This window comes from Paenochrobactrum glaciei (assembly GCF_039522165.1).
Taxonomy (GTDB): Bacteria; Pseudomonadota; Alphaproteobacteria; order Rhizobiales; family Rhizobiaceae; genus Paenochrobactrum; species Paenochrobactrum glaciei.
On record NZ_BAAADE010000005.1, the window covers coordinates 55,566 to 167,759 of the forward strand.

A 112,194-nucleotide genomic window follows, 5' to 3' on the forward strand; every position below is an offset into this window, starting at 1 on the left:
CCTGATGGCAAAGCTGATTCATATGTTGTTTATGGTGGTTTTGCTGATATTTCGCCAAATGGCTGTTCTATCTTGGCAGAATCTGCAACGCATATTGACGAATTGGATCGTTCCGATTTGCAGCGTCGCATTGATGAAGCGCGTCATTCCTTTGACAACAGTGACAATCATGAACACCGTACCAAGCTGGAAGCCTTCTTGCACCAGCTGATGACTTTGCAGGGCGCAATTCTGCCAGCATAAGTTCGGTTTCTTGATCTGAAGAGTTTTAAAACGGGCGCAAGCCCGTTTTTTTATTGTCTGAATTGGGAGGAAAGGCGAAAGGGGGAGCGGCGCTCTTTAACAGTTAGTTTTGTTCAACAGAAACACCGTTTTCGTTGATTTTAAGTTCAACGCCGGATGGCTTGGTTTCTTGTTGGTAGGTGTAAATACTGAAGCCGATAATAATGACGATGAGGGCGCCAAGCAGAAGATAAAGCGTGTTGCGGTTCATGTTTTTCTCTCGTGTGAATGGGGGCAAGCAGGTGAAAGATATTTTCAACGTTAGAGAATTTGACTGATCAAAACACGATCAGTCAGTTGGTATTAACGACCGGCAAGCTCAATCTTTGTGCTTTAAAAATTATAGAGAGGGTGAGTTATCTGGGGGCAAGGGACAGCTCACCCTCTCTTGCAACCGGTGATCACTCATTCAGCGCTCACCGGCAAATTTAAACGGTACATTTAAAAGGCTTGCTTTATTTGCGAGCAATCAAACCGACCAGCAGACTGATACCGGCAACAACAGCAAGGGTTGCAATCGGATTTTCCCGTGCAGTTTCTTTGACGATGCGGGCTTGCTGCGAAACTTTATCTGCTGCCTGTGCGCCACGCTCACGCACAACATCATAAAATTCTGATGCTGTATCTTCAGCTGTAGCGGCAAGGTTTGAGCCCTTCTTTGAAAGTGATTTAGTCAAAGAAGCGATTTCTTTGCGCATTTCTGTGATCTGCGCTTCTAATGCATCGCGTACTTCTACTGCGGTTTTATCCGTTGATGATGCCATGTCTAACTCCTTAAAACCTAAATTTACGCATCGCATTAAATCTTCAAAATTCTTTAATGCTGTGAAATGGAAACGTGTCAGCTCAGGAATAGTTCCAAGCAGGTGTAGAAAATTTTTCTAAAATGAATTTTCAGCGACTCAATTGTTTAAATTTTTTAAAAACCGGCTCTTTTTGAAAAGGTGAAATGAAAGTGGAAGTACAATTATTGCGGGTATTAAAAGCAGGAAAACAGCCTTTAGTATCAATTATCTAACCAGATTCGTGGGGAAGTGAGCAATTCTATTAGCCGAATGTCTGATATGAAAACCGCTTGCATTCCGTAATACAGCGTTTAGTTTTGGTTTTTAGGGATAACAACCAAGCCGTTCAGGGCATAATTATAACGTCCCGCATAAAATAATGGGTGGCTCTTCGATGGAATATTTCCTTCAGCAAGTGATCAATGGGCTTGCGCTCGGTTCGATCTACGGTCTGATCGCCATCGGCTATACGATGGTTTATGGCATCATCGGCATGATCAACTTTGCTCATGGTGATGTCTTCATGCTTGGCGCATTTATGGCGCTGATTGTTTTTTTGATTATCACGACATTTATCGGTGCTTTGCCTGTCGCATTGGCGCTATTGATCATGATGATTGTAGCAATGTTGCTGACTGGTCTTTGGAGCTGGGCAATTGAGCGGGTAGCATACCGTCCTTTGCGTGGTTCGTTCCGCTTGGCACCGTTGATTACAGCCATTGGTATGTCGATTGCTTTGTCAAACTTTGTGCAGGTTACGCAAGGCCCGCGCAATAAAGCGATCCCAAACCTGATTAATGGCTCTTATTCACTCTTTGGCACTGGCGTAACGATCTCTTTAAAGCAGATCGTGGTGGTTGTGGTGACAGCAGTTCTGCTGACGGCTTTCTGGTATGTGGTTAACCGCACATCGCTTGGCCGCGCACAACGTGCTTGTGAACAAGATCGCAAAATGGCGGCACTGCTCGGCATTAATGTGGATCGTGTTATTTCGCTAACATTCGTCATGGGTGCGATGCTCGCCGCGGTTGCCGGTACGCTTTATCTGTCATTCTACGGCGTTATTTCTTTCGCAGACGGCTTTACCCCTGGCGTAAAGGCATTCACCGCAGCGGTTCTTGGCGGTATCGGTTCGCTCCCTGGTGCTGTGGTTGGTGGCTTGCTCATCGGCCTTATTGAAGCGCTATGGTCGGCATATTTCTCGATCGATTATAAAGATGTCGCGGCATTCTCTATTCTTGCGATCGTGCTGATCTTTATGCCGTCGGGTATTCTTGGCCGTCCTGAAGTCGAAAAGGTGTAATCATGGCGCTACAATCGTCTTCACGTTCGGATTCCGTGTTTGGTAAAGCAATTCGCGAAGGCATCATGGCTGGTCTTCTGGCTCTGGGGCTCTTTGTTCTCATCGTCGGCTTTAAAACCGATCAGAATATTAATAACCAACTTATCATCAGCACACGCTGGCCACAGCTTTTCACAATTGTCGCTATTGCAGCAGTGGGTCGCTTTTTATTCAAGGCTTTTCTGGAGCCTTGGCTTGATAAGCGCAAAATGGCAAAAGCGGCTCAGCCTGTAAAAGCGGAAAGCCAGTCTTTTATCCGTAAACACATTGCGCAGATCGGCATTGCAATTCTGCTGATCTATCCTGTGTTCATCGTCAATGTCTTTGGCATGCAGGGATCACTGAAATGGATCGACAATTTTGGCGTGCAGATCCTGATTTATGTGATGCTGGCTTGGGGGCTGAACATTGTTGTCGGGCTCGCAGGTCTGCTTGATCTCGGCTATGTCGCTTTCTATGCGGTTGGTGCTTATTCTTATGCATTGATCTCCAGCTATTGGGGCTTGTCCTTCTGGATTTTGCTGCCGATGGCCGGTATTTTTGCAGCCCTTTGGGGCGTTATTTTAGGCTTTCCGGTTTTGCGTTTGCGCGGTGACTATCTGGCTATCGTGACACTGGCATTTGGTGAGATTATCCGTCTTGTTTTGATTAACTGGACGGATGTGACCAAAGGTACATTTGGTGTGTCAGGCATTGCCAAAGCAACCTTCTTCGGCATTCCGTTTAATGCAACACCTAATGGTTTTGCGGCAACCTTCGGCATGTCCTTCTCGGCAGCGCATTACAAAATCTTCCTCTATTATGTCATCCTGTTCTTGGCACTGCTGACAGCATGGGTGACGATCAGAATGCGTCGCATGCCGGTTGGCCGTGCATGGGAAGCATTGCGTGAAGATGAAATTGCTTGCCGCTCACTGGGTATCAATACAACCACAACCAAGCTCACTGCTTTTGCAACCGGTGCGATGTTTGGTGGTTTTGCAGGCTCCTTCTTTGCTGCACGTCAGGGCTTTGTCAGTCCGGAATCGTTTGTCTTCTTGGAATCGGCCGTCATTCTGGCAATTGTGGTTCTGGGTGGTATGGGCTCGCTCATGGGCATTGCGGTGGCTGCCATTGTGATGATTGGCGGCACGGAAATCTTGCGTGATATGACCTTCCTGAAAGCCATTTTCGGACCCGATTTCACACCGGAACTTTATCGTATGCTGATCTTCGGTCTGGCGATGGTTGTGATGATGGTTTGGAAACCGCGCGGCTTTGTCGGCAAACGAGAACCAAGCGCATTTCTGCACGGTAAAAAAATGGTGTCAGGTGCCTTTACTAAGGAAGGGCATGGCTAATGGCGGAAGCAAATATGATGTCTACCAACAAAACCGGAGATGATATTCTCAAGGTAGAACATTTATCCATGCGTTTTGGCGGGCTGGTTGCAATCAATGACCTGTCTTTTAATGTAAAGCGTGGTGAAATTACTGCGATTATCGGCCCGAACGGGGCCGGTAAAACCACCGTGTTCAACTGCATTACCGGTTTTTACAAACCAACCGGTGGCATGTTGACCATGACGCGCAAATCCGGTGAGCAGTTTTTACTGGAACGTCTGCCTGATTTTAAAATCACGCAGAAAGCGCATGTGGCGCGAACCTTCCAGAATATTCGTTTGTTTACCGGACTGACCGTTTTGGAAAACTTGCTGGTTGCACAGCATAACAAGCTGATGCGCTCGTCAGGTTACACAATCCTCGGTCTTTTGGGGCTGCCTGCATATAAACATGCGGCCAAGGAAGCGATTGTGAAAGCCACCCGCTGGCTTGAGAAAATCGATCTGATTGATCGTGCGGATGATCCGGCCGGTGATCTGCCCTATGGTGATCAGCGTCGCTTGGAAATTGCCCGTGCCATGTGCACAGAGCCGGAAATGCTCTGTCTCGATGAGCCGGCAGCAGGTCTGAACCCGCGTGAATCGGCAGAACTCAACAAGCTGTTGCTGGATATTAAAAACGAAACCGGCACCTCTATCCTGCTCATTGAGCATGATATGTCGGTGGTGATGGAAATATCCGACCACGTTATCGTGCTTGAATACGGCACCAAGATTTCTGATGGCTCACCGGAATTTGTCCGTGATGATCCAAAGGTGATTGCGGCCTATCTGGGTGTTGATGATGATGAAGTTGCAGAGCTGATTGAAGACGCCCCGGCAAGCAGCGATGCGGCGGATTTTGTCACAGTTGCTTTGGCCAAGGAAGCTTTGGCTGAGCAAGGTGATGAGGCTGCCAAAGAGCAAATCGCGGCAAGCTTTATGCCTAAAGGCGCTTTGCAGGCACCGCGTGGCGACGCACCGGATAATCTGACCCTGATCAAAGGGGTTGGTGCCGTCAATGAAGAGAAACTTCATAAACACGGTATTTTCCACTTCGACCAGATCGCGGCATGGACGCAAGCAGACATTGCTGAGTTCGATGAATTCCTCGCCTTCGGTGGCCGGATTGAGCGTGAAGATTGGGTGGGGCAGGCAAAATTACTGGCTGCCGGACAGGGTACGGAGTTTTCAAAGCGGGTTGAAGCAGGAGATGTTCCGACCAGCCATCAAACCTCGGCCAGTCATAAAAATCCGGCTGAAGGGGATCAATAATGCAGGATAAAAATCCGCTTCTGGTAATTGATAAGGTTGAAACTTATTACGGCAATATTTGTGCCCTCAAAGGCATTGATATGGTGGTGAATGAGGGGGAAATTGTTACCCTTATTGGTGCTAACGGTGCTGGTAAATCAACTTTGATGATGACGATTTTCGGTATGCCGCGTGCGCGTACCGGACGCGTTATTTTTGATGGGCAGGATATAACCAATATGCCGCCGCATCTGATTGCGCATCTTCGTATTGCGCAATCACCTGAGGGACGCCGTATTTTCCCGCGTATGACGGTTTATGAAAATCTGCAAATGGGGGCGAGCCTCGATAATCAGCAATTCTTCGAAGAAGATGTTGCTTTGATGTTTGAGCTCTTCCCGCGTTTGAAAGAACGTATGCATCAGCGTGGTGGTACACTATCAGGTGGTGAGCAGCAAATGCTGGCCATTGCCCGTGCTTTGATGGCACGTCCGCGTTTGTTATTGCTTGATGAGCCATCACTCGGCTTGGCACCTTTGATCGTAAAACAGATTTTTGAAGCGATTAAAGAGCTTAACCGTACGCGCGGCCTGACCGTATTTCTGGTTGAGCAAAACGCGTTTGGCGCATTGAAACTGGCGGATCGCGGCTATGTGATGGTCAATGGTTCCATCACGATGAGCGGTTCAGGCACAGATCTACTGGCAAATCCGGAAGTGCGGGCTGCCTATCTCGAAGGCGGAAGGCATTAAGGGGCAAATCATGCAGGGAATTCTCTACGAAGAATCATCTATCTGGTTGTTTATCCTGATCACCTGTCTGCTTGGCGGGTGGGCTGCATGGATGACGGGGCGTGCCTGTGCACAAACATGGCGCCCTTACGCAATTTTGCTGTGCTACCTGATCCCGCTTGGTGTGGCAGTGCGCTTTATCCATCACGCCTTATTCGAAGGTACTATGCTTTCGTTGCATTATTATCTGGTAGATACGATTGTATTGATCATAATCGGATCCATAGGCTTCAGATATACAAGAGCCAAACAAATGGTTAGCCAATATAGTTGGCTCTATGAAAAGGCATCATTTTTGACGTGGAGGGCTAAGTAGTCAGAAATCCAGTTAAACCGGCCGTTTAATATAAGCATAATTCAAATAGCATTATACGGAAGTGGCGGGCTCTGCCCGTCGGGGAATTGAAGATAAAGGGAGTGAGAAATTGAAAAAATCATTATTTACTGGTGTTGCTCTGTCTGCATTGCTGGCTATGAGCGGCGGTGCATGGGCTGATGTTTTGTTCGGTATCGGCGCACCAATGACCGGCCCGAATGCAACCTATGGCGCGCAAATTTTGAAGGGCGCTGAAGCTGCTATTGCTGAAATCAACGCCAAAGGCGGCATGAACGGCGAACAGATCAAAATCGTTGTCGGCGATGATGTTTCTGACCCTAAACAGGGCATTTCGGTCGCCAATAAATTTGCCGGTGACGGCGTTCAGTTCATGATCGGGCCTTATAACTCTGGCGTCGCTATTCCGGCTGCTGATGTTTATGCCGAAAACGGCATTCTGATGATGAGCCCTGGTGCAACCAATCCAGGTTATACTGAAAAAGGCTTGTGGAACGTGTTTCGTACCTGTGGCCGTGATGACCAGCAGGGTATCGTTGCCGGTGAATATATTGCGAAATATTTCAAAGATAAGAAAATCGCAGTTGTTCACGATAAAACCCCTTATGGTCAGGGTTTGGCAGATGCCACCAAGAAGAAGTTCAACGAACTTGGTGTCAAAGAAGTTCTTTATGAAGGCGTCAATGTTGGCGAAAAAGACTTCTCTGCTCTGATTACCAAAGCAAAAGCTGCTGGTATTGAAGCCATCTATTGGGGTGGTGTGCATACTGAAGGTGGTCTGATTATTCGTCAGCTGGCTGAGAATAATTTGAAGGTTCCTGTCATTTCCGGTGATGCGATCGTGAATAACGAATTGGCATCGATTGCCGGTGATGCAGTGATTGGTACACTCAACACCTTTGGTCCGGATCCACGTGTGGATCCAGCCAATAAGGAACTGGTTGAGAAGTTCCGTGCAGCAGGTTTCGAACCTGAAGCCTACACCATCTACTCCTATGCAGCTGCACAGGCAATCGCAGCCGCAGCCGCAGCCGCTGGTAGCAATGATCCGCAGCAGGTCGCCGCAGCACTGAAAGAAAAGGGACCGTTCCAGACCGCTCTGGGCGCACTTTCCTTTGATGCTAAAGGTGACGCGGAACTGCCGGGTTACGTCATGTATGAGTGGAAGAAAAATGCTGATGGCAACTATGTCTATGAACAGCAGGTTCTTGCCAATTAATATATGACACGAACTGAAATCAAATATCCCCGCCGTTTGAACGCAAGCGGCGGGGATATTTTTTTAAGTAAGCTTTCTGAAAACGGGGGGGGAGCCGTCACTATTTGAATTTTGTCATGCGCTATTGTTTTGACATATCTGCGTGGTTTTGAAAGAAGCACGGTGACGTTCTTTTTATTTCAAAATCAATAGTGGCGCACTCCTTTTGACCTCTGCATCCATCACTCCATCGCTTTTCCAGCGTTTAAAAACGGCTTTCCCGCCATCACGTTTGGCTGTGGCACTGTTGTTTTTAATGAACGGCTATATCTTCGGTAGCTGGGCACCACGTATTCCTGAATTTGCAGCACGTATGGGATTTGATACGGCGCAAATGGGGATGATGATCCTGATCTTCGGGATTGGCTCAGTATTGTTCATGCCGCTTTCCGGCGCTTTATGTGCGCGTTTCGGATCTGCGATTATTGTTAAAATATCAGCCCTTGCCGTGGTGCCGGTGTTGCTTTTAATCAGTCTTGTTTCGCATGGGACGATTGCAATTCTGGTGCTTTTTTATTTTGGCGGCTTTATTGCGGCGATGGATGTGGCGATGAATGCCAATGCGGTGGCAATGGAAAAATCGCTCCGCCGTGCGGTGATGTCTTCATGCCATGCTTTTTGGAGCCTTGGCGGATTGCTGGGGGCGGGCAGTGCCGGTTATCTTTTGATCCATCTTGGCTCACTAGCACATGGGGTGATCGTATCAGTTGTGGCCGGATTGCTGCTGAGTTTTGCCTGGGGGCGGATTTTGGAAGACAAAATCACTGAAGCCAGCGAGCGCCCGAAACTCAGCCTGCCGCGGCAACCACTGCCATGGCTTATTGGCATCTTGGCTTTATTTTCCATGATACCGGAAGGGGCAATCATGGATTGGGGCAGTTATTATCTGCGACAGGATTATGGCGCATCGGTTGAAACCGCCAGTTTTGCTTTTGCCGCTTTTTCTCTCACAATGGCGATGATGCGTTTTGCCGGTGACAGCGTGCGTGATCGCTTTGGCGCAGTCAGCACATTGCGGGTCTGCACGGTGGTGGCCATCACCGGCTTGCTGATGGCAGCTTTTGCCCCGACACCCTGGCTGGCTATTGCCGGTTTTGCTGTATGCGGCATCGGTATTTCCAATATGGCACCAATCATCTTTTCGATGGCCGGTAATGTGCCGGGCGTTGTGCCAAGTGTCAGCCTGTCGATCACCACCAGTCTTGGCTATTCCGGCACGCTGGTGGCACCCTCACTGATTGGCTGGATTGCTAAGTTTCATGGCTTCGCATTGGTCTTTGCTTGTCTGCCGCTTTTATTACTTGTGGTGCTGGTCTTTTCAAAGCTTGCACGCTTTGCCGACCATAATCATGGCGGACATTAAGCAAAGCCAATAAAATTCTGCATGATTGCCCCGACAAGGGGCGACATGCGACTTGTAAGGGACTATATAAAGCCATAAATTTATGGCACTTGATATTTGTGATCATAATGCGCAGCCATCGAGCAGTTTAAAAAATCCTGGATGAATTGAATAAAATGGCCTCCGAACAAATCAGCTATTTTTCGCACCCTTTTGCCCGCCGCACTTCTGTTGGCGTGGATGTTGGCGGTGTGATAGTGGGCGGCGGCGCGCCTGTTGTGGTGCAGTCGATGACCAATACGGACACGGCTGATATCGATGGCACTGTGGCGCAGGTTGCAGCCCTTCACCATGCAGGTTCTGAACTGGTGCGCATTACCGTTGACCGTGATGAGTCGGCTGCGGCTGTGCCGAAAATCCGCGAACGTCTGGAGCGCTTGGGGCTCGACGTGCCGCTGGTGGGAGATTTCCATTATATCGGCCATAAATTGCTGGCTGATCATCCCGCTTGTGCCGAAGCTTTGGCGAAATATCGCATCAATCCGGGCAATGTCGGTTTCAAGGATAAAAAAGACAAGCAGTTTGCCGATATTGTCGAAATGGCAATTCGCTATAATAAGCCGGTGCGCATTGGCGTGAACTGGGGTTCACTTGATCAGGAATTGCTCACCACTTTGATGGATCGCAATCAGGCGGAAGGTGCACCTTTGACCGCGCAGCAAGTGATGCGGGAAGCAATTGTGCAGTCTGCGTTGATTTCCGCTGATCTGGCGGAGGAAATTGGTCTGCCGCGCGACAAAATCATTCTGTCTGCCAAAGTCAGTCAGGTGCAGGATTTGATCGCGGTCTATACCGAGCTGGCGCAGCGCTCCAACCATGCATTGCATCTGGGGCTGACTGAAGCAGGGATGGGCACCAAAGGCGTGGTGGCATCGTCAGCTTCAATGGGTATTTTGTTGCAGCAGGGTATCGGCGACACAATCCGCATTTCGCTGACACCGGAACCAGGTGGCGACCGCACCCGTGAGGTGCAGGTCTCGCAGGAATTGTTGCAGACCATGGGCTTCCGTCAGTTTATTCCGATTGTGGCGGCGTGCCCTGGTTGCGGACGCACCACTTCGACGGTGTTTCAGGAACTGGCGCAGACCATTCAGGATGATATCCGCAAGAATATGCCGGTCTGGCGTGAGAAATATCCAGGTGTCGAAGCGCTTTCTGTTGCGGTGATGGGTTGCATCGTTAATGGGCCGGGCGAATCGAAACATGCTGATATTGGCATTTCATTGCCGGGCACAGGTGAAACGCCGTCAGCACCGGTTTTTGTCGATGGTAAAAAAGTAACCACATTGCGTGGACCGGCAATTGCCGAAGATTTCCAGAAAATGGTTGCCGACTATATCGAAAACCGTTTTGGCCTTGGCGCTAAAGAACAGGTGAAGGCGCAAGCCTGAGACTGGTAATTGCATTATAAAAAAAGGCCGGTGTCTGATCATCAGACACCGGCCTTTTTATTGGGTTGAAATGATTTCAGCTCTCGCGATTGGCGATGAAATGCGCGGCTTGTTTCAAAATCTCGGCCTTGTCACCAAATGGGGACAGCAATTCTTCAGCTTGCGCTACCAAGCCAGCCAACTGGTTGCGTGTCCAGTCAATGCCATGAAGCGCCACTAATGTGGCTTTTCCGGCGGCCGCATCTTTGCCAGCGGCTTTACCAAGATGCGCTGCATCCGAGGTTACATCCAGAAGATCATCAGCCAGCTGGAAAGCAAGGCCAATTGCTGAGCCAAACTCTGCCAGACGCTCACGTTCTTGGCGCGTTGCACCGCCAATAATGGCTCCGCTTTCGCAGGCAAAACGAATGAGCGCGCCGGTTTTCATCGCTTGCAAAGTGATGATGCCAGCTTCATCCGGATTTTGTTCTTCTGCCATGAGATCAAGGGCTTGGCCGCCTGCCATGCCACCAGGGCCCGCTGCACGGGCAAGGCTTAACACCAGTTCCAGTCTGGTTGCGGCGTCAAGTTCGGTTTCTTCGCTGGCGATAATGTCAAAAGCATAAGTCAGCAGGCTGTCACCGGCCAGAATGGCGGCGGCTTCATCAAAGGCTTTATGCAGTGTTGGTTGGCCGCGGCGCAGATCATCATCATCCATGGCTGGCAGGTCATCATGCACAAGTGAATAGCAATGGATGCTTTCAAGTGCTGCCGCAACGCGCAGTGCGGCTTCTTCATTCGCACCAAAAAGGGCGGCGGTTTCCATCACTAAAAACGGGCGCAGGCGTTTGCCGCCATTTAAAACGCCATAGCGCATGGCTGCCATCAGCCGTTCCGGACGGGCAATTTCGCCCGCTCTTAACCGCTCATCCAGCAATTTTTGCAGGATGGTTTCAACCTGCATAGCACGGGTTGCAAGCGCGGTGGTGAAATGAGGTGCAAGACTGTTCTTATCCATGACGGAAGCGTTTACCAGACTATAGGAGGGGGTCAACTATCGGAGCTTGAAGATTGTATGAAACCAGCATCATAAATTTGCCATGATAAACCTTGTTTAACATTTGTTAACTTTCCGGCAAACGGGTTCATTCTGCTAATTAAATAGTCTATGGCTTATCGAACAAGAAGAACAGGCTGAGTTTAGTGGAAAAAGACTTTAATCAAAACAAGGATGACGGTGATGACACCGCTAAGTCTGCCGGCAAAGGTTGCTTGCGTCTTGTTTTCAAGATTGGTCTGTTTTTACTGATATTACCGATTCTGTTGCTGGGCATTTATAAAGTGCCGTTTGTGCATCCGGTTTCCACATTAATGCTCAAAGATCAGTTGCTGTTACAGACAATGGAGCGGCAATGGATCGATATTGATGATATTTCGCCTCATTTGGTCAATGCTGTGATGATGTCGGAAGATGGCCAGTTTTGCAGCCATAGCGGCGTGGACTGGCATCAGATGTCGCTGGTGGTGAAAGATGCAGTGAATGGCGAACCGGCGCGTGGCGCCTCTACCATCACCATGCAGACGGCAAAGAATCTCTTTCTGTGGAATGGCCGCTCTTATTTCAGAAAAGCACTGGAGCTGCCGTTGTCGATGGCAACGGATATGGTGCTTTCTAAAAAGCGTGTGATGGAAATTTATTTGAATATTGCTGAATGGGGGCCGGGAATTTACGGTGTGGAGGCCGCTTCACAGTATTATTTTAAGCGCTCAGCATCAAAACTGACCTTGCAACAAGCTTCCCTTCTGGCTGTCACTTTGCCAAATCCTGCGGTGCGCAATCCAACCAAGCCCAGCCGTGGTATGGTAAGAACCGCCAATATTATACAGAATCGGGCAAAAAAAGCAGGGCCTTATGTTGCCTGTGTGCGCTGAGGCTGACGCAGCTTAGTTTGTGCTGACTGCGCTGATAAGTTTAATTGACCTTTCAGAAATGCTGTGTAGAAGCACTTATAAGCAATAGTTAGAACAGTGATGATGCAAAAAAATGCGAATTTGACTGGTCAAACGCTGCCAGAACGTGTATAGGCTCGTCACTTTCCGGAATCTTGTCCGATGTGACAGGCTCCATTGGAGCCGGGCCGGACTATTATTGACCGATCATTGGAGCAGAATCCATGGCTGTACCTAAACGAAAAACTTCCCCGTCGAAGCGCGGTATGCGTCGTTCGGCTGATGCCCTGAAGGCGCCTACCTATGTTGAAGACAAAAACTCAGGTGAACTGCGCCGTCCGCATCATATCGATCTGAAGAGCGGTATGTATCGTGGCCGTCAGGTTATCACACCGAAGGAAGCTTAAGCTTCTTCAATAGTCTGCGCTTTACGCTCAGAATATTGTTTGTGAATTAAAAACGCCGTGCGAATTTCGCGCGGTGTTTTTATTTGTTTTTAAGTTTGCTTATTAACAGACACATAAAAAGCCTCCGTGTGGTTTCCCGCACGGAGGCTTTTTTGTTGTCAGTGATGCTGATTAGAGCGCCGTGTGCCAGACTTGGCACACAAAGGTCGCTCTAACACTTTAAAATTAGAGCATAATTTTACCTTAAACTGATCCAAGTTTAAGGAATTATGCTCTAGTTCGCAACAGCGGTGAAGCCTGCGGCTTCAATACCGGCAATTGCTGCCAGCTCGTCATTGTCTGATGTGTCACCGGTGATGCCGACAGCGCCGAGAATTTCGTTCTCTGCATTTTTGATCAGCACGCCACCTGGAACAGCAACGATTTTGCCGCCGGAAACATTCGAAAGACCTTCGAGGAAATGCGGGCGGTCTTTAGCCTGATCGTTCAGCCAGCGTGAGCCTTTGCCCACAGCCAATGCGCCGTAAGCTTTGCCGGAAGCAATGGCGAAGCGTAAGTTTGATGAACCGTCCTGACGCTGAAACGCGGTCACATAGCCGCCTGCATCCAGTACAACAACTGAAAGCGGCTGCATGCCAGCTTCTTTAGCGCGTTCCAGTGCACCGTTGATCATCTGGTTGGCTTTGGCGAGGGTAAGTTTCGACATGAAAAACTCCTGTGATTTTCTGTCATCAATCTAGCGGCCTTGGCGGGACATTGCACGAGATAAGCTTCAATGTGTGGGAAAAACACTTAATCTACAGCGTGAAGGATCAGCGTGCACACAAGGCTTAGCCGTTTGATGGAGAGGTGGCTGCGTCTGTTTTGTTGTTTATCGGCTCTTTTGTGATTACTGTATGGTCAAGAATATAAATTGCGGCGCCAAAAGCCAGCAAACCGGGAGCTTGAGATCTGATGTCAGCCATGAATGATGTGATTGTGATTGCCAGTGCGGCTCGCACGCCTGTGGGTAGTTTCAATGGTGCCTTTGCCAATGTACCGGCACATGAACTGGGAGCGACTGCGATTGCCGCAGCTTTGCAGCGTGCAGGTGTTGCGCCTGAAGATGTTGATGAAGTGGTGTTTGGTCAGGTTTTAACCGCTGGTGAGGGACAAAATCCGGCGCGCCAAGCCGCTAAACTTGCAGGTTGTCCGAATGAAACTACCGCTTTCAGCCTCAATCAGCTTTGTGGTTCGGGTCTTCGTGCCGTTGCGGTTGGTATGCAGCAGATTTTAACGGGTGATGCTGATATTGTAGTGGCTGGTGGTCAGGAATCCATGTCGATGGCTCCGCATTGCGCGCATTTGCGCAGCGGTGTGAAGATGGGCGATTTCAAAATGGTCGATACCATGATGAAGGATGGTCTGACTGATGCTTTCTTTGGCTATCCGATGGGCATCACGGCTGAAAATATTGCCACCCAATGGCAGTTGAGCCGTGAGACGCAGGATCAGTTTGCGGTTGATTCTCAAAATAAAGCTGAGGACGCACAAAAATCCGGTCGCTTTAAAGACGAGATCGTGCCGGTGGTGGTGAAAAGCCGCAAAGGCGACATCACCGTCAGCGAAGATGAATATATACGCCACGGCGCCACACTGGAAACAATGGCCAAGCTGCGTCCTGCTTTTGACAAGGCTGGCACGGTCACGGCAGGCAATGCGTCGGGCATCAATGATGGTGCGGCGGCTGTCGTGCTGATGAGTGCTGCTGAGGCTGAAAAGCGTCAGGTGAAGCCATTGGCGCGAATCGTTTCTTGGGCAACGGCTGGTGTTGACCCATCAATTATGGGCACAGGGCCTATCCCGGCCTCGCAGAAAGCCTTGCAAAAGGCTGGCTGGACAGTGGATGATCTTGATCTGGTGGAGGCGAATGAAGCTTTTGCCGCTCAATCCTGCGCCGTGGTGCGCGATTTGAAACTTGATCCGGCTATTGTGAATGTTAACGGCGGGGCGATTGCTATCGGTCATCCGATTGGCGCTTCAGGCGCAAGGGTGCTGACAACTTTGCTCTATGCCATGCAGCAACGCGATTTAAAGCGCGGCCTTGCCACTTTATGCATCGGCGGCGGTATGGGCGTTGCACTTTGCGTTGAACGCGACTGAGTGTTTAAACGAGTAAAAGCGCTCAAAGGTTAACAAAAAGCGGCTAAACTGCTCATTATGACGGAGTTTATTGCAGCCCTGTCATTTTATTTAGTGCCTCTTTGCATGAGCGATCACCAGATAGAGTGTGAACAAAGAGCGAACAGTGATTCAGTGTCGATTCGTCGCCGATTCGTTCCGCCTTTGAGCCAAACCTTAACAAAAGCCCGAAAAATCAATGCTTTTGCTATGATCGGCTGCCTTTAAGCGGTAGGTTTATTCAGCGGCTATTCGTCAGGAGTAGTATTCCTGCTTTTCTTGTTTCAAAAGTTAACGGGACAGCGTGTTTACGGCTTGCCTTTTGCGTGTCGGATTGAAGTCCTTTCACGCTATAGTAGTGGTTAGGTTGTGCCTCGCTATATGTAGCCGTGAACAAAAAGAGAAAGGCTGCGGGTCAACGATTCGTCGCCGATTCGTTCGAGAGTCGTTCCATTCGTTAAAATTGCCATTGTAATCAGCAAAACGCACGCTATTGTGCGGTGGTCATTTATTCATAGCGGTATTCCAGTGACGGGGAATCAGTGCTATCGCTGACATCCAAATTTAAGTCGATATGCTGAGGCCTTAACCGCTAACCTTATGAACCATCAACCAACTCAAGATATGCCTTTAGTGCTGAGCGGCCGCAATGTGACGGCTGTGCTGGGGCCAACGAATACCGGTAAAACGCATTTGGCGATTGAACGTATGTTGGCGCATAGCAGCGGTATGATTGGTTTGCCGCTGCGTTTGCTGGCGCGTGAGGTTTATACACGGGTGGTTGAGCGGGTAGGGGTGGCTAATGTTTCGCTGGTTACCGGCGAAGAAAAAATCATTCCGCCCGGTGCCCGTTATTCCGTTTGTACAGTTGAGGCTTTGCCACGTCACACCAATGTCGCCTTTGTGGCCATTGATGAAGTGCAGCTGGCAGGGGACCTGACCCGCGGCCATATTTTCACAGACCGTATTTTGCACTTACGCGGCCGTGATGAAACATTGCTGCTGGGTGCTGCTAGTATGCGCACCATTTTGGAAAAGATGCTGCGCGGCATTAATGTCATCACCCGTCCGCGCTTGTCGCATCTGGCTTATGCCGGTTCTAAAAAAATCACCCGTTTGCCACGTCGCTCGGCGATTGTCGCTTTTGCAGCTGACGAGGTCTATGCGATTGCCGAATTAATCCGCCGTCAGCGCGGTGGGGCTGCGGTGGTGATGGGGGCTTTGAGCCCGCGTACCCGCAATGCCCAGGTTGAGCTTTATCAGTCGGGCGATGTCGATTTTCTGGTGGCGACCGATGCAATCGGCATGGGGCTTAATCTCGATGTCGATCATGTGGCATTTGCACAGAACAAGAAATTTGACGGTTATCAGTTCCGTGATTTGACCCCGGGGGAAATCGGGCAGATTGCCGGTCGCGCCGGTCGTCATTTGCGTGACGGTACATTTGGCGTGACGGGGCAGGTTGATCCGTTCGACAATGAAATGGTGGAGCGGATCGAATCACATAATTTCGATCCCGTGAAACTGATGCAATGGCGCACAGCCAAGTTCGATTTTTCGTCGATCAACGCTTTGCGCAATTCTTTGGACAAACCTGCACCAATTGAAGGACTTGTCCGTGCATTACCGGCAGTGGATGCGCAAGCATTGGACCATCTGTCGCGTGATGAAGAAATTAGCCGGTTGGCAACGACACCAAAACGTATAGAAATGTTATGGGATTGTTGTGCTTTGCCGGATTACCGCAAGATCGCGCCGGCACAGCATGCTGAAATTATTGCGTCGATCTATCAGGATCTCGTACGCCGGGGGAGCGTCGATGAAGATTATATGAGCGAACAATTGCGCCGTGCGGATAATGTTGATGGTGAAATCGACACTATTTCGCATAGAGTGGCGCAGATAAGAACCTGGACTTTTGTGTCGCATCGGCCGGGATGGCTGGCAGATCCGACACACTGGCAGGAAAAGACGCGCGAAATTGAGGACAGATTGTCCGACGCGCTCCATGAGAGGTTGACGAAACGCTTTGTAGACCGCAGGACAAGCGTGCTTATGAGGCGCCTGAGAGAGAATGCCATGCTTGAAGCTGAAATCAGCCCGTCCGGCGATGTGATTGTTGAAGGTCATAACGTCGGGCATTTGGAAGGATTCCGTTTCACTGCCGATACGCAAGCCGAAGGTTCGGATGCGAAGGCAGTGAGAGCGGCTGCACAAAAGGCGCTTGCCGCCGAGTTTGAAAAGCGCAGCGAGCGATTTGCCGCCGCGCCGAACGGTGATTTTGCACTGGGATCAGACGGTGTGCTGCGTTATGTCGGTGCGGCTATTGCCACACTGGTAGCCGGTGAAGATGTGATGAAACCTCGTGCAGTCCTGTTGGCTGACGAGCAGCTGACCGGTCCGGCACGCGATAAGGTCGCAGCCCGTATCGATCGTTTCGTTGCCCATCATATTGAAACCGTGCTGAAGCCATTGACCGATCTGGCAAGCGCAGATGCGCTGACCGGGATGACCCGTGGTCTTGCTTTCCAGCTCGTTGAAAATTTGGGTATTTTGCAACGTCGCGATGTGATCGAGGAAGTGCGTGGTCTGGATCAGGATTCACGTGCGGCTCTGCGTCGTCTTGGCGTGCGCTTTGGTGCCTATCACGTCTTTATGCCAGCTTTGCTGAAACCGGCACCGGCAGGTCTTATCACCTTGCTGTGGAGCTTGCAAAATGACGGTCGCGAGAAAAACGGTTATGGCGAAGTCGTCAATGTGATGGCCGCTGGTCGTACATCGGCTGTCGTTGATGCTGAATTTGATCCGGTTTTCTACCGTCTGGCCGGTTACCGCGTCCTTGGCCGCCGTGCCGTACGTATCGACATTCTTGAGCGTTTGGCGGATCTGATCCGTCCGGCTTTGGCATGGCGTCCGGGTATTGGCGAGCGCCCTGAGGGTGCTTATGACGGCAGCAAGTTCTTGGTCACAGCGGCCATGATGTCCATTTTGGGTGCAACTGCTGATGATATGGAAGAAATTCTGAAAAGCCTTGGCTACCGCCATGAAGCGTCCACCGATGTGGATGTTGCAGCTAAATTTGCGGAACTCGACGCATTTGCAGCTAAAGCGGCTGAAAGCGCTAAGCCACAGGTGCCTGATGCAGAGCCGGTTCCAGCACCAGTGGTGCTTGAAGCTTCAGCAGTAGCTGCTGCTGAAACACCAGAAACATCAACTGAAGCTGTAGCGGAAGAGGCTAAGCCTGTTCTTTTGTGGCGTCAGGGTCGTTTTGAAAACCGCAACCGTACTGATAACCGCGGTAATCAGCGTGGTGGTGCCCGTCAGAACAATCAGCGCGCTGGTGCTGAAGGTGGTGAGGGCGAAAAAGGCGAACGTCGCAATTTCCGCGGCAACAAGCGCAAGCCTTCAGGCGATAATGCAGCCCAGAATCATGCTGGTGAAGGTGAAAACCGCAAACATCACCGTGATGATCAGCGCAAATCCGGCGCGCCTCATAAGGGTGGCCCGAAACGCGGTGGTCAGAACAACAAGCATGAAGGCAATCAGCGTTTTGAACGTCAGGAACGTGTTGTGAAGCTTGATCCTGATTCGCCATTTGCCAAATTGGCGGCGCTGAAGGAACAGCTGAAGAAGTAATCATGAGCGTAGCAGCAGAAAAGCAGCGGATCGACAAATGGCTGTTTTTCGCGCGCGTGGTGAAATCAAGATCGCTGGCGGCAAAGCTTGCCGCCGGTGGTCATGTCAGGGTCAACGGACAAAAGATTGACCAGGCCTCTTATGGCGTAAAGCTTGGTGATGATCTGACCATCACATTAGAGCGTAAAATTCTGGTCTATAAAGTTTTATTGTTGGGTGAGAGGCGAGGGCCCGCACCGGAAGCACAATTGCTTTATCAGGATAACTCCCCCGCAATGCCTGCCAAAGATGATTTGACCAATGTCACAACCGGTTTGAGAGATGCCGGATCTGGTCGCCCGACCAAGCGCGAGCGCCGATTGACGGATAAATTGCGTCAGGTTTATCCTGATTGATAATCAGGCGGGGCTAATTAATAAATTTATGGTTTTTTGAGTGTAATTAGATTTTTGTAGTTCTCATCACTTTTAGTTGAAAATTCTAAGAGTGCAGTAAAAACTGCAAACTGTGTGCCATTTCACTTCTGCCCTGCGGTGAACCGTCACTGTTGCGTGTTTCTAGGCTTGTCATACGGCTTTAAAATCGTTACCTGACTGCTCAACGAATGCCTTTTCTGACTGGAGTTTGACTATGACCTACGTTGTCACTGACAATTGTATCCGTTGTAAGTACACGGATTGTGTAGAGGTCTGTCCTGTAGATTGCTTTTATGAAGGTGAAAATATGCTCGTCATTAATCCTGACGAGTGTATCGACTGTGGCGTTTGCGAGCCTGAATGTCCGGCCGAGGCGATCAGCCCCGACACTGAACCGGGTTTGGATAAATGGCTGGAGCTCAATACGGAGTATTCTGCCAAATGGCCGAATATTACGGTGAAGAAAGATGAGCTTCCTGAAGCCAAAGAGATGGACGGCGTGGCTAATAAGCTGGAACAGTACTTCTCCGCTGAACCAGGTTCGGGCGACTAAGCGATAAATTGATTATTACAAAACTGACTGGCTGAAGGAAACTTGCTTCGGCCAGCACGATTTTGTCAAATTCTTGCTTCTGTATGTATTTTGTGGTAGAGTGCCGCCAAAATGTCGGTCTCTGGACGTTAAGTCGCTACGTTTATGCGCTAATCTTTGATAGGATAAATACATTTACCGGATAAAATGACCCGGAGCGGTTAATCATGCTGATTGCAAACTGCTCATCATTAAGCCGGTCGATGAATTATGCTTAGCAGTGATTTTCAGAAAGTAAACTGACAATTTTATGCCTGCAAGTGCTTTTTTGAAAGCACGGGCTAAAAAGAATATCGCGTGTTAACCGGCGGAAGCGCCGGGCACAACAGGGAGTATGGAAGCGTATGTCATCCCAGCAGAAGAAGTCCCCAGCTCGTCAGGGTTTCAAGACCGGTGAATCGATTGTTTATCCCTCTCATGGTGTCGGCCAGATCGTAGCCATTGAAGAACAAGAAGTTGCCGGCCACAAGTTAGAACTTTTTGTGATCGATTTCGAAAAAGATAAAATGCGCCTTAAGGTTCCTGTAGCCAAGGCTCTGACTATCGGTATGCGCAAGCTTTCGGAAACTGATTATGTCGAACGTGCCTTGAAAGTTGTTCAGGGTCGTGCGCGTATCAAACGCACTATGTGGTCACGTCGTGCGCAGGAATATGATGCAAAGATCAATTCCGGCGATCTGATTTTCATCTCGGAAGTTGTTCGTGATCTTTTCCGCGCCGATAACCAGCCGGAACAGTCTTATTCAGAGCGTCAGCTTTATGAAGCAGCGCTTGACCGTATGGCTCGCGAAATCGCAGCCGTGAATAAAATGTCGGAAACGGAAGCAGTTCGTCTGATTGAAGTTAATCTGGCGAAAGGTCCTAAGCGCGGCGCCAAAGGCGAAGCTGAAGACGAAGAAGTTGAAGCAGCATAATTTTAATGCCTGTTTATTTAAAAAAGCCCGGTTTTCACCGGGCTTTTTTGTATTCAGATTAAGCTTTTTGAATTTGCCTCTTACTCGGAAATGAGTTTGACGCGGTCACCGGCTGAAAGCGTTGCCCCCATCGGCAGCGCATTGATCAGGCGGAAAAGCTCAAGCTTTCTGTCGGTGCCATACATGCGCTCGGCTAAGCTTGCGATGGTTTCGCCAGCCTTGACGGTCACAACGCGGATGCGCAGTGGCTTGATCGCGTCCTTCTGGGCTGGTGTCAGCATTTTGAAGGACTGGGTGATGCTTTGCGAGGCAGGCAATAAAGCATTGCTGCCGCGTGGCGCTGCGGTCAGGAAGCGGTAAACCTTATCGCCGGCTCCGATCACCACAATATCAAACTGCCAACGGTCGGCACTGGCGCGCGCGGTCGCTGCCGGTAGTCCATTGATGGTAATTGGGCGGATAGAGCTCTCATCAAGCCCTGTGACCCAGCCGGAAGAGATATAATCGGTAAGCTTCATACCGGATGGCAGTGTGGCACCGTCAAAACGGATGGCCACTTCACCCGGCCCGCTCGCCATAACGGCAGTGGCGGAATTATCAAGGCTGAAACCGGCAGGCGCGGTAAAGGTCAGGCCGAGTTTCGGATGAAGGAAGACCCGCTCGCGTACAAAGCCTTCATTTGGCGTGTCGCCGTAAAGCAGGCCATCAATACCGTTAAGGAAAGAATCGCGGTCAGTTGTGCCGACACCGGGTGCACCAATGCGGCGCGCATGTCCCATTGCCAGTTCAATACGCTGCGGCGTGGCCGGATGGCTTGCCAGAAAGTCGAGGCTGGCATCTGTCGCACCCGAGATCGAGCGGAAGCTTGAATAGGCCTCCATTGATTGCAGGAAGCGCGGCGAGGCAAACGGATCATAGCCAGCTTCACCGATCATGCGGATGCCGATTGAGTCAGCCTGTAGCTCTTGATTGCGTGAGAACTGTGCAAGTTTCAGCTTGCCGCGAATGAGAGCTTCACGTCCGGCCGCTTCATTATGTAAAATCTCAGAAGCAACACGGCTGGCAATAGCTGTCTCAGCTTCTTTTTCCTGACGCAGGATGCCGTGATTGGCGGTGACATGGCCCATTTCATGCGCAATCACTGCCGCGACTTCGGAAGAGTCATTGGCAAGCGCGAGCAGGCCGCGTGTCACATATAAAAAGCCGCCGGGTAATGCGAAAGCATTGATGTTGGGGCTATCAAGAATAGTGATGCGGTATGTCTGATCCGGCTTGTCCGAAACCGTTGTCAGTTTCCCGACAATTTTGGCAACCATGCGCTCAAGCTTGGCATCTTTATATTCACCGCCATAGGTGGCCAGAATACGCGGATGCTGCTGTGCGCCAAGCTGTGCCAGGCGGTCATTGCGGCTGACATTGGCAACGGTTACCGGATTATCGGACGGGCGCAAGCTGTCCGGATCACTGAAATCCATCGTCTGGCAGGCACTGAGGAAAGACAGACCTGCCAACCCTAAAATAGTCAAAGCTTTGCGCATACCGCGGTTGCTTACCGAAGTGCTGACAAGACCATTTTTTGAGAGGCTCAATGTTGCATCATCGGATGATTTTGAGCGGAGAGGGCGGAGAGGTTTTATTGTATTCCTCGCTTTGATAACGGATCTGTTTTTATTATCTTGAGCCCAAAAAAACGATCTGTCTTTTTTGCTTCTTGTGAGCTCGTGACGAAAACGCTTCTGACTGAGTTAAGTTGCATGAATATTGTTTTTTTAATGTCAGCTTCATGCAAGTAGGCAGCTTTGACGCGAATAATCTGCTGCCAATTTAATTATTTAACGGCCAAGTGTCCAGTGTGTCACAGGTAACCATGACATTAATATTTCGTTGTATGAGAGAAGGATAAGCCTTGACCGGCTCAAGGCTTATCTCTGGTTGCCCATATAATGCTGCAAGGCTTGCGGCCCGGAAGGCGAGAGCAGTTCGGCTGCTTCTCCGGTTGCACTGATGTGGCCATTTTCAATAAAAATCAGCCATGTTTTCAGGCGCAGGGCATCTTCCGGCGTGTGCGTTACCATCAAAACGCTCATGGCATTTTCTTGTTGCAGCGCATCAATCAGATCAAGCATTTGGTGGCGAAGAGCAGGCCCCAATGAGGCAAAGGCTTCATCCAGCAATAAAACCGGCTTTTGACGCACAAGTGCACGCGCTATGGCGACACGCTGGCGCTCACCGCCCGACAGAGCTTCAGGCTTGCGATGTTCTTTGCCATTTAAACCGACGCGCTCAATGGCTTTTGAAACAGCGATATGGTCGGATGGTGTTAATTTCAAACGGCTGGAACGGCCAAGCCCGACATTTTGTGCCACATCCAGATGGGCAAACAGATTATTATCCTGAAACACCATCGAGACGGGGCGCTCAGATGGTGCAAGATTGCTCATATCCTCACCATCAATCATCACCTTGCCGCTTAGCGGTTTTTCAAAACCGGCAATGATGTTGAGCAGGGTTGATTTACCCGAACCGCTGGGGCCGATAATGGATGTGATACGGTTTGCAGGCAGCTTTGTGTCAAAGTGCATCTGCATTTCACCATAGTTAAACAGCACATCATCAATGATAATCGGCATTAATCAGCTTTCTTATTAAGATTGGCCTTGGCCGTGCGATCGGCAATCATCATCAGGAAAAGGCAGAGTACACTTAAGATAAGCGCAAGCCCCGCAGCATCAAGAGTGCGATAACTGCCCATGCGTTGCAGTAACAAATAGGGCAGTGTCGTGAGCGCATCACTGCCAAAAAGCGCAATGGTGCCAAGATCGCCCAAAGAGAGTGCAAAGGCAAAAGCAAAGGCGATAATGGCTGGTTGACGCATTACCGGCCAGTCGATCAGGCGTAAACGGCTGATGCCTGAAATTCCTAGTTGCGCGCATAATTGATTGTGATTAGCGGCGGCATTGTCCCATGCAGGGCGGATGAGACGCACGGCAAAAGGCATCGCCATTGCTGCATTGACGGTAATGACCATTGCTGCTGCAAAAGAAAACGGGTTACCGAAATTGCGCAACAGAATGAACCAGCCTGCGCCTAAGATAATCGGCGGTACAACCAGTATCAGGCTGGAGCCGGTTTCAAGCGCATTTTGATAGAAGCGCGTTAAGGAGCGTGGTTTGATGTTCAGTGTTTGGCTTGCGCTATATTCACGCGCAATGACCAGCGCGAAGGAAAGCAGCACTGATAAACATGCCGATGAAGCGCCAAGCCAGAGACTGGTGAAAATCGCATTCCACACAGCCGCTTCACTGAGCAGTCGTGAAAAATCGGCCATGAAAGAAGAAGCCACAATGCCAACCACCGGACTGGCAATAAAAACAAAGCCAATCAGAATGATGGCGTAATTACAAAGACGTGTTTGTATTTTGACATTGTCATAGCGCTTGGCTGTTATTTGCAGTGAAAATCCCTCTTCGCTCGGGCGTCCGAAAAAACGTAACAGTGCCAGAACCGAAAGTGTCAAAATAAGCTGCATCAGTGTGAGGGCTACAGCGCGGGTCAGATCAAAATCAAAATGCAGTGCTTGATAAATCGCAACTTCCAGTGTGGTGGCACGCGGGCCGCCGCCAAGGGTTAAAACGGTAGTGAAGGAAGTGATGCAGAGCATGAAAATCAAACCGGTAATACCGGAAAGATTGCGCCGGATGACAGGCCATTCAATCAGCCGGAAACGCGCAAAATTGCTCATGCCCAATTGTGCGGATAGTTTCCAGTAATCCGCTGGGATGGTTTCCAGATTGGCTAAAATCAGCCTTACTGCCAGCGGCATATTGAAAAATACATGTGCCAGCAAAATACCGGTAAGGCCGTATATATTGGGCACAAAGGAACTGCCGCTCAAATCAAAAAGATAAGCGATCAGGCCGTTGCGGCCATAAATGGCGGTGATACCTAAAATAGCTACCAGCGAAGGCAGCACCAAAGGCAGGGTAAAGAGCCGCAAAATAAGGGCGCGGCCATAAAAGTCATGCGATGCATGTAAAGCACGTGCCAGCGGAATTGCGACAGCGACAGACAGCAGGCTGGAAAGCAATGCCTGTAAAAGCGTGAAACGTGTGATGCGCCAGACATAGGCATCAAAATTGGCAAAGACCGAGCCTTCGCCAACGGCTAACCATGCAAGTGATAAAAGTGCGCCGCCTGCCAATAGCCCCAAAAAGGCGAGAGCAAAGCTCCCGCTGAGAGGTTTTATGATGGAAGATTTATATCGGCGCACTTGCATTTATCCGCTTTTATTTACTTGAGGCGTTCAGCCATTCGTCGATCCAGTCTTTACGATTGGCGGCGACATCTTCGGATGAGATTTGCAAGGTTTTTGCAGGTTTTACCAGCGCATCAAAGGCCGGATCAAGCGGCTTGGATGTTTTGGCTACAGGGAACATCCAGTTGGTTTCCGGGATGGCATCCTGAAAACCGGGTTCAAGCATGAAAGCCAAAAACTGTTTGGCGAGCGGGTTTTTCTCACCCGTTTTGGTCATGCCAGCCACTTCCACCTGCAAATAATGCCCTTCTTCGAAAGCCAATGCCTGATAGCGGTTGGTCTTGTCAGCGATCACATGATAGGCGGGTGAGGTGGTGTAAGAAAGCACCATCGGCGCTTCGCCTTTGGTGAACAGGCCATAAGCTTCAGACCAGCCCGGTGTGACGGTGAGGATGCGCTTTTGCAATTGCTCCCATTTATCAGCGGCTTCATCACCGTAAACTGCCTTCATCCAGAGCAGCATGCCAAGACCGGGGGTCGAGGTACGGGGATCTTGCAGTACGATTTTTTGAGACGCATCGCCCTCAACCAGTTCTTTCAGGCTTTTAGGCGGATTTTGCATTTTCTCGCTGTCATAGACAACAGCGAAATAGCTGTAATCATAGGGTACGAAAACATCATCCTGAAAATCACCAGGCACATTGATTTGGGCCAGATCAATGCCACTTGGAGCAAAAAGGCCTGATTTATGGGCATCCGCAATCAGGTTATTGTCGAGGCCAAGCACGATGTCGGCTTCGGTTTTGGCGCCTTCCAGTTTCAACCGGTTAAGCAGTGCCACACCATCAGCTGCTGCTACGAATTTAACTTCGCAATCGCAGACCGCTTCAAAATTTTCTTTTACAACAGGTCCGGGCCCCCATTTGGAGGTAAAACTATCATAGGTGTAAACGGTGAGGGTATCTTTTGCCTGTGCTACATGAGCCATGCTCAGCATGATGGCCGCGGACGAGGCGAGTAAAGACAACAGCCGCATAATGCGTCTCCTTGAGTTATCAGGTTCAAAAGGATCATGCGTCGGAAGTTGACAGCATCTAATCCCTCCGCCGGTACAAACCGGATCAGGTTCAGCGGGTTAGCCGGATATAGCGGCCTCTCAGCCTGATGTGAAAACAGCAGGCACCCCGTTAGAGCAGCTTTATATTAAGCATTTCCAAGGCTTATCGCAAGTCATGCGTAAAGGAGCTTTTCGGGGCGGGATGTGCATGTTATGAGCAATTTCATGAGCACATTTGTCATTCTTCTCGGCGGCGATATGGCCGTCACGGATCGCTTGCGCGCCCAGATTAAGGGCGCACGCTTTTTAGCTGCTGATGGCGGTATGCGCCATGCGCTGAGTTTAGGTGTGGTGCCGGAATTATGGCTGGGTGATTTTGATTCCACCGCTGCTGATCTGCTGGAAAAATTCAAAGACGTGCCACGCCAGACTTTTCCGGTTGCAAAGGATATGACTGATGGCGAATTGGCGCTCAACGAGGCCTATCGTTTAGGTGCAACCCGTGTGATTCTGTGCGGTGCTTTTGGTGGCGAGCGCACTGACCACACACTTTTGCATCTGACAATGGCCACAAGACACGCCATTGAGGGGCGTCAGATTTTGCTATCCAGTGGTTTTGAAGAAGCCATGCCGCTGGTGCCGGGCAATTATCAATACGATCTGCCGGATGGTTCGGTTTTCAGTATTTTGAGCTTTTCAGAGCTTGAAGGCCTGACAATTGAGCAAGCAGAATGGCCTTTAGACAAAATTACGCTGCCTTTAGGCTCGTCTTTAACAGTTTCTAATGTTGTGCGTGGAACTCTTTGTGTTTCTTTGCGTTTAGGTCACGCAATACTTATTGCAAAACTGTCATGAAAAGACTTGACGAACAACAGCTAATATAATGTAAGCTAGTTGTAGCAGGACTACCTGCAAGCGCCGAATTGGGGACGCAAGGTCGGTGGTTTTCAACGTATAAAGGGAGATTTCTTCCATGAAATCACGTCTTACTATGATTGCAGTCGCAGGATTGCTCGCATTCTCAACCGCTGCTTGCACAACCAATGAGCAGCGCACAGCTGGTTATGGTGTTGGCGGTGCAGCACTTGGTGCATTGGCTGGTGGTGCAATTGGCGGCAATGGCCGTGGCGCGCTGACCGGTGCAGCTATTGGTGCGGTTGCCGGTACATTGCTGGGTGCATCCACAACCCGCAATGGCGTGCAATATTGCAAATACCGCGACCCATATGGCCGCGTCTATGAAGCTCCTTGCCAATAATAGCACCTTAACCGGTCATTTATTTGCAAGCCTGGCTTGAAATTATTAGAAACAGGTCGGATTTTCCGGCCTGTTTTTTTGTGCGCGAAAGTCAGTTTTTTGGTAAGTGCCGGTTAGTTTTTGCTTAAGGGAATGAGACGTTATTTGACAGAAGGCTTTTTCTCGACGACAAGCAGTGCAGTTGACCTTTGCTTTTGTAAAAAGCACCTGAAAAGAAGTAATCATTATCCATGGCACCACCACCACTTTTACGTCTTGACCAGATTAAACTGACATTTGGCGGCACACCGCTGCTTGAGGATGCTGGCTTGTCGGTCAGTGAAGGTGAGCGCATTGCGCTGGTCGGACGTAATGGTTCTGGTAAATCCACACTTTTGAAAATTGCAGCCAGCATGGTTGAACCAACCAGTGGCGAAGTTTTTAAACATCCGGGCGCAACCATCCGTTATCTGGCGCAGTCTCCTGATATGGATGGCTTTGCCAATGTGCGCGCTTATGTGGAGGCAGGCTTGGGGCCGACGGATGATCCGCATCGCGTTACCTATTTGCTGGAGCATCTGGGGCTGACGGGTGAAGAAACACCGCAGCAATTATCTGGTGGTGAAGCGCGGCGTGCGGCATTGGCGCGGGTGATTGCCCCGCAGCCTGATGTTTTGCTTCTGGACGAACCAACCAACCATCTTGACCTTAATACGATTGAATGGCTGGAAGATGAGCTGCGTCAGATACGCTCGGCGATTGTGCTGATTTCCCATGATCGTCGTTTTTTGGAAAATGTCAGCCGCTCCACCATTTGGCTGGATCGTGGCGTGACACGCCGCATTGAACAGGGCTTTGCGCATTTTGAAGAATGGCGCGACAAAATACTGGAAGAAGAAGAACGCGATCTGCACAAACTTGGCCGTCAGATTGTGCGTGAAGAACATTGGCTGCGCTATGGTGTGACCGCACGTCGTAAGCGCAATATGCGCCGTCTTGGCGAATTGCATTCGATGCGAGCTGAGTTTCGCAATCATCGCAAAGCGCAAGGCACGGCCGTGCTGGCTGCAAGCGACAGTAAAGAATCCGGCAAACTGGTGATTGAAGCCAAAGGTTTGAACAAAGCCTATGGCGAACGTGTGCTGGTAAAAGATTTTTCCATCCGCGTGCAGCGCGGTGATCGTATAGGTCTGGTCGGGCCAAACGGTGCCGGTAAAACGACATTGCTTTCGATGCTGACCGGACAATTAGCGCCTGATTCAGGCACATTGCGTCTGGGCGTTAATCTGGAAATGGCGGAGCTTGATCAGAAGCGTGAAAGCCTTAATCTGGATGATACGCTGGCGCATTACCTGACCGATGGTCGTGGTGAGAGCCTGATCGTCAATGGTGAGCAGCGCCATGTGGTCTCATATATGAAAGACTTTCTGTTCCAGCCGGAACAAGCGCGCACGCCAATCCGTGAGCTTTCTGGTGGTGAGCGCGCGCGTTTGATGCTGGCGCGGGTTCTCTCCCGTCCGGCCAACCTGCTCATCCTTGATGAACCGACCAACGATCTTGATATGGAAACGCTTGATCTGTTGCAGGAGTTGGTTTCAGCCTTCAACGGCACTGTTATTCTGGTCAGCCATGATCGTGACTTTCTCGATCGCACCGTTTCATCAGTGATTGCGCCGGAAGGTGACGGGCGCTGGCTGGAATATGCCGGTGGCTATGCCGATATGATGGCGCAGCGTAAAGAGCAGGCGATTGCCAAACGTCAGGTGGCAAAGGCTGCCAGCGCTGCGGCTGGCAGTGATGGCGCAGCAGCTCAAGCACCAAAGCGTGATGAAAAGCGTAAGCTTTCTTATAAGCAGAAATTTGCGCTCGAAACATTGCCGGGCAAGATTGATGCTTTGTCTAAAGAGATCGATGTGCTGGAAGCCAAAATGGCTGATCCGCAGCTTTATGCCAAAAATCCTGATCTTTTTGCCAAGGTTGCCGCCGAACTGGAGAAAAAGCGCAGTGAAAGCGATGCGTTTGAAGAGGAATGGCTGGAGCTTGAAATGCTGCGCGAAGAGATTGAAGGCTAACGCATTTCAATATGGATATTTAAAAAGGCCGCTCAAACGAGCGGCCTTATTTATTGAGTATTATTGTTTGCGTCTGCGGCGTGCCAGCATATTGAGCGCTTCCACCAAAGCAGAAAAGCCCATAGCGGCATAGATATAGCCCTTCGGCACATGATAGCCGAAACCGTCAGCAATCAATGTCATACCGATCATCAGCAGGAAGCCCAGCGCCAGCATGACGATTGTCGGATTGGCAGCAATGAACTTTGACAGCGGATCAGCGGCCAGCATCATCACGGTAACAGCGGCCAGAACTGCAATCACCATAATGGCGATTTCATCGGTCATGCCAACAGCGGTGATGATCGAGTCTACCGAGAACACCAGATCAAGCAACAGGATTTGCACAATGGCGGCACCCATTGTCATGGTAACAGCGCCGGAAACAGACGCGTCTTTTTGTGCTTCAGGGTCGACGGTATGGTGAATTTCCTTGGTTGCTTTCCAAACAAGGAAGAGACCACCCGTCACCAGAATAATATCGCGCCATGAGAAGCCGTTACCAAAAATTTCAAATACCGGCTCGGTCAGCTGAACGATAATAGAGATGGTGAACAAAAGCAGCAGACGCATAATCAAGGCAGCTGAAATGCCGATACGCCGTGCTTTGGATTGCATTTCTTTGGGAAGCTTATTGGTGAGGATGGAAATAAAGATGAGGTTGTCAATACCAAGTACAACCTCCATAACCACCAAGGTGATCAGCGCTGCCAAGCCTGTCGGGCTGGACAAGAAGGAAAAATGTTCCGCGATAAAGTCCATTAATGCTTTCTCTCTGGTTTTCAGAGCAATTTTAGCGGAAAAAGAATAACTCCCGTCATGAACTGCGTCGGAAAAGAACAATAAATTTCAGATGCAGAAAAACTGTCTGGTATATTGATATCACCAGACAGTAACCCCGAAAGCAAAAAGTAGGGATGCTATTTTGAAATTACAAGCGTCTTTAAGCCCAAAAAGATGGGATTGTTTGCTGTAAATGCGCGCCGATACGTAATGGCTCAATTTTTTCGGCCAAACCGGTACGGTCAGAAATTTCAATGCCGACACCACAAATAGTGGCCGGACCGGACGCGACTTCAAAGCGACCTTTTGGCACTTTGGAGAGGAAGCGGTTGAGCGGCTCTTCTTTATCCATACCAAGGGATGAATCATAATCGCCGCACATGCCCGCATCAGACATATAGGCGGTGCCATTGCGCAGGATTTGGTAATCCGCGGTTGGCACATGGGTGTGCGTGCCGACAACGGCGCTGGCACGACCATCGACAAAATGGCCGAAACATTGTTTTTCGCTGGTGGCTTCGGCGTGGAAATCAAAGAAAACCACATCAGCCTGTTCGCCAAGTGGGCAGGCTTCGAGGATTTTTTCGGCAGCCAAAAACGGATCATCCAGATCAGGGTGCATGAAAACACGCCCCATAATATTGGAGACGAGTACGCGTGCGCCGTTTTTGGCCATGTAGACACCGGAGCCGTGACCGGCTGTGCCTTTAGGAAAATTGGCCGGACGCAGGAACTGTTGTTCGCGGCGCGAAAACTCCAATGCTTCGCGCTGATCCCAAACATGGTTACCAGTGGTAACGACGTCTGCGCCTGCGCGGATCGTATCATTGAAGATTTCTTCCGTTATGCCAAAACCGCCAGCAGCATTCTCGCCGTTGACGATAACGAAATCCAGTTTCAGGTCAGAAACCAGGCCCGGCAGCTTTTCATAAACAGCCGTGCGTCCTGTCCGACCCACCATGTCACCCAAAAATAGCAATCTCATGAGATGTCTTTAATAACGTGTTTGAAAAAAACGCAAGCCATTCTCAGTCACGATTTTCTCAAGAGGCACATCATGTGGCTCATCGGGCACGCATGGAAGTTCCTGACAGGTATAGGCAAAGCCGATCAGTTCGGGAAAATGATTGGTTGCGTGGAGGCTTGAAATGTAGCGGTCATAATAACCGGCACCATAACCAAGGCGGTGGCCTTGGCTGTCAAAACCGGCAAGCGGTATCAGCATGACATCAGGGCGCAAAATGGGTGCGGTTTTATCCGGTGCCATGGTGCCAAACCCGCAAGGAATGAGCGCCTGATTTTCTTGCCAGAGCCGGAAACAAATTTGGGTTTTATTTAGAATAACGGGTAAGCAGATTAATGCGCCTCGTTCACGCAAACTATGAAGGAGAGGGCGCGGATCGATCTCGGAACGGATCGGCCAGAAGCCGGAAACGATCTGGCCGCTTTGGATATTCAACTCATCCGCATAGTTTTCAGCAATAGTGCGGGCAGCTTTATCTCTGAAATCGGGCGTGAGCGCATCACGTTTGGCCAGAACTGCATTGCGCAATCTTTGTTTTTCAGTGAGGGAGTTTGGCACACTATACATCCGTTGACAGATGGAAACGGCTAAAAGAAAAAAGTGGCGACCGCGACGACCGATGGAAGTGTTTGATCCCGGGTGCCTACAAAGTAGGTGGGCGCCATATGCGAAGACCCACGAGCCTTCACAGGGACAGCTCCCTAAGAGATCAGTAAGGCCCCGGGGATGCTGTTACCCCTGTCGCGAAGCGCAGTACGCCGAGAACGAATATAATCTTTCACATGAAAAATTACCAGTGCCCGCAGCACTTAAATATTTAATTTTATTGATGATCTGAAAGAGGCATGTGAGGGCTGTTTGTGCTGGCTTTATGAACCGGGGCGCGGGGCAATCCGGTTTGCCAGTTGTTCGATACGTTGCGCCATGTCGTTGAGAACATGGGTTACGCTTGCATCATTGCGATTGGCTTGCGAAGAGACTTCTTCCAGCGCTTTGACGCGCTTTTGCATCTCGTTCAGTTCGTCCATCACCATAATGCCAGCCATGACAGTGAGGCGCACATCGCCGATTTCGCCAAATGAAGATTTCAAGTGACCGACATATTGGTCAAAACGGTCGGCCAGTCCGGTCAGGTGTTGCTCCTGTCCTTCATCGCAGGCCATACGGTATAATTTGCCATCAATCGTAACGGTAACAGTTGCCATAATGCTCCCCCTTAGCGATCCAGCACAGCGCGAATGGTTTCCATCGCTGTTACCAGCCGGCGGGATACTTCACGATTAGCAGTTTCAAGACGTTCGGCACGGGCTTCGGAATTGTCCAGTTCCTGAGCCAGTCGGCTGCGGTCGGCATTCATGCGCTGCACTTCTTCCTCAGCTTCGGCAAAATCACCTTCTTTATCAAGGCGGAGATCAACAGCCTGTTCCAGCCCGTTCAGCGCCTTTTCCAGTCGCTCCAAAGCTTGTGTGAGGGTCGTTTCCGGCGCCATTATCAACCTTTCCAGTATATGTTCCGACCGATCAATAAGACCTTTGAGAACATTGCACAAACAAGTAAAATTACTTGATGCCTGTGACAATACGGCCAAACATAAAATCGGGAGCGGCTGATTGTTTTTTTGATACCCACCCGCCCGATTGTTTAAGATACGCAATCAGCAGGCCGTTTAAAAAACTGGCAAAAAACCGGTTCGAATCGCGCCCGCAATTGCGCTTTATTTTTGTGACTGTAATAATCACTGTGCTGATAAGCAACAAATCACGGCAATAAGGCGGCACTCATACACTGGAATCAGCGGTAAATTGATGCAGCACATATCAAAAAACCATAGTTTTGACCTCTCATCCACGGTTCAATCGATTAGTTGATGCGGGTTTATCGTTTGAGAGTGTATCGTTTTATTGACTCCCAAGGTGCAGGTGCTATGTGTCCGGTGCCTTCAAATTTCGCCACAAGCGCTGAACGTTTCATGGAAAGACAGCAGAGACCATGACCAATTCCGACAAACAAAACCAGTTGGCCAACGCAATCCGCTTCCTCTCGATGGATGCAGTGGAAAAAGCAAATTCCGGCCATCCGGGATTGCCGATGGGTGCGGCTGATATCGCCACCACTCTTTACACCCGTTTTTTATCTCATGACCCACAGAACCCGCATTGGCCGGATCGCGATCGTTTCGTGCTTTCCGCAGGCCACGGCTCGATGCTGCTTTATTCGGTTCTGTATCTTTCCGGTTATGAAGATATCACCATCGATGAAATCAAAAAATTCCGTCAGATTGGTGCACGCACTGCCGGTCATCCGGAATATGGTTATGCCGCTGGTATTGAAACCACAACCGGCCCGTTGGGTCAGGGTATTGCCAACGGTGTTGGTATGGCGCTTTCCGAGCGCATCCTGAATGCCAAATTCGGCGACAGCATTGTTGACCACTACACATATGTGCTGGTTGGCGATGGTTGCTTGATGGAAGGTATCAGCCAGGAAGCTATCGGTCTGGCCGGCCATCTGGAGCTGAACAAGCTGATCGTTCTTTGGGATGACAACAACATCACCATCGACGGTGCGGTTTCGCTCTCCGATAAAACTGATCAGGTTGCCCGTTTCCAGGCTTCAGGCTGGAACACAAGTTCTGTGGATGGTCACGATCAGGAAGCGATTGCCAAAGCAATCGAACAGGCTAAAACTTCACCAAAGCCAACCTTCATTGCTTGTAAGACAGTGATTGGTTTTGGTTCGCCAAACAAAGCCGGCACCAATAAAGTTCACGGTGCAGCTTTGGGCGCAGAAGAAATTGCGGCTACCCGTAAGGCACTGAACTGGTCCGCAGAACCATTTGTCGTACCCGCAGAAGTGCTGGATGCATGGCGTTTGGCAGGCCTTAACGCTGCCAAAAAGCGTCTGGAATGGGAAAAGCGTTTTGCTGCTCTTGATGCTGATACCCGCGCCGAATTTGAGCGCCGTCAGCGCGGTGAACTGCCGATCGGTTTCGATCAGGCAATCATCGATTATAAGAAGAAGCTTTCTGCTGACAAGCCAAAGGTTGCTACCCGTAAATCTTCGGAAATGGCACTGGAAGTCATCAACGGTATCGTTCCTGAAACCATCGGCGGCTCTGCCGACCTGACCGGTTCTAACAATACCAAAACCAGCCAGACCAATGCTGTAACACCTGAAAATTATGATGGCCGTTTTGTCCATTATGGTATTCGTGAACACGGTATGGCTGCTGCGATGAACGGTATGGCGCTGCATGGCGGCCTCATTCCTTATTCCGGCACTTTCATGTGCTTCTCGGATTATTGCCGACCGGCCATGCGCTTGTCCTCGCTGATGGGCATCCGCGTTATCTATGTCATGACCCACGACTCAATCGGTCTTGGTGAAGATGGCCCGACCCACCAGCCGGTTGAACATCTGGCAGTGCTGCGTGCTATTCCTAACCATCTGGTCTTCCGTCCGGCCGATGCTGTTGAAGCCGCAGAATGCTGGCAGCTGGCGCTGGAATCCCAGAAGACCCCGTCGACACTGGCTCTGACCCGTCAGAACCTGCCGACTGTGCGCACCACCCACACAGATGAAAACCTGTGCGGTTATGGCGCTTACGAATTGGCCGGCACTGATCAGGATGCACAGGTCACTCTGTTTGCAACCGGTTCGGAAATCGAAATTGCAATGAAAGCCAAAGCGATGCTGGATGAGAAAAACATCCCTGCACGCGTGGTATCGGTTCCTTGCTTTGAACTGTTTGAACAGCAGAGCGACTCTTACAAGGCATCGGTTCTGGGCAATGCACCGGTTAAAATTGCTATTGAAGCAGCTCTCTCCCTTGGCTGGGAACGCTTCATTGGCGAAAACGGTGTCTTTATCGGCATGAAGGGCTTTGGTGCTTCTGCTCCGATTGAAGACCTTTACAAGCATTTTGGCATTACTGCTGAAGCCGCTGTGGAAGCAGCTGAAGCCAAGCTGAAAGCCGCTGCATAAACAGCGAAGTGATTGATTGCGGGGTGGTTTTCGAACAGCCCCGCAAGACACGCAGTTTTTTAATCAACCCACCCGGAAGATGAGAGATAAAATGGCAGTTCGCGTCGCAATTAATGGTTTTGGTCGTATTGGCCGTAACGTCCTTCGTGCCATCGTTGAATCGGGCCGCACCGACATTCAGGTCGTAGCTATCAATGATTTGGGCCCAGTTGAAACCAATGCGCATTTGTTGCGTTATGACAGTGTTCATGGCCGTTTTCCGGCAAAAGTCACTGTTGATGGTGATACAATTGATGTGGGCTACGGCCCGATCAAGGTTCATGCTGTTCGCAACCCTGCCGAACTGCCTTGGAAAGAAGAAGGCGTTGATATTGCGCTGGAATGCACCGGCATTTTCGCCACACGCGATAAAGCTGCGGCACATCTGGAAGCTGGCGCCAAGCGCGTTATCGTTTCCGCTCCTGCTGACAATGCCGATCTGACCGTTGTTTATGGTGTGAACCATGACAAGCTGACCAAAGATCATCTGGTTGTTTCCAATGCGTCTTGCACCACCAACTGCTTGTCACCAGTGGCACAGGTTCTGGATGCAACCGTTGGTATCGACCACGGCTTCATGACCACCATTCACTCATATACCGGTGATCAGCCAACGCTCGACACGATGCACAAAGACCTCTACCGCGCTCGTGCGGCAGCTTTGTCGATGATCCCGACCTCAACCGGTGCTGCTAAAGCCGTTGGTCTGGTTCTGCCAGAGCTTAAGGGTAAGCTGGACGGTGTTGCAATTCGTGTACCGACACCAAACGTCTCTGTTGTTGATCTGACTTTTGTTGCCAAACGTGCAACCACTGTTGAAGAAATCAACAATGCTATCCGTGAAGCTGCCAATGGCCGTCTGAAAGGCATTTTGGGCTACACTGATGAATCGCTGGTATCAACTGACTTCAATCATGATCCGCATTCATCCGTATTCCACATGGATCAGACCAAAGTGATCGATGGCACCATGGTGCGCATCCTGACCTGGTATGACAATGAGTGGGGCTTCTCCAACCGCATGAGCGACACTGCTGTTGCTATGGCTAAGTTCCTCTAAGATAAAATCAACGCCCCTTTTGCTCAAAGAGGGGCGTTTTTCATGTGTTCTATTATATACAGAGAGAAAACCGATGGCTTTCCGCACTCTCGACAATGCTGACGTTCAATCCAAACGGGTTCTGGTACGCGTTGATCTCAACGTACCTGTTGCTGACGGTCAGGTCAGTGATGCCACCCGTATTGAGCGCATTTTGCCAACCATTCAGGAACTGCACAAAAAAGGTGCCAAGACGATTTTGCTGGCACATTTCGGCCGCCCGAAAGGTGAGGCTGTTGCAGAATTTTCGCTGAAGGTTGTGGTTAGCGCATTGCATAAAGCACTGGGCTTGAAAGTTGCTTTTGCGGAAGATTGCATCGGTGAAAAAGCGGCTGCCGCTGTCAGTGCAATGCAGGACGGTGATGTTTTGCTGCTTGAAAATACCCGTTTTCATAAAGGCGAAGAAAAGAACGACCCAGAATTTGCCAAGGCACTTGCTGCCAATGGCGATATCTACGTCAATGATGCCTTCTCAGCGGCGCATCGTGCTCACGCATCCACCGAAGGTCTGGCACATCTTTTACCTAGCTTTGCTGGCCGTGCTATGCAGGGCGAGCTGGAAGCTTTGGAAAAAGGCCTGGGCGCACCGGTGCGTCCGGTTGTGGCCATCGTTGGCGGCGCAAAAGTTTCCACCAAGCTTGATTTGCTTTCCAACCTGATTGAAAAAGTTGATGCACTGGTGATCGGCGGCGGTATGGCCAACACATTCCTTGCTGCTCTTGGTCACGATGTGGGTAAATCTTTGTGCGAGCATGATCTGGCTGATACAGCACGCGCTATTATGGCTAAGGCTGAAACAACCAAATGCGCTATCGTTCTGCCGATTGATGCGGTTGTGGCATGGCATTTTGCCGCCGATGCACCGCACCAGACCTATGGTGTGGATGCAATCCCTTCTGATGGCATGATGCTGGATGTCGGCGCGCAGTCGGTTGAGCGTATTACTTCCGTTATTGATGACGCCTCAACGCTGATCTGGAATGGTCCGCTCGGCGCATTTGAATTGCATCCGTTTGATGCATCAACCGTTGCCATTGCCCGTCATGTGGCAGAGCGTACCCGTCTGGGTAAGCTGGTTTCTGTTGGCGGCGGCGGTGATACGGTGGCGGCGCTGAACCACGCGAAGGTTGCAGATGACTTCACTTATATTTCCACCGCAGGCGGTGCTTTCCTTGAATGGATGGAAGGCAAGCCTTTGCCGGGTGTGGATGCATTGAAGGCCTGATCAGTCTTTCAGATTTGTTTTAAAATAAGCCCTGCCGTTTTTTCGGCGGGGCTTTTTATTTTATGCTCGCACAAATTCGCAAACAGGATTAGCCTGTGGATCAAATCTGTTGCAGTTTAACGATTATTAAAAAAACTTGTTCGAACTAAATCGATTGAATTTATTTCAATCGTTTCAAATAGTTGGTGGGCATTTGTTTTATCTGCCAGTTCTGCTATCGGCAAACCAAGCTAACTTTTACAGGAGTTTTTGGGTATGACCGAACGTCTTGAAGATATTGCAGTTGCCATGGTGGCAAGTGGTAAGGGCATTCTTGCAGCCGACGAAAGCTCCGGCACAATCAAGAAGCGCTTCGATTCTATCAATGTAACATCAACCGAAGATGCACGCCGTGATTACCGCGAAATGCTGTTCCGCGCTGATGATGCGATGAAGAACCATATCTCCGGCGTTATTCTTTATGACGAAACCCTGCGTCAGAAAGCCAAAGACGGTACACCGCTTGTTGATGTCATGCGCAATGCAGGCAGCATTCCTGGTATTAAAGTGGATATGGGTGCCAAGCCATTGGCAGGCTTTGAAGGTGAAACCATCACCGAAGGTCTGGATGGTCTGCGCGAACGCCTGACAGAATATTATGCACTGGGCGCACGTTTTGCTAAATGGCGTGCTGTTATCTCGATTTCTTCTGCACTGCCAACCTACGGCGCCATCAAGCAGAATGCACAGGCTTTGGCTCGTTATGCAGCACTTTGTCAGGAAGCTGGCATTGTTCCTATCGTAGAGCCGGAAATTCTGATGGACGGCGTACCAGGCGACCATTCCATTGACCGCAACTATGAAGTGACCGATGCAGTTCTGAAATCTGTTTTCAATGAACTTTATGATGCCCGCGTAAAGCTTGAAGGTATGATCCTCAAGCCAAACATGGTTATCGACGGCAAAAACGCCCGCAAAGCATCTGTTGCTGAAATCGCAGAAAAGACCGTACGTTGCCTGAAAGCCAATGTGCCATCTGCTGTTCCAGGTATTGCATTCCTCTCCGGCGGTCAGTCGGATGTTGAAGCAACTGCAAACCTCAATGCGATGAATGCAGGCTTTGATATGCCTTGGAACCTTACCTTCTCTTATGGCCGCGCATTACAGGCAGCAGCTCTGAAAGCTTGGGGCGGTAAGGCTGAAAATGTTGCAGCTGGTCAGAAAGCCTTTGCACATCGCGCCCGCATGAACGGCTTGGCCGCAGAAGGCAAGTGGAGCGAAGCTCTCGAAAACGCCGGCTAATAAGCCTGAATTAATAAAAACCCCGCTTGAAGCGGGGTTTTTTATATCTGCTGTTTGCTTTGAAGTGCCGGTAGGAATTAAAAAAAGCCGGAACTCTTTTTCAGGGTTCCGGCTTTTATTAGAAGATCTATTAAATTTCTTCTTCTTCGTCGTCTGAGGCAGCGCCTTTAAGCGAAGACAGTTTGGCAAATACCTTGTCGGCATCCAGCTCTTCTTCTTCAGCCGCACCACTGTGATAATCACGGTTTTCAGTGGCGGTTGCTGGCATCAATGTCGGATCGATTTCCGGTTCTGCCGGACGATTGCGAGCTGCACGATCCACTTCGATATCCAGATCAATCTGGGTGCAAAGGCCAAGTGTTACCGGATCCATCGGGGTCAGGTTGGCTGAGTTCCAATGGGTACGGTTACGGATCTGCTCAATTGTTGACTTCGTCGTGCCGAGCAAACGGGAAATCTGTGCGTCTTTAAGCTCCGGATGGTTGCGAACCAGCCAAAGAATGGAGTTCGGACGATCCTGACGCTTTGACAAAGGCGTATAGCGGGCACCTTTGCGCTTTGGCTCTGGAACGCGCACTTTCGGCTCTGACAATTTCAGACGGTGGTTGATATCTTTTTCACCGAGTGCAATTTCTTCGCGCGATAGCTGGCCAGTCATGACTGGATCCAAACCTTTGATGCCCTGCGAAGCTTCGCCATCTGCAATGGCTTTCACCTCAAGCGGGTGCAAACGACAGAAATTTGCGATCTGATCAAAAGACAGAGCTGTATTGTCGACAAGCCAGACGGCCGTTGCTTTCGGCATAAGAAGCTGGGTGGCCATTAGATATAATCCTCTTGTTCGTCCGCTCCGGTGGCGCGGGACGTGGGCAAAAACCACAATTTCCGGGAAATTCAAATCTTATATATATGTTTATTTGCTGGTCGGCAAGAAAACCCTGCATGAAGTCGCATTGTTTATCTTCAACTTTGGTGATGAGGCAGGGCAGTTTTTCAGAAAAAGCTATGATAATGGGCGGATTTTAACTGAAAAACTGCGCTCTGCGATCAACGAAGCTTCAAAACGATTTTGCCAATATGGTTACCGTCTTCCATACGCTTATGGGCAAGATGAGCCTCTGCAAGCGCGAAGCTTTGATCCATAACCGGTGCAATCTGGCGTTTTTCAAGCAGCGGCCAGACTTGGGCTTGCAGTGCTGCGGCAATGCCAGCTTTAAATTCGACGGAGCGTGCGCGCAAAGTAGAGCCGGTATGGGTCAGGCGTTTGGTCATCAGGCGGGCAAAATTGGCCGTGGACTTAGCACCGTTTAAAAATGCAATTTGTACAATGCGGCCATCCATGGCGGCGGCCTGATAGTTGCGGTCAACATAGTCGCCGCCAACCATATCGAGAATCACATCCGCCCCTTTGCCCTTGGTGGCTGTTTTGACGGCTTCGACAAAATCCTGCATTTTGTAATTAACGGCAATGTCGGCGCCGAGTTTCAGGCAGGCATCGCATTTTTCATCCGATCCGGCGGTGGCAATGACAAAAGCGCCGAACGCTTTGGCCAGCTGAATGGCTGTGGTGCCGATGCCGGATGTGCCGCCGTGAACTAAAAAGACTTCGTCTTTTTTTAAATTTCCGCGCTCAAATACATTGTGCCAGACAGTGAAAAAAGTTTCCGGAATGCAGGCAGCCTCTTCATAGCTGAAACCGTGCGGCACCGGCAAAGCATTGCTTTCATCAACAACGGCATATTCTGCATAACCGCCACCTGCAAGAAGTGCGCAGACTTTATCGCCGATTTGATAGTGGCTGGTTTGCGCTCCCACGGCCACCACTTCACCGGCAATTTCAAGACCGGGAATATCGGAAGCACCTTCGGGCGGCGCATATTGGCCAAGGCGTTGCAACACATCAGGGCGGTTAACACCGGCTGCATGCACGCACACCAAAATATCCCTTTCTTTCAGCTCAGGAATGTCGCGGCTTGTCAGGCTTAAAACATCAGGCGAACCGGCCTCTTTAATTTCGATGGCCTGCATTTTTTGAGGGTGCTGCGGGTGCATGATGGTCTCCTGATTGCTTTAAAATGTCCGAGGCAATTTTAGGGGTGCTAAATCGGTTTATTGGGGTATGATAAATATTTGTGTGGCTGCTTTAAGGGGGGCGTGGAAAGCAGTCATACGGGGGGGCATTATTGGCTGTTTGCCAGTATGGCTTGTTGAGTGACGGATATTGACTGGGAGGAGTATACCATGTCCGGCTTTCTGGAAGAAACCATTGAGGTTTATCATAAATATAGCATTGGTGATGATCTCACAGACCTCTCCGTTTCCGAAATTGAGCAACTGATCGACCGGCTTCATCATGAGATTGATCGCCTGCGGGAAGAGCATAGTCAACGAGGAAGCAGTCGCGCGCAAGCCGAGGCACTGTTCCGCTGATAACTCAGGCTTTTTCAATCCTTGTGTCACTCTTTGTATGAAAAAGGCGTGACGCACTGAAAATAAATATTTTTATTATGAAAATCACCATAATTGGCGGAGAATTCTGCCATATACAAATCAAATAACGACTGAAAATTAGGAATATTCTGTTGCGCATTTATGTTCAGGTTTTGGCTCTGTTATTTGGTACAGCTTTTTTGCTGATGGGCTCCGGCCTGCACGGGCTTCTTTTGCCATTGCGCGGTGGCGCTGAAGGTTTTTCTGTTACATCACTGGGGTTGCTTGGAACGACATGGGCAGGGGGCTTTGTCGCTGGCTGTTTGTTCGCGCCGCGTTTGGTGCGCCGTGTCGGCCATGTGCGCGCTTTTGGTATTTTTGCTGCATCCGGTGCGATCATCGCACTGCTTTCCGGCATTTATGTTGAAGTCACAACATGGATTGTGCTGCGTACATTTACCGGTTTTTCGATGGCGGGTGCTTTCATGGTAATCGAAAGCTGGCTGAATGAACGCGCCAGCAATGAAAGCCGCGGCAAGATTTTCGGCCTTTATATGATGGTCAACTACGGGGCGACCGTGACCGGTCAAATGCTGGTCTCCGCTGGTGATATACGTTCCGATCATCTCTTTATGTTTGCAGGCATTTTCTTTTGTATGTCGCTTATCCCGATTGCCATTTCCACCGCCAGCAGCCCGAAGCCACTGACGGAAGTGCAGCTTGATCTCAAGGCGCTGTTCCGCAATTCACCGGCAGCTTTTGTGGGATGTATTTTGGTGGGTATTGCCAATGGTGCATGGGGCACATTGGGCGCGGTTTATGGTGCCAAATCAGGCATCAGCAACACGCATATTGCATTGATGATGTCGGCAACCATTGCGGCCGGTGCGTTGATGCAAATTCCGGTGGGGCGTATTTCCGATCTGATTGATCGGCGCTATGTGCTGGCAGGCACGGCAACATTGGCTGCAACTGTCGGCTTGCTGACATTTTTATTCAGTCCGCAGGGCAGTGCATTGATTATTATTTCTGCTGCCTGTTATGGCGCGCTCGCCTATACGCTTTATCCGGTGGCCGTGGCACATGCTAATGATCACGCGACATCAGAAAACTTTGTCAAAATCTCCAGCGGTCTTTTGCTGCTTTATGGTTTTGGCACTATGCTCGGGCCCTTGCTGGCTGCAACGCTGATGGATTCTTTCTGGCCGTCAGGGCTATTTGCCATTACCGCAGCGTCGCATATTTCCATTGCGGTTTATGTACTGTTCCGCTCCCGCGTGCGCAAATCTGTGCCGCGACAGGAGAAGGATCAGTTCTCGACAATTTCGCCGGAGCGCAGTGCCACACCGGAAGCTTTCAAGCTTGATCCGCGTGCAGATGCTGAGTGAAAAATTAAGGGCAGGTTGCTGTTTTAAAAATCGCAACCTGCCCCTAACCGAACCGGAGACAAACCGACCGGTTACGGATGTGATCCTGTTAAATCTGACAGGAAAATGGCAGCGGCAGATAGCGCGCGCCAGCTGTCAATTTTGACAGGTGCAAAGGATTGAGATTTTAAGGGAAAGCAGTGTGGGTAAATCCGGCTGCACGCTTTGTGCGAGAGGTGAGCTGATACCACCGATCACAAAGCGTCCAGCCTGCTAGCGGGAACCTTGGGCTTTGGTCATTATGATGGTCAAAATTGCCATCAGACTCATGCCTTTTTACGTTCCTTGGTTGATAAAATAATTAGTGTTGTGTGACTTGCTGTTTAATTTTTTCGATTTGCTCTTTGAGCTGAAGTTTTTTTCGTTTTAGGTCGGTTAAGAGAAGATTATCGATAGCCGGTGATGCCATCGCAGTGGAAATTTCCTGTTCGAGAGTACCGTGCTTCTTTTCCAGCGTGGCAAGATGGGACTCGATAGCCATCATCAATTCTCCTTGGTTGTTTCCTTCATATGTCTCAGGCTGCTCATCTGCAGCTTTATGACAAGACAATGACAGTGTGACATGAATGAGGCGATCTGTCGAATTGATAGTAGTAGCATTTTCTAACTGCAATATTTGTGCTAAAGGCATGGCGCAAACCACTAAGCAGCTTTTGAGTGTTCGAAAATCAGGTTTTGAAGTTTGAACGGTAAACGCTGTTGCATATCAACGCATTGTAAAACGGGGCACTCTATGTCCGATCAAAATCAAGCCGAAATCAGACTGGCACTGGCACGGCTGAAACAAGACCATGAAGATTTTGATGTCGCCATTAATGCCATGATAGCAACCGGATGCGACATGTTGCGCATTCAGCGGATGAAAAAGAAAAAGCTGGCGCTTAAAGATAAACAGCAGGAACTGGAAAGTCAGATCATTCCTGACATTATCGCTTAAAAAACCTCTTGTCTCGAGACCTCGTGTTCTGACCGTTGTAAGCGGCAAGGGCACCCTTTTTATTTAATAGGAAAAACCAATGACCTTAGCTCCGCGCTTCGATGTTGCAGTCATTATGGGAAGCCAGTCCGACTGGGAAACAATGCGCCATGCCGCAGAAACGCTGGCAGCACTCGGCATTCGTTTCGATGCACGCATCATCTCGGCACATCGTACGCCGGACCGGATGATGGAATTTGCTAAAGGTGCCAAGGCTGAAGGTTTTAAAGTGATTATTGCCGGTGCCGGAGGTGCTGCCCATCTGCCGGGCATGACAGCATCGCTCACACCATTGCCGGTTTTTGGTGTGCCGGTTCAGTCTAAAGCGTTGTCGGGGCAGGATTCGCTCCTTTCCATTGTGCAGATGCCAGCCGGTATTCCTGTCGGCACTATGGCGATCGGTCGCGCTGGTGCGGTTAATGCAGCGCTTCTCGCAGCAGCAGTTCTTGCGCTGCATGATGAAGAGCTGGCAGCCCGCCTTGATACATGGCGTGAAAACCAGAGCACAAGCGTTGCCGAACGCCCAAGCGATGAGGCCTGATATGTTGAAAGCAGGATCAACAATCGGCATTATCGGCGGTGGCCAGCTTGGCCGTATGCTGGCGATGGCTGCAGCACGTTTAAGCTTCCGCACTATTATTTTGGAGCCGCAGGCTGATTGTCCGGCGGCGCAGACTGCCAATCGTCAGATCGTTGCGGCCTATGATGACAAGGCAGCTTTGGCCGAGCTGGTGGAAGCTTGTGACGTTATCACCTATGAATTTGAAAATGTCTCCATCGAGGCCGTGCAGGAACTGGCTGAAAAAATCGGCGTTTATCCGCCGCCTGCCGCTTTGGAGATTTCGCAGGATCGTTTCACTGAAAAGCAGTTCTTAAACGAATCCGGTATTGCTACCGCGCCTTGGCGCCTGGTGGATGATGCCGATATGCTGGCTTCAGCACTGGCCGCTCTTGGTGGTCAGGGCATTTTGAAAACCCGCCGTTTTGGTTATGACGGTAAGGGGCAGGTGCGCTTGACGCCTGAAAACAGCAGTGGCGCAGATAAAATCAATGCAGCCCTTAAAGATATCGGCCATGCGCCGGCGATTCTCGAAGGACTGATGGGTTTTGAGCGCGAGATTTCGGTGATTGCAGCGCGTGGCCGTAATGGCGAAGTGGCGCTTTTCGACATTGCTGAAAATGTGCACAAGAACGGCATTCTGGATACATCAACTGTTCCGGCCAATATCAGCGCTGAGACCGCCGCTGCCGCTCAACTTGCAGCGGAAAAATTACTGCATGCGCTTGATTATGTCGGTGTGCTGGGGCTGGAATTTTTCGTGATGCCAGACGGCACATTAATCACCAATGAATTTGCACCGCGCGTGCATAATTCCGGCCACTGGACGGAAGCTGCCAATCCTGTGTCACAGTTTGATCAGCATATTCGTGCGGTTGCCGGATTGCCGCTTGGAGACACCACCCGCCATTCCGATTGCCGCATGGTCAATCTGATCGGTGATGATGTTTTGCAGGTGGAAGCGATTCTTGCTGAGCCGCATGCCATGCTGCATTTGTATGGAAAAGCAGAGGCTCGCGCTGGCCGCAAAATGGGGCATGTGACCTATATCAGCCCTAAGAAAGGCTGATTTTATTGTCTTTTTCCTCAAAAGGGGCAGTTTCTTATGAAGGATTTCAGGATTCTTGCCCCTTGGGAGTTGACATTTTGGCCGATATTTGTGTATTTCGGCCAACCCAATGGATAGCTTGTCTGTCCGTTTAGTAATTGGCGCCTCGGGCGCCTGTTTTTATGATGCCCGGTGACGGGCCAACCCGACCGGTGATTGACATGAAGATCAAGAATTCGCTCAAAGCGCTCAAAGCTCGTCATCGCGACTGCAAGCTTATCCGCCGTAAAGGCCGCGTTTACATCATCAATAAGACTGCTCCGCGTTTTAAAGCACGTCAGGGCTAATTTTGCACCCCGTTGTAAAACGGGGTTCAGCACTTCGGCAACGGAGAGCGCAAATTAGAATGACCGCTGAAATGTAGCTTTCGTTTTAGAAAACTACGGCAGCCTTATCGAAATAGAATGAGAGCATTTTAATCTGACAACGGATTAAAATGCTCTCATTTTTTATGCTTGTTTATGATTGTGTTTGAGACAGGCTGGCACAAAATTTGACTTGTGCAGCGGGGCTCTATGATTAAAATCAGCTCATGCTAAATTTTTGCAACGCTGCGCACGCGCATTCCGGTTTGATGAATAAGTTACAAGCGCTGGCTTGTGCCTGTGCTTGTGCGGGTGTGTTTTCGCTTGGGGTATTGTTCGTGCCTTCTGCATGGGCGCAGGATGGCTTACAGCCGATGCCAGAGCCATTACCTGAAGCATTGCAGCAGGCGCTGCAAGAGGCTGCCTCTGAGGTGGAAAAGGCCGAGCCTGAAGCCAAGGCGCCTGTCGAGGCTGCGGTAAAGCTTACACCTGAAGAGCGGCTGGATAAGCTTTTTGCCGAGCTTTTGAAAACATCCAATGAAGTGAAGGCCAGACGCATTGCTGCGCAGATTTCTGGTATCTGGGCGCAGTCCGGCAGTGCAACTGTCGATCTGCTGCTTGGCTGGTCTTATGATGCGATGAGCCAGAAGAAATATGCGGTGGCGATTGATTTTCTCGATGAAGCGGTCGCACTTGCGCCTGAGAATGCCGAAAGCTGGAATCGCCGTGCTGCCTTGCATGTGCTGAATAGTGAATATAACCGTGCCATTTATGACATCAATCGCGCTTTAGAGCTTGAACCACGCCATTTTGGTGCACTGACTGGCCTTGCGGGCATTTTGCAGGAGCGAGGCCATAAGGCGAGCGCTTTGAAGGTTTATGAGCGTATTCTGACGCTTTATCCGATGATGCGTGAAGCGCAGCGGCAGGTGCAGGCGCTGAGCGAGGAACTCAGCGATATTCACACCTGATACAAAATTGAAGGCAATAAAAAAGCGGCACTTTTGATGCCGCTTTTTTTATGTGTTGGTGCGTCTTGATTATGCGCCGCTGCTGCCATCTGTGCCGATATAGGCAATGCGTAGCATATTGGTGGAACCGGGCGTGCCAAGCGGTACACCGGCGGTGATGATAATGCGATCACCACCTTTACCAAAGTTTTCGCGATAGGTGATGCCGCAGGCGCGGTTGACCATGTCATCGAGATCTTTGGCATCTTCTGTGACTACGCAGTGCAGACCCCAGACGAGCGACAGGCGACGTGCAGTTTCAACAACCGGTGAAACGGAGATGATTCTGTTGCGCGGGCGTTCACGCGCTGCACGTAAACCCGTGGTGCCGGATGCGGTATAGGTGACGATGGCAGACAGATTGAGTGTTTCGGCAATCTGACGTGCTGCCAGCGAGATTGCGTCTGCGCCGGTTGGCTCAGGCAAAGCGCGCTGTGCGTCGATGATGGCCGGATAGGTCGGATCCTGTTCAACCTGTTCAGCAATGCGGTTCATGGTGGCAACAGCGTCAACCGGATAGGCACCGGATGCTGATTCTGCCGAGAGCATGATTGCGTCTGCACCTTCAAACACGGCAGTTGCCACGTCAGAAACTTCCGCACGTGTTGGCACAGGAGCGGTAATCATGGATTCCAGCATCTGTGTAGCAACCACAACCGGCTTACCGGCGCGGCGTGCTTTACGGGTAATCTGCTTTTGAATACCAGGTACGCTTTCAAGCGGCATTTCCACGCCGAGATCGCCGCGCGCTACCATCAACGCGTCAGACATTTCGATGATTTCATCGAGGCGGGTTACAGCCTGAGGCTTTTCAATCTTCGACATCAGGCCAACACGGCCGCGTGCGATTTTGCGCACTTCGGCCAGATCTTCCGGACGCTGAATGAAGGAGAGGGCGACCCAGTCAATCTCTTCTTTCAGAACGGCATCTAGATCGCTGCGGTCTTTTTCGGTCAGAGCGCCGACACCCAAAGTGGTATCCGGCAGGCTCACACCTTTGCGGTCAGAAATATTAGTGCCGGAAATAACTTTACACTGGATGGATGTGCCATTGCACTTTTCAGCAACCAGATGCAGCTTGCCATCATCAATCAGCAGGCGATGACCCGGCTGTACGGCTTCCAGAATTTCAGGATGAGGCAGGAAAACGCGGGTATTGTCGCCTGGTGTTTCCTGATTGTCCAAGGTGAAGGTCTGTCCGGCTTCAAGCTCGACTTTACCTTCGAGAAATTTGCCGACGCGGAGCTTTGGCCCCTGCAAATCAGCGAGAATACCGATCGGGCGACCGACCTGCTTCTCAACATTACGAATACGTTTTACCAATGTGCGCATGAGATCATGACTGGCATGGCTCATATTAATACGAAAGACGTCGGCTCCGGCTTCAAAAAGCTGGGCGATGGTTGCTTCTTCCGAAGATGCCGGGCCAAGGGTTGCGAGAATCTTGACCTTACGATTACGCTTCATGGATTGGATGTTCCTGTTACTGTAGGAGTTTCAGGCGGTGTCTCATCAGTCAGCTGGACCATCCAGCTCGATTGTTCGCCTGTGTCATATTCCTGAAAACCTGCGCGCTGGAACCCGCGTGAGAGACATTCTTCCACGCCGTTGATCCGAAATTCTTTTTCGGCCACGCACATATTCACTTTGCCATCCCAGCGACCACCACCTTCAGCATCTTCTGCATAAAGATAGTAATATCTTGATGACAAAGGTCCTTCGATCAATGTTTTGCAGCTGGACGCATTGACGTGCCACCAGCCTTCTGTGACCCAGCCGGTTTTTGCACGGTAGCCGATAGAAACGCCGACCAGATTTTGGGTGGCATTACAAACGCGAAAATCAGCGCGTGCTTCAACGCCCATCAGCGCCGTTGCCATAAGGCCTGTACCTGCAAATAAAGCTAAAAAGTGTGAAAGTCGCATTCAACGAAACCTTTCAGCGCGCAATTGACTGGTTGCTACGCTTGGAAAATTCATCTTTTGATGCTCTCTTTTCGGCAGTTTCGCATGGGATGTCAACGTGCACAACCAAAGACTTAATAGCGCTTAGTAAACAGGTCATTGCGTTCATATCATAGCCATGTCACAGCATAAATCGATTAGATTCAACTTTTATGCGAGCTGAGCGGTCATAACAAGACAATTTTTCAACTATCTGTATGATCAAAATAAAATTGGATAAAAGAAGGCCGGAATTTTTATGTCTTTTGCACCTTTTGAACTGATTGACGGTAATAAAAAATCAGGACTTTTATTGACTGCGGATCACGCCAGCCGTGCTTTGCCTGAAGCTTACGGCAGTTTGGGGCTGGAGGCTGAACAATTTGACCGCCATATCGCTTATGATATCGGCGTGGCAGAGCTGACGCGCAAACTGGCGGCAAAGCTTGATGCTCCCGCCGTATTGGGCGGATTTTCAAGATTGTTGATTGATCCCAACCGCGGCGAAGATGATCCGACGCTGATTATGCAATTATCAGATGGCGCGGTGATACCAGGCAATTATCCGATGGATGCACAGGAGCGCGAAACGCGGCTCAATGCATTTTATCGCCCTTATCATGATCAGGTTTCGGCTTTGGTGCATGATGTGCGTGGCGCGAGCGGGCGGGCGCCTTTTATTGTGTCCATTCATTCTTATACGCCGGTTTGGCGCGGTAAAGCGCGGCCATGGCATTGCGGCCTGCTTTGGGATAAAGATGACAGGGCACTGCGCCCATTATTGGAAATGCTGCGTGCTGAGCATTTACTGATTACCGGTGACAATGAGCCGTATGATGGTGCGTTGCGCAATGATGCGATGTTCAAACATGCAACATCAAAAGGCTATCCGCATATTCTGATTGAGGTTCGGCAGGATTTGATTGCCGATAATGTAGGCACAGATCAATGGGCGGCACGTTTGGCGCCGATGCTTGCAGCACTTAATCAGTTACCGGAAATGCAGGAAGTTCAGTTTTTCGGATCACGTACCGATCCGGTTTGAGGAGGCAGGAATGTCGAAAATTGATGATCAGTCACAGGTTGAATTGGAAGCGGCAGCGTTTCGTCGGTTGGTTCAGCATTTGCGTGAGTATACAGATGTGCAAAATATCGACATGATGAATTTAGCCGGTTTCTGCCGCAATTGTTTGGCAAACTGGTATAAAGATGCTGCTGAAGAAAAAGAAATTAGTCTGAGCAAAGACGAAGTGCGCGCAATTATTTACGGTATGCCATTTGATGAGTGGAAATCACGCTATCAAACGGAAGCAACCGACGCGCAAAAACAAGCTTTTGCAGCAAAAAACCACGATCATTAAGACTTGATTGTCGCTTATTAAAAAGCCGCCATGCATGATTGCAGGCGGCTTTTTATATGTGTTGAGTTAAGCTGCCTGACAGGCATTACCGATTTTGCGGTCACGCAAAGCATCCGTGATTTCATCGAGGATTGCCGGATCATCAATAGTGCCCGGCATTTTCCACGGCTCACCATCAGCAATTTTCTGGATGGTGGAGCGCAGAATTTTGCCTGAGCGGGTTTTCGGCAGACGTTTGATAACAAGTGCTAAACGGAAAGAAGCCACAGGGCCGATTTCACTGCGCACACGTTCAATACATTCAGCTTCAATGACGCTTTCCGGCCTGTCAACATTGGCTTTCAGCACCAGAAAACCGCATGGCACCTGACCTTTTAATGTGTCGGCAATACCAACGACCGCACATTCGGCGACATCAGGATGGCCGGAGATGATTTCTTCCATCGCGCCGGTGGAAAGGCGGTGGCCTGCCACATTGATGATGTCGTCAGTACGGCTCATGATATAGACATAGTTGTCTTCGTCCATATAGCCGGCATCGGAGGTTTTATAATAGCCTTCAAACTCGTCGAGATAAGATTTGCGGAACCGTTCTTCTGCATTCCAAAGCGTAACCAGACAGCCGGGTGGCAGAGGCAGCTTGATCAGCACATTGCCGAGTTCGCCACGTTTGACCTCATGGCCGCCATCATCCACCACGCGAATGTCGTAACCCGGCATGCCAACCGTTGGTGAGCCGTATTTGGTTGGCATTTTGCCCAGTCCCAACGGATTGGCAGCGATTGCCCAGCCCGTTTCGGTTTGCCACCAATGGTCGATCACCGGTACACTCAGAATGTTTTCTGCCCATTTTACGGTGTCGGGGTCGGCGCGCTCTCCGGCCAGAAACATACATTCCAGCTTGGAAAGATCATATTTCTTGACGAGCAAACCTTCCGGATCTTCTTTTTTAATTGCACGCAGGGCTGTTGGCGCGGTGAACATGATGCGGACATTATATTCGGAAATCACCCGCCAGAATGCGCCTGCATCTGGCGTGCCAACAGGTTTGCCTTCATAGATGACAGTGGTCGCACCGATGAAGAGCGGGGCATAAATAATATAAGAATGGCCGACAACCCAGCCGACATCGGAAGCCACCCAAAAAACATCGCCCGGCTTGATGCTGTATACCGCACCAACCGACCATGTGAGTGCCACCATATGGCCGCCGTGATCACGCACAACACCTTTGGGCTCGCCGGTGGTGCCGGATGTGTAGAGGATGTAAAGCCCGTCCGTTGCCAGAACCGGCACACATGGCACATGGCGGCCACGGGCAGCATCAACGGCTTGTTTATAATCGATGTCGCGGCCTTCTACCGGAATATGTGCTTTTTCGGGACGTTGCAAAATGATGCAATGCTGAACCTTGTGGCGGCTCATCTCAATCGCTTTGTCGAGCATGTCCTGATAGGCCACCACGCGGCCGGGTTCTACACCACAGGAGGCGGCGATAATCATTTTGGGAGCAGCATCATCAATGCGTGTTGCCAGTTCATGTGCGGCAAAACCACCAAAAACAACCGAATGAATGGCGCCGATACGCGCGCAAGCCATCATGGAAACAGCTGCTTCCGGGATCATCGGCATATAGATGAGCACGCGGTCACCTTTGACCACGCCGTGATCTTGCATCACCGCAGCAAGTGCTTGAACCTCTTCCAGAAGTTGCGCATAAGTTACTTTTCGTTTTTGGTTGGTGACAGGACTGTCATAGATAATGGCCGCTTGATTGCCGCGGCCTTGTTCAACGTGGCGGTCAATTGCATTATAGCAGGTATTGGTTTCGCCACCCGCAAACCAGCGGCCGTAAACGCCCTGATCTGCGTCAAAAACTTTGTCGTATGGCTTGAACCAATGCACGTTTTGCGCGGCTTCGTGCCAAAATTGATCCGGATTTTTCTGCCAGTTGGAATAAATATCCCCGTATTGCGATGCCATTCTGTTCCTCCCAAAACAGTCTGATTTTTCTGATCTTAGGCACATCCGGGGAGGTGCGTCCATAAAACTTAAGATCAATTTAGCGTTTTATGGCTATGCTATGCTCTTCTTAAGCTTCTGCTGGCAAAAGCGGAGCGCATGAAATGAATGGTTTAAGGGGACGCTGATGTCCAAAATATTGCCTGCTTTGCTGATCATTATTATGATCCTGCATATTTTCAGGCCGTTAGGATTGCCGGGTTTACGCCGCCGCAGCGATTTTTGGAAAATCGCGGTGATCGCCCTTGGCACAATGGCTTTGATAATGGGCATTCAATTGCGTGGTTACCCTTGACCATTTTGCCCCTGTCAGGCATCGAAAAGTACATATTCATGACTGCGAGTCGCAGTCAGTCACCTGTTTTAATAAATTGGAGTATCTCCTGTGGATGACATCACAACTGAAACCGCACAAACGGTAGCCGTCGGTCAGCTGCGTTCTTTCATCGAGCGTATTGAGCGTCTGGAAGAAGAAAAGAAAACCATCGGGGACGATATCAAAGAAGTTTATGCCGAGCTGAAAGGTTCGGGCTTTGATAGCAAAGCTGTTCGCACCATTATTCGCCTGCGCAAAAAAGAAGAACATGAGCGTCAGGAAGAAGAAGCGATGATCCAGCTTTATATGGATGCACTTGGTATGGGTTGAGTGATATCGCCTGTTTAAAAGCGGGGTTTGATATTCATGAAAAAGGCTGGTTGCAGGATGCTGCAACCAGCCTTTTTATATATTTAAGCCATATCGCTGCATTGTATTTTAACATGTTTGTAAGCAGAGTTCTGTGCAATATCGGTGCAAAGATCTGCCCATTCACAACCCTTGCAGGCAGAGCGGATTGTATGTTCGCTAAAAGCCGCGCGCAGCTTTAGCAATAATTGGCTGTTGAGGATGAATTTGCTGCCTTGTTGCAGGCGCACACCCAGCAATGTGCTGATATCTTCCAGTGCCGCTTGGTCGCGTAAAGTGACGCTTGCATTGTGACAATGGCAATTATCTTCGCACAAAAGTGGCATGCAAATATCATCGGGGCCGTTGACCAGTGTGATGACGGAGCCATGGCTTAAAGCTTCTGCGATCTGATCGTAATTTTCGACGAAAAAAGGTGTGTAGCCCTTGCCGATATAGGTCAGCATGCAAAGCAGATGGTGGCCGCGCAGATGAATAGTCATGAAACCATATAGTCTGTAACCTTATCCGGCTCATGTGCCGGATAGGGTTTATTTCGGTAATATGAAAGTTTAGCGGCTTGCAGCTTTCAGAATGGCTGCGCCCAGCGCAGATTTGATGACCGCGCCGATCAAAAATGGTGTTGCGCCAAAAGCAATGGCTTTTTCCATGCCGATGAGGCTTGAGAGCCAGAGTGTGCCCATGACAAGGCAAAGCGCATTGGCTGCAAGAAATGAAGCGAAGGCAAAACCCACGCGCTTACCATTCCAGCCGCGTTCAGCCAGATAACCGGTGAGGGCGGCGATAATCGGGAAGGATGCCAGATAACCGGCGGTCGGGCCTGCAAAAGCCATGATGCCACCTGAGCCGCCAGCCAGAACCGGCATGCCGGCCATGGCTTCACCAAGCCATGCCAGAACGGTGAGGGCACCCAAGCGCCAGCCGTAAAGCGCACCGATTAATGGCACCACAAGGGTCTGTAAGGTGATTGGAACCGGTATCATCGGCACTTCGACCTGCGAGGTGAGTGCAAGAATGAATGTACCGAATATAACGGCGGCAGCACGTACAGGCAGCGAGTGGCTATCAAGGTTTAAAGGGCTGAAACCTGAATGCGCATGCATCTCAATTTGGGACATAATCACTCCGTAGATAAATTATAGATAAAATCTAATTTCGATCTATATATCTGTTATGAGTTTTTATGAGAAAGCAAGCCTGTGCCTCATGAATAAGTGCGGGAAACCCATTGATTGAAATTTAACTTATTGTTTTATTTGTATAAAAAAATTACCGCACCGGTGATAAAGCCACTCAAAAATATATCTTTAAATGATATTTTATAGATAATTTTGTTTTTAAACGTGAATTAAGTGGTTGGGTTGCCTATGCGAAAAGGCAGCAGAAAGCCTTATAGGCCGTTTAATTGGCAAGGGTATGTCAGCATAAACAGCTCTAAAAACGCAAAACTCGCGTAATGATAAATGTTTGGATTTAACCGATAATGGAGAAGCCGTCGCGGATTTTGCCGGAGGCGGTTTTGACAGGTCGGTGGCCGATCCATTGTACGTGGCGTGCGAGGATCAGGCAGGCGCTGTCGGTATCACCTTTGCGCAGAGCATCAAGAATGGCGCGATGGTCGTGGTCGGTGCGTACTTCCCATTCGCTGCGCCATGTCGAAAACAAAAAGCGTGCGCTGGCTGCGTGCAGATCATCAATGGCTGCAAGCAGACGTGGCATGCCGCAAGGTTCGATAATCAAACGATGAAAGCGCCGGTTAGCGGCTTCCCATTCACGGATATTGGCGCAATTATCGCCTTCGGATGTTGCTTTCTCGGCAGCTTCCAGAATGGCGCGTGTCATGTGCGGGGCAGCATGGCGCAGTGCCAAAACCTCTAATGCTGCACGCATTTCGGCCACTTCACGCACTTCATTAATATCAAAAGAAGCAACGCGCACACCACGGCGTGGCTCGGAAATAGCCAGACCTTGCGCTTCGAGACGGCGAAAAGCTTCGCGCACCGGCACATGGCTGGTTTGAAATTCTTCCGCAATGTGATCTTGCCGCAGCTTCATGCCCGGCTCCAATGTGCCGTCGATAATACGGTCGGCTAGGATGCGGCTGATTTTGACGGCAATGGTTTCGTGCGTTTCGCTTTTCATGTAATTATAGATAATCAATAATGGCGCTATTGTCCATGGAGTCGTAATTTTTTTGCGCTAAAAGCCTGCAATATCAATCCGCAAAGCACTTGTGGCAGCGGGGGTGACTGGACGTAAGGCTGAACTTTCCGTATAAGGCCGCATCCCGTCCGGATAAGGATGGCTGGCTTGCGGTTACGGCGCAATATAAAGCGCTGCAAATAGCTTGATTTTCAAAAGCCGCCATCGCTTTTGTCCGCACGTTATTTAAAGAACCTATACAGGGGTGTCATGGCTGGTCATTCGCAGTTTAAAAATATTATGCATCGCAAGGGTCGTCAGGACGCTGTGCGCTCAAAAATCTTTTCCAAGCTCGGCAGAGAAATTACCGTTGCTGCAAAACAGGGCTTGCCTGATCCGACAATGAACCCGCGTTTGCGTCTGGCTATCCAGAACGCGAAAGCACAGTCGATGCCGAAAGATAACATTGAGCGCGCCATTAAAAAGGCTGCGGGCAATGACGGCGAGAACTATGATGAAGTGCGCTACGAAGGCCGTGGCCCGGGCGGTGTATCGGTTATCGTTGAAGCGCTGACCGACAACCGCAACCGTACCGCTTCCAATGTGCGTGCAGCATTTACCAAATCCGGTGGCGCATTGGGTGAAACCGGCTCGGTTTCCTTCATGTTCGACCGCGTTGGTGAAATCATCTACAAGCCGGAAGCCGGCGACGCTGATGCCATCATGGAAGCTGCCATTGAGTCAGGCGCTGACGACGTTCAGTCAAACGAAGATGAACATGTCATCACCTGCTCGTTCGAAAGCATTGGTGAGGTCTCCAAGGCGCTGGAAACAGCACTTGGTGAAGCTGAATCCATCAAGACTGTCTGGAAGCCTCAGAACAACACCAATGTGGATGAAGAGAAGGCGCGTTCCGTGCTCAAGCTCATCAACACTTTGGAAGATGATGATGATGTGCAGAACGTCTATGCCAACTTCGAAGTGTCCGATGAAGTAATGGCGAAACTCAGCGCTGAGTGATTCTTTGCATCATTGATGCATTGAAAAAGTCCGGTTCAATTGAGCCGGACTTTTTTTATTGGCATGTGTCAGCAAAACGCAGACATAAAAAAACCTCGCCGGAGCGAGGTCTTTTAAACTTTTGCATTTTCGGGTTTGGATCAGCGAAGCTGTAATCCCGAATTTGCCCGAGGCATACGGAATTAGATACCCAGGTTGCCGAAGCGATTCTTGAACTTGGACAGACGGCCACCGCGGTCAACCAAGGTCTGGGCGTTACCGGTCCATGCTGGATGGGTGGTAGGATCGATATCGAGGTTCATCGTATCGCCTTCTTTGCCCCATGTTGAACGGGTCTGGTATTCGGTGCCATCGGTCATCACGACCTTGATGGTGTGGTAGTCGGGATGGATATTGGCTTTCATCGATATATTCCTGAAAGATTGATAGACGATCATGCTCCAATCCAGTATCAGACTGTAGCACTTTCGCCCAATGGCAGTTATGAAGGCGCACGCCCGAAGGCGACGGCTTCCAAAAGGGTTGGCGAGCCTATACATCAGCTACACGATAATAACAAGGCGCAATCGCAATAATGGTCGCAAAGCATTCGGAAAACGTCAAGAAAATGTCAGAAGAAGTTAACAATAAGCGTAAGAGATCAGTAAAACCCCTGCGGCGCATGTTGCCATTTTTGGCGCGGTATAAGCTTCTGGTTTTAGGTGCGCTGGTTTCTCTCGTTGCTGCTGCCACAACTACGCTGATGGTGCCGATTGCCGTGCGCCGCATGGTCGATAACGGGTTTTCCACCGATAACAGCACATTCATCAATAACTATTTCGGCATGTTGGTGCTGCTGGCGCTGATGCTGGCGCTGGCTTCAGGCTTGCGTTACTTCTTCGTGATTACGCTTGGTGAGCGTGTTGTCGCTGATTTGCGCAATGCGGTTTTTGATCATGTGACCAAACTGTCGCAGGATTTCTTTGATCGCTCCAATTCCGGTGAAATTGTCTCACGTCTGTCTGCCGATACGACTCAGATCAAATCAGCTGTTGGTGCTACGGCATCTGTTGCGCTGCGCAATATCATCATGGGGCTTGGTGCGGTTGGTATGATGGTGGTAACGAGCCCGAAATTATCGGCGTTGGTCATTGGTGCGATTCCATTGATCGTACTGCCGTTGATTGCTTTTGGCCGTTCGGTGCGCCGTCGTTCACGCGCAGCACAGGATATGCTGGCCAATGCCAATAGCTATGCCGGTGAGCAGATCAGCGCTATGCGCACGCTTCAGGCTTTTACCAATGAAAAAATGGTGATCAGTCGTTTTGCCAAAGCGGTGGAAAATGCTTTTGCTGCGGCACGTTCTTCGGTGTTTGCACGCGCGATTCTCACCTCTTTTGCTATTTTCATGGTTTTTTCCAGCGTCGTCGGCGTGTTGTGGTTCGGCTCCAATGATGTGTTGTCGGGCACAATGAGCGCCGGTCAGCTCGGACAGTTCCTGCTTTATGCAGTGTTTGCGGCCAGTTCCTTGGGTCAATTGTCGGAAGTCTGGGGCGAGCTGGCACAAGCTGCCGGTGCCACCGAGCGTCTGACTGAAATTCTGGATGAAATACCGGCAATTGCTGCGCCGTCTAATCCGGTTGCTTTGCCTGTTCCGGCTCTTGGCGAAATCAGCTTTGAAAATGTTGTTTTCCATTATCCTGCACGCCCTGAAAAAGCGGCTTTGGCTGGTCTTGATTTCAGTGTGAAACCGGGTGAAAGCGTGGCGATTGTCGGGCCATCGGGTGCCGGGAAGAGTACGATTTTCTCGCTTCTTCTGCGTTATTATGATCCGCAGTCAGGTACTATCCGGGTTGATGGTGTGGCGCTTCCTGAAGCTGATCCGCTGGCAATCCGTGGCCGCATGGCGGTGGTGCCGCAGGATGTGGCAATCTTTGCCAGTACTTTACGTGAAAACATTGCCTTTGGCCGTCCTGATGCAACGGATGAGGACATTATCGCTGCCGCCAAAGCAGCCTTGGCGCATGATTTCATCATGGCGCTGGAAAAAGGCTACGACACATTAGTCGGCGAGCGCGGCATGACCCTTTCCGGTGGTCAGCGTCAGAGAATCGCTATTGCGCGCGCTATCTTGCGCGATGCACCGATTCTGTTGCTGGATGAGGCTACCTCTGCGCTTGATGCTGAAAGCGAAATGTTGGTGCAGAAGGGCTTGGAGCATTTGATGACAGGTCGCACCACGCTAGTGGTGGCGCACCGTTTGGCCACTGTGCTCAAGGCAGACCGCATTCTGGTGGTGGATGAGGGACGCATCATTGAAGAAGGCACCCATGCTTCTCTGGTGCAAAAAGACGGGGTTTATGCCCGTCTTGCCAAGCTGCAATTTGAAGCCGGCGCCGGAGTCTTTTCTCAAGAAAGCGTTCTTTCTAAAGGAGATGCGGCTGAATAAGCGATCAAGCTGTTGAAATGAAAAGGCCTTGGGGATGTTTCACCCCAAGGCCTTTTTTATGTTCAGACTGTTTCTCTAAACAGGGGAAACAGGTTTTAGCGTTCGGTGAGTTTCAACTCGATACGCCGGTTTTTTGCCCGTGCATCACTATCATCCGAATCATCCAGCGGCTGATATTCGCCAAAGCCGGCAGCCACCAAGCGATTGGCCGGAACACCATTGGCTATCAGGAATTTAACCACGGATGTGGCACGCGCAGAGGAGAGCTCCCAATTGTCGCGGAAACGTCCGGTGCCAATCAGAGGAATATTATCGGTGTGACCGTCCACACGCAAAATCCAGTTGATGTCATCAGGGATTTCATTGTTGAGCGTAATCACCGCATCAGCAAGCTTCTTCATCTCAACCAGCCCTGCCGGATTAATATCGGATGAGCCGGTCGGGAAAAGCACTTCTGACTGGAAGACGAAGCGGTCGCCGACGATGCGGATATTTTCCTTATCCGAGAGAATTTCACGCAAGCGTCCGAAGAAGTCGGAGCGATAGCGGTTCAATTCCTGCACCCGTTGGGCAAGAGCCACATTCAATCGTTTGCCGAGATCCGCAATCTTGGCATTTGATTCTTTGTCGCGGGCTTCTGAGGCATTGAGCGCTTCTTCCAGCGCACCAATCTGGCGTCTGAGCGCAGCAATCTGCTGGTTGAGAAGCTCGACCTGTGAAAGGGCGCGGGCGCTGATCTGCTTTTCCTGATCAAGGCTGGCGTTTAAATCACCGATCTTTTTATCCGCAGCTATACCGGCACCGCTGCCTTCATTGAGCAGGCTTTGCAGGCGCGAGCGCTCGCTTTCAGCCGAGGAGAGGGAGGCTTGCAGATTGGCGATGGTATCTTGCAAGTCCTGAGCATTGCCGCGTTCCAGCGACAAAAGCTGCGTCAGTTCATTGATCTGGCTGTTGAGGCGCGCCAAAACATCGTCTTTGTCGCTGACTTCACGGCTGAGCAGAAACTGCGCCAGCACAAAGACAGTGAGCAAAAACATGATTGCCAGCAGCAATGTTGAAAGCGCATCAACAAAGCCCGGCCAATAATCGACTTGCCGGTTTTGCCGGCGGCTGCGTGAAAGAGCCATCTTTAACGGCTCCCGCCCGAATGATTATTGTTGCGGTTGGTTTCATTGAGCGTTGTTGAGAGTTTCTCAAGCGTTTCGCGGATTGCCTGCTGGTCTTCTGCCTGACGCTCGGCCCAGTCACGCATTAATTGCTGCTCATTGCGCATATTTTTCACCAAGGCGTGGATGCCTTCGGCCAGATTAGCAAGGGCAGCGGTAGTGCGCTGGTTCGGGCTGCCATTTTCCTGCATGGATTGCAGACGGTTGGCGATATCACGAATGTCTTCGGTTGAACCTTGAGCTGTGGCAGCCCCTTGATTGAGGTCGGAGCCGAGATCAGTCACAGTGGAGAGCCAGTTTTCAAGTTCGGTATAAAAACGGTTCTGCGCACGTCCTGCCTGCAAATCCAGAAAGCCTAGAATCAGCGAGCCGGAAAGGCCGAAAAGTGATGAGGAAAAGGCTGTGCCCATGCCGCTCAACGGTGCTTGCAAGCCAGCCTTCAACGCATCCAGCACATCATTGGTGCTGCCCGATGCCGGATCAAGGGTTTGGATCGTGTTGCCGATGGAGCCGATGGTTTCCAGCAAACCCCAGAACGTACCAAGCAAGCCTAAGAACACCAACAGACCAATAAAATAGCGGGAAATATCGCGGCTTTCATCAAGGCGGGTGGCAATCGAATCAAGGATTGAGCGCATTGAGGTGGTGGAAAGCGCCATCGAGCGCTGATGGCCGATTAATGTACGCATCGGCGCAAGCAGAACCGGCGGGCGGGATGTGCTGCCGTCATCACCACGGCGCAGTGAATTGACCCAGCGGATTTCCGGCATCAGGCGGATGACTTGCCCGAAGGCGAGCAAAATACCGGCAAGCAAAACGCCAAGGATCAGGCCGTTTAGCCCCGGATTGGTGACAAAGAAAGTGTGGATCTGGCGGGAGAGAACCGCGGCGAGAAAAGCCACAATAATCAGGAAGATAATCATGGTAATCATGACCATCCGCGGCGTTGACATAGGCGTCGGCATATAATCCGCGTTAAAATTCCTGGTGAAAGTCCCGGCTTGCTGGTCGCGCTTTTCAGCCTGCATCACTTATCTTCTCCACTGCCGTCCGATTCATTTATCTTGAAGCTAGCTTATAATTTATAGACTGTGAAATAGGGTAATCGTTTGTCGGCAATATTAAATGCCGGAAAATCAACATATGCATTTAATCTATAAAAGAATACGGGCATTTATTCTGTCCCAATTTTTAAATGCAAAATTGGGATTTGCGATGAGGCAAAAATCGTGTTTTTTACTCTCATTCACAATGAACGATGAGTATAGAAAACGATGATTGGCGGCTGTTCTTTTTTAAACAGCATGATGGTTGCAAAAGCAGTTTATCAAATCGTGACTTTTTAATTTCAATTTTCAGAGCAAATTTTTAGCATAAAAAATGCCGGCTTCGCGAGAGGCCGGCATTTTTAAAGGTCAGATCTGATATTGCTATCAGATCGGCTTTTTCAGGGTTGCCATCAGTGCTCTGTGGATGGCTTCATTACCGGCCACAATGCCCTTGGTGTCAAACATATCCTGACCGCCGTTTTTGTCGGACACAAAACCACCGGCTTCACGGATCATGAGAATGCCTGCTGCCATATCCCACGGCTGCAAATCATCTTCCCAGAAACCGTCAAGACGACCGGCAGCAACATAGGCCAGATCAAGTGCGGCAGCGCCCATACGGCGGATACCGGCTGAATCAGCCATGATGTTGCGCAGTTCCACCAGATAATGGCCATGATGGCCACGGCCGATATGCGGAATGCCGGTGCCGATAACAGCATCAACCATTTTGCTGCGTGCTGCCACGCGCAAACGACGGTCGTTGAGGAAAACCCCGCCGCCGCGTTCTGCGGTGTAAAGCTCGTCCATTGCCGGATTGTAGATGACGCCGGCAACGATTTGTCCCTGACGCTCCAGCGCAATAGAGACGGCAAACATCGGAATCCCGTGCAGGAAGTTGGTGGTGCCGTCGAGAGGGTCAATGATCCAGCGGTGCTGGGCGTCACTGCCTTCAACCGCGCCGGATTCTTCCATCAGGAAGCTGTAATCCGGCCGCGCTTTTTTCAGCTCGGTGAAGATGATCTGTTCGGCCTTGCGGTCTGCCTGACTAACATAGTCGCCAGGGCCTTTAAGCGAGACCTGAAGGTTCTGAACCTCACCGAAGTCACGGGCGAGTGAGCGTCCGGCCTTCATTGCGGCCTGAACCATAACATTGAGTACGGCTGAACGCGCCATGCCTAATCCGTCCTAATTTCTTGTTTATCAGTTTTGCGATCAGCTTGGCTGACTGAAACGTCAGCCGACCGCTGATTATGCGCGGCTGATATAGGTTAATTCGTTGGTATCGACGATAACGCGTTCACCTGCTTCAATGAATGGTGGAACGAGTACACGGATGCCATTTTCAAGAATTGCAGGCTTGTAAGAAGAAGCCGCAGTCTGACCTTTAACAACAGGATCAGCTTCGGTGATTGTCAGTGTAACCTGATCCGGAAGGCGGATACCGATCGGACGCTCTTCGTGCAATTCAACGGTGACCATCATGCCATCCTGCAAGAATGCAGCGCGGTCGCCAACAAAATCTTTAGGCAGTTCGAGCTGTTCGTAGGATTCGGTGTCCATGAAAATCAGTGCTTCGCCCTGTTCGTACAAGAAGGAGAAATCCTTCTGTTCGAGACGGACGCGTTCAACGGTTTCAGCTGCGCGGAAACGTTCGTTCAGCTTGGTGCCGTTGATGAGGTTCTTCAGTTCAACCTGATTATATGCGCCGCCTTTACCAGGCTTAACCGCATTGGTTTTAACTGCTACCCAAAGACCGCCGGCATGCTCAATAACGTTGCCTGGGCGGATTTCATTACCATTGATCTTCATAAAATTGATCCGGAAATAGCGTGAAAGGGAAGTGCGGATTGCTATGATAGACCAATACCGCAATAATCGACTTTCCAAGACCACAAAAAGCGGATTTTGGCAAGCTTAAAGCATGTTTTAGCCAATTTGCCCCAATAATCGGCTTGGATTTTCGCCACCTGAACTGACAGGTTTAGAGCAAGGATTACAAGACCAGTGATTAGCGAGTGATTATTGGCGCAGTGTCTCGGCGATTTTTCTGGCACGTTCAATTTGCTCATCTTCCAGCCCGTCCAGCATGGAATCAAGGTCAAAAGCCGTGAGGCCTGAACGGCGGGCAACAAAATACCACGCAGCCGCAGTCACTGTGTCGCCGTCGGTTCCCAAACCATCGCGATAGAGGCGGGCAAGACGCGCTTGTGCTGCCACATTGCCGTTGCGTGCGGCTTGCAACATCCATTTGAAACCGGCATCAAAATTGCGCTCGCCACCGCGCCCTTCCACCAGCCATGTAGCCAGATCAAGCTGGGCGGTGTCGTAGTTTTTTTGTGCGGCGCGCAGCAAGAAAAACCGTGCTTCTGCTTCATCCTGTTTAATGGCACTGGTGCCGTTGGCCAAAATCTGGCTCACAGCATATTCCGCATCGGCAAGGTTGCTGTCTGAGGCTTTTTGAAACCACGGATAGGCTGCTTCAATGCCTTTTTCACCGGGGTTATTTTGCATCAAAATCTGCGCGTAATTAAACTGCGCCATGGCGTTACCGGCTTCGGCTGCGGCTTTCATCAGGCTTTCAGCCTGCGCCTTGTCTGCTTTGACATGTTTGCCATCAAGCAACAGTACTGCATATTGAAACTGCGCATGAACATCATTTTGTGCGGCAGCTTTACTATACCATTCAGCGGCAAGTTTCGGGTCAACCGGCACACCGAGCCCGCGTGAATAAATTTCGCCAAGCAGGGTTTGTGCAGCAGCTTCACCGGCTTCAGCGCGAGGCTTGGCAAGGCTTAAAGCGGTGAGATAAAGCCCGCGCTGATAAGCGCCGAAAGCCGCATCCGTGGGTTTAGCACCAAAGCGGTTCGGATCAATTTCAATCAATTCATTGGGCAGTTCATCAGTGGTGGCTGGTTGCGGCAGCATGTTGGGCCGGTCCGTTTTGCCTGTTTCAACCGCCGGAGTGCTTGGCTCCACGGCTGCAAAAGCCGGTGTCGCGGCAATGGATATTGCCGCGACACTGATGAAGCCTGAAAGAAATGACCGAAGCATTTGCATATAATCAGCTCTCAAACTGCGGAGCGTTTTCGTCCAGCAGACGGTTGGCTTCAGCCACGGCTTCGGCCGGATTTTCTGCCTGAAAGACGCAAGCCCCGAGGGCTACAAATTCTGCGCCGGTTTCAGCTGCAGCAATAATGCTCTGCATATCGCTGCCTGCCTGCACAATGGCCGGAATTTCAACCATTTGTGCCCACCACTCGGCCAAATTCAAATTGCGCGGATGGGCATCCGGTTTGTTGTCTGCACCGATTTTGCCGAAGAAGACAAAATCAGGCTGCAACTCACCAATGGCTAAACACGAGTGACGGTCACGCAAGTTGCCGGTGCCGACAATCAGCTTTGGTGTATAGCGTTCAATCGCTTCAGCAACGGTTTCCTGATTGCCTTCAATATGGAGGCCATCAGCACCAACGCGACCGGCAATGCGGGTATCATTGAGAATAAGCGCTGCTGCGCCTGCCTGCTGGATGAGCGGCACGACTTTTTCTGCAAAAGCCTGAAACTGCGTTTCATCGGCATTGGTGGTGTCGAGAATAACGCTTGCAACATCGCCGCCTGACAAAGCCTGTTCCAGCTGTGTGGTGAGTTTGGCGGCATCGCTCAATGGTGGTGTTACCAGAACAACACGGCAGCGGTTCTCGAAGCTATTTGTCTGTGTGTTATTTGTTGTCATGGAAACAGCTTAAATCCTTAAATTTTGATCGAATTCGGGCATAGAACAAGTAAACCAGATTGAACAGCCCCGATCATGCCTGTTGTCACTTTGTTATACACTGGAAGGAAAGTTGATTTTCATAAACCATAAACTGCCCCATTCCCGCGCTATATTAAAGCCAGTGATATGTCTGCGATACCTGAATAATCAATGTTGTGCAAAGCAGTACGGCTTTTTTCAGGTGAAAAAGCCAGGTGAGGTATCACCGGTCTGACAATGGCAATTTGAGTTGATGGGGTAGAAATAATATGACCAATACTATGAGCGCAAAACGGGACAGTCGTATTGATGTCTTCAGAGCATTGGCATTGCTGACTATTTTCATCAATCATGTCCCCGGCACAATTTATGAAAACTTTACCCATAAAAATCTCGGATTTTCGGACGCGACAGAGGCTTTCGTGCTCATTTCCGGTATGGCAGTAGCCCTTGCTTATGGCAATAAATTCATTTCCGGCAATCGTTTGCTGTTAAGCCTTAAAATGTGGCGCCGTGCCGGTGTGCTTTATGTTTCGCATATGATGACCACTCTGGTGACAATTGCGATTTTTGCCGGTGCTGCCATTCTTTTCAGCCGGCCTGAGTTTTTGAACCAGATCAATATCGGCCCTTTGATGGAAAAACCGGCTGAGGCTATGACAGGACTGGTTATTCTCGGTCATCAGCTTGGTTATAATAATATCCTTTCCATGTATGGCGTCTTGTTGCTGATGACGCCTGCCTTATTGTTACTGGCGCGTGTGAGCCTGCCACTTTTGCTGGCGGTATCAGGTGCTGTTTGGCTGGCTGCCGGTTTTTTTCATATTGCACCGCCTAATTTCCCTAATGATGGGGTTTGGTTTCTCAATCCGTTTTCCTGGCAGTTTTTGTTTGCCATCGGTATTGCCGGAACGATCCATGTGCGTAATGGCGGAGAAATTCCGGTACGCGGCTGGATGATGGCACTCGCCGCCGGTTATCTCGTTCTGGCGCTTGTCTGGGTGCGCTGGCCTTTATGGGGTGTGGATATTTCTTTCGGCCTGCCGATGGTTCTGGCAGGTTTTGACAAGACCTTCCTGTCCTTGCCACGTCTGCTGCATATTCTTTCTATCGTCTATCTGCTTGCGGCTATTCCGGCTTTGGCGAATTTGGCGCGCACCGCTCATGACCATCCATTGGCGATTTTGGGTCGCCATTCACTGCCGATTTTCATCGCGGGTACTTTGCTTGCCATGGTGGCGCAGGTGATGAAGCTGGTTAATCCGGGTGGTTTTTGGGATGATACATTGCTGATTGCCGCTGGTATCGTCGCGCAATTTGCATTTGCTTATTATCTGGAATGGCTATCCGCGATGAAACAGAAGGCCAGAACCAATGCGGCACCGGTGGCGGCACAGCCTGTCAAGGTGAAGCTGGAGCCAAAAGCCGAGCCAAAACCAAAACCGGCCTTCGGAACGGTATAATTTGTGCTTCAGATGTTACTAATCGCTAAAATGAGTGGAAAAATTAACCTTCCATTAATCTTAACGCGGTTTAATCAATTCATATCCGGTTTGGCCGGATTTTGACTGAAGTGGTTTTACCACTTTGTCTGACGCCTCCCTGTTAAAACTCCTGAGGGCCGCTTATGCGGCTCTTTTTTTATTCTTTTTCAAGGTGTTAGAAAAATAGAATCGTTTTTTAACGATTGGTTACTTTTTTCTCTAAAATTTCCTGCCCTGTGGTTATTAACCCAAAATTAAACATATTCTTGCGCGACCGTGTATGAGTGTGCAGTTTGCGGTGGAGTTTCGTGTTGCAGCGGTTTCATCCGCTCCCGCAACATGATCGAACAGCAGCTCAGACATTAGTTTTCGTGTCCGTCAGGTGGTTCAGTTCTGCTTGAGTCGGTCATTGAGATGGGCACATATAAATATGGGCTTGAACGCATTTGATATGCGGACAGGTCGCGGGATGGTGAAAAAGTGATCACAGAGCAGCAGCAGTCTTTGCCGGGCAATACAATCCGTTTGGCAGATCGCAAGGTCTATTCGGATTCTTTCAAACCGTTTTACCGTGAAGGTATGGATCTGGTTGAAGAAGCGGCAAGCTATCTGGATGGAGATGGTCGTGAAGAATCACGCGGTCTTTCCAATGAAGCGGCAGCACTTTACGCCTCCGAATCCATGCGTTTAACCACCCGTCTGATGCAGATCGCTTCATGGCTCTTGTTGCAGCGCGCTGCGCGTAATGGCGAAATGTCCCGCGCACAGGTCACAGCTGAAAAGAACAAGCTGCGTCTTAATACACCGTCTGCCGAGCAAAGCACTGCCGGTTGGAGCGAAATGCCGGATCGCTTTGTCGATTTGATTGAACACTCGCTGCGCTTGCAGGAGCGTGTGCGTAAAACCGATCAGGAAGTTTACGGCGAATTGCTGTCCTTCCGCCCGCCGGTGCAGCAAAATCAGGTGTCGCAGCAGCTGGTTCTCCTGAAAACGGCTTTCGGCGCTTCTTAATAATTTCAGTTTAAATAAGCGGCTCTCCGCAATTTGTTTCTCTTTTGTTCACATTTGTGCTGTTAACTCAGTGCAATAGAGCTAGAGTGAACATATGAAACAGGCGATTCGCATCATTGGCATTGATCCGGGCTTGCGCAATACCGGTTGGGGTATTGTCGAGTCGCTCGGCAATTCTTTGCATTTTATTGCATCCGGTACGATTAAATCCGATGCGAAGTTCGATCTGGCATCGCGTTTGTGCCAGCTGCATGAGGGCTTGGCCAAAGTTCTGCATGAGCATTGCCCGCATGAGGCAGCCGTTGAACATACATTCGTTAATAAGGACGCGACAGCGACACTGAAGCTGGGGCAGGCGCGCGGCATTGCGCTGCTGGCGCCAGCTCAGGTTGGCTTGCGTGTGGCTGAATATGCGCCCAATGCCGTTAAAAAAGCGGTGATTGGTGTAGGGCATGGCGAAAAACAGCAAATTCATATGATGGTAAAAGTTCTCATGCCACGCGCTCGTTTTGATACGAGCGATGCGGCAGATGCCTTGGCAATTGCCATTTGTCATGCGCATCATCGTGAAAGTTTGGTTGGAAGCCTGCGGATAGCCGCAAGCGCTTGATTAAGGGTTGTTGAATGATTGGCAAGCTTAAGGGCGTGGTGGATGAAATTGCCGAAGATCATGCCATCATTGATGTGCATGGTGTCGGCTATGTGGTTTTTTGCTCGGCACGCACATTGGGCAATCTGCCCTCAGCCGGTGAAGCAACAGTTTTGCTGATTGAAACCTATGTGCGCGAAGATGTTTTGCGCCTGTTTGGTTTTGGCACCGCTTTGGAGCGTGAATGGTTCCGCTTGTTGCAAAGTGTGCAAGGGGTGGGCGCGAAAGTAGCGCTTGCGGTTTTAGGTGCTTTGACACCATCCGAACTTGCCAATGCTATTGCACTGCGTGATTTGGCGATGCTGAGCCGTGCACCGGGTGTGGGCAAAAAAGTGGCCGAACGTCTGGTCACGGAGCTCAAAAACAAAGCACCGGCTTTTGCAGGGGCAGCGTCCGGCTCGATGGGGCTTAAACAGGAGCTTGGTGAAGGTGTTGCATCAAGTGCCGTGACTGATGCGGTGTCGGCGCTTGCCAATCTTGGCTATTCGCGCGAGCAGGCAGCCAATGCCGTGGCTGCGGCCATTAAGCAGGTGGGTGATGATGCCGAATCGGCCAAACTGATCCGCTTAGGCCTCAAGGAATTGTCGCAGTGACAGTTGATTTGATTTTGACTTCGCGTGTAAGGCGTTAAGCATGGATGATACAGACCGTTTGATTTCGCCGGATAAGCGTGGTGAGGACACTGACGTGGCCATGCGCCCGCAATCGCTTGACGATTTTGTCGGACAGGCTGCGGCGCGCGCCAATTTGAAAGTCTTTATCGAAGCGGCGAAAGTGCGCGGCGAAGCGCTTGATCATGTGCTGTTTGTCGGCCCTCCGGGGTTGGGTAAAACAACGCTGGCGCAGATTATGTCGAAAGAACTTGGTGTTAATTTCCGCTCCACATCGGGGCCGGTCATTGCCAAGGCCGGTGATCTGGCAGCTCTTTTGACCAATCTGGAAGACCGCGATGTTTTGTTTATTGACGAAATTCATCGGCTAAGCCCCGCAGTTGAAGAAATTCTCTATCCGGCGATGGAGGATTACCAGCTTGATCTGATTATCGGCGAGGGGCCTGCGGCACGTTCGGTTAAAATTGATCTGGCAAAATTTACGCTTGTGGCGGCAACCACCCGTTTAGGTTTGTTGACCACACCGCTGCGTGATCGTTTCGGTATTCCGGTGCGTCTCAATTTCTATACGGTGGAAGAGCTGGAATATATTGTGCGCCGCGGTGCACGCTTGATGCAAATGCCGATTGCTGACGATGGCGCGCGGGAAATTGCACGGCGTGCGCGTGGTACGCCGCGTATTGCCGGACGTTTATTGCGGCGTGTACGTGACTTTGCGCTGGTGGCAAAAGTTGATGTCATTGACCGTAAAATCGCCGATGAGGCTTTGTCGCGTTTGGAAGTTGACAGCCGCGGCCTTGATCAGCTTGATCGTCGCTATCTTGATATGATTGCACGCAATTTTGGCGGTGGGCCGGTGGGGATTGAAACCATTGCAGCCGGCCTGTCGGAGCCGCGTGATGCGATTGAAGATATTATTGAGCCATATCTGATCCAGCAGGGCTTTTTGCAACGCACGCCGCGTGGTCGTGTTTTGACCCATATTGCCTGGGAACATATGGGACTGCCAACGCCAACCGATCTGGCGCAGTCGCAATTCGGACTATTTCAGGAAGAATAAACATGACCGAGACACAAACTGCCAGTGTTGCGATAAGTGAAACAATCAGTGAGGCGATTGCCGGTGAATTGCATTCAGGCGGACATCGCTTGCTGGCACGGGTCTATTATGCCGATACAGATTTTTCCGGTGTTGTTTATCATGGTCGCTATCTGGAGTTTTTCGAGCGCGGCCGCACTGACTTTTTGCGTCTTAAAGGTGTGCATCATACCGAGCTTGCAGCCGGATCGCTGGGAGAAGAACTGGTCTGGGTTGTGCGCCGGATGGAGATCGATTTTAAATCTCCGGCTAAAATTGATGATCTGTTGGTGATTGAAACCAAAGTTGCCGATGTCAGCGGTGCGCGCATTTATATGAAACAGGAAATTACCTGCGAAGGCAGGCTGTTATGTGCGGCAATGGTTGAAGCGGTGATGATTACCAAGCAAGGCAAGCCACGCCGTTTTCCGGCTGAATGGCGTGAAGCATTTTTAGCATCCCAATAGCTTAATCACTGTATTTCATGCGTAAGTGTTGCTGGCTGGCGGTTTTTTACGCCAATTTTAAAGCCAAACTGATTCAAAAACGACAGTTTTTGTAATGTTAATCAGAATCGTAACGCATCTTTAACCATAATAATTCATTATTCATGCTGACGGAATCGGTTGGAATGAAGGTTTTTGCGTAACGCCTTCGTTTCACCAAAATTAACCGTAACAAGGCAATGGGTCAGGCAGACTGTAATTATAAAACAGGAGTGCCGGAAGTTGCTGCTTATGTGTTGGTTTTGAGTGCAGCAACTGCATGCCGATTGTTTAAAGTTTGCGCAAAAAGAATTCTCACCCGTTTAACACGGGATGAAATGAAGATGATTTTGCGAGCCGCCCGGTCAGTTAAAGCCGGGCGTTTGGATTCGAGGACGGTGTACTTATGGAAAATGTAGCGCTCGCAGCTCCCAGCGCTGATGTTACGCTTTGGGGCCTGTTTATGCAGGCGAACTGGGTCGTCAAATTTGTGATGCTTGGTCTTTTGGCAGCCTCTGTCTGGACATGGGCGATCATTATTGACAAGGCTCTCAGCTACACCCGCGCGCGCCGTGCGCTGGATCGCTTTGAACAGGCTTTCTGGTCTGGTCAGTCATTGGAAGAGCTTTACCGCAATCTGGGCGAACGCACGACAACCGGCATGAGCTCGATTTTCATGGCCGCGATGCGCGAGTGGAAGAAGTCCTTTGAAAAAGGTGCCCGCTCTCCGATTGCGCTGCAAATGCGTATTGATAAGGCCATGGATGTGGCTCTTGCGCGTGAAAACGACAATCTGGAATCACGCCTTGGCTTTCTGGCAACCATTGGTTCGGCCGCCCCCTTTATCGGTCTGTTCGGTACGGTTGTTGGTATTATGAGCTCGTTCCAGGCGATTGCGGCTTCCAAAAACACCAACCTTGCGGTTGTAGCACCCGGTATTGCTGAAGCGCTGCTTGCAACAGCGATTGGTCTTCTTGCGGCTATTCCGGCAGTTATTGCCTACAATAAACTGTCGGGCGATGCGGCGAAAATCAGTGGCAGGCTCGAAGGCTTTGCTGATGAATTCTCTGCCATACTATCGCGCCAAATTGATGAGAAGCTCACACCTCGCAATTGAGGCTTTGTGAATGCTTGTTTGAAGAAGACGTATAAGAATTCAGGAAATAATCATGGGCATGTCGGTTGGTAATCAGGGAATGTCAGGCGGTCGTCGCCGGCGCGGACGTAAAAAAGCTCTTATGAGCGAAATCAACGTCACGCCATTTGTTGACGTCATGCTGGTGTTGTTGATCATTTTCATGATTTCGGCGCCGCTGCTGACGGTTGGCGTGCCTATTGATCTGCCTGACACGCAGGCCAAAGCCATGAATGCGGACACGCAGCCAATCACGGTTTCGGTCAATGACAAGGGCGAGATCTATTTGCAGGAAACTGAAATAGCTATGGATGAAGTTGTTGCTAAATTGGAGGCAATTTCCAAGACCGGCTATGATGAGCGAATTTTTGTGCGCGGTGATAAATCCGCCGATTACGGCACCGTGATGAAAGTCATGGCACGTATTTCCGCGGCCGGTTTTAAAAATATCGGCTTAGTCACCCTCCAGGAGCAGGATAGCTGACGGTATCATGAAGGCCGGGCTCACATCCTCCGTGGTTATCCACGTCGCAATTATCGGTATGGGATTGGTTTCATTCTCATCGCCGCGGGCATTTGACGTCTCCGATTCAGAAGCTTTTCCTGTCGATATCGTGCCCATCGAATCGATTACGCAGGTTCAGCAAGGCGAAAAAACTGCGCCGAAAAAAGAATTTTCTGCGCCGAAACCCACCACGAAACCACAAACCGTCGATCAGGCAGAAAATGTCGGTGATCAGGATATTGATCTGAAAACGCCTCCGCGTCCGGATGAAAAGCCGAAAAACGTGGAAACTGCGGATGCGGCGAAAGCCGAGCCGAAGCCAGCAGATAAGCCAGAACCAAAACCTGAGCCGAAGCCTGATCCGGCGCCTGAAACAAAACCGCAGCCTGTACCCGCTACAGAAGTGCAGCAAAAGCCGGAGCCAAAGCAGGACGTACAGCCTGATCCGGTAGCAGAAGCAATTGAAAAGCAAGCGGAAATCGCGCTGGACAATACGCCGAAACTGCCGGAAAAAGTGCCGACCCCGCAGGCTAAGCCACAGCCGCCGCAGGCACAGACTGCTAAAACACCGGACCGCAAACCGGTGGAAGAACCGAAGAAGACCGCCAATAATAGCGCATCTTCACAGGAAAAAGACGCAACCGCTGATGAAGTGGCAGCGCTTTTGAACCGTGAAAAAGCAGCTGGTGGCGGTGCTAAACGTTCGACCGATCAGGCATCACTGGGTGCGAAGAAAACAACCGGTGGCTCGAAACTTAGCCAGAGCGAAATGGACGCGCTGCGCGGTCAGATTTCCAAATGCTGGAACGTACCCGCCGGTGTGGCTGATGCGCAAGGTCTGATTGTCACCGTGAAGATGCATCTGAATGAGAGCGGCGAGATTGAAGGTTCACCGGTGGTGACTTCAGGCGGGGCAGATAGTGGTGTTGGCCGTGTGGCAGCTGAAAGCGCCAAGCGTGCCGTCATGCGCTGTGCGCCTTACAACCTGCCGCGCGATAAATATGATTCATGGGCCGATGTGATTGTAAACTTCGACCCGAGCGAAATGTTCTAAAACAAGGTCACGGCGCTGCGGTTTGGAAAAATGGCAGCGCATGATCATGAATAAACAGACTTAGTGTAACGATTTCTGAAATAAGACAGATGAGGCCTCGGTCATCATGAAAAACAAGATCATGAAGATAAAGATACGGACGATCTTTGCAGCTGTCGCTGTAATGGTCACCGCCAGTATGGCCGCGACTTTGCCGGCACGCGCGGTTGTTGAGATTAATATTAACAAGGGCAATGTGGAGCCGCTGCCGATTGCCGTGACTGACTTTCTCTCCGGAGATCAGTTGGGTGCTAATATTTCGGCGGTGATTGCTGCCGATCTGGAGCGCTCAGGCCTCTTTGCGCCAATCGATAAAAAAGCTTTTATCGAAAAAATTTCCAATCCGGATGCAGCGCCACGTTTTGAAGACTGGAAAGTCATCAATGCGCAGGCTCTGGCAACAGGGCGTATCACCAAACAGCCGGATGGCCGTTTGAAGGCAGAGTTCCGCCTGTGGGATACTTTTGGCGGCCAGCAGTTGACCGGCCAGCAGTTCTACACCACGCCTGAAAACTGGCGTCGTGTGGCGCACATTATTGCTGATGCGATTTATGAGCGTCTGACCGGTGAAAAAGGTTATTTCGACACCCGTATCGTTTATGTTGACGAATCCGGTTCTGCTGCCAAGCGCGTTAAACGTCTGGCGATTATGGATCAGGATGGTGCAAATGTGCGCTACCTTTCCGATGGCCGTGACATGGTGCTGACACCACGTTTCTCGCCAAACCGTCAGGAAGTGACTTATATGTCCTTTAGCGGTGACCGTCCGCGTGTTTATCTGTTGCAGCTGGAAACCGGACAGCGTGAAGTTGTTGGTAACTTCCCTGGCATGACCATTGCGCCACGCTTCTCGCCTGATGGTCAGAAGGTCATCATGAGCTTGCTGCAGGATGATGGTAGTGCCAATATCTATACGATGGATCTGCGTTCACGCACCACCACACGCCTGACCAATTCTCAGGCGATTGACACTTCTGCGTCTTATTCGCCTGATGGTTCGAAGATCGTATTTGAATCCGACCGTGGCGGCCGTCAGCAGATTTATGTGATGGGTGCCGATGGTTCCAATCCGCAGCGTATTTCTTTTGGTAACGGTAGCTATTCCACACCGGTTTGGTCACCACGCGGCGATCTGATTGCCTTTACCAAGCAATCGGGCGGCCAGTTCTCCATTGGTGTGATGAAACCTGATGGTTCGGGCGAACGTCTGCTGACCACCGGCTTCCACAATGAAGGCCCGACCTGGTCACCAAATGGTCGTGTGCTGATGTTCTTCCGTCAGCCGCGCGGTGCAGGTGCCAAACTTTACACGGTTGACGTGACCGGCCGTAACGAACGTCAGATCCAGACCCCGAATGGCGGTTCCGATCCGGCATGGTCACCATTGCTCGAATAGTTGCCTGTTTGAGTGCAAAGAATTGAAACGGGGTTTGTTTAAATTTAAGCAAGCCCCGTTTTTTAAAAGCCGGAAGTGTAAGCCGAAGCAGATCACTTTCATCAAATGCAGCTGCTGTATGCGTTTGAGGCTTATCTGCAACGCTTGCTAAAATGCGACCATTATTGAATAATGAAGGCCGCATTTGCTTTAAACAGGCCGTTTTTCTGCCTTAATTACCCTTCATGTGCAGAGCGAAGCGCGACTGGATAAAGTAGTCGTCATAAATTGTTAACCTTGCTTTTTCAGCATAATTTAACCTCAATGTGATTATTGGGCTCTAACGCTGAAACATTAACTTTAAGGAGCTTCGGCCATGCGCCGTTTCCAGTCGATAGCCCGTAGCCCGCTTATTATGGCTCTTTTCATGACACTGGCAGTTGCCGGTTGTGCATCAAAGAAAAACCTTCCTAACAATGCCGGTGACCTTGGTCTTGGCGGATCAGCCACCCCTGGTTCCCAGCAGGACTTCACCGTGAATGTTGGCGACCGCATTTTCTATGATCTGGATTCGTCCGTCATTCGCGCCGACGCACAGCAGACCCTGACCAAACAGGCACAGTGGCTTGCTCGTTACCCGCAATATTCGATCACCGTTGAAGGTCACTCGGATGAACGCGGTACCCGCGAATACAACTTGGCGCTGGGTCAGCGTCGTGCAGCTGCTGCACGCGACTTCCTCGCTTCCCGCGGCGTACCAACCAACCGTATGCGTACCATCTCCTATGGTAAAGAACGTCCGGTTGCAGCTTGTGACGATATCTCTTGCTGGTCACAGAACCGCCGTGCGGTTACTGTCCTGAACCAGTAATTTAAACGGGCAGCTGCAAAAGCAGCTGGTTGTATGAGAATATGAGTGATAAAAAAGCGGCTCTTGAGCCGCTTTTTTTATTTTTACATGATTAAGTTGACGGTTAACAAACTTTAGCCGAATTCAGCACTCTCATGATAAGAGATGAAATATCGCGGTCATGAGCCGTTAATGATCATGATTGACGGGAATGAGAAACAATCACTCCATTGCATGAGGCAAGCAGGGAATGAAAACTTTGACGAAACATATGACCATCACGGTGGCGATGCTGTCGCTCTTGGCCAGCAGCCCGGTTTTTGCCGCAGGTGCAGGCATGAGAGCAGAACCAGCTCGCGGCGGTCTGGTGCAATTGGCGCAGGCCGCAGATCCGCGCGTCAGCCAGTTGCAGGAACAGGTTCGTGATCTTTCCGGCAAGCTGGAAGAACTGAACTTCCAGATTCTGCAAATGCAGGAACAAATGCGCAAGCAGCAGGAAGATAACGAATATCGTTTTCAGGAGCTGGAAAAGAACAAACAGACTGATGCCGGTAGCACATCCGGCAGCAAAGCAGCCTCTGTTGCTTCTTCTTCACAACAAGACATGGCGGCGGCATCGGAAGATGCCGCGTCAACCTCCCGTCAGTCCACAGATGAAAATAGCGCCGATTCCGTGGCTATTGGTTCCGATGCCGATCATTCCCAGCAAGGCAGCGGAGTTCCGCCACGCCAGCTGGGTTCAATCCGCATGGATGCCAATGGCAATGTAATCGGCGAGTCAATGGATGTGGAACCGGAAGCCGTGCCGGAAGAAGCATCACGCTATGGTAAAGAAACGGCTTCGATCGCTTTGCCGGATACTGATAACCCAAATACGCTTTATGAAGCAGCATATCAGTATATTCTCTCAGGCGATTATAAAGCGGCCGAGGCAGGCTTTCGTGCCCATATTGACCGCTATCCGGCTGATCCGATGACGGCAGATGCCCGTTACTGGCTGGGTGAAGCCTTGTTTGGCCAAAAGCGTTTATCAGAAGCGGCAAGCGTTTTTATTGATACGCAGCGCGATTATCCCGATTCGAAGCGTGGCGCAGAAAATATGCTGAAACTCGGCATTACCTTGCAAGCGATGGGCAATCATGAAGTGGCTTGCGCTACATTTGCGCAAATTGGCTCACGTTACCCAAATTCCACTCCGGCAGTGATGGCCAGCATAGATAAGGCGAAAGCGGCAAGCGGCTGTTAGAGTGCGCTGGCATGGCAGAACTGGACGCAGTTTGCGCTGAACTGAAATTAGACCATGAGCAAGCAATCGTTGCGGCCGTTTCCGGTGGTAGTGATTCCATTGCTCTTCTTATTTTGTTGCAAGATTATTTAAACAGGCTGGCAACAACACAGGCTGTGCCGCAATTGGTGGCCGTTACTGTCGATCATGATTTACGTGCAGAATCAGCCGCTGAGGCGCAGGCCGTTGCGCAATTTTGTGCGCAAAGAAAGATCAGGCACATCACCAAAGTCTGGAACGCTGAGAAGCCCCATAGCGGAATTTCCGCTGCTGCACGCGCGATGCGTTATCATTTATTGATGGAAGCGGCGCGTGAAGCCGGTGCATCAATGATTTTTACCGGTCACAGTCAGGATGATCAGGTGGAAACCTATATTATGCGGCAGTCGCGGCAGAAAACTGCTTCTGGTGAGGGCGCTAATGATTTGCGCGGTTTGGCAGGAATGGCGGTTTTTACTGTGCTGGCAAAAGAGTTTTTGCTGGTGCGGCCTTTGTTAAAAATGCGCCGCGAAGCTTTGCGCGATGGATTACGTGCCAAAAATATTCAATGGATTGATGATCCGACCAATTTAGACACCCATTATGAGCGCCCGCGCATCCGGCAGACCCGCAAGGAAGAAGAGCATCAAAGCTATTTAACTTTGATTGATCAGGCAGCCGCAAAACGCACAGAGATTAATGAGCAAGTGGCTGATTATTGGGATGCGAATGCACAACTTGTCGAGCTTGTTGCGCCCGATATTGTTTTGCTCGATAGAACCTCACTCGCAGCAATGCCGCAAGCGGCTGCCTCTCTTTTCATCGGGTTCGTGTTGGCACATATTGGTGGTAAAAATCATCTTCTGCGCTTGGAAGATCGTGACTTTATCTATCAGACATTGAGCGCATCGCAGTCATCGCAAAAGCGGATGAATTATGCAGGTTGCGTGATTGAAGCAGGTGTTAAATATCATCGTATCTGGCGGGAGCAACGCAATTTGCCCGTTGTAAGCGTGGCACCAAAGAGCAAAATCTTATGGGATCAGCGTTATTACATTCACAATAACAGCGATGAAGCGATAGAAGTCAGGCCCGTTACGCGTGAAGATTTTCATGATTTTTGCATGAAGCATGATCTGAAGCGTCAGTCGTTTTTTCAACCTGCTGTTTTTTCTTGCCCCGGCATTTATAAAAAGAATCAGTTGTGTGGCTTACCAGCCTTGCGGCTGCAATGCGCTGAAATGAACGATATTTCCGTCTCGAAACACTATGCATTGCTGGATAATGTGTTGACGGGGCATGATTTTATACTGGCTTTGCGTTTTTATCAGCACTTCGGCGGCGGTGAATTTAACCCTGTCGCAAATATTTGCAGAAAGTTTCATAAGAATCGTCTTTGATCGCGCAGATTGCCTTGGCAATGCCGTTGTTCGACCCTATGTTACTGTTTGAATATTGTTCCGGATTGCAGGAACGTCGAGGTTATCGATTGGACCCGTTATGAACCCGAATTATCGCAACTTCGCCCTTTGGGCGATCATTGCTCTACTTTTAATCGCTCTGTTCAATCTGTTTCAGAGCCCCGGTCAGCGCACGGCATCGCGTGAAATTCCCTATTCGCAGTTTATAGATGATGTGTCTAACGGGCGCGTTAAATCTGTAACGATCACCGGTCAGCGTGTTTCCGGCTCTTACGGCGATAATGGTTCGACATTCCAGACCTATTCTCCGGGGGATACCGGACTTGTATCGCGTCTGGAAGAAAAGGGCGTGACCATTACCGCGCGTCCTGAAAGCGACGGTTCCGGTTCACTGCTTGGTATTTTGCTGTCATGGCTGCCGATGATCCTGATTTTGGGTGTATGGATTTTCTTCATGCGCCAGATGCAGGGCGGATCAAGAGGGGCGATGGGTTTCGGTAAATCGAAAGCAAAATTGCTGACCGAAGCGCATGGCCGCGTGACTTTTAAGGATGTGGCCGGCGTTGACGAAGCCAAAGAAGATCTGGAAGAAATCGTAGAATTCTTGCGTGACCCGCAGAAATTCCAGCGTCTGGGCGGTAAAATTCCGCGCGGTGTTTTGCTCGTGGGCCCCCCAGGAACCGGTAAAACTTTGCTGGCGCGTTCTGTTGCCGGTGAAGCCAATGTACCTTTCTTCACGATTTCCGGTTCAGACTTCGTGGAAATGTTTGTGGGTGTTGGTGCCAGCCGTGTCCGTGATATGTTCGAGCAGGCTAAGAAAAACGCACCTTGCATTATCTTCATCGACGAAATCGATGCGGTCGGCCGTCATCGTGGCGCAGGCCTTGGCGGTGGTAATGACGAGCGCGAACAGACATTGAACCAGTTGCTGGTTGAGATGGATGGTTTTGAAGCCAATGAATCGATCATTCTGATTGCCGCAACCAACCGTCCTGACGTGCTTGATCCAGCACTTCTGCGTCCGGGTCGTTTTGACCGTCAGGTTGTCGTGCCTAATCCGGATGTAACCGGTCGTGAGCAGATTTTGAAAGTGCATGTGCGCAATGTGCCGCTTGCTCCGAATGTCGATCTGAAAGTGCTGGCTCGTGGTACTCCTGGTTTCTCCGGTGCTGACCTTGCCAACCTTGTCAACGAATCTGCTTTGATGGCTGCACGTCGTAACAAACGCCTTGTCACCATGCAGGAATTTGAAGACGCCAAAGACAAGATCATGATGGGTGCGGAGCGTCGTTCTTCGGCGATGACGCCGAAAGAAAAGATGAATACCGCTTATCATGAAGCGGGTCATGCGATTGTTGCGCTCAATGTTTCTGAAGCGGATCCACTGCATAAAGCAACCATCATCCCGCGTGGTCGTGCGCTCGGTATGGTGATGCAATTGCCGGAAGGTGATCGCTATTCTGTGACTTACACCTGGATGATTTCGCGTCTTGCGATCATGATGGGTGGTCGCGTGGCGGAAGAGCTGAAATTCGGTAAGGAAAATGTCACGTCTGGTGCGTCTTCCGATATTCAGCAGGCAACCAAATTGGCACGTTCGATGGTTACCCAGTGGGGTTATTCGGATAAGCTTGGTTATGTGGCTTATGGTGAAAATCAGGAAGAAGTCTTCTTGGGTCATTCAGTGGCAAGAACACAGAATGTATCGGAAGAGACTGCCCAGATTATTGATGCTGAAGTTCGTCGTCTGATCGATGAGGCTTATGCAGAAGCAACCCGTATCATGACTGAAAAGCGTGAAGAATGGGTGGCTCTTGCCGAAGGTCTTCTCGAATATGAAACGCTTTCTGGTGATGAGATCAAAGACCTCCTGGCCGGTAAAAAGCCGAACCGTGATGCTGGTGATGATACGCCAACCCGTGGTTCAGGCGTGCCGAAAGCCGGTGCATCTACCCCTAAAAAGGGTGGTGAAGCCGGTGATGAAGGCCATATCGAGCCAGAACCGCAACCTAATTAATGTGTTTAAAGGCCGGTTTATCCGGCCTTTTTCTTTTTGTGGTTTATGCTTTGATTTGTAAAAATGCTGGTTTTTCATATTTCATCTTTACGAGCGAGCCGTCGGTAAATATGAGTTTCCCGAATGTTAATGGTATTATTAACTCAATTGATATAATCCATTTTATAAGTGAAATAGAGTGTTATTGCCGTTGGGCGGCAGTTCTGCGATAAAATGCGCAATAACTGTCCGCTGAATGTTTCATCCGGCAGCTCACGGGATAAGGCGCAATCATGAGTCGCAAATATTTTGGTACAGATGGTATCCGCGGAAAAGCCAATAGTTTTCCGATGACGCCCGATATCGCCATGAAAGTAGGCATGGCGGTCGGGCATTTATTTCGCCATTCTGGGCAGGCGCGCCGTGTTGTTATTGGTAAGGATACGCGTCGTTCCGGTTATATGCTGGAAAATGCGCTCGTTGCAGGCTTTACTGCAACCGGTATGGATGTGTTTTTGTTGGGGCCGATTCCGACACCTGCTGTTGCTATGCTTTGTCGCTCGCTACGTGCTGACATCGGCGTGATGATTTCCGCTTCGCATAATCCGTTTTATGATAACGGTATTAAACTTTTTGGTCCTGACGGTTTCAAATTGTCGGATGATCTGGAAATTCAGATCGAGAAGATGATCGAAGAGGATATGAGCTCAATATTGGTGAGCCATGGCGATGTGGGTAAAGCCAAACGTGTTGATGGTGATATTTATCGCTATATCGAATTTGCGAAACGTACCTTGCCACGTAACTTGTCGCTGGAAGGTTTAAGGATTGTTGTCGATTGCGCCAATGGTGCAGCCTATAAAGTGGCACCTGCTGCGCTGTGGGAGCTTGGTGCGGAAGTCATTACCATTAATGACAAGCCAAACGGCATTAATATTAACGAAGATTGTGGTTCGACCCATCCGATTGGTTTGATTCGTAAAGTACATGAAGTGCGTGCCGATGTGGGTATTGCACTTGATGGTGATGCGGATCGTGTATTGCTGGTTGATGAGACAGGCACGGTGATTGACGGCGATCAGCTGATGGCTGTGATTGCGCAATCCTGGGCGCGTAGCGGTCGTTTGCAGGGTGGCGGCATTGTTGCAACCATCATGTCCAATCTTGGTCTTGAGCGCTTTTTGAGCGACCAGCATTTATCATTGGCACGCACGAAAGTTGGTGATCGTTATGTGGTTGAGCATATGCGCGCTAACGGCTTCAATGTCGGCGGTGAGCAATCCGGCCATATTGTTTTGTCAGAGTTTTCGACCACTGGTGACGGGCTTGTTTCTGCATTGCAGATTTTAGCCTGCGTTCAGCAAGAGGGGCGCCCTCTGAGCGAAGTTTGCCGCAAGTTTGAACCTGTGCCGCAATTGTTAAAAAATGTGCGTTTTACAGGCGGGAAACCGCTTGAAAATAAGCTGGTAAAATCCGCAATTGAAGATGCGCAAAGCAGATTGGGCGATAATGGTCGCTTGGTGATCCGTCCTTCAGGCACAGAACCATTGATCCGCGTGATGGCTGAAGGTGATGACCGTCAGCTGGTTGAAACTGTCGTGGATGACATCATCAACGTTATTTCTTCCATTAAGACAGCGGCTTAAGGTTTAATTTTTCGATTTTTTTAATAACCGTCCGGCGATCGTCGGGCGGTTATTTTATTATGTGCATTTATCAGTAAATCTTAATGTTTATGGTAAAAAAACAAGGTTAAGCAGCATTTAACTTTTAACCGTTAGATTGGTCTCAAAATTGATAGTTGCATCGTTTCGCGATGTTAAATTGTGATGAGGCTGATATGAAACAGACCCTGAATTATGGCTTGGCGGTCGCGATCGCGTTAACGGGCACTGCGAGTTTTACAACTCTTTCGCAAGCTGCGGATGTTATTGCTGAAGTTCCGGCAATTGAACTGCCGCCACAGCCGGTTTCAGCCGGTGGCTGGTATTTGCGCGGTGATGTTGGTTATTCTTCTACAAAATTTCGTGATGCAAAATTCCCGACTTATTATAAAGAAGGATGCTGCGTCACTGAGGGCAAAGAAGGTCATATTTCCGGCAAGTTAAAGGGCTCGTTCCTTGTTGGTGGTGGTGTGGGTTATCAGGCGACGGATTATTTCCGTACTGATTTGACTTTAGATTATCTGACGCGTTCCCGCTTTAGAGGGCATACTGGTACAACTTGTGTAACTGATCCAGATGAACATACATTCAGCTGTTCGACTTCTGATCGTGGAAAAATGTCAGCGCTTTCGTTGATGGCAAACGCTTATATTGATATTGCCAATATCAATGGCTTTACCCCTTATGTAGGCGCCGGTATTGGTGGCACGCGCGTAAAATATGGCAGTTTCTCTAAAGATACAGGTTCTGGAAACTTTGATATTAATGATGTGGCTGGTGCATCAAGCTGGCGCTTTACCTGGGCTTTGATGGCTGGTGCATCTTATGATCTGACACAGAACCTCAAGCTGGATGCCGGTTATCGTTTCCGCCATGTCAATGGTGGTAAAATGCATGATGGTTGGGGCTCAAATGGTGCTGCTTACGATAAAGGCCTGAACATTCATGATGTCCGCGTTGGTTTGCGTTACCAGTTCGACAACTAATCTATAAAAAAATAATTTATAAAAAAAGCAGGCCTTTGAGCCTGCTTTTTTTGTGATTCGTTTTTTTAACGCCTTATCGCTCGTCCAAGAGCAATCAAAATACAGGCACCGATAAAACCGGCAATCAGGTAGCCGATCCAGCCTGTCAGAACAACACCGATAATGCCGAGCAGGAAATTGGCAACAACTGCACCGATGATACCCAAAATGATATTCATGAAAATGCTATTGTTGCTTTTCATGAACATTTCAGCCAGCCAACCGGCTAAGCCACCAATAATAATCGCTGCAATCCAACCGATTTGTGCATCTTCCATAAAATGTCTCCAGCTTTGTTACGTCAGGCTTGTTATGAAACTTAAACGCAGTCTTGGGTGAAATGGTTCCTTAAAGCTTAGAAATAATCTGCACCTATCGCGTGGGTTAAAAATATTTTCTCAACCATCTTGCGCTGCATAGCGGTTTCCAATATCCTGGTAAGTGGGCCACGTCTCCCCAACGAGACGCGTGCTATCTGTGAGGATAGGAAACAATATGACCACGATTACGAAGCCGGACACCCGTCCGCTTAATCCTAATTTTTCTTCTGGTCCCTGTGCAAAACGTCCCGGCTGGTCGCTTGAAGCGCTAAACGGTGCACCTTTTGGCCGTTCGCATCGTGCGAAAATCGGCAAGACAAAGCTGAAACAGGCGATCGATCTTACCCGTGAAGTTTTAAATGTCCCTGCCGATTATCGTATCGGTATTGTCGCTGCATCTGATACCGGCGCTGTTGAAATGGCGCTTTGGTCAATGCTTGGCGCACGCGGTGTTGATATGGTTGCATGGGAAAGCTTCGGTGCCGGTTGGGTCACTGACGTTGTCAAACAACTGAAATTAGAAGATACCCGCGTTTTTGAAGCGCCCTATGGTGAAATCGTTGATTTTGCTAAAGTCGATTTTGATCGCGACGTTGTCTTTACCTGGAATGGTACAACTTCGGGTGTACGCGTTGCCAATGGCGATTTTATTCCGGCAGACCGCCAAGGTCTGACCATTTGTGATGCGACCTCTGCTGCATTTGCGCAGGATCTCGCATTTGAAAAGCTCGATGTTGTAACCTTCTCCTGGCAGAAAGTGCTGGGCGGTGAAGGTGCGCATGGCATTATCATTTTGTCACCACGCGCTGTTGAGCGTCTGGAAACATATAAGCCAGCATGGCCGATGCCTAAAATCTTCCGTCTCACTAAAGGCGGCAAGCTGATTGAAGGTATTTTTGCCGGTGAAACCATCAATACGCCTTCGATGCTTTGCGTTGAAGATTATATTGATGCACTGGAATGGGCACAGAACCTTGGTGGTTTGCAGGCTTTGATCGGCCGTGCTGATCGCAACTTTGCAGTTCTTGATGCTTTTGTAGAAAAGACACCTTGGATTGCTAATCTGGCTGTAAAGCCGGAAACCCGCTCCAACACCTCTGTCTGTTTGACCATTGTTGATGAAGACGTGCTGGCGCTGCCAGCCGATCAGCAGGCAGCTTTTGCCAAGGGCATCGTATCGGCACTGGAAAAAGAAGGCGTTGCCTTTGATATCGGTGCTTATCGTGATGCACCTTCGGGCTTGCGTATCTGGATTGGTGCTACAGTTGAGACATCGGATGTCGAAGCTTTGACGCATTGGCTTGAATGGGCTTTCCAGAACCAGAAAGCTGCGCTCAAACAGGCAGCCTAATCAGGCTGGCTGATCAAGCTTTTCAAAAGCGTGATGGTAATTGAGTTGGGACTTTTATCATCACTGCTTTTTCTCACATTTCCATATTTTCATGAATTCAGTGATGGAGGCCATAATGGCACCGCGCGTATTGGTATCTGATAAATTATCACCGACTGCTGTTCAGATCTTTAAAGATCGTGGCGTTGAAGTGGACTACTTGCCTGACCTTGGCAAAGACAAAGAAAAACTGCTGGAAGTGATTGGCCAATATGATGGTTTGGCAATCCGCTCAGCCACCAAAGCAACCGAAAAGCTGATTGCTGCGGCCACCAATCTGAAAGTGATTGGCCGCGCCGGTATCGGTGTTGACAATGTGGATATTCCGGCTGCATCGCGCCGCGGTATCATTGTGATGAATACGCCTTTTGGTAATTCGATCACCACCGCCGAACATGCTATTGCACTGATGTTTGCGGTTGCGCGCCAATTACCGGAAGCAGATGTTTCGACACGCGCTGGCAAGTGGGAAAAGAACCGTTTTATGGGGGTCGAAATCACCGGTAAAACCTTGGGCGTGATTGGTTGTGGCAATATTGGTGCGATTGTTGCATCCCGCGCCATCGGCCTTAAAATGAATGTTGTTGCTTTCGATCCGTTCTTGTCTGAAGGCCGTGCGAAAGAGCTGGGCGTTGAGAAAGTTGACCTCGACACATTGCTGGCACGCGCTGATTTCATCACGCTGCACACCCCGCTGACCGATAAAACCCGCAATATTATCAATGCGGAAAATCTGGCTAAAACCAAAAAAGGCGTTCGCATTATCAACTGTGCCCGCGGTGGTCTGATTGTTGAAAAAGATCTGGTTGAAGCACTGAAATCCGGTCAGGTTGCCGGTGCCGGTATCGACGTTTTTGAAGTTGAGCCAGCAACGGAAAATGAACTTTTCCATCTTCCGAATGTGGTCTGCACACCGCATTTGGGCGCATCGACATCTGAAGCGCAGGAAAATGTGGCTTTGCAGGTTGCCGAACAAATGTCAGATTACCTGATCAAAGGCGCTGTTACCAATGCGATCAACATGCCTTCGATTACGGCTGAAGAAGCACCATTGCTGAAGCCTTTTGTGAAATTGGCAGAAGTGCTTGGCGCTTTCGTTGGTCAGGTGACCGATGAGCCAATTCAGGAAGTTGAAATCCTGTTTGACGGTGCAACAGCCAATATGAACACCCGCGCTTTGATGAGTGCTGCTCTGGCAGGTCTCATTCGTCCGCAGGTGTCAGACGTTAATATGGTTTCGGCGCCGATTATGGTCAAAGAACGCGGTATTATCGTCTCCGAAGTGAAGCGTGATAAATCCGGCGTATTTGATGGCTATATCAAGCTGACAGTTAAAACCACATTGCGCGAACGCTCCATTGCCGGTACTTGCTTCTCTGATGGCAAACCACGCTTTATCCAGATTAAGGGTATTAATTTGGATGCGGAAGTTGGTCGTGATATGCTTTATGTCACCAATGTCGATATTCCGGGCATGATTGGTTTGCTGGGTACAGTATGCGGCAAGCATAAAGTTAATATTGCAAACTTTGCTCTGGGACGCGATAAGCCGGGCGGTGACGCAATTGCATTGCTTTATGTTGATGGCCCGATTCCTCAGGCAATGTTGGAAGAACTGGCCGAACAGCCTGCCATTAAAGCAGCGCGTCCGCTGGAATTTAATGTTGAAGAGAACTGATTAAGAAATGAGAGACGGGATGAACCAATTTGTATGGCGGAACATGCGGGACACAGATGTGTCCGCGGTGACGGAAGTCGGCAATATTGTTCATCCCGCTTTTCCTGAAGACCGTTCGGTTTTTCAAGACAGATTTGAGCTTTATCCGGCCGGTTGTTTCGTGCTGGAGAATGATAATAATATCGTCGGTTATGGCATCAGCCATCCGTGGGCACTCAATGAAGCGCCTGCATTGAATTCTTTGCTGCAAGTGCTGCCACAGGCAGCTTCCAGCTATTACCTGCATGATGTGGCGCTGACCGAGAAGGCGCGCTCTGGCGGTAACGCTTCTAAATTGTTGAAATTGATGGTGCAGCAGGCACAAGATGATGGCTTTGATGCCATGGCACTGGTAGCCGTTAACGGCTCGCGCCCATTCTGGGAACGTCAGGGTTTTTCAGTTCGTGATGTGGCAACGCTTGCCGAAAAACTGAAATCCTATTCGGATGATGCTCATTATATGGTGCGTCTTCTCAACAATATTTAGAATTTTTTCTTCATTTAGCGCAATCAAGAGTCGCGCTTTTCTTAATCTGTCTGTATAGAGACGAGGGATCAGCACCTTGTTGCTCAAAGCAAGAGTGTTTTGATCCTTGGCTTTCTTTTTTCACGGACAAATCCGGACCAAGGAGTTTCTTCAATGGCAAATGTGGTTGTCGTCGGGTCGCAATGGGGCGACGAAGGCAAAGGTAAAATCGTCGACTGGTTGTCGGAACGTGCTGATGTCATCGTGCGCTATCAGGGCGGTCATAATGCCGGCCATACGCTCGTCATTGATGGCACGAGCTATAAATTGTCGCTGCTGCCTTCAGGGCTTGTGCGCGGTAAGCTCAGTGTTATCGGTAATGGTGTTGTGGTTGATCCGCACCATTTTGTAATGGAAATTGAAAAACTGCGCGCACAGGGTGTTAACATCACTCCTGACGTATTGCGCGTTGCTGAAAATGCACCACTGATTTTGTCGCTGCACCGCGATCTGGATGCGATGCGCGAAGGCGCAACCGAAGGCCTGAAGATCGGCACCACCAAGCGCGGTATTGGCCCTGCTTATGAAGATAAAGTCGGTCGTCGTGCGATTCGCGTGATCGATCTGGCCGAGCCTGAAACATTGCAGCCGAAGGTCGAGCGCCTGCTGACGCACCATAATTTGCTGCGTCGCGGTATGGGACTGGAAGAAATTGCAGTTGAAACCATTCTGGAAGAGCTGACCTCGGTTGCAGAGCAGATTCTGCCTTATATCGATCAGGTCTGGCGCTTGCTGGATGAACGCCGCAAGGCTGGCGACCGTATTCTGTTTGAAGGTGCGCAGGGCGCACTTCTGGATAATGACCACGGCACCTATCCGTTTGTAACCTCATCCAACACCGTTGCCGGTCAGGCTGCGGCTGGTTCGGGTCTTGGCCCTACAGCAATCGGTTATGTTCTGGGCATCACCAAAGCTTACACAACCCGCGTTGGTGAAGGTCCTTTCCCGACAGAACTCGACGATGAAATCGGTCAGTTTTTGGGTGAAAAAGGCCATGAATTTGGCGTTGTCACCGGTCGTAAGCGTCGTTGCGGCTGGTTTGATGCGGTGATTGTACGTCAGACAGTGCGCACTTCCGGCATCACCGGTATTGCTCTGACCAAGCTCGACGTGCTCGATGGTCTTGAAGAAATCAAGATTTGCGTCGCTTATGAGCTGGATGGCAAGCGCATTGATTATCTGCCGTCTTCGATGGGCGCGCAGGCGCGTGTGAAGCCGATTTATGAAACATTGCCGGGCTGGTCAGAAACCACTGCCGGTGCGCGCAGCTGGAATGAACTGCCTGCACAGGCTGTTAAATATGTTCGTCATATTGAAGAACTGATCGGTGCACCGGTTGCAATGCTTTCAACAAGTCCTGAACGTGAAGATACTATTCTGGTAACTGATCCGTTCCACGACTAAGAAGTATTATAAGCTCTATTATAGCCCCGTTTCTGAACAGAAACGGGGCTTTTTTTATAAAAAAACCGGCTATCCGTCGTTTAAGTATGGTCGGCTCTTTGCTTTTGTTTAATAATTATGATTATTGGATGGTTTATCCCATATCTTTTTCAGAGAGTTCGGGCTTGATAGCATGGCAGATTTTGTAGCGGTACTAAAGAAGACCATTGACGCGCAGGCGGATCCCACACCTGAATTGCGTCAGCGCGTCTATGCAAAAGCACGCGCGACGATCGAGCAGAAACTGGTAACAGCCAATGCGCCTGAATCGGTTTCGATGCGTCAGCGTCAGATGTTGGAAGATTCGATCAAAGAGGTCGAAGCTTCTTATGCGCCGGCACCTGTTCTCGAACCAGAACCGGAAATTGAGCTTGATCTTACACCGGAAGTCACAAAACCAGCTGATCCGCTTGAAGATTTTCTGACGGAAAATCGCGCGGGCTCTGATGAAAGTGCCGGTAATGCTGAAAGTGATGCAGGTGCTTTAACATCTGCCCCTGATTTCACCGCAACTGGCCATTCAAAAGATGCCGCATCCGCGCCAAGCAGCGATATGCTGTCCGGTGTTGATCGGGCAGGGGATCGTCTGGGCTCTGCCAAGCCAGACACCAAAACACGCTCACCACGTAAGCCTGCCTTTAATGATGCGCTGGAAGACAAGCGCTCTTATAAAGGTCTGGTCATTGGTTTGATTGCAGCATTGGCACTTGGCGGTGGCGGTTACGCCGCCTATGTCAATAAAGACAAATTAAGCGAACTGGCTTCAAGCCTTGGCCGCAGTGAATCAGATGCGCCTGTTGCAGGTGGCACGGATGAACCGGCATCAAATAATACAGCCGGAACAACTGATATTGGCGGCGGCACTGAGAGCGGCACAACTGCACCGGATGCGCCGGAGCCAAAACTCACCCAGCGACTGTTGCCGGACGGCACAGAAGTGGATGAAGGCCCGGCAGGCGGCACAACCTCTGATCTGGCGGAAGGTAAATCCACCACCGCGCTTAGCCAAAACTCAGGCTCTGGTCAGGCACCTGTAAGCTCTTCCGGCAATACCGAACAAAGTGGTTCCGGTGTTGCTGTCGGCCAGAAGGCATTCTTCTATGAAGAACGCTCAGGCGCAGATTCGGGCTCGGCGCAGGCTGGTAGTGTTGTCTGGTCTGTTGTGCAGGATTCACCGGGCGATGGTGAGCCTGAAGAGCCGGCCATTCGCGCAGAAGTCACCATTCCTGATACACAAATGCGCATGCAGATGACTATTCGCCGTAATGCGGATAAGTCATTGCCAGCCAGCCATCTGATTGAAATGATGTTCTTTGTACCGGATGATTTCTCCGGCGGTGTCGTTGACAATGTTCAGCGTGTAACCTTCAAAGATACAGAGCAGGCAGCCGGTAATCCGCTGATTGCGATTTCATCGAAGATCGCTGACAACTTCTTTATTGTTGCACTCAATGATGCACGTACAGCCGTTGATACCAACTTGTCCTTGATGCGTCGTTTGCAGTGGGTGGATATTCCGATCACCTATCGCAATGGTCGCCGTGCGCTGCTCAGTCTTGAAAAGGGCGTGCCGGGTGAGAAGGTCTTTAATGACGTGCTGAAAAGCCAGTAAGATTTTTCCAAGTTGAGCTAAGATAAAATAAAAGGCCGCGAAAGCGGCCTTTTTGATGTCTAGTGATTGAGGATCAATCAGTGTTTAAGCATTGGCCTGATTGCTGATAGCCAGCTGTGCCTGAGTTTGGCTTAGTGCTGCTGCCTGTACGGCTTCCTGCACTTTTTCAAAGGCACGCACTTCAATCTGGCGGACACGTTCGCGGCTGATATTAAACTCAGCAGAGAGCGCTTCGAGTGTTACCGGTTCGTCCAGCAGACGACGCGCATAGAAAATACGCTGTTCACGCTCGTTCAGATTGCTCATTGCCTGTTCCAGCATTGCACGGCGGCTTTCCAGCTCATCCTGCTCAATCAGCATGGTTTCCTGACTGTCGCTGTCGTCAACAAGCCAGTCCTGCCATTCACCTGATTCGCCCTCGGAAGCGCGGATTGGTGCGTTGAGCGAAGCATCACCCGACAAACGGCGGTTCATCGAGACGACTTCTTCCTCGCTGACATTTAGCTTGGTCGCAATCTGGGCAACCTGATCAGGGTTCAGATCGCCGTCATCAAGCGCCTGAATTTTGCTTTTCATTTTACGCAGGTTAAAGAACAAGCGTTTCTGATTGGCGGTGGTGCCCATTTTAACAAGGCTCCACGACCGCAAAACATATTCCTGAATCGATGCCTTGATCCACCACATTGCATAGGTGGCAAGACGGAAGCCGCGTTCCGGCTCAAACTTTTTAACAGCCTGCATCAGGCCGACATTGCCCTCGGAAATTACTTCACCGATCGGCAAGCCGTAGCCGCGATAACCCATGGCAATTTTAGCCACCAATCGCAGATGGCTTGTTACCAGCTTATGGGCGGCTTTCGGGTCGGCATGTTCATGATAACGCTTGGCCAGCATATATTCTTCTTGTGGCTCAAGCATTGGAAAACGACGAATTTCTTCAAGATAACGGGTAAGACCACCGTCACCGGAAGTGATACTTGGAAGATTGACCTGGGCCATGAAGCACCCTCCTTCTTCTTGGTTGCAGGCTCCCATTTGGCAAGCCCGCTTTACCGGTGCATAGCGCCTACCGGTTTTGAATTTCAGTATAAACTTAAATCAGGCAAAAAAACGATCAAAAGCGATGCACAGTCTGTCACACTTTTGTTAACGCTGTAGCCTGACAAAAGTTCCATTGGTTTTTGATTTTTATGAATAGACGCGAAAGTCGCTCACGCACCACTGTGCTTAATGACAGGGGGAAGCGCCTTGTTTGGCTAGGTTATTCTTATAGATAGGTATAAAAAAACTGCCTTCAAGAGATGAAGGCAGTTTTTGATGTTTAACCGTGCTGGTCTTTGCGGAACTGATCAATCAGATTTTGAAAGTCATCCGGTAACGGGGCTTCAAAACGCATCACTCGCTCATCTGCCGGATGGGCAAAGGCGAGAAGGCGGGCGTGCAGCGCTTGACGCGGAAACTTCTGCACAGCTTCACGCAAGCCATCGGCCAGTTTGTTGGCTTTGGTTTTAAATGCGCCGCCGTAATCATTGTCACCGACAATTGGTGTGCCGGCATAGGTCATATGCACACGAATCTGATGCGTTCTGCCGGTTTCCAGCTGGCACTCCACCACAGAAGCCAGCGCTGTTGCATCCTCTTTGGCTGCAAAGCGCTCAAGCACTGTATAATGTGTGACAGCGTAGCGGGCATCTTCGCGGTCTTCCTTCACCACGGCCTGTTTGGTGCGGTCGCGGCTGGAGCGGCCAAGATAGGTTTCAATTGTGCCTTGCGGGCGTTCCGGCAGACCCCAGACAAGCGCCACATAGGCGCGTTCCAGATCACCGGTCAGGCCGTGATCGGCAAATTGCGCTGACAGATGCTGATGCGCTTCATCGTTTTTAGCAATCACCAACACGCCGCTGGTGTCTTTATCCAAGCGGTGGACAATGCCCGGACGCAGCTCACCACCGATTTGTGACAGATTATTGCCGCAATGATAGATCAAGGCATTGACCAGGGTGCCGGTCATGTTTCCACTGCCCGGGTGGACAACGAGGCCGGCAGGTTTGTTGATGACGAGCACATCGTCATCTTCATAGAGAATATCGAGAGGGATATTTTCAGCTTGGGGTTTGGTTGACTGCACTTCGTCGAGCTCAATCGTTACGCTCATATTTTCGCGTAACTTATGTTTGGCTTCACGGATAGTCGCGCCATTGACGGTCACACGGCCGTCGGCAATCAGTGCCTGAATGCGGTTGCGCGACAGGTCAGGGGCAAGCTCTGCGCTCAGCCACTGATCTAAACGTTTGCCAACGGCGTCTGCTCCGGCAATTATCTCTTTCAATCGTCTCGTCCCTTCGTTATCACGCGGCATGGGTGCATGAACCGGAGTTATTGAATGCAGGATCCAAATTATCCTCGATATCAGAATCAACACGATCCACGATATGAGGAACAGCAAGCTTATTATCCCGATCCCAATCAGGAGCCACCACTTGATCCGGCCATGGAGCGTGTAAGACGCAAGATGATCCGGTTACTGGCTGTATCAATCGGGGTTATGCTTATTGGTCTTATGGCTGTGCTTGCAGCCGTTGTCTACAAAATCAATAAAGCGCCAGACGCGCCTGAGCAAGAGGATCTGCGCTCCGATATTCCGGGGCAGACAGCTGTGGTGCCAGAAGAACCATTCAAGATGGTCGAATCACAAATCACCCTGCCTGAAGGCACACGTCTGCTTTCACAGAGCTTGTCCGGCAATCTGATTTCGCTGGAAACGCTGCTTCCGGACGGCGGAACAGAGATTATTGTCTATGATTTCAAAGAATCACGCATCGCTGCGCGGATGATTTTGGGTAATGTTGAATAATCAACGGACGGTTTTCACAGGTTGAAGGGCTGAAAATACATTTTTTCCGGCTCTTGCCTGTGTAAAAACTCAAAGAAATCAAAATAATCGGAAGAAAATGCATTTTTTTCCGATTATTTTTTTCAAAGCAGTTGCGCTTTGAAAATAAGCCGATTATATCGGCGTCACAGTCAAGTGATTGCCTCTCAAACGAAGCGCCTCACTTTACTCACAAGCATCGTAAGATGCGCGTGCGCCCATCGTCTAGCGGTTAGGACGCCGCCCTTTCACGGCGGAAACAGGGGTTCGATTCCCCTTGGGCGTACCATTTTTTCTTCCTTAAAATTATATCATGAGTTTTCGTCACAAGATTTTGTGCGGCTTTTCGCATTTTAAAGATTGTATAAAATAATCCGCTTGATATTCCCTTCGCCATATTTGCAACAAGCGGCGTGTCGGTGCATAATCCGGCTATGAACACAATGACCACATCAAACGATTACGAACAGCAGCTTCGGCAGGCGGGCGTTAGAATCACGCGTCAACGACGCATTATTCTGAATATCCTTTCTGATTCGGAAGATCATCCGGATGCGCTGGAAATTTTCAGACGCGCTGTGGAGATTGATAACAGCATTTCTTTATCTACTGTCTATCGCACCATGAAGCTGCTGGAAGAGCAGGGGGCTATCCATCGCCATGCCTTTAACGGCGGGCCGTCACGCTTTGAACATGCGGGCTCTGACCACCATGATCATATTATCGATATGGAATCAGGCGATGTGGTTGAGTTCCATTCGGAGAAGATCGAACGCTTGCAGGAAGAAATTGCCCGCGAGCTCGGCTATGAAATTGTGCATCACCGGCTTGAGCTTTACTGCCGCAAGATCAAGAAATAGCATTTCTCATTGATTTTAAATCGCCGCGTCTGCTTGAACATCAAGCGGACGGGTTTTTATTTCAAAGATCATAATGTTCTTTGGCGATGGTCAAGCGGTAGGTGACACCGTTTTCGTCTTTTAAATATTCGGCCTCGCCATCCACAACGGATGGAATGATGCGTTGCAAAACCGCCGAGCCAAAACGCGGCGGCGAGCTTTCATCAATTGGAATATTGTAAAAATCGGTCTCGTGCCATTCAAAGACCAGCTGATCTTCGCCATCGTTTGTTTCGCTGGCTCTTATGTTGATGACGACATGGTTTTTTGATTGCGGGTTGAGGCCGCCAAAAGAAGTGGCATTAACGATCAGCTCGTGGAGCGCTAGCCCCAGATGAAGTGCCGCACCGGGAAAAAGATAAGGATTTTCGCCGGTTACTTTCAGGCGTGTATCGTTGATATCGGTATATTTTTCCAGTTGCGAGCGTACGAGATCGCGAAACAGAGCGCCATGCCAATTGGAATCAGTGACCAGATCCTGCGATTGTGACAGCGATTGGATACGGCCGCGAAATTTGCCCAAAAAACCGTCAATCGTATCGGTAAAACGGGCAGTTTGTGCGGCTACACTTTGAATGATTGAGAGCAGATTTTTAGAGCGGTGACTGACCTCCCGCAACAAAGCTTTGAGGATTTGCTCGCGTCGTTTCAACTCGCTGATATCAACCATCGTTGTGAGAATACCGGCCAGCGCACCGTCGTCGTGATAGTCGCAATCACTGTAAAATTCATACCATCGGGAAGAATTGCCAGTCAGAATATTGATTTCAACCATTTGTGGTATTCCGCTCCTGATGGCTTCCTCGCGGCTGGCGTTGAGTTTCGCAGCAGAGGTCTCGTTCATCAGCGCATCATCTGTGCAGCCTTTGAACCATTTATCCTGCCACATGGGTGGCAGATTTTCCGACCATGTATATTCAAGATTGGCAGATTGATAGAGAATACAGACCCTCGCATTGCGCATGGAGCGTGTCAGCGAGCGCAAGCGCGAGAATTCTGATACTTTTATCTGTATAAGCTGATTGCTTTCACTTGTGCCCCCCTCTTTCATAAGTGCAGCCATTTCATTTGTGTTTGCTGTTGAGCTGAAATTGTTTGCTCTCATTGCACTGCCTTGATGAAAGAGAACTATCTGCTCCGGTAAGAGGGCAAATATGCTAGTTTTTGAACTGTTGTTAGACCTTACGGATGATGCCGGCAATTAACGACAACACCAGAAGAGCAAGGAAAACAAAGAATAAAATTTGCGCAATACCAGCAGAAGCACCGGCAATGCCGCCAAAACCAAGCGCACCGGCCACAAGTGCTACCACGAGAAAAATCAGCGTGTAGTATAACATAGTGACGTCCTTTCTTGTCTTATTCTCCATCAATGTGACTGGATGTAAAACGCAGCAAAAAGACATTGGTTCCGTAGTGGTTAAATAAAATCACTGACTATAAAGGGTAAAGTCCAACCATATGCCGGCTTTTGCCGGCATATGGTGTGATTTTAAGCGTCGGCAAGATTTTGTGCGTTAAAGAATAATGCCTGACTGATAAGAGCGCGCACCATATCAGGATTGAATGGTTTGCTGACAAGGAAAGTCGGTTCCGGACGGTCGCCGGTCAGTAGGCGTTCTGGAAAAGCGGTAATGAAGATCACCGGAATGATATCGTTTTTGAAAATATCATTAACCGCATCAATGCCTGAACTGCCATCTGCCAATTGAATATCAGCTAGCACCATGGCCGGTTTTTCACGCTCATAAAGATCAACCGCTTCTGCGCGTGTTCTGGCAATGCCCACCACTTCATGGCCAAGGCTTTGCACGAGTTGTTCCAGATCCATGGCGATGAAAGGTTCATCTTCAATAATCATCAGGCGTGTTGCCACTTGGCGGGAAATCTCTTCGGAGGCTTGTTTTAGCAAACTACCCAGTTCCGGCTCGTCAATATTGAGGATTTCAGCGGCTTCTTTTTCGCTGAAGCCTTCAACACTTACCAGCAAAAAAGCCATGCGCGGACGTGGCGCAACAGATTTCAGATTGGCGGCAGCCCGCTGTTCCCAGGGCTGATCGGATGATGGTTCGTTGATTTGAATGTCGGTCTGCTCAAAAAGCTGGCTGAATAAACGGTAAAGACCAATACGGTCTGTCGATGTCTCCGGAAAGAGTGAAACATCGGCAATGAGAACTTCCAGAGCGGAAGCCACATACGCATCCCCTGCCGTTTGCGAGCCGGTGAGGGCGCGCGAAAAACGACGCAAATATGGAAGATGAGGTGCTATTCGTGTAGAAAGTGACATTATCAGACTCCTCAAAAGCCATTTAGATTTGTATTATTGGCATCATTGCGTCCGGTGTGCATTAAAAATATGTTTCGAAGGGAACGATAAAGTTATTAATGCATTTAGGTTTTATGTTGCGGCTTTTTTAATTTTTGCCCAACTCTAAGGTAACACGGAATTGTAGAGCTAATGTCCATAATTAAAAAAAGTCAGGTCATGGATAGTACAGCAAATGGAACGCGGATAAGCGCGGCAGAAGAATTAGGCCCCAATTGTGAAGTTGGCACCAAATTGCGTGCGCTCTATGCCTCTATTCAGGATGAGGCCATTCCGGACAGATTTCTGGACTTGTTGGAAAAACTCGATGCTGCCGAACATAAGCAGCAGAGTGAAAATCACAATATCGGAGGCAGTTAATCCATGAGTGATAGCGCATCGGTTTTCAAAAGAGACCTACTGGCAGCGCTACCCAATTTGCGTGCCTTTGCAATTTCATTGATAGGGCAGGCTGATAAAGCAGATGATTTGGTGCAGGATACGGTGTTAAAAGCCTGGGCAAAGCAGGATAGTTTTGAAACCGGCACCAATATTAAAGCCTGGCTTTTTACCATTCTTCGCAATGAGTTTTATAGCCAGATGCGCAAGCGCGGTCGTGAGGTGCAAGACACCGACGGCGTATTCAGCGACAAACTTGCAGTTCATGCCGAGCAATATGGCTCGATGGATATGAAAGATTTCCGTAAAGCCCTTAATCTCTTGCCGGATGATCAGCGTGAAGCGATCATTCTGATCGGCGCTTCCGGTTTTTCTTATGAAGAAGCAGCAGCTATTTGTGAGTGTGCAGTGGGTACTGTGAAAAGTCGTGTTTCGCGTGCCAGAATGCGTTTGCAAGAATTACTTGATGTGGAAGGTCAGGCTGATTACGGTCCTGATGCAGTATCGGCGCAAGTCACTATGAAGAGTTTTGCATAAACAGATTAAATATCTGAAGTTATGAGTTTATCTGCAAGTCCATATAGAATTTAAAATTTTACTGCTTGATAAAGTTTTGTAAGTGGGTTCTTGTGCATGAAGAGTGAAATTTTATTATTCGGCGTGGATTGTGACCTCAGTATTATCGGCGGATATACATCAACAGATTAAAAGAAAATGGCGGGTTGCTGCGGTTGGCATTTCGCTTGCACTGGTGTTGATCTCTGCCACCAGCACTGTTTATCTGACGATTGGGGTCACCCGCCAGATTGATGATATCAAACATAGTTATGAGCTGTCGCAGCAGGTGGATATGCTCAGCCATTTGGCTTTCAATATGGAGGCCAGCCGAAAAGGCTATTTGCTGACGCTCGAAGAGCCATATCTCGACTCATATCGTTCCTCACTCCATTCACTGGATGAAACATTGAATGTTATTTCATCCATCATCAAAACGGATGAACAAAAACAAGCACGCGTGGCGGAAATCCGTGATTTTGTCCAGCGCGTTGATGAAGATGTGCGTTATACGATTGATCTGGCAAAGGATAATCGGCTGGATGCAGCGCTGGACAGGGTGCGCCACGATGAAGTTGCTATTTTTCTTGGGCAGCTCGATAAAGTGGTTTCACGTTTTCTCAGCGATGAAAGTGTGCAGCTCGCCGAGCGTAACAAGCGTATTGATGATACGCGCAAGCTGTTAACGGTGACATCTATGCTGGCACTGTTGTCAGCGGCGCTGCTGGTGGTGCTCTTATTCAGTCGTTTACAGCGTTCGGTGCGCCGCCTCAATGAAGGACATATTGTGCTGCGCTCGGAAAATGAAGAGCTGGAGCAGAAGGTGATGCAGCGCACGGCTGAATTGCAGCAGGAGCGGGAAATCGCCGAGCGGGAACGCCACCGTGTCGAGGTGCTTTTGCAAGATAGCAGCCATCGCATTGGTAATTCATTGGCGCAAGTTTCATCTTTGTTAAGCTTGCAATTGCGAGAGGTTGGCAATGAAGATGCACGCAATGCGTTGAATTCGGCACGCGCACGTATTCATACAATTTCGATTGCGCATCGTCGCTTACGACTGGGCAAGGATCTGGAAACGGCGCGTGTTGATGAGTTTCTCAATGCCGTGGTGCAGGATATTCGCGAAGCCAGCAATGTCGATGATAAGGTTGATTTTAAAACTGATTTTTCATCGCAGAGTTTTCATGCCCGAGATGTGACCACAATCGGTATTATTTTGGGTGAACTTGTTACCAATGCGCTGAAGCATGCTTTTATTAATCGTGCCAAAGGCGAGGTGCATATTAGTTTTCAGCCGGCTGAAGATGGAAAATTTTGTCTGACGGTCAAAGATGATGGTACGGGCTGGGACGGTCAGAAGAAGTGTTCAGGGCTTGGTGCGCTGGTGGTTGAGCAATTAAGCCAGCAATATGGTGGTAAGCCGCATTATTCGGATGCTATGAAGAACGGTACACAGGTGGAAATCAAATTCACCTCATTGGAACCGGCTGAATAAGGTTTATCATCAACACCATGCCGGAAATTATCCGCCATGGCGTTTTTTGATGCAATGATTATGCTTTGTCATCCGGTTTTTTATCACTCAACAGTGATATGAGCGCCATGCCAGCTAAAGGCAGAGCTGCGGCTAAAATCGGACGCTTTAGCAAGGCCGGAATTGTTGCCAAGGCAGCGGTTGCTACAAAAGCAGATTTATCTGCTTCAAGGCGTTCACGGCGCTTACGCTCCTGTGCTGAATTGATGCTCTTGGTGATCAGCCAGGCAATGAGTGCCACGACAAAAGCACTGCCCGCCATAATGAGCGCTGCGGCCAGTTGGCTGACAAGCGTTGACAGATACAAGAAACCTGCAAGCAGCAGAAACACAAAGCCGACAACCACAAAAATGCCGATGACAGCGCCGGTAATGGCGCCACGCTTGGCCTGTTGCGTGGCTTCATGAAACTCTTGTTTCAAAATGGATGAGAGAAGAGGCGATAATAAACGCAGCATGATCAGCGACGCAAAATTGCCAGCAGATAGCCCACGCCGACAGCTGTCGCCAATGAAGCAATCGGACGTTCGCGGACGGTTTCCAGCAGCTGATCTTCAATATTTTGTGCGCAAGACTTCAAATCACTCATGGTTGTTTCACCATGCTGGACAGCATCATCGTAAGCTTGTGAAACATCGCGCTTAGCATCACGGATTTTTTGTTGCCCCAGTTGGGACATCGTTGCTGCAATATTGGCAATATCTTGCTTGAGCTGCGCAATCTGTTCTTGCAGGTCAGCGGTGCTGACATCTGTCAATTCTTCGATTTTCTGGGTGACCTTATCTGCTGCACGTGCCATATTTCTGGCCTCCATAAGATGATGAACTAATTATTGTTACCATGCGGCGATAGAATGCCAACATATACTATATGAGAAATAAGAGGTTTTATTGCTCTTGTAGTTAATGCACGAAGTGGTGAAAAAGTTCCGCTCTTACAGCTTTAATTCGGGTGAAATCTCAAAACATGACTTGCGTAATCATGTTATGAAGGGCTATTAAGGGTCATTCTCTGTCTGAGTGGTTATGTTTATAGGCGGCTTGCAAGGCAGAAGGCAGTTGTTAGTGATCAGCAAAGATGAATGAGGGTTCCTGTGTCTGTAACCATGAAGAACGCAATACAGCAGTTTGGTTTTGTATTGTTAGCTGCCGGTATTGCAACTGTTCCGTTGATGGGCGGGCAGGCAATTGCGCAGGAAACACCCGCAGTTCAATCCGGTAATTCTGAAACAGTAGCACCCAATTCTGCTACACAGGGTTCTGTAACGCAAGGCTCCGGCACACAGACGCCTGCATCTGCGGCTCCAAGTGCTCCGGCGCAAACTGCTCCAACGCAGGCACCGGTTGAAACACCGAGCCAGCCTGTAGCGCAGCCTGCGCAACCAACAGAAACACAATCAGCGCCTGCACAGCCAAGCGCAAGCGAACCGGCATCGCAACAGCCAGCGCCTGCTGCAACCACACCTGCACAGGAACCGGTTGCCCAGCCTGTATCAGCAGGTGCAGATGCTGAACAAGAGCGTGATCACACTCTCCCGCATGACCTTTCACCTGTTGGCATGTTTATGGCTGCCGATGTGATTGTTAAGGCTGTGATGATTGGGTTGGCGCTTGCCTCACTGCTGACCTGGACAATCTGGATTGCCAAGTCGCTGGAACTTTTCGTGGCTCGAGGTAAGTTGAAAAAAGCTATGAAAACCATTGGTCATTCAGGCTCGCTGGCTGATGCTGCGCGTGCTATGGCGAATGAAAAAAGCCCTGCTGCCATTTTAGTACATGCGGCGCAGGATGAGGTTGAAGCAAGCAGCCCTGCTATTGTTTTGGCCGGTGCCGAAGGTTTGAAAGAGCGCGTTGCTTCAAGATTGTCCCGTATTGAAGCGGCTGCCGGTCGCAGACTGTCCAAAGGCACAGGTGCATTGGCAACCATTGGTTCGGTTGCGCCATTTGTCGGTCTGTTTGGTACTGTCTGGGGGATTATGAATTCCTTCATCAGTATCTCGGAATCACAGACAACCAACCTTGCCGTTGTGGCACCTGGTATCGCGGAAGCCTTGCTTGCGACAGCTATCGGCCTTGTTGCGGCTATTCCTGCTGTGGTGATCTATAACGTCTTTGCCCGCTCGATTACCAATTACCGTCAGGTTCTGGCTGATGCCGGCGCTGGTGTTGAACGTCTGGTCAGCCGTGACATTGACTTTGCTTTGGCAAAACGTCGTGCACAGATGCCCAAGCCAGCAGCAGCTGCGGAGTAAGTCTGATGTCTGGTAGAAGACGCGATGCAGACGACGATCTGTCTCTGAACCACGAGATCAACGTTACGCCTTTCATCGACGTGATGCTGGTGCTGCTGATTATTTTCATGGTTGCCGCACCCTTGGCAACCGTGGATGTGAATGTGGATCTGCCTGCTTCCAACGCAGCCGTGCAGCCTCGTCCAGATCTTCCGGTTTATGTGACCTTAAAAGACGATCTGTCACTGAATGTTGGCAATGAACCGGTGGTTCGCGAAAGCCTTGGTATTTTTCTGGACAGATTGTCTGAAAATAACAAAGAAACCCGCATTTTCCTGCGTGCTGATAAGGCCGTTGGCTATGGCGAGTTGATGCGCGTGATGAATTTGCTGCGTGAAAACGGCTATTTGAAAATTGCGCTGGTCGGGCTTGAAGTTGTCAGTTCACCTGACACAGCTGGCCCAAGTGAAACCACAGGTGAAACACCTGCTCCTGCTCTTAACGGATCGGGGAATAACTAATGCCGAAATTACCGCCTGAACATCCTCCGATCAGACCCGTTTCCATGGACGATACCCGTTCAGGCTGGTGGGATACTGCGCGCTGGGTTGGTGCTGGTGCTATTGTTTTATGTGCGCATGCGGCGGGAGCCTATGCGGTGCATTCAATGCAGCCGGAGGACGTGATGGATGGTACGCCGCCAGCGGCGATCATGATTGAATTTGCGCCGGAACCGGAAGCACCTGTAGCGGAAGAAGAAGCGGAAGCTATTCAGCCGGAAAGTGCGCAGGAAGTGGCTGAGGCAGAGCCGGAACAAGAACCGGAGCCCGAGCCGGAAGTGGCGCCAGAACCGGAACCCGAGCCGGAGCCGGAACCTGAGCCTGAACCAGAACCGGAAGAAGTGATACCGGATGTGGTGGAAGCACCGACACCGGAAGTGGCCGTGCCTCTGCCGGTTAAAAAGCCGGTTGAGCGTCCTAAACCTGTTGAGAAAAAGCAGGAAAAACCGGTTGAAAAGCGCGTTGAAAAACCAAAGCCTAAAAAGGCTGAAAAAGCGCCTGAAACCAGAAAATCTGCAACACCGGCAGTTGCTGCTAATGACGGCAAGAAAATCGCCGCTAACCGTAATGGCCAGTCGGCTGGCAATCCGGGCATCAGCTCAGATAAATGGGTTTCCAAATTGCAGGCGCATTTGGAGCGTCAGCGTCGTTTCTTGTCACGCGGTATGGGCTCAGGTGCCAAAGGCATCGTCAATATCAGCTTTGTGATTGATCCGTCGGGACAGGTGCTGTCGGCTCGTGTTTCAGGTTCATCGGGTGATGCTAAACTTGACCAGTTGGCATTGCAGACTGTGCAGCGTGCCTCACCCGTACCGGCACCGCCTGCAGCCATGGCTAAATCGCGTATGCCGATTACCGTGCCGATCCGTTTTACCGGCCGCAGCTAATGAAAACAAAGCCCTGTGGCACTATTCACTGGATAGTGCCACAGCTGGCAGCAATCTCGACGCTTTACGCGCAGGCAGATAGCCAAAGATCAGACCCGTTGCGAAGGCCGAGCCAAAGGCCAAAATAACCGGCGCAAGACTATATTGAATGGTCAGCCCCATCGCTTCTGCGGCGGCAGCAACGCCTAAGCCAAAGACCACCCCCAACAAACCACCAATGCTTGAAACCACCAGCGCTTCCGTGATGAATTGCATCAGGATGTCACTGCGTCTGGCACCTGTTGCCATACGTACGCCGATTTCACGGGTGCGCTCAGTCACGCTCACCAGCATGATATTCATCACACCAATGCCGCCGACCAGCAAGGATATAGCGGCAATCGAACCTAAGAAGATTGTTAGCGTGTTGGATGTTTCGGTGACAGCATCACGGATAGAAGACATATTGGTAATCATTGTGTCTTCGCGTTTGTGACGTTCATTCAAGAGCGCTTGAATTTGATCTTGCGTTGCATCAATCAGCGCGTCATTTTCAACCTGCACAGTGATATTGCGCACATGGCGCTGGCCGAATAGCCGTAAATTGCCGGTTGTCAGTGGCACTATCGCGATGTCATCCTGGTCATTGCCGCCAAAACCTGCACCTTTTTCTGCCAGAACACCAATGACCTGAAACGGAATTTTTTGCACCAGCACATATTTGCCAAGCGGGCTTTCACCATTGGTAAAAAGTGTGTCGGCTACGGTTGAACCAAGTACGATCACCGGAGCATAAGTATCCAGATCATGATTGTTGATGAAATCACCCTGTTCCATTTTCCATGATTTGGATGTGGTGAAGGCGGGAACCGTGCCGGTAACGGCAGACTGATAATCCACATTGCCATAGCGCAGCGTCACACTGGCACTTGTTTCCGGCACCGCTGATTTTACATTGGGCAACTGCTCAATGGCGGTCGCATCTTCAGGAATAAGGGTTGCGATCCCGCCGCTGCCACGAAAATTAGCCATGCCCGGCCGGATTAGCAATAAATCTGATCCCATCGCATTGATTTGCTCAAGGATGGATTTTTGTGCGCCACCGCCGATTGCCAGCATGGCAACGACTGAACTGACGCCAATAAAAATACCAAGCAATGTCAGAATGGTGCGAAACAAATTGGCGCGAAGCGCACGCAAAGCCATTTTGACCGATTCGGTGAAGTCATTGAGACGGATCATGCTTTTTGTGTCATGCTGCCCGAAAGATTGGGGCAGGGTAGTGGCAGTATTTACGTCAGCAATTTCGATTTTGTTGGTGTCGGAAAGAATATGGCCGTCTTTAATTTCAATCAGACGATCAGCCTGCTCTGCCACTTCCCGCGAGTGGGTGATTACAATGATAGTGTGGCCTTGCGCATGCATGGCGCGCAAAAGTACCATCACATCATCACCGCTTTTACTGTCCAAAGCTCCTGTCGGCTCATCGGCTAAAATTATCCGGCCACCATTCATCAAAGCGCGTGCAATAGAAACACGTTGCTGTTGGCCACCGGATAATTGATTCGGGCGGTGATCAAGCCTGTCGGCGAGGTTTAAGGTGGTCAGCAGCTCTTCTGCCCGTGCCTGACGTTCATGCAGCGACATACCGGCATAGATCGCCGGAACTTCGACATTTTCCTGAGCGCTGGCCGTTGGGATCAGATTGTAATTCTGAAAAATAAAGCCAAATGTGCGTCGTCTTAATCCGGCCAGTTCATCGGCATCCAAATCAGCAACATCTTCACCGTCGAGCAGATATTGGCCGCTGCTTGGATTGTCCAGACAGCCCAAAATATTCATCAAGGTGGACTTGCCGGAACCGGAAGCGCCGATAATGGCAACAAATTCACCGGATTGAATTTCCAGTGAAATGCCATGCAGTACTTCCACAGACAGATCGCCATTGTGGAAGGATTTACGAATATCGTTGAGTTTGATCAAAGCAGACATCGGGCGGCTCCTTAGAACATACCTGGTCTGCGATTATTTCTGCGGTTTGCACCGGCTTGATCAGCCGCCGCATTACTGATGACAACAGTGTCACCATCTTCGAGGCCGCTTAAAACCTGCGCCTGTACACGGTTGCGGATGCCGATTTCGACACTCTTTTCTTGTGTTGTGCCGGAGGCTGTCATCACGGTGACTGTGGTGGACGGGCCAGTTTTACCGTCTTTGCCGCGCGGGCTTTCTTTGAGCGCTGATGTTGGCACCAGAACGGCATCTTTGGCGCTGTCCTGAATGAAATAGACTTGCGCACTCATATTGATCTTTAATTCGTCATCCGGGTTGGGTACATCAAAAAGTGCATAATAAAGCACCACATTGTTGAGCACTTCCGGTGTTGGTTTGATCTGGCGCAACTTGCCCTGATAGCGTTTGCCCGGCTGGCCGAGCAGGGTGAAATAAGCATCCATGCCGATTTTGAGGCGGCTGATATCGGCTTCTGAAACCTGTGCTTCCACACTCAGCATGGTGAGATCAGCAACGGTGACAACAGTTGGCGCGCTCTGGACGGCATTGAGTGTTTCGCCTTCTTTAGACGGTTGCTCAACGATGGTGCCATTCATCGGGCTATAAATTTTTGTATAGCCAAGATCGACTTTTTCACTCTCGACTTGTGCCTGTTGCTGGCGGATCTGTGCACGCAGCGATTTGACATCAGCTTGCGCAATTACCAGATCGGCATCGGCTTGATCGACCGTTGCCTGCGAAACACCGCGGGTGGATAATAAAGCACGCTGACGGTCAGCATTGAGCTTTTTGATTTTTGCCAGCGCTTCACGGCTGACCAGCTGTGCTTCCAGATTGTCTAATTGAGCGCTGCTCATTTCAACGCGCTTTTCAATGGGAGCGGGGTCAATTTCAGCCAGAAGCTGACCTTGGGTGACTTCATCGCCCACTTCAACTTTTACCGATTTTAACTGGCCGGAAACTTGCGCGCCGACATTAACGCTGCGTAAGGCTTTCAATGTGCCAACTGCGGTGATGGCGTTTTCAATGTCGCCGCTCACAACCTTTTGTGTCAGTTGCGCAGTCGCCCCTCCGTTGGAAGCGCCTGCACTTTGCCAATACCAGACAGCACCGCCTGCCAGCACAGCGGCTACCAGTAACCACTTGATATAAGAGGTTTTACGGGCAGATTTACGTTTTTGAGGTGCTGCTTTAGCGGCACCTGATGTGGTGATAACTGGCTGGTCGTTCATTGAGCGGAAAAAACCTTATGAAATACTTGTAGACCTTCATAGCAGAGATAATGGCTATTAAAGGGTTCTGCATATGTTGCAAATATGAGTTTTTGGCACACCTATAACGATGTGCAGTTTAAAGATTTGATTTTATTAATGAAAATGTCTTTGTGAACGTAAGTTTAAATATATTTAATGTTGATTTCAGACGCAGATATACCGGCAAAAGCGCGAAAATAATGCCTTTTGCCGGTATTTTTTGGTTTTTAATCAGGCAGTGCCGGTTGAGCCAAAGCCGTTTGAACCGCGCTCTGTTTCGCTGATAGTGGTGGTTTCAACGATTTTTGGTTGGATAACAGGTGCAAAAACCGCCTGCGCAATGCGCATACCGCGTTCGATGCGGAAATCATCGTCGCCGAGATTGATCAGCAGGATTTTAATTTCGCCGCGATAATCGGAATCAATAGTGCCTGGTGTGTTGAGACAGGTGATGCCGTGCTTGAATGCAAGACCCGAACGCGGGCGGATCTGTACTTCATAGCCTTCCGGAATTTCGAAAACGAGACCGGTTGGCACCAAAGCGCGGCGACCCGGCAGCAAAACGATCTGACGATCGGTTGGCACGGCTGCGCGAATATCCATACCTGCAGAACCGCTTGTTTCATAGCTGGGCAGATCAAGGCCAACGGCGCTCTCAAGGCGAATAATATTTAACGTCGGCTGAGACGCTGTGGCGGATGTAGAATTGGTCATGGGGGAGGCCTTTCCATCAAAGGAGATGAACTTGAGGTCGCTCATAACGTATATAGCGCTAAACTTATATCAGAAAGACGCGCGAGGTGAAGAAAGCCCAGAACTTTTTTCGTGTTAAATTTTTTGTGTCCTGATTTTACAGTATTTTTGCCATTTTTGTCTGGAAATTCTGAGCGCAGATCATGGCTCCCGCAACTCATGGCTGAAAACATGGGGGCTTGGCGTGTCACGCGAAGCATGATCTTATGTAAATGATTTAATCTGGATCAAATCAATGTGCCGTTGGGCTGCTTATCTCGGACCTGAAGTCTATCTGGAAGATATTATTGCATCGCCTTGCCATTCGCTGATTGTGCAAAGTCATGAAGCAACACAGGCTAAAACCCGCACCAATGGTGATGGTTTCGGGGTTGCGTGGTATGGCAACCGCACCGAGCCCGGCCTTTATCGGGATATTTTGCCGGCATGGTCGGATCAGAATTTAAAAAGCATTTCCCGCCAAATCAGATCACGGTTGTTTTTAGCCCATGTGCGCGCTTCAACCGGTGGCTTGACCAGCCGTTCCAATTGCCATCCGTTTGTGTCGGGACGCTGGAGCTTTATGCATAATGGCCAGATCGGCCATTTTGAACATTTGCGCCGCCGATTAGAGGCGCATCTGTCAGATGATATTTATATGCAAAAGCATGGCACGACAGATTCGGAACTGATTTTTCTGCTGATGCAGCAGTTCGGGCTTGATCAGCAACCTTTAGCTGCTTTGCAGCAGGCAGTTGCTTTGATTGTTGCGGAGGCGGAGAAGGCCGGTGTGCCGCCGTTTTTGCGTCTCACAGCGGCTTTTTCAGATGGCAACCAACTGCATGCGATCCGTTATGCAACGGATATCTATGCGCCGTCGCTTTATACCAAAGCACTGTCGGATGTGTCGGGCATGTGTGTGGTGTCCGAGCCACTGGATGATGAGGCGGATAATTGGGTTGCAGTACCCGCCAATAGTTTTTTGACCGTTGCGCAAAACGAACAGATTGTCATCCGTCCGTTTGCGCCTGACATTTTGGCTAAAACCGCCTGATTAAATCTTGTATGAGCTAATCAGGCCGAACCGATGAGCACACCGGCGGCGAAAACAAGTGCGCCGCCCAAAACCACCTGAAAAGCTGCTCGCAGGAATGGTGTTTCCATAAAGCGCTTCTGGATATAGGCAATCGCCCACAATTCCACGAACACGATGAAGATTGCGAGATAGGTCGCTGTCCAGAAATCAGTGATCAGATATGGCAGCGCATGACCAAGACCACCAATGGTGGTCATGATACCGCTGGCAAGACCGCGCTTGATCGGCGAACCACGACCCGACAATTTACCATCATCATGGGCAGCTTCGGTAAAGCCCATCGAAATACCTGCACCCACAGAGGCAGACAGGCCGATGAGGAAAGTTTGCCATGTATCTTGGGTGGCAAAAGCGGCGGCAAAAATAGGCGCAAGGGTTGAAACCGAGCCATCCATCAAACCGGCAAGACCGGGCTGGATATAGGTCAAAATCAGCTGTTTACGCTCGGAGGCTTTTTCTTCATCCTGAACGCTAAGCGGGGTGAACTCCGTTTCAAGCTCAATGGCGCGGTGCTCGTGCTTTTTCTCGTCTTGTGCAAGGTCGCCAAGCAGTTTGCGGGTACCGGCATCGGTTACATTTTTTGCAGCTTCAATATAGAAACGATAAGCTTGCTCTTCCATTTGTGCTGCTGTTTCGCGCACTTTTTCAATGCCGAGCGGGCGCACCAGCCAATCCGGTTTGCGGTCATAATAGCCGCTGACATGCTCACGGCGAATAAGCGGAATATTATCACCAAAACGGCGGCGGTGCTGTTCGATCAGGCTGTCACGATGGCCATGTTCTTCTTCTGCCATTTGTTCGAAGATTTTCGCAGACTGCGGAAACTCTTCCCGCAATCCATCTGCATAAGCCAGATAGATACGGGCATCATCTTCTTCAGATGAAATAGCGAGTGCCAGAATTTCCTGTTCGGAAAGGGAAGCAAATGAGCGGCGCGAAGAACGAAAAAAACGTGACAGCATGACAAACCTATAATTTAGAATAATTCTAAATTAGTGATTACTGGTTACTATGTCAATGGTTTGCGTGCTCGAGAAATGCTGGTGAAGCGATGAGCGGAGAAGAAAAGTAACCGGCAAGCGCATATGCTTCAAACACATAAAGCAAAAGCCCGGAAACGAGTGTTTCCGGGCTTTTCAGATGAGAGAATGCGGGTTTTATTAACCGGCAGCTTTCAGTTCCAGACGGCGGGCATGGAGCACAGGCTCAGTATAGCCGTTTGGCTGTTCTCGACCCTTGAACACCAGATCACAAGCGGCCTGAAACGCGATTGACTTGTCAAAATCGGCTGCCATCGGGCGATAAAGCGCATCGCTTGCGTTCTGCTTATCGACGATTGCCGCCATGCGTTTCATGGTTTCCATGACTTGTGCTTCGGTCACCACATTATGGTGCAGCCAGTTGGCAATGTGCTGCGCAGAAATACGCAAGGTTGCACGGTCTTCCATCAGGCCGACATTGTTGATGTCCGGCACTTTGGAGCAGCCAATGCCCTGATCGACCCAGCGCACGACATAACCCAAAATACCTTGGGCATTATTGTCGATTTCAGCCTGAATATCTTCCGGTGTCCAGTTTGGACGGGTTGCAACAGGCACGGAAAGAATGTCTTCCAGCTTGGCGCGCGGGCGCTTTTTCAACTCTTCCTGCACAGCCGCCACATCAACCGTGTGATAATGGGTGGCGTGAAGGGTTGCAGCTGTTGGTGAAGGAACCCAAGCGGTGGTGGCGCCAGCTTTCGGATGGCCGATTTTCTGCACCAGCATTTCTGCCATCAGATCTGGCATGGCCCACATGCCTTTACCGATTTGCGCGTGACCGGAAAGACCACATGCCAAGCCGATATCCACATTGGAAGCTTCATAAGCGGCAATCCATGCAGATTGCTTCATGTCGCCCTTGCGGATCATCGGGCCTGCTTCCATTGAAGTGTGCATTTCATCGCCGGTGCGATCAAGGAAACCGGTATTGATGAAAACAACACGTTCTTTGGCAGCGCGGATGCACTCTTTCAGGTTGATGGTTGTGCGGCGTTCTTCATCCATCACACCCATTTTCAGCGTATTCGGCTTCATGCCGAGCATTTCTTCAGTGCGGGTGAAAAGTTCGCTGGCAAAAGCCACTTCTTCAGGGCCGTGCATTTTTGGCTTAACAATATAAACCGACCCGGCGCGCGAGTTCATGTGACGACCATTTGGCCCGACATCATGCAGCGCAATCAGGCCGGTGAAAGCAGCATCCATAATGCCTTCCGGCACTTCATTGCCGTCTTTGTCGAGAATGGCCGGATTGGTCATCAGATGCCCAACATTGCGCACCAGCATCATGGAACGGCCTGGCAAAGTGAGCGCGGAACCATCAGGTGCCGTGTAAGTGCGGTCAGCATTGAGGCGGCGGGTAACTGTCTTGCCACCTTTTTCAAAGCTTTCTTCCAGCTTGCCGTTCATCAGGCCGAGCCAGTTGCGATAAACGGTGATTTTGTCTTCAGCGTCCACTGCGGCAATGGAATCTTCACAGTCCTGAATGGTACTGAGTGCTGATTCAAGCACAACATCAGCAATATGCGCCGGATCAGTTTTACCGATCGGATGGTCTGCATTAATAATAACATCTGCATGCATACCATTTTTGGCAACCAGCACGGATGACGGGTTGGCAGCATCACCATTATAGCCTTTAAACTGGCTGGCATCTGCCAAGCCGGTTTCACCAGCAGCAGTGGTGACAACAAGTTTGCCGTCTTTAATGCTTAAAGCGGTAACATCCGCCCATTTGCCTTGTGCAAGCGGGGTGCTCTGGTCGAGGAAGTTTTTCGCCCATGCAATAACCTTGGCGCCGCGCTTTGGATTATAGCCGCCGGATTTTTCTGCGCCATCCTCTTCCGAAATCGCATCGGTGCCGTAAAGCGCATCATAAAGCGAACCCCAACGGGCATTGGCGGCGTTAAGCGCGTAACGGGCATTCATCACCGGCACAACCAGCTGCGGTCCGGCCAGTTCAGCAATTTCCGGATCAACATTGCTGGTTGAAACTTTGAAATCTTCGCCTTCCGGCAGCAGATAGCCGATCTCTTTCAGAAAGTCCTGATATTCTGCCTGAGTGTAGGCTCTGTCGCGATTGGCTTTATACCAGGCATCGATCTGTGCCTGCATTTCATCACGCTTTGCCAAAAGGCTACGGTTTTTAGGCGCCAAATCATGAACGATTGCCGAAAAGCCTTTCCAGAAAGCTTCTACTGACACATTGGTACCGGCAATGGCTTCTTTTTCTAAGAATTCAGCCAGAGCAGGGGCAACCCGCAGGTTTTCAATCTCGACATAATTGGTCATGACAGGCTCTCCGATGTAAATGCTAAAAGGTGACTTATAAAAAGTCTTATCCACTTGAAGCGTTTCGGCGGGCTTTCGTCAATATATTATAGATGAACATCATTTGTGACGTTATGGAATAAATGGCATGCCTATATATAAGTGATGCACCGTTTCGGCGCTGCTATATAAAGGCTTACAATGATAAGCGGAGTTTTGAGCAATTGCGTATCGATACGATTGAAGATGTAGAGACAGGCTTGGAAGCTTTGCTACAGCTCGACCCGCGGCTGCAAGTTATTCGTGATTATGCAGGGCAATTGCCATTACGGCGTAATCCGGCTGGTTTTGAAAGCTTAGCGTCGATCATTGTTGGTCAGCAGGTTTCCATTGCCAGTGCGGCGGCGATCTGGGCGCGCTTCAAACAGCATATTAATCCGCTGACACCGGAAAACTATCTGGAGCAGGGGGCAGAGGTTTGGAAACTGACCGGATTATCGCGTCCGAAGCAAAAGACATTTCAGCATTTATCGGCTGCACTGATTGAGGGACAGCTGGATTTGCCGTCCTTAACCACAATGCCGGTGGATGATGCGATGGCTCAGCTCACCGCCATTCACGGTATCGGCCCTTGGACGGCAGAAGTTTATTTGCTTTTTGCCGAAGGGCATGTGGATATTTTTCCGTCCGGAGATGTGGCTTTGCAGGAGGCGGTTGCGCGGGCGTTTGGTTTTGACAGCCGGCCGAGTGCAAAAGAGTTGAGCCTTTTGGCTAAAGACTGGTCGCCTTGGCGCGGGATCGCAGCGCGCTTGTTTTGGGCTTATTATGCGGCTTCAAGAGGCAAAGAAGCGGCACCCGTTATGTCTGTTATGTGAGATTTACATCACTTGACCACATATCTGTGTGTGATTGCAGCTCTTTTTCGTTTTTTGCTTCACATTTCTGTAACACCGGCCTTACATTATCACTTCAGGTTTCTGCTGGGGCGGTTCCTATTTAGTCGGTAGTTAGCGAGCCGTTCTACGTTTTATTTCTGCGCGTTTTTGTAACCCATCACGCTTCATTTAGCACGATGGTGAAATGCTTGATAGAACTGTAGGAGGTGTTACTTGACTATAGCTGTTTCTCCCAACGGCTTGCCGGCATTGGTGCTGAATGCGGATTACAGGCCGCTCAGTTATTACCCTTTATCATTGTGGTCATGGCAGGATGCGATCAAGGCTGTGTTTCTTGATCGGGTGAATATTGTCGCTGAATATGAACATGAAGTGGCATCGCCTTCATTTTCCATGCGGCTACCCAGTGTGATTTGTCTGAAATCCTATGTGAAGCCGCCGCGTTATCCGGCTTTTACCCGCTTTAATGTATTTTTGCGCGATAGGTTTGAGTGCCAATATTGTGGCTCATCGCATGAATTGACATTTGATCATGTTATTCCGCGTTGCCATGGTGGTGAAACCACATGGGATAATATTGTGGCGGCTTGTTCGCCGTGTAATTTCAGAAAAGGCGGGTTGATGCCGGCTGCTGCCAAAATGTGGCCGCGTCAGAAGCCCTATCAGCCGAGTGTGCAGCAATTGCACACGAATGGACGGTTATTTCCGCCCAATCATGTGCATCAAAGCTGGCTCGACTTTTTATATTGGGATGCCGAGCTGGAGCCGTAGTCTATATTCAAGCCTTGCGGGTAGAAAACGCGCCAAAGAAACCGATAGCAGCAAACAATACGCTTGCCAGAATGTTCCAGCCCGGAAATGACAGGCCGAGGAAGTGTCCGGCAGCTTCATCACATGCAGGCGGGCGGATCTTATTGATATTGCCAAGCAGGCTGCCTGCTTCGGTGGTGATCGACATGGATGCGGTGCTGCAATCTGCAGGCCCCGGCCAATATTTTAGTTCCACGCCGGTGTGATAAATCGCCAGCATCAAGCTATAGCTCATCAGCAATGCACCAATCAGCAACAGCACGCGGGTTAAAACTGGTGACCACTTTGCTTTGGCAAAAAGAAATGCAGCGGCCATCAGTGGAATGCCAATATAATAAGGCGTGCGCTGCTCAAGGCACAATTTGCATGGCATGAAGCCGCCCCAATGTTCAAATGCCAATGCGGTTCCGACCGTGCCTGCCATACCAATAAACAAAATGGCGGCTGTCGCGGTCTGGATTTTATCCACCGGATGATTGAGTGCTTTAAGGCTGAGGCTCATTTTTATACTCTTGTTCTTAAGCGTGGAAATATTTTACCGCGAAGAAAAGTGCGATCAATATGGCAGCAGCAAGGCCAGCCAGCATTCCAAGACGTTTTTCGATAAAATCACGAATAGGTTCACCATAGCGTTTTAAAAGCCAGGCGAGGAAAAAGAAACGGGCGCCGCGTGCTACAATCGCAGATGCAATAAAGAGCCAGATATTCACACCTGCCGCGCCGGACAGAATCGTTACCACTTTGATCGGCGGCAAATGCGAAAGGCCCGATGTAATCAGCAGCAGCAGAATCGTATCGGCGCTGGTGGTGCCGCGCAAATGTTCAAACGAATCCAGTTTGCCATAAAGTTCGAGCACTGGTTTGGCGACAGCTTCATAAGCGTAATAGCCCAAAAACCATCCGGCAATCCCGCCAAGCACGGAAGCAACTGTTGCGATGAACGCATAACGCCAGGTTTTATTCGGTTTTGCCAGTGCCATAGGAAGAAAAAGCACATCGGCAGGAATCAAAAAGACGGAGCTTTCAACAAAAGCGATGATGGCCAGCCAGTATTCGGCTGATTTTTTGGCAGCAAGAGAGATGGTCCAGTCATAAAGGCGTCGCAACATAGTATGGGTCTCGGATTGAAATCACCTTTCACCCGTAGTGAAAAAACATGAACCAAGCAAGGAAAGCTTGAAATGGCCGCTCTTGAAGGCTGAAATTTGTCCCCTATATATAAAGTGTAGAAATTAGCCCTGAAATCACCGTCGTTTCGATTCCTTTCTTGGTTCTGTTTTTTGGTTTCGTTTTGGTTAATTTTGTTAGTTTTCCCTGTTGAAAAGAATTTTTGATTTTTTGTTAGATTGTCGTTGACAGTTTTAGATTGGTTGCCCTATAAGGCGAACAACGAGGGCGGCGGCGCTGCTAGCGGCAGGAAGCTTCGTCCTTAAGAGTGATTGATCAGTTGCGAGATTGGTTGATTGTTCGGCGGTAA

At 50.0% G+C, this 112,194-nt stretch carries 111 protein-coding genes, 1 tRNA gene, 1 other RNA gene, 1 pseudogene and 1 riboswitch (1 of these 115 cut by a window edge); of the genes and pseudogenes, 69 read left to right on the forward strand and 45 right to left on the reverse strand.

Translation table 11 applies throughout. The features are described 5' to 3' along the window. Positions 1-243, forward strand: the 3' portion of a protein-coding gene (locus ABDZ76_RS12690; protein WP_343806064.1) for a F0F1 ATP synthase subunit epsilon. It extends 165 nt beyond the left edge of the window; only the last 243 of its 408 coding nucleotides appear in the window; the start codon falls outside the window, past its left edge; it ends in the stop codon at positions 241-243. Positions 244-346: 103 nt separating this feature from the next. Here ABDZ76_RS12690 and ABDZ76_RS12695 read toward each other — a convergent pair whose 3' ends face one another. Next, a complete protein-coding gene (locus ABDZ76_RS12695) occupies positions 347-493 on the reverse strand; it encodes a hypothetical protein (RefSeq protein WP_184222597.1) in 147 nt (48 codons plus the stop codon). A 244-nt stretch (positions 494-737) separates the two neighbouring features. Continuing rightward, positions 738-1,046 (reverse strand): ElaB/YgaM/YqjD family protein, encoded by a 309-nt coding sequence (locus tag ABDZ76_RS12700; RefSeq protein ID WP_343806067.1) that lies wholly within the window; start codon positions 1,044-1,046, stop codon positions 738-740. 415 nt (positions 1,047-1,461) lie between these two features. Between ABDZ76_RS12700 and ABDZ76_RS12705 the strand changes: the two genes are divergently transcribed. From ABDZ76_RS12705 to ispG, 8 genes are all read left to right on the forward strand, one after another. Next, entirely contained in the window at positions 1,462-2,370 is a 909-nt protein-coding gene (locus ABDZ76_RS12705; protein ID WP_343806270.1) for a branched-chain amino acid ABC transporter permease, read from the forward strand. A 2-nt stretch (positions 2,371-2,372) separates the two neighbouring features. Continuing rightward, positions 2,373-3,749, forward strand: a complete 1,377-nt coding sequence (gene livM / locus ABDZ76_RS12710; RefSeq protein ID WP_343806069.1) for a high-affinity branched-chain amino acid ABC transporter permease LivM — start codon at positions 2,373-2,375, stop codon at positions 3,747-3,749. Positions 3,750-3,766: 17 nt separating this feature from the next. Then, positions 3,767-5,044, forward strand: coding sequence for an ATP-binding cassette domain-containing protein (locus ABDZ76_RS12715; RefSeq protein WP_343806272.1), 1,278 nt, complete (start codon positions 3,767-3,769; stop codon positions 5,042-5,044). Continuing rightward, positions 5,044-5,775, forward strand: a complete 732-nt coding sequence (locus ABDZ76_RS12720; RefSeq protein ID WP_343806071.1) for an ABC transporter ATP-binding protein — start codon at positions 5,044-5,046, stop codon at positions 5,773-5,775. The genes ABDZ76_RS12715 and ABDZ76_RS12720 overlap by 1 nt, the downstream gene beginning before the upstream one ends. Before the next feature lie 10 nt (positions 5,776-5,785). Next, positions 5,786-6,130: a DUF6867 family protein gene (locus tag ABDZ76_RS12725; protein WP_343806073.1), complete on the forward strand. Its 345-nt coding sequence runs from the start codon at positions 5,786-5,788 to the stop codon at positions 6,128-6,130. A 109-nt stretch (positions 6,131-6,239) separates the two neighbouring features. After that, positions 6,240-7,367, forward strand: coding sequence for a branched-chain amino acid ABC transporter substrate-binding protein (locus ABDZ76_RS12730; RefSeq protein ID WP_343806075.1), 1,128 nt, complete (start codon positions 6,240-6,242; stop codon positions 7,365-7,367). Positions 7,368-7,638: 271 nt separating this feature from the next. Then, positions 7,639-8,769: an MFS transporter gene (locus ABDZ76_RS12735; RefSeq protein ID WP_374844632.1), complete on the forward strand. Its 1,131-nt coding sequence runs from the start codon at positions 7,639-7,641 to the stop codon at positions 8,767-8,769. Between the two features lie 155 nt (positions 8,770-8,924). Continuing rightward, positions 8,925-10,199, forward strand: coding sequence for a flavodoxin-dependent (E)-4-hydroxy-3-methylbut-2-enyl-diphosphate synthase (ispG, locus tag ABDZ76_RS12740; RefSeq protein WP_343806077.1), 1,275 nt, complete (start codon positions 8,925-8,927; stop codon positions 10,197-10,199). Between the two features lie 76 nt (positions 10,200-10,275). Here the strand turns inward: ispG and ABDZ76_RS12745 are convergent, their stop codons facing one another. Next, complete coding sequence (locus ABDZ76_RS12745) at positions 10,276-11,196, reverse strand: polyprenyl synthetase family protein (protein WP_343806080.1); 921 nt, start codon at positions 11,194-11,196, stop codon at positions 10,276-10,278. Between the two features lie 185 nt (positions 11,197-11,381). On the opposite strand from ABDZ76_RS12745, the gene mtgA reads away from it, so the two are divergent. Together mtgA and rpmF are read left to right on the forward strand one after the other, a co-directional pair. Further along, positions 11,382-12,110: a monofunctional biosynthetic peptidoglycan transglycosylase gene (mtgA, locus tag ABDZ76_RS12750; protein ID WP_343806082.1), complete on the forward strand. Its 729-nt coding sequence runs from the start codon at positions 11,382-11,384 to the stop codon at positions 12,108-12,110. 242 nt (positions 12,111-12,352) lie between these two features. Then, on the forward strand, positions 12,353-12,535 hold the full coding sequence (gene rpmF, locus ABDZ76_RS12755; RefSeq protein ID WP_184222581.1) for a 50S ribosomal protein L32: 183 nt from the start codon (positions 12,353-12,355) through the stop codon (positions 12,533-12,535). Positions 12,536-12,809: 274 nt separating this feature from the next. Here the strand turns inward: rpmF and ABDZ76_RS12760 are convergent, their stop codons facing one another. Next, positions 12,810-13,241, reverse strand: a complete 432-nt coding sequence (locus tag ABDZ76_RS12760; RefSeq protein WP_184222579.1) for a GlcG/HbpS family heme-binding protein — start codon at positions 13,239-13,241, stop codon at positions 12,810-12,812. A gap of 257 nt (positions 13,242-13,498) precedes the next feature. Between ABDZ76_RS12760 and ABDZ76_RS12765 the strand changes: the two genes are divergently transcribed. The 5 genes and pseudogenes from ABDZ76_RS12765 to ABDZ76_RS12785 all read left to right on the forward strand — a co-directional run bounded on the left by ABDZ76_RS12765 (position 13,499) and on the right by ABDZ76_RS12785 (position 20,253). Further along, positions 13,499-14,677 carry an acetyl-CoA C-acetyltransferase gene (locus tag ABDZ76_RS12765; protein ID WP_343806277.1) on the forward strand — a complete coding sequence of 393 codons (1,179 nt, stop codon included), beginning with the start codon at positions 13,499-13,501 and terminating at the stop codon, positions 14,675-14,677. Positions 14,678-15,295: 618 nt separating this feature from the next. Further along, positions 15,296-18,008 (forward strand): annotated as a pseudogene (locus ABDZ76_RS12770) (helicase-related protein); the annotation flags it as partial. A 325-nt stretch (positions 18,009-18,333) separates the two neighbouring features. After that, positions 18,334-18,726, forward strand: a complete 393-nt coding sequence (locus tag ABDZ76_RS12775; protein ID WP_343806088.1) for an RNA-binding S4 domain-containing protein — start codon at positions 18,334-18,336, stop codon at positions 18,724-18,726. 235 nt (positions 18,727-18,961) lie between these two features. Beyond that, a complete protein-coding gene (fdxA, locus tag ABDZ76_RS12780; RefSeq protein WP_343806090.1) occupies positions 18,962-19,300 on the forward strand; it encodes a ferredoxin FdxA in 339 nt (112 codons plus the stop codon). 383 nt (positions 19,301-19,683) lie between these two features. Then, a complete protein-coding gene (locus ABDZ76_RS12785; protein ID WP_184222571.1) occupies positions 19,684-20,253 on the forward strand; it encodes a CarD family transcriptional regulator in 570 nt (189 codons plus the stop codon). Positions 20,254-20,333: 80 nt separating this feature from the next. Here the strand turns inward: ABDZ76_RS12785 and cdlP are convergent, their stop codons facing one another. The 4 genes from cdlP to thiB all read right to left on the reverse strand — a co-directional run bounded on the left by cdlP (position 20,334) and on the right by thiB (position 25,544). After that, positions 20,334-21,791, reverse strand: a complete 1,458-nt coding sequence (cdlP, locus tag ABDZ76_RS12790) for a cell division protease CdlP (RefSeq protein WP_343806279.1) — start codon at positions 21,789-21,791, stop codon at positions 20,334-20,336. Positions 21,792-22,175: 384 nt separating this feature from the next. Continuing rightward, positions 22,176-22,883, reverse strand: coding sequence for a thiamine ABC transporter ATP-binding protein (locus tag ABDZ76_RS12795; protein ID WP_343806093.1), 708 nt, complete (start codon positions 22,881-22,883; stop codon positions 22,176-22,178). Continuing rightward, the gene (gene thiP, locus ABDZ76_RS12800) at positions 22,883-24,529 is read right to left on the reverse strand and encodes a thiamine/thiamine pyrophosphate ABC transporter permease (protein ID WP_343806095.1); all 1,647 of its coding nucleotides are present in this window, start codon (positions 24,527-24,529) and stop codon (positions 22,883-22,885) included. The genes ABDZ76_RS12795 and thiP overlap by 1 nt, the downstream gene beginning before the upstream one ends. Before the next feature lie 10 nt (positions 24,530-24,539). Continuing rightward, positions 24,540-25,544, reverse strand: coding sequence for a thiamine ABC transporter substrate binding subunit (thiB, locus tag ABDZ76_RS12805; protein ID WP_343806097.1), 1,005 nt, complete (start codon positions 25,542-25,544; stop codon positions 24,540-24,542). Between the two features lie 45 nt (positions 25,545-25,589). Next, positions 25,590-25,705: riboswitch (TPP riboswitch) on the reverse strand. An 85-nt stretch (positions 25,706-25,790) separates the two neighbouring features. Here thiB and ABDZ76_RS12810 point away from each other — a divergent pair. From ABDZ76_RS12810 to ABDZ76_RS12820, 3 genes are all read left to right on the forward strand, one after another. Next, a complete protein-coding gene (locus ABDZ76_RS12810) occupies positions 25,791-26,420 on the forward strand; it encodes a thiamine diphosphokinase (RefSeq protein ID WP_343806099.1) in 630 nt (209 codons plus the stop codon). 118 nt (positions 26,421-26,538) lie between these two features. Next, the gene (locus ABDZ76_RS12815; RefSeq protein WP_184222563.1) at positions 26,539-26,823 is read left to right on the forward strand and encodes a YMGG-like glycine zipper-containing protein; all 285 of its coding nucleotides are present in this window, start codon (positions 26,539-26,541) and stop codon (positions 26,821-26,823) included. A gap of 230 nt (positions 26,824-27,053) precedes the next feature. Continuing rightward, positions 27,054-28,874: an ABC-F family ATP-binding cassette domain-containing protein gene (locus ABDZ76_RS12820; protein ID WP_343806102.1), complete on the forward strand. Its 1,821-nt coding sequence runs from the start codon at positions 27,054-27,056 to the stop codon at positions 28,872-28,874. A 60-nt stretch (positions 28,875-28,934) separates the two neighbouring features. On the opposite strand, the gene ABDZ76_RS12825 is transcribed toward ABDZ76_RS12820, so the two are convergent. From ABDZ76_RS12825 to ABDZ76_RS12850, 6 genes are all read right to left on the reverse strand, one after another. Next, complete coding sequence (locus tag ABDZ76_RS12825) at positions 28,935-29,675, reverse strand: TerC family protein (RefSeq protein ID WP_343806104.1); 741 nt, start codon at positions 29,673-29,675, stop codon at positions 28,935-28,937. 181 nt (positions 29,676-29,856) lie between these two features. Then, positions 29,857-30,681, reverse strand: coding sequence for a TIGR00282 family metallophosphoesterase (locus ABDZ76_RS12830; protein ID WP_184222558.1), 825 nt, complete (start codon positions 30,679-30,681; stop codon positions 29,857-29,859). A gap of 9 nt (positions 30,682-30,690) precedes the next feature. After that, positions 30,691-31,278: a 5-formyltetrahydrofolate cyclo-ligase gene (locus ABDZ76_RS12835; RefSeq protein WP_343806107.1), complete on the reverse strand. Its 588-nt coding sequence runs from the start codon at positions 31,276-31,278 to the stop codon at positions 30,691-30,693. 43 nt (positions 31,279-31,321) lie between these two features. Further along, positions 31,322-31,480, reverse strand: a non-coding RNA gene (ssrS, locus tag ABDZ76_RS12840) — 6S RNA. A 109-nt stretch (positions 31,481-31,589) separates the two neighbouring features. Beyond that, a complete protein-coding gene (locus ABDZ76_RS12845; RefSeq protein WP_343806109.1) occupies positions 31,590-31,925 on the reverse strand; it encodes a cell division protein ZapA in 336 nt (111 codons plus the stop codon). An 11-nt stretch (positions 31,926-31,936) separates the two neighbouring features. Further along, positions 31,937-32,209 carry a DUF4164 domain-containing protein gene (locus ABDZ76_RS12850; protein WP_184222552.1) on the reverse strand — a complete coding sequence of 91 codons (273 nt, stop codon included), beginning with the start codon at positions 32,207-32,209 and terminating at the stop codon, positions 31,937-31,939. Positions 32,210-32,709: 500 nt separating this feature from the next. Here ABDZ76_RS12850 and tkt point away from each other — a divergent pair, with 500 nt between their 5' ends. From tkt to ABDZ76_RS12870, 4 genes are all read left to right on the forward strand, one after another. Then, a complete protein-coding gene (gene tkt / locus ABDZ76_RS12855; protein WP_343806112.1) occupies positions 32,710-34,704 on the forward strand; it encodes a transketolase in 1,995 nt (664 codons plus the stop codon). A 91-nt stretch (positions 34,705-34,795) separates the two neighbouring features. Then, positions 34,796-35,803, forward strand: a complete 1,008-nt coding sequence (gap, locus tag ABDZ76_RS12860) for a type I glyceraldehyde-3-phosphate dehydrogenase (RefSeq protein WP_343806114.1) — start codon at positions 34,796-34,798, stop codon at positions 35,801-35,803. A gap of 73 nt (positions 35,804-35,876) precedes the next feature. After that, entirely contained in the window at positions 35,877-37,067 is a 1,191-nt protein-coding gene (locus tag ABDZ76_RS12865) for a phosphoglycerate kinase (RefSeq protein ID WP_343806116.1), read from the forward strand. A 255-nt stretch (positions 37,068-37,322) separates the two neighbouring features. After that, positions 37,323-38,348: a class I fructose-bisphosphate aldolase gene (locus tag ABDZ76_RS12870; protein ID WP_343806118.1), complete on the forward strand. Its 1,026-nt coding sequence runs from the start codon at positions 37,323-37,325 to the stop codon at positions 38,346-38,348. A gap of 130 nt (positions 38,349-38,478) precedes the next feature. Here ABDZ76_RS12870 and ABDZ76_RS12875 read toward each other — a convergent pair whose 3' ends face one another. Further along, entirely contained in the window at positions 38,479-39,171 is a 693-nt protein-coding gene (locus tag ABDZ76_RS12875; RefSeq protein ID WP_343806120.1) for a DUF1013 domain-containing protein, read from the reverse strand. Positions 39,172-39,395: 224 nt separating this feature from the next. Further along, a complete protein-coding gene (locus ABDZ76_RS12880; protein WP_343806122.1) occupies positions 39,396-40,400 on the reverse strand; it encodes an NAD(P)H-quinone oxidoreductase in 1,005 nt (334 codons plus the stop codon). Between the two features lie 189 nt (positions 40,401-40,589). Here ABDZ76_RS12880 and ABDZ76_RS12885 point away from each other — a divergent pair, with 189 nt between their 5' ends. Together ABDZ76_RS12885 and ABDZ76_RS12890 are read left to right on the forward strand one after the other, a co-directional pair. Further along, positions 40,590-40,778, forward strand: a complete 189-nt coding sequence (locus ABDZ76_RS12885) for a DUF1192 domain-containing protein (protein WP_343806124.1) — start codon at positions 40,590-40,592, stop codon at positions 40,776-40,778. A 152-nt stretch (positions 40,779-40,930) separates the two neighbouring features. Further along, positions 40,931-42,166, forward strand: coding sequence for an MFS transporter (locus tag ABDZ76_RS12890; protein WP_343806126.1), 1,236 nt, complete (start codon positions 40,931-40,933; stop codon positions 42,164-42,166). A 340-nt stretch (positions 42,167-42,506) separates the two neighbouring features. Here the strand turns inward: ABDZ76_RS12890 and ABDZ76_RS12895 are convergent, their stop codons facing one another. Further along, a complete protein-coding gene (locus ABDZ76_RS12895) occupies positions 42,507-42,689 on the reverse strand; it encodes a YdcH family protein (protein ID WP_184222648.1) in 183 nt (60 codons plus the stop codon). Between the two features lie 249 nt (positions 42,690-42,938). On the opposite strand from ABDZ76_RS12895, the gene ABDZ76_RS12900 reads away from it, so the two are divergent. The 5 genes from ABDZ76_RS12900 (at position 42,939) to ABDZ76_RS12920 (ending at position 46,124) form a co-directional block, all read left to right on the forward strand. Further along, complete coding sequence (locus ABDZ76_RS12900; RefSeq protein ID WP_184222534.1) at positions 42,939-43,142, forward strand: YdcH family protein; 204 nt, start codon at positions 42,939-42,941, stop codon at positions 43,140-43,142. A 79-nt stretch (positions 43,143-43,221) separates the two neighbouring features. Further along, positions 43,222-43,722 (forward strand): 5-(carboxyamino)imidazole ribonucleotide mutase, encoded by a 501-nt coding sequence (gene purE, locus ABDZ76_RS12905; RefSeq protein WP_343806129.1) that lies wholly within the window; start codon positions 43,222-43,224, stop codon positions 43,720-43,722. Then, positions 43,712-44,809, forward strand: coding sequence for a 5-(carboxyamino)imidazole ribonucleotide synthase (locus ABDZ76_RS12910; protein ID WP_343806131.1), 1,098 nt, complete (start codon positions 43,712-43,714; stop codon positions 44,807-44,809). Before purE ends, ABDZ76_RS12910 begins: the two co-directional genes overlap by 11 nt. Positions 44,810-45,009: 200 nt before the next feature. Further along, complete coding sequence (ykgO, locus tag ABDZ76_RS12915) at positions 45,010-45,135, forward strand: type B 50S ribosomal protein L36 (RefSeq protein ID WP_184222528.1); 126 nt, start codon at positions 45,010-45,012, stop codon at positions 45,133-45,135. 287 nt (positions 45,136-45,422) lie between these two features. After that, on the forward strand, positions 45,423-46,124 hold the full coding sequence (locus ABDZ76_RS12920) for a tetratricopeptide repeat protein (protein ID WP_343806134.1): 702 nt from the start codon (positions 45,423-45,425) through the stop codon (positions 46,122-46,124). Positions 46,125-46,193: 69 nt separating this feature from the next. Here the strand turns inward: ABDZ76_RS12920 and pyk are convergent, their stop codons facing one another. Beyond that, positions 46,194-47,630, reverse strand: coding sequence for a pyruvate kinase (gene pyk / locus ABDZ76_RS12925; RefSeq protein ID WP_343806136.1), 1,437 nt, complete (start codon positions 47,628-47,630; stop codon positions 46,194-46,196). Beyond that, positions 47,627-48,088, reverse strand: coding sequence for a DUF1036 domain-containing protein (locus tag ABDZ76_RS12930; protein WP_343806138.1), 462 nt, complete (start codon positions 48,086-48,088; stop codon positions 47,627-47,629). The genes pyk and ABDZ76_RS12930 overlap by 4 nt, the downstream gene beginning before the upstream one ends. Before the next feature lie 277 nt (positions 48,089-48,365). Between ABDZ76_RS12930 and ABDZ76_RS12935 the strand changes: the two genes are divergently transcribed. Next, positions 48,366-49,151: an N-formylglutamate amidohydrolase gene (locus tag ABDZ76_RS12935; RefSeq protein WP_343806140.1), complete on the forward strand. Its 786-nt coding sequence runs from the start codon at positions 48,366-48,368 to the stop codon at positions 49,149-49,151. A gap of 10 nt (positions 49,152-49,161) precedes the next feature. After that, positions 49,162-49,467 (forward strand): DUF1244 domain-containing protein, encoded by a 306-nt coding sequence (locus ABDZ76_RS12940; RefSeq protein WP_343806142.1) that lies wholly within the window; start codon positions 49,162-49,164, stop codon positions 49,465-49,467. A gap of 66 nt (positions 49,468-49,533) precedes the next feature. Here the strand turns inward: ABDZ76_RS12940 and ABDZ76_RS12945 are convergent, their stop codons facing one another. Further along, positions 49,534-51,450, reverse strand: a complete 1,917-nt coding sequence (locus tag ABDZ76_RS12945; RefSeq protein ID WP_343806144.1) for a propionyl-CoA synthetase — start codon at positions 51,448-51,450, stop codon at positions 49,534-49,536. Between the two features lie 166 nt (positions 51,451-51,616). Here ABDZ76_RS12945 and ABDZ76_RS12950 point away from each other — a divergent pair, with 166 nt between their 5' ends. Next, complete coding sequence (locus ABDZ76_RS12950; protein WP_184222514.1) at positions 51,617-51,784, forward strand: hypothetical protein; 168 nt, start codon at positions 51,617-51,619, stop codon at positions 51,782-51,784. Positions 51,785-51,874: 90 nt separating this feature from the next. Next, positions 51,875-52,135: a GapR family DNA-binding domain-containing protein gene (locus ABDZ76_RS12955; RefSeq protein ID WP_184222512.1), complete on the forward strand. Its 261-nt coding sequence runs from the start codon at positions 51,875-51,877 to the stop codon at positions 52,133-52,135. Between the two features lie 83 nt (positions 52,136-52,218). Here ABDZ76_RS12955 and ABDZ76_RS12960 read toward each other — a convergent pair whose 3' ends face one another. The 3 genes from ABDZ76_RS12960 to ABDZ76_RS12970 form a co-directional block, all read right to left on the reverse strand. After that, positions 52,219-52,656, reverse strand: coding sequence for a DUF1284 domain-containing protein (locus ABDZ76_RS12960; RefSeq protein ID WP_343806147.1), 438 nt, complete (start codon positions 52,654-52,656; stop codon positions 52,219-52,221). A gap of 69 nt (positions 52,657-52,725) precedes the next feature. Further along, positions 52,726-53,277 (reverse strand): biotin transporter BioY, encoded by a 552-nt coding sequence (locus tag ABDZ76_RS12965; RefSeq protein ID WP_343806282.1) that lies wholly within the window; start codon positions 53,275-53,277, stop codon positions 52,726-52,728. 370 nt (positions 53,278-53,647) lie between these two features. Then, the gene (locus ABDZ76_RS12970) at positions 53,648-54,316 is read right to left on the reverse strand and encodes a GntR family transcriptional regulator (RefSeq protein ID WP_343806149.1); all 669 of its coding nucleotides are present in this window, start codon (positions 54,314-54,316) and stop codon (positions 53,648-53,650) included. Positions 54,317-54,586: 270 nt separating this feature from the next. Here ABDZ76_RS12970 and ABDZ76_RS12975 point away from each other — a divergent pair, with 270 nt between their 5' ends. Then, the gene (locus tag ABDZ76_RS12975) at positions 54,587-55,336 is read left to right on the forward strand and encodes a YebC/PmpR family DNA-binding transcriptional regulator (protein WP_343806151.1); all 750 of its coding nucleotides are present in this window, start codon (positions 54,587-54,589) and stop codon (positions 55,334-55,336) included. A 182-nt stretch (positions 55,337-55,518) separates the two neighbouring features. Here the strand turns inward: ABDZ76_RS12975 and rpmE are convergent, their stop codons facing one another. Further along, a complete protein-coding gene (gene rpmE / locus ABDZ76_RS12980; RefSeq protein WP_184222504.1) occupies positions 55,519-55,740 on the reverse strand; it encodes a 50S ribosomal protein L31 in 222 nt (73 codons plus the stop codon). Positions 55,741-55,943: 203 nt separating this feature from the next. Between rpmE and ABDZ76_RS12985 the strand changes: the two genes are divergently transcribed. After that, a complete protein-coding gene (locus ABDZ76_RS12985; protein WP_343806284.1) occupies positions 55,944-57,764 on the forward strand; it encodes an ABC transporter transmembrane domain-containing protein in 1,821 nt (606 codons plus the stop codon). Positions 57,765-57,859: 95 nt separating this feature from the next. On the opposite strand, the gene ABDZ76_RS12990 is transcribed toward ABDZ76_RS12985, so the two are convergent. The 6 genes from ABDZ76_RS12990 to ABDZ76_RS13015 form a co-directional block, all read right to left on the reverse strand. Beyond that, complete coding sequence (locus tag ABDZ76_RS12990; protein ID WP_343806154.1) at positions 57,860-58,891, reverse strand: peptidoglycan -binding protein; 1,032 nt, start codon at positions 58,889-58,891, stop codon at positions 57,860-57,862. Positions 58,892-58,893: 2 nt separating this feature from the next. Next, the gene (locus ABDZ76_RS12995; RefSeq protein WP_374844634.1) at positions 58,894-59,958 is read right to left on the reverse strand and encodes a flagellar motor protein MotA; all 1,065 of its coding nucleotides are present in this window, start codon (positions 59,956-59,958) and stop codon (positions 58,894-58,896) included. Positions 59,959-60,363: 405 nt separating this feature from the next. Next, complete coding sequence (locus tag ABDZ76_RS13000; RefSeq protein ID WP_343806158.1) at positions 60,364-61,155, reverse strand: inositol monophosphatase family protein; 792 nt, start codon at positions 61,153-61,155, stop codon at positions 60,364-60,366. Positions 61,156-61,230: 75 nt separating this feature from the next. Further along, positions 61,231-61,791: an elongation factor P gene (efp, locus tag ABDZ76_RS13005; protein ID WP_184222498.1), complete on the reverse strand. Its 561-nt coding sequence runs from the start codon at positions 61,789-61,791 to the stop codon at positions 61,231-61,233. 210 nt (positions 61,792-62,001) lie between these two features. Continuing rightward, positions 62,002-63,033 (reverse strand): tetratricopeptide repeat protein, encoded by a 1,032-nt coding sequence (locus ABDZ76_RS13010; protein ID WP_374844636.1) that lies wholly within the window; start codon positions 63,031-63,033, stop codon positions 62,002-62,004. 10 nt (positions 63,034-63,043) lie between these two features. Beyond that, entirely contained in the window at positions 63,044-63,715 is a 672-nt protein-coding gene (locus ABDZ76_RS13015; RefSeq protein ID WP_343806163.1) for a thiamine phosphate synthase, read from the reverse strand. A 290-nt stretch (positions 63,716-64,005) separates the two neighbouring features. Here ABDZ76_RS13015 and ABDZ76_RS13020 point away from each other — a divergent pair, with 290 nt between their 5' ends. From ABDZ76_RS13020 to ABDZ76_RS13095, 16 genes are all read left to right on the forward strand, one after another. After that, positions 64,006-65,199, forward strand: coding sequence for an OpgC family protein (locus tag ABDZ76_RS13020; RefSeq protein WP_343806165.1), 1,194 nt, complete (start codon positions 64,006-64,008; stop codon positions 65,197-65,199). Positions 65,200-65,724: 525 nt separating this feature from the next. Further along, the gene (rcdA, locus tag ABDZ76_RS13025; RefSeq protein WP_343806286.1) at positions 65,725-66,231 is read left to right on the forward strand and encodes a protease adaptor protein RcdA; all 507 of its coding nucleotides are present in this window, start codon (positions 65,725-65,727) and stop codon (positions 66,229-66,231) included. A gap of 94 nt (positions 66,232-66,325) precedes the next feature. Then, positions 66,326-66,841, forward strand: coding sequence for a crossover junction endodeoxyribonuclease RuvC (gene ruvC, locus ABDZ76_RS13030; RefSeq protein WP_343806167.1), 516 nt, complete (start codon positions 66,326-66,328; stop codon positions 66,839-66,841). 14 nt (positions 66,842-66,855) lie between these two features. Beyond that, positions 66,856-67,473, forward strand: coding sequence for a Holliday junction branch migration protein RuvA (gene ruvA / locus ABDZ76_RS13035; protein ID WP_343806169.1), 618 nt, complete (start codon positions 66,856-66,858; stop codon positions 67,471-67,473). A gap of 40 nt (positions 67,474-67,513) precedes the next feature. Continuing rightward, the gene (gene ruvB, locus ABDZ76_RS13040) at positions 67,514-68,551 is read left to right on the forward strand and encodes a Holliday junction branch migration DNA helicase RuvB (RefSeq protein WP_343806171.1); all 1,038 of its coding nucleotides are present in this window, start codon (positions 67,514-67,516) and stop codon (positions 68,549-68,551) included. Positions 68,552-68,553: 2 nt separating this feature from the next. Beyond that, positions 68,554-69,036 (forward strand): tol-pal system-associated acyl-CoA thioesterase, encoded by a 483-nt coding sequence (gene ybgC / locus ABDZ76_RS13045; RefSeq protein ID WP_374844631.1) that lies wholly within the window; start codon positions 68,554-68,556, stop codon positions 69,034-69,036. Between the two features lie 424 nt (positions 69,037-69,460). Beyond that, positions 69,461-70,171: a protein TolQ gene (gene tolQ / locus ABDZ76_RS13050; RefSeq protein WP_343806173.1), complete on the forward strand. Its 711-nt coding sequence runs from the start codon at positions 69,461-69,463 to the stop codon at positions 70,169-70,171. A gap of 52 nt (positions 70,172-70,223) precedes the next feature. Next, entirely contained in the window at positions 70,224-70,673 is a 450-nt protein-coding gene (gene tolR, locus ABDZ76_RS13055; RefSeq protein ID WP_343806175.1) for a protein TolR, read from the forward strand. 7 nt (positions 70,674-70,680) lie between these two features. Further along, positions 70,681-71,748, forward strand: coding sequence for a cell envelope integrity TolA family protein (locus tag ABDZ76_RS13060; protein ID WP_343806177.1), 1,068 nt, complete (start codon positions 70,681-70,683; stop codon positions 71,746-71,748). A 163-nt stretch (positions 71,749-71,911) separates the two neighbouring features. Next, positions 71,912-73,183 carry a Tol-Pal system beta propeller repeat protein TolB gene (gene tolB, locus ABDZ76_RS13065; protein ID WP_374844638.1) on the forward strand — a complete coding sequence of 424 codons (1,272 nt, stop codon included), beginning with the start codon at positions 71,912-71,914 and terminating at the stop codon, positions 73,181-73,183. 355 nt (positions 73,184-73,538) lie between these two features. Next, entirely contained in the window at positions 73,539-74,033 is a 495-nt protein-coding gene (gene pal / locus ABDZ76_RS13070; RefSeq protein WP_343806181.1) for a peptidoglycan-associated lipoprotein Pal, read from the forward strand. A 229-nt stretch (positions 74,034-74,262) separates the two neighbouring features. Next, on the forward strand, positions 74,263-75,258 hold the full coding sequence (gene ybgF, locus ABDZ76_RS13075; RefSeq protein WP_343806183.1) for a tol-pal system protein YbgF: 996 nt from the start codon (positions 74,263-74,265) through the stop codon (positions 75,256-75,258). 11 nt (positions 75,259-75,269) lie between these two features. Continuing rightward, a complete protein-coding gene (gene tilS, locus ABDZ76_RS13080) occupies positions 75,270-76,676 on the forward strand; it encodes a tRNA lysidine(34) synthetase TilS (RefSeq protein ID WP_343806185.1) in 1,407 nt (468 codons plus the stop codon). A 100-nt stretch (positions 76,677-76,776) separates the two neighbouring features. Beyond that, a complete protein-coding gene (ftsH, locus tag ABDZ76_RS13085) occupies positions 76,777-78,714 on the forward strand; it encodes an ATP-dependent zinc metalloprotease FtsH (RefSeq protein ID WP_343806188.1) in 1,938 nt (645 codons plus the stop codon). Between the two features lie 272 nt (positions 78,715-78,986). Beyond that, complete coding sequence (gene glmM, locus ABDZ76_RS13090) at positions 78,987-80,339, forward strand: phosphoglucosamine mutase (RefSeq protein ID WP_343806190.1); 1,353 nt, start codon at positions 78,987-78,989, stop codon at positions 80,337-80,339. Between the two features lie 194 nt (positions 80,340-80,533). Beyond that, positions 80,534-81,343 carry an outer membrane protein gene (locus ABDZ76_RS13095; RefSeq protein WP_343806192.1) on the forward strand — a complete coding sequence of 270 codons (810 nt, stop codon included), beginning with the start codon at positions 80,534-80,536 and terminating at the stop codon, positions 81,341-81,343. Positions 81,344-81,408: 65 nt separating this feature from the next. On the opposite strand, the gene ABDZ76_RS13100 is transcribed toward ABDZ76_RS13095, so the two are convergent. Continuing rightward, on the reverse strand, positions 81,409-81,660 hold the full coding sequence (locus ABDZ76_RS13100; protein ID WP_343806194.1) for a GlsB/YeaQ/YmgE family stress response membrane protein: 252 nt from the start codon (positions 81,658-81,660) through the stop codon (positions 81,409-81,411). 217 nt (positions 81,661-81,877) lie between these two features. Between ABDZ76_RS13100 and ABDZ76_RS13105 the strand changes: the two genes are divergently transcribed. The 5 genes from ABDZ76_RS13105 to ABDZ76_RS13125 all read left to right on the forward strand — a co-directional run bounded on the left by ABDZ76_RS13105 (position 81,878) and on the right by ABDZ76_RS13125 (position 88,390). Continuing rightward, the gene (locus ABDZ76_RS13105) at positions 81,878-83,053 is read left to right on the forward strand and encodes a phosphoserine transaminase (RefSeq protein ID WP_343806196.1); all 1,176 of its coding nucleotides are present in this window, start codon (positions 81,878-81,880) and stop codon (positions 83,051-83,053) included. 115 nt (positions 83,054-83,168) lie between these two features. After that, complete coding sequence (gene serA, locus ABDZ76_RS13110) at positions 83,169-84,770, forward strand: phosphoglycerate dehydrogenase (RefSeq protein WP_343806198.1); 1,602 nt, start codon at positions 83,169-83,171, stop codon at positions 84,768-84,770. Positions 84,771-84,777: 7 nt separating this feature from the next. After that, positions 84,778-85,296 carry a GNAT family N-acetyltransferase gene (locus ABDZ76_RS13115; RefSeq protein ID WP_343806200.1) on the forward strand — a complete coding sequence of 173 codons (519 nt, stop codon included), beginning with the start codon at positions 84,778-84,780 and terminating at the stop codon, positions 85,294-85,296. 153 nt (positions 85,297-85,449) lie between these two features. Continuing rightward, entirely contained in the window at positions 85,450-86,739 is a 1,290-nt protein-coding gene (locus ABDZ76_RS13120) for an adenylosuccinate synthase (protein ID WP_343806202.1), read from the forward strand. A gap of 172 nt (positions 86,740-86,911) precedes the next feature. Next, positions 86,912-88,390: a transcriptional regulator gene (locus ABDZ76_RS13125; protein ID WP_343806205.1), complete on the forward strand. Its 1,479-nt coding sequence runs from the start codon at positions 86,912-86,914 to the stop codon at positions 88,388-88,390. Between the two features lie 84 nt (positions 88,391-88,474). Here the strand turns inward: ABDZ76_RS13125 and rpoH are convergent, their stop codons facing one another. Both rpoH and ABDZ76_RS13135 read right to left on the reverse strand, forming a co-directional pair. Beyond that, on the reverse strand, positions 88,475-89,389 hold the full coding sequence (gene rpoH, locus ABDZ76_RS13130; protein ID WP_343806208.1) for an RNA polymerase sigma factor RpoH: 915 nt from the start codon (positions 89,387-89,389) through the stop codon (positions 88,475-88,477). A 322-nt stretch (positions 89,390-89,711) separates the two neighbouring features. Next, positions 89,712-90,749 (reverse strand): RluA family pseudouridine synthase, encoded by a 1,038-nt coding sequence (locus ABDZ76_RS13135; protein ID WP_343806210.1) that lies wholly within the window; start codon positions 90,747-90,749, stop codon positions 89,712-89,714. A gap of 24 nt (positions 90,750-90,773) precedes the next feature. Here ABDZ76_RS13135 and ABDZ76_RS13140 point away from each other — a divergent pair, with 24 nt between their 5' ends. From ABDZ76_RS13140 to ABDZ76_RS13150, 3 genes are all read left to right on the forward strand, one after another. Further along, positions 90,774-91,244, forward strand: coding sequence for a hypothetical protein (locus ABDZ76_RS13140; RefSeq protein WP_343806212.1), 471 nt, complete (start codon positions 90,774-90,776; stop codon positions 91,242-91,244). Between the two features lie 232 nt (positions 91,245-91,476). After that, positions 91,477-91,551 (forward strand) — tRNA-Glu (locus ABDZ76_RS13145). Between the two features lie 145 nt (positions 91,552-91,696). After that, positions 91,697-92,122, forward strand: coding sequence for a Fur family transcriptional regulator (locus ABDZ76_RS13150; RefSeq protein ID WP_343806214.1), 426 nt, complete (start codon positions 91,697-91,699; stop codon positions 92,120-92,122). A 61-nt stretch (positions 92,123-92,183) separates the two neighbouring features. On the opposite strand, the gene ABDZ76_RS13155 is transcribed toward ABDZ76_RS13150, so the two are convergent. The 3 genes from ABDZ76_RS13155 to ABDZ76_RS13165 form a co-directional block, all read right to left on the reverse strand. Next, on the reverse strand, positions 92,184-93,125 hold the full coding sequence (locus tag ABDZ76_RS13155; protein ID WP_374844640.1) for a sensor histidine kinase: 942 nt from the start codon (positions 93,123-93,125) through the stop codon (positions 92,184-92,186). Positions 93,126-93,336: 211 nt separating this feature from the next. Next, complete coding sequence (locus ABDZ76_RS13160; RefSeq protein ID WP_343806218.1) at positions 93,337-93,501, reverse strand: DUF1328 domain-containing protein; 165 nt, start codon at positions 93,499-93,501, stop codon at positions 93,337-93,339. A 152-nt stretch (positions 93,502-93,653) separates the two neighbouring features. Further along, positions 93,654-94,448, reverse strand: coding sequence for a response regulator (locus tag ABDZ76_RS13165; protein ID WP_343806220.1), 795 nt, complete (start codon positions 94,446-94,448; stop codon positions 93,654-93,656). 198 nt (positions 94,449-94,646) lie between these two features. Between ABDZ76_RS13165 and ABDZ76_RS13170 the strand changes: the two genes are divergently transcribed. From ABDZ76_RS13170 to ABDZ76_RS13180, 3 genes are all read left to right on the forward strand, one after another. Further along, complete coding sequence (locus ABDZ76_RS13170; RefSeq protein ID WP_343806223.1) at positions 94,647-94,847, forward strand: NepR family anti-sigma factor; 201 nt, start codon at positions 94,647-94,649, stop codon at positions 94,845-94,847. A 3-nt stretch (positions 94,848-94,850) separates the two neighbouring features. Further along, the gene (locus tag ABDZ76_RS13175; protein WP_343806225.1) at positions 94,851-95,402 is read left to right on the forward strand and encodes an RNA polymerase sigma factor; all 552 of its coding nucleotides are present in this window, start codon (positions 94,851-94,853) and stop codon (positions 95,400-95,402) included. 130 nt (positions 95,403-95,532) lie between these two features. Continuing rightward, complete coding sequence (locus ABDZ76_RS13180; RefSeq protein ID WP_343806227.1) at positions 95,533-96,915, forward strand: sensor histidine kinase; 1,383 nt, start codon at positions 95,533-95,535, stop codon at positions 96,913-96,915. A 58-nt stretch (positions 96,916-96,973) separates the two neighbouring features. Here the strand turns inward: ABDZ76_RS13180 and ABDZ76_RS13185 are convergent, their stop codons facing one another. Continuing rightward, positions 96,974-97,411: a phage holin family protein gene (locus ABDZ76_RS13185; RefSeq protein WP_343806229.1), complete on the reverse strand. Its 438-nt coding sequence runs from the start codon at positions 97,409-97,411 to the stop codon at positions 96,974-96,976. Between the two features lie 2 nt (positions 97,412-97,413). Continuing rightward, entirely contained in the window at positions 97,414-97,752 is a 339-nt protein-coding gene (locus ABDZ76_RS13190) for an ElaB/YgaM/YqjD family protein (protein ID WP_343806231.1), read from the reverse strand. 282 nt (positions 97,753-98,034) lie between these two features. Here ABDZ76_RS13190 and exbB point away from each other — a divergent pair, with 282 nt between their 5' ends. From exbB to ABDZ76_RS13205, 3 genes are read left to right on the forward strand one after another with little or no spacing between them, the layout of a single operon-like run. Continuing rightward, a complete protein-coding gene (gene exbB / locus ABDZ76_RS13195) occupies positions 98,035-99,204 on the forward strand; it encodes a tonB-system energizer ExbB (RefSeq protein ID WP_343806233.1) in 1,170 nt (389 codons plus the stop codon). A gap of 5 nt (positions 99,205-99,209) precedes the next feature. Further along, entirely contained in the window at positions 99,210-99,704 is a 495-nt protein-coding gene (exbD, locus tag ABDZ76_RS13200) for a TonB system transport protein ExbD (RefSeq protein ID WP_343806236.1), read from the forward strand. Further along, positions 99,704-100,630, forward strand: coding sequence for an energy transducer TonB family protein (locus ABDZ76_RS13205; RefSeq protein WP_343806239.1), 927 nt, complete (start codon positions 99,704-99,706; stop codon positions 100,628-100,630). The genes exbD and ABDZ76_RS13205 overlap by 1 nt, the downstream gene beginning before the upstream one ends. Before the next feature lie 21 nt (positions 100,631-100,651). On the opposite strand, the gene ABDZ76_RS13210 is transcribed toward ABDZ76_RS13205, so the two are convergent. The 3 genes from ABDZ76_RS13210 to dut form a co-directional block, all read right to left on the reverse strand. Then, on the reverse strand, positions 100,652-102,601 hold the full coding sequence (locus tag ABDZ76_RS13210; protein ID WP_343806241.1) for a MacB family efflux pump subunit: 1,950 nt from the start codon (positions 102,599-102,601) through the stop codon (positions 100,652-100,654). An 11-nt stretch (positions 102,602-102,612) separates the two neighbouring features. Continuing rightward, entirely contained in the window at positions 102,613-103,854 is a 1,242-nt protein-coding gene (locus ABDZ76_RS13215) for an efflux RND transporter periplasmic adaptor subunit (protein ID WP_343806243.1), read from the reverse strand. 252 nt (positions 103,855-104,106) lie between these two features. Next, a complete protein-coding gene (dut, locus tag ABDZ76_RS13220) occupies positions 104,107-104,589 on the reverse strand; it encodes a dUTP diphosphatase (protein ID WP_343806245.1) in 483 nt (160 codons plus the stop codon). A gap of 274 nt (positions 104,590-104,863) precedes the next feature. Between dut and ABDZ76_RS13225 the strand changes: the two genes are divergently transcribed. Continuing rightward, a complete protein-coding gene (locus ABDZ76_RS13225; protein ID WP_343806247.1) occupies positions 104,864-105,661 on the forward strand; it encodes a class II glutamine amidotransferase in 798 nt (265 codons plus the stop codon). A 20-nt stretch (positions 105,662-105,681) separates the two neighbouring features. Here ABDZ76_RS13225 and mbfA read toward each other — a convergent pair whose 3' ends face one another. After that, positions 105,682-106,665: an iron exporter MbfA gene (mbfA, locus tag ABDZ76_RS13230; RefSeq protein WP_343806249.1), complete on the reverse strand. Its 984-nt coding sequence runs from the start codon at positions 106,663-106,665 to the stop codon at positions 105,682-105,684. 198 nt (positions 106,666-106,863) lie between these two features. After that, entirely contained in the window at positions 106,864-109,032 is a 2,169-nt protein-coding gene (locus tag ABDZ76_RS13235) for a malate synthase G (protein WP_343806251.1), read from the reverse strand. Between the two features lie 203 nt (positions 109,033-109,235). Between ABDZ76_RS13235 and ABDZ76_RS13240 the strand changes: the two genes are divergently transcribed. Then, on the forward strand, positions 109,236-109,886 hold the full coding sequence (locus ABDZ76_RS13240; RefSeq protein WP_343806253.1) for a DNA-3-methyladenine glycosylase family protein: 651 nt from the start codon (positions 109,236-109,238) through the stop codon (positions 109,884-109,886). 234 nt (positions 109,887-110,120) lie between these two features. Further along, positions 110,121-110,678 (forward strand): HNH endonuclease, encoded by a 558-nt coding sequence (locus ABDZ76_RS13245; RefSeq protein WP_184222413.1) that lies wholly within the window; start codon positions 110,121-110,123, stop codon positions 110,676-110,678. A gap of 7 nt (positions 110,679-110,685) precedes the next feature. On the opposite strand, the gene ABDZ76_RS13250 is transcribed toward ABDZ76_RS13245, so the two are convergent. Both ABDZ76_RS13250 and ABDZ76_RS13255 read right to left on the reverse strand, forming a co-directional pair. Then, a complete protein-coding gene (locus ABDZ76_RS13250; protein ID WP_343806256.1) occupies positions 110,686-111,219 on the reverse strand; it encodes a disulfide bond formation protein B in 534 nt (177 codons plus the stop codon). A 16-nt stretch (positions 111,220-111,235) separates the two neighbouring features. Beyond that, entirely contained in the window at positions 111,236-111,826 is a 591-nt protein-coding gene (locus ABDZ76_RS13255; RefSeq protein ID WP_343806258.1) for a YqaA family protein, read from the reverse strand. Positions 111,827-112,194: the final 368 nt, after the last annotated feature.

Coding starts and splice junctions, on each gene's coding strand:
- ABDZ76_RS13140 (WP_343806212.1), top strand. CDS start 90,774: ATGCAGGATCCAAATTATCCTCGATATCAGAATCAACACGATCCACGA.
- ABDZ76_RS13015 (WP_343806163.1), bottom strand. CDS start 63,715: ATGACAACAAATAACACACAGACAAATAGCTTCGAGAACCGCTGCCGT.
- ABDZ76_RS12725 (WP_343806073.1), top strand. CDS start 5,786: ATGCAGGGAATTCTCTACGAAGAATCATCTATCTGGTTGTTTATCCTG.
- thiP (WP_343806095.1), bottom strand. CDS start 24,529: ATGCAAGTGCGCCGATATAAATCTTCCATCATAAAACCTCTCAGCGGG.
- ABDZ76_RS12765 (WP_343806277.1), top strand. CDS start 13,499: ATGAATGATGTGATTGTGATTGCCAGTGCGGCTCGCACGCCTGTGGGT.
- ruvC (WP_343806167.1), top strand. CDS start 66,326: ATGAAACAGGCGATTCGCATCATTGGCATTGATCCGGGCTTGCGCAAT.
- ABDZ76_RS13235 (WP_343806251.1), bottom strand. CDS start 109,032: ATGACCAATTATGTCGAGATTGAAAACCTGCGGGTTGCCCCTGCTCTG.
- ABDZ76_RS12965 (WP_343806282.1), bottom strand. CDS start 53,277: ATGCATGCGCATTCAGGTTTCAGCCCTTTAAACCTTGATAGCCACTCG.
- ABDZ76_RS13100 (WP_343806194.1), bottom strand. CDS start 81,660: ATGGAAGATGCACAAATCGGTTGGATTGCAGCGATTATTATTGGTGGC.
- ABDZ76_RS13000 (WP_343806158.1), bottom strand. CDS start 61,155: ATGGCGCGTTCAGCCGTACTCAATGTTATGGTTCAGGCCGCAATGAAG.
- pal (WP_343806181.1), top strand. CDS start 73,539: ATGCGCCGTTTCCAGTCGATAGCCCGTAGCCCGCTTATTATGGCTCTT.
- ykgO (WP_184222528.1), top strand. CDS start 45,010: ATGAAGATCAAGAATTCGCTCAAAGCGCTCAAAGCTCGTCATCGCGAC.
- ABDZ76_RS13190 (WP_343806231.1), bottom strand. CDS start 97,752: ATGGCACGTGCAGCAGATAAGGTCACCCAGAAAATCGAAGAATTGACA.
- ABDZ76_RS13185 (WP_343806229.1), bottom strand. CDS start 97,411: ATGCTGCGTTTATTATCGCCTCTTCTCTCATCCATTTTGAAACAAGAG.
- ABDZ76_RS12930 (WP_343806138.1), bottom strand. CDS start 48,088: ATGCGACTTTCACACTTTTTAGCTTTATTTGCAGGTACAGGCCTTATG.
- ABDZ76_RS12715 (WP_343806272.1), top strand. CDS start 3,767: ATGTCTACCAACAAAACCGGAGATGATATTCTCAAGGTAGAACATTTA.
- ABDZ76_RS13020 (WP_343806165.1), top strand. CDS start 64,006: ATGACCAATACTATGAGCGCAAAACGGGACAGTCGTATTGATGTCTTC.
- ruvA (WP_343806169.1), top strand. CDS start 66,856: ATGATTGGCAAGCTTAAGGGCGTGGTGGATGAAATTGCCGAAGATCAT.
- ABDZ76_RS12985 (WP_343806284.1), top strand. CDS start 55,944: ATGTCAGAAGAAGTTAACAATAAGCGTAAGAGATCAGTAAAACCCCTG.
- ABDZ76_RS13165 (WP_343806220.1), bottom strand. CDS start 94,448: ATGTCACTTTCTACACGAATAGCACCTCATCTTCCATATTTGCGTCGT.
- ABDZ76_RS13160 (WP_343806218.1), bottom strand. CDS start 93,501: ATGTTATACTACACGCTGATTTTTCTCGTGGTAGCACTTGTGGCCGGT.
- purE (WP_343806129.1), top strand. CDS start 43,222: ATGACCTTAGCTCCGCGCTTCGATGTTGCAGTCATTATGGGAAGCCAG.
- glmM (WP_343806190.1), top strand. CDS start 78,987: ATGAGTCGCAAATATTTTGGTACAGATGGTATCCGCGGAAAAGCCAAT.
- mbfA (WP_343806249.1), bottom strand. CDS start 106,665: ATGCTGTCACGTTTTTTTCGTTCTTCGCGCCGCTCATTTGCTTCCCTT.
- thiB (WP_343806097.1), bottom strand. CDS start 25,544: ATGCGGCTGTTGTCTTTACTCGCCTCGTCCGCGGCCATCATGCTGAGC.
- ABDZ76_RS13135 (WP_343806210.1), bottom strand. CDS start 90,749: ATGCCGCGTGATAACGAAGGGACGAGACGATTGAAAGAGATAATTGCC.
- ABDZ76_RS13225 (WP_343806247.1), top strand. CDS start 104,864: ATGTGCCGTTGGGCTGCTTATCTCGGACCTGAAGTCTATCTGGAAGAT.
- tolB (WP_374844638.1), top strand. CDS start 71,912: ATGGTCACCGCCAGTATGGCCGCGACTTTGCCGGCACGCGCGGTTGTT.
- ABDZ76_RS13205 (WP_343806239.1), top strand. CDS start 99,704: ATGCCGAAATTACCGCCTGAACATCCTCCGATCAGACCCGTTTCCATG.
- ABDZ76_RS12760 (WP_184222579.1), bottom strand. CDS start 13,241: ATGTCGAAACTTACCCTCGCCAAAGCCAACCAGATGATCAACGGTGCA.
- ABDZ76_RS13095 (WP_343806192.1), top strand. CDS start 80,534: ATGAAACAGACCCTGAATTATGGCTTGGCGGTCGCGATCGCGTTAACG.
- ABDZ76_RS13010 (WP_374844636.1), bottom strand. CDS start 63,033: ATGCTTCGGTCATTTCTTTCAGGCTTCATCAGTGTCGCGGCAATATCC.
- tilS (WP_343806185.1), top strand. CDS start 75,270: ATGGCAGAACTGGACGCAGTTTGCGCTGAACTGAAATTAGACCATGAG.
- ABDZ76_RS12960 (WP_343806147.1), bottom strand. CDS start 52,656: ATGACTATTCATCTGCGCGGCCACCATCTGCTTTGCATGCTGACCTAT.
- ybgC (WP_374844631.1), top strand. CDS start 68,554: ATGACCGAGACACAAACTGCCAGTGTTGCGATAAGTGAAACAATCAGT.
- ABDZ76_RS12935 (WP_343806140.1), top strand. CDS start 48,366: ATGTCTTTTGCACCTTTTGAACTGATTGACGGTAATAAAAAATCAGGA.
- ABDZ76_RS12900 (WP_184222534.1), top strand. CDS start 42,939: ATGTCCGATCAAAATCAAGCCGAAATCAGACTGGCACTGGCACGGCTG.
- ABDZ76_RS13170 (WP_343806223.1), top strand. CDS start 94,647: ATGGATAGTACAGCAAATGGAACGCGGATAAGCGCGGCAGAAGAATTA.
- ABDZ76_RS13255 (WP_343806258.1), bottom strand. CDS start 111,826: ATGTTGCGACGCCTTTATGACTGGACCATCTCTCTTGCTGCCAAAAAA.
- ABDZ76_RS12720 (WP_343806071.1), top strand. CDS start 5,044: ATGCAGGATAAAAATCCGCTTCTGGTAATTGATAAGGTTGAAACTTAT.
- ABDZ76_RS12825 (WP_343806104.1), bottom strand. CDS start 29,675: ATGGACTTTATCGCGGAACATTTTTCCTTCTTGTCCAGCCCGACAGGC.
- rpmE (WP_184222504.1), bottom strand. CDS start 55,740: ATGAAAGCCAATATCCATCCCGACTACCACACCATCAAGGTCGTGATG.
- ABDZ76_RS12865 (WP_343806116.1), top strand. CDS start 35,877: ATGGCTTTCCGCACTCTCGACAATGCTGACGTTCAATCCAAACGGGTT.
- gap (WP_343806114.1), top strand. CDS start 34,796: ATGGCAGTTCGCGTCGCAATTAATGGTTTTGGTCGTATTGGCCGTAAC.
- ABDZ76_RS12995 (WP_374844634.1), bottom strand. CDS start 59,958: ATGCAGGCTGAAAAGCGCGACCAGCAAGCCGGGACTTTCACCAGGAAT.
- ABDZ76_RS13115 (WP_343806200.1), top strand. CDS start 84,778: ATGAGAGACGGGATGAACCAATTTGTATGGCGGAACATGCGGGACACA.
- ABDZ76_RS12830 (WP_184222558.1), bottom strand. CDS start 30,681: ATGAGATTGCTATTTTTGGGTGACATGGTGGGTCGGACAGGACGCACG.
- ABDZ76_RS13155 (WP_374844640.1), bottom strand. CDS start 93,125: ATGCGCAATGCGAGGGTCTGTATTCTCTATCAATCTGCCAATCTTGAA.
- cdlP (WP_343806279.1), bottom strand. CDS start 21,791: ATGCGCAAAGCTTTGACTATTTTAGGGTTGGCAGGTCTGTCTTTCCTC.
- tkt (WP_343806112.1), top strand. CDS start 32,710: ATGACCAATTCCGACAAACAAAACCAGTTGGCCAACGCAATCCGCTTC.
- ABDZ76_RS13060 (WP_343806177.1), top strand. CDS start 70,681: ATGAAGGCCGGGCTCACATCCTCCGTGGTTATCCACGTCGCAATTATC.
- ABDZ76_RS13120 (WP_343806202.1), top strand. CDS start 85,450: ATGGCAAATGTGGTTGTCGTCGGGTCGCAATGGGGCGACGAAGGCAAA.
- ispG (WP_343806077.1), top strand. CDS start 8,925: ATGGCCTCCGAACAAATCAGCTATTTTTCGCACCCTTTTGCCCGCCGC.
- exbB (WP_343806233.1), top strand. CDS start 98,035: ATGAGGGTTCCTGTGTCTGTAACCATGAAGAACGCAATACAGCAGTTT.
- ABDZ76_RS12880 (WP_343806122.1), bottom strand. CDS start 40,400: ATGCACCCGCAGCACCCTCAAAAAATGCAGGCCATCGAAATTAAAGAG.
- exbD (WP_343806236.1), top strand. CDS start 99,210: ATGTCTGGTAGAAGACGCGATGCAGACGACGATCTGTCTCTGAACCAC.
- ABDZ76_RS12810 (WP_343806099.1), top strand. CDS start 25,791: ATGAGCACATTTGTCATTCTTCTCGGCGGCGATATGGCCGTCACGGAT.
- ABDZ76_RS13125 (WP_343806205.1), top strand. CDS start 86,912: ATGGCAGATTTTGTAGCGGTACTAAAGAAGACCATTGACGCGCAGGCG.
- pyk (WP_343806136.1), bottom strand. CDS start 47,630: ATGAAGCGTAATCGTAAGGTCAAGATTCTCGCAACCCTTGGCCCGGCA.
- ABDZ76_RS12745 (WP_343806080.1), bottom strand. CDS start 11,196: ATGGATAAGAACAGTCTTGCACCTCATTTCACCACCGCGCTTGCAACC.
- ABDZ76_RS13175 (WP_343806225.1), top strand. CDS start 94,851: ATGAGTGATAGCGCATCGGTTTTCAAAAGAGACCTACTGGCAGCGCTA.
- ABDZ76_RS13250 (WP_343806256.1), bottom strand. CDS start 111,219: ATGAGCCTCAGCCTTAAAGCACTCAATCATCCGGTGGATAAAATCCAG.
- serA (WP_343806198.1), top strand. CDS start 83,169: ATGGCACCGCGCGTATTGGTATCTGATAAATTATCACCGACTGCTGTT.
- rpoH (WP_343806208.1), bottom strand. CDS start 89,389: ATGGCCCAGGTCAATCTTCCAAGTATCACTTCCGGTGACGGTGGTCTT.
- rpmF (WP_184222581.1), top strand. CDS start 12,353: ATGGCTGTACCTAAACGAAAAACTTCCCCGTCGAAGCGCGGTATGCGT.
- ABDZ76_RS12885 (WP_343806124.1), top strand. CDS start 40,590: ATGTCCGGCTTTCTGGAAGAAACCATTGAGGTTTATCATAAATATAGC.
- ftsH (WP_343806188.1), top strand. CDS start 76,777: ATGAACCCGAATTATCGCAACTTCGCCCTTTGGGCGATCATTGCTCTA.
- efp (WP_184222498.1), bottom strand. CDS start 61,791: ATGAAGATCAATGGTAATGAAATCCGCCCAGGCAACGTTATTGAGCAT.
- ABDZ76_RS12705 (WP_343806270.1), top strand. CDS start 1,462: ATGGAATATTTCCTTCAGCAAGTGATCAATGGGCTTGCGCTCGGTTCG.
- ABDZ76_RS12950 (WP_184222514.1), top strand. CDS start 51,617: ATGTCCAAAATATTGCCTGCTTTGCTGATCATTATTATGATCCTGCAT.
- ABDZ76_RS12990 (WP_343806154.1), bottom strand. CDS start 58,891: ATGGCTCTTTCACGCAGCCGCCGGCAAAACCGGCAAGTCGATTATTGG.
- ABDZ76_RS12850 (WP_184222552.1), bottom strand. CDS start 32,209: ATGGCGCCGGAAACGACCCTCACACAAGCTTTGGAGCGACTGGAAAAG.
- ABDZ76_RS12695 (WP_184222597.1), bottom strand. CDS start 493: ATGAACCGCAACACGCTTTATCTTCTGCTTGGCGCCCTCATCGTCATT.
- ABDZ76_RS12910 (WP_343806131.1), top strand. CDS start 43,712: ATGAGGCCTGATATGTTGAAAGCAGGATCAACAATCGGCATTATCGGC.
- ABDZ76_RS13105 (WP_343806196.1), top strand. CDS start 81,878: ATGACCACGATTACGAAGCCGGACACCCGTCCGCTTAATCCTAATTTT.
- ABDZ76_RS13150 (WP_343806214.1), top strand. CDS start 91,697: ATGAACACAATGACCACATCAAACGATTACGAACAGCAGCTTCGGCAG.
- ruvB (WP_343806171.1), top strand. CDS start 67,514: ATGGATGATACAGACCGTTTGATTTCGCCGGATAAGCGTGGTGAGGAC.
- ABDZ76_RS12795 (WP_343806093.1), bottom strand. CDS start 22,883: ATGCCGATTATCATTGATGATGTGCTGTTTAACTATGGTGAAATGCAG.
- ybgF (WP_343806183.1), top strand. CDS start 74,263: ATGAAAACTTTGACGAAACATATGACCATCACGGTGGCGATGCTGTCG.
- ABDZ76_RS12975 (WP_343806151.1), top strand. CDS start 54,587: ATGGCTGGTCATTCGCAGTTTAAAAATATTATGCATCGCAAGGGTCGT.
- ABDZ76_RS12700 (WP_343806067.1), bottom strand. CDS start 1,046: ATGGCATCATCAACGGATAAAACCGCAGTAGAAGTACGCGATGCATTA.
- ABDZ76_RS12875 (WP_343806120.1), bottom strand. CDS start 39,171: ATGGCCACCCAGCTTCTTATGCCGAAAGCAACGGCCGTCTGGCTTGTC.
- ABDZ76_RS12820 (WP_343806102.1), top strand. CDS start 27,054: ATGGCACCACCACCACTTTTACGTCTTGACCAGATTAAACTGACATTT.
- ABDZ76_RS12815 (WP_184222563.1), top strand. CDS start 26,539: ATGAAATCACGTCTTACTATGATTGCAGTCGCAGGATTGCTCGCATTC.
- ABDZ76_RS12940 (WP_343806142.1), top strand. CDS start 49,162: ATGTCGAAAATTGATGATCAGTCACAGGTTGAATTGGAAGCGGCAGCG.
- ABDZ76_RS13210 (WP_343806241.1), bottom strand. CDS start 102,601: ATGTCTGCTTTGATCAAACTCAACGATATTCGTAAATCCTTCCACAAT.
- ABDZ76_RS12845 (WP_343806109.1), bottom strand. CDS start 31,925: ATGGCAACTGTTACCGTTACGATTGATGGCAAATTATACCGTATGGCC.
- ABDZ76_RS12775 (WP_343806088.1), top strand. CDS start 18,334: ATGAGCGTAGCAGCAGAAAAGCAGCGGATCGACAAATGGCTGTTTTTC.
- fdxA (WP_343806090.1), top strand. CDS start 18,962: ATGACCTACGTTGTCACTGACAATTGTATCCGTTGTAAGTACACGGAT.
- dut (WP_343806245.1), bottom strand. CDS start 104,589: ATGACCAATTCTACATCCGCCACAGCGTCTCAGCCGACGTTAAATATT.
- ABDZ76_RS13215 (WP_343806243.1), bottom strand. CDS start 103,854: ATGAACGACCAGCCAGTTATCACCACATCAGGTGCCGCTAAAGCAGCA.
- ABDZ76_RS12920 (WP_343806134.1), top strand. CDS start 45,423: ATGAATAAGTTACAAGCGCTGGCTTGTGCCTGTGCTTGTGCGGGTGTG.
- ABDZ76_RS12945 (WP_343806144.1), bottom strand. CDS start 51,450: ATGGCATCGCAATACGGGGATATTTATTCCAACTGGCAGAAAAATCCG.
- livM (WP_343806069.1), top strand. CDS start 2,373: ATGGCGCTACAATCGTCTTCACGTTCGGATTCCGTGTTTGGTAAAGCA.
- ABDZ76_RS12870 (WP_343806118.1), top strand. CDS start 37,323: ATGACCGAACGTCTTGAAGATATTGCAGTTGCCATGGTGGCAAGTGGT.
- ABDZ76_RS12970 (WP_343806149.1), bottom strand. CDS start 54,316: ATGAAAAGCGAAACGCACGAAACCATTGCCGTCAAAATCAGCCGCATC.
- tolR (WP_343806175.1), top strand. CDS start 70,224: ATGGGCATGTCGGTTGGTAATCAGGGAATGTCAGGCGGTCGTCGCCGG.
- tolQ (WP_343806173.1), top strand. CDS start 69,461: ATGGAAAATGTAGCGCTCGCAGCTCCCAGCGCTGATGTTACGCTTTGG.
- ABDZ76_RS12895 (WP_184222648.1), bottom strand. CDS start 42,689: ATGATGGCTATCGAGTCCCATCTTGCCACGCTGGAAAAGAAGCACGGT.
- ABDZ76_RS12785 (WP_184222571.1), top strand. CDS start 19,684: ATGTCATCCCAGCAGAAGAAGTCCCCAGCTCGTCAGGGTTTCAAGACC.